Origin of the sequence: Vibrio clamense (genome assembly GCF_050337905.1) — a bacterium.
GTDB classification, from domain to species: domain Bacteria; phylum Pseudomonadota; class Gammaproteobacteria; order Enterobacterales; family Vibrionaceae; genus Vibrio; species Vibrio cortegadensis.
In genome coordinates, this window is sequence record NZ_JAKJTJ010000018.1 from 115,343 (window position 1) to 230,685 (window position 115,343).

A 115,343-nucleotide genomic window follows, 5' to 3' on the forward strand; every position below is an offset into this window, starting at 1 on the left:
AGCCCTTGAACTATCAAATCTTTAAGCTAGGCATCCAAGACTTAAGATGCGATCTCTACTGCACCGTCAGTAACACGAGCTTTATACGCTTTCACATTAAATTGCTCATCTTCCATGCATACGCCAGTAGTCAGATTAAAGCGTTGCTTTTTCAGTGGACTTGCCACCCAAAGCTCGCTTTGGTGCTCTACGATCAAGCCACGCGATAGCACGTTCGATTGAAAATAAGGATCCGTGTTACTGATTGCGAATACCTCTTCACCTGCTGCTGGGCGAAACACTGCAACTTGCTCACCGTCAACAAGTGCACATACACCAGTACCAGGAACGATATCTTCTAGCTGACAGATTTTAATAAATTTAGAAGCCATAATAATTTCTCTCGCTCTTATTCTGTTGCTGCTACGTGAAGGATATCGCCCTTCGCTTCAGGGTGTTTTTCTGTGAACGTTGCTGGGCGATGTTGTGCACGGCCATCTTTCACAAATACCACATTCTCATCACGGTCATCAGCATTGATAAAGTGAGAGAAACGCTTCAGTTGAGCTTCATCATTAATGGTATCAGTCCATTCACAACGGAACTCTTCGACCAATTTCGCCACATCAGCTTCTAACTGGTCGTTGATACCAAGTTTGTTGTCTACAATGACTTCGCGCAGGTAATCGACACCGCCTTCAAGGTTATCCATCCATACTGATGTACGTTGAAGTGGCGCTGCTGTGCGAATGTAGAACATCATGTATCGGTCGATGTACTTGATTAGTGTCTCTTGATCTAGGTCGCTTGCAAGTAAGTCTGCGTGACGAGGTTTCATACCGCCGTTACCACACACATACATATTCCAGCCTGCATCAGTCGCGATAATACCTAAGTCTTTACCTTGAGCTTCAGCACATTCACGAGTACAGCCTGACACACCAAATTTCATCTTATGAGGAGTACGGATGCCCTTGTAACGGTTTTCAAGCATCACACCTAAACCAACAGAATCTTGAACACCGTAACGACACCACGTTGACCCAACACAGGTTTTCGCCATGCGTAGTGCTTTTGCGTATGCCTGACCCGTTTCGTAACCGGCAGCGATTAACTTCTTCCAAATCGCGGGAAGGTCATCTTTCTGAGCGCCAAATAGACCAATACGTTGTGCACCTGTAATTTTGGTGTACAGGTTATATTCAGCCGCAACGTCAGCAAGAACACTCAATGCTTGAGGTGTCACTTCACCACCAGCCATACGAGGAATGACTGAGTAAGTGCCGTCTTTTTGCATGTTGCCTAGGAAGTTGTCATTCGTATCGTGCAGCTTAACCAGTTCTGGCTTAAGAATGTGTTCACCCCAGCAAGACGCTAGAATTGAACCTGCAAGTGGCTTACATACTTCACAGCCGTAACCTTTGCCGTACTTCTCTAAAAGCTCATCGAATGTTTTGATTTCTTCGATACGGATAAGGTGGAACAGCTCTTGACGAGAGTAAGCAAAGTGCTCACATACGTCGTTTTTCACTTCAACGCCAGCTTTTGCAAGCTCAGCATTAAGAACTGATGTAACAAGTGGAATACAGCCGCCACAGCCCGTACCTGCACCAGTCACCGCTTTGATATCGCCAAGTGTGTGATGACCATCAGCAACCGCTTGTGCAATCTTGCCTTTCGTTACATCGAAACAAGAACAGATAACAGCTGATTCAGGCAGTGAGTCTGCACCTAATGTTGGCTTTTCTGCACCAGCGTGCGCAGGAAGAATCAAAGCATCAGGGTGTTCTGGCAGATCAATTTCATTCAACATTAATTGAAGAAGATCACCATAGTCAGATGTATCACCAACCATTACTGCGCCTAGAAGTTTCTTGTTGTCTTCAGAAACAATGAGGCGTTTGTAAACTTCTTGCTCTTCGTTTTGGTAAACGTAGCTCTTACAGCTAGGTGTACGGCCATTTGCATCACCAATCGAACCTACTTTTACGCCTAGAAGCTTAAGCTTCGCAGACATATCCGCACCTTCAAATTGGCTATCGTTTCCAATTAGGTGATCAACCGCAACCGTTGCCATTTTGTAGCCTGGAGCGACAAGACCATAGAAAGTACGGTTCCAAGAAGCACACTCACCAATCGCGTAGATGTTTTCATCCGTTGTTTGGCAGTGGTTGTTGATTTCAACACCGCCACGAGGAGCAATGCCTAAACCCATCTGACGAGCAAGTTTATCTTGAGGACGAATACCCGCTGAGAATACGATAAAATCTGCTTCTAGCTCTGAACCGTCAGCAAAACGCATTACGTTACGAGCTTCTGTACCTTCAGGAGCAATTTCTAATGTATTTTTACTGGTATGAACATTAACGCCCATACGTTCGATCTTCTGGCGAAGTTGATTACCACCAGCCAGATCTAGCTGTTCTGCCATTAATTTTGGCGCGAACTCTACAACGTGAGTGGTTACGCCAAGCGCTTTAAGTGCACCAGCGGCTTCAAGACCGAGTAAACCACCACCAACAACAACGCCGCTTTTACTGTTTCTTGCCGTCGCTTCAATAGACTTAAGATCTTCGATGGTGCGGTATACGAAACAGTCTTTTCCATCGTTGCCTTTAATTGGCGGTACGAATGGGAATGAACCCGTCGCAAGAACCAATTTATCGTATTGAATTTCACGACCAGTGCTTGAATACACAGTCTGCTTTTCGCGGTTGATATTAATCGCACGCTCACCAAGCAAAACGTTGATGTTATGTTTTTGGTAGAAACCTTCTTTTACAAGAGAAAGTTCATCAGCGGTATGGTGTGAAAAATAAGAAGAAAGGTGCACGCGGTCGTAAGCGACACGAGGCTCCTCACAGAACACTGTGATGTCCATTTCACTTACGTCTGTTTTCTCTACTAAATCTTCGATATAGCGATGACCAACCATGCCGTTACCGATGATGACTAGCTTCATCTTGCTCATAAGAATTCCTGAAGGTTATGTTTCTTAACTGCGCGAATAATGAATTATGAAAGAAAATTAATAAATGATGTAAATCAATTACGGAAATAAACTACCCTAAAGGGGTAGTACTAAAGAGGTGTAAGCGCTCTAAAATCAACCAAACAGAGCATTAAAGCATCAGGCAATGTGAATAAATGGAAACACATGAATGAAACATCAAAGGAAATACGTTGTAAAATTTCACAAACTGAAACTTTTGAATCACATTACCTACATTGCTTTACATTCATCTATTCATACCGCAAGAATAGGAAACAAGAGCTACAGTCATGAGTTATGAGATAGAGATAGAGATAGAGATAGAGATAGAGATAGAGATAGAGATAGATGATGACAAAGACGGTGAGAAGTAAAATAAAAATGAGAACGAAGCCGTCCCCATTTTATTAATACTATTAGGAAAAGGTAAGTATTACGCTGCTTGATGAGGTTGAAATTTCCCTAATAGAGCATTATAAAATTCGCTGTCATTCAGCAAGCCAATTAGTTGTCCGTCTTCGACCAAAAGAATCGGATAGTCACTCAACTTTTTCAATTGGATAGCATCGCGCATACTTATATTCGGGCTAGCAGTCACTAATGTCGAGTCATGAATCTCACTCCAATCCAAGTCCTTCTCACCCCACTCGACCAGCGAATCCTCTGGAGAATTCACAACCGCGATTCCCTCTTCTTTCTGTTCGATCCACAGCTCTTTTTGCTCACAAATCAGCAAACGGTTATTCTCTAAATTGAGCGATGCCAAAGGCTGCATCAAAGAGCGACCTTTTAGAACATTGAGAGGGTTGGTATGTGCGACAAAATCTTTCACATACTGTGTTTTTGGTTTTAATACGATATCTTCAGGTTTTCCATGCTGAATAAGCTTACCTGACTCCATAATCGCAATATTATTGCCAATTTTGAGCGCTTCATCTAAATCATGGCTAACGAACAGAATCGTTTTATTCAGTTTGCTTTGCAGAGTCAGTAGCTCATCTTGCAGTTGCGCTCTAATTAAAGGATCCAATGCCGAAAATGGTTCGTCCATTAATAAAATATCGGTATCCATTGCAAAAGCACGAGCCAAACCAACACGCTGCTGCATTCCACCAGAGAGTTCATGTGGGTATTTCGTTTCCCACTCCGCTAAGCCAACCATTTCAAGCTGTTCACGCGCTTTTGCTCTGCGTTCTGCTTTTGGCATACCCTGCATTTCAAGCCCGAAAGCGACGTTATCTAACACGCTCAGCCAAGGCATTAATGCAAACTTTTGAAATACCATAGAGACGCGATTACCACGGAGGTGACGCAACGTTGCTTCATCACACTCAGCCAAATCAACGTGTGAATCTCCATCTTTCACTTCTAATGAACCACGGCTGATTTCATTTAAACCATTAACGGCTCGAAGTAAGCTGGATTTACCGGAACCAGATAACCCCATCAAGACACAAATTTCGCCCTCTTTAACGCTCAGGCTAACGTTATCAACGCCAACAACCTGACCCGTTTGATCAATAATTTCCTGACGCGTTTTCCCTTCATCCAAAAGATTCAAAGCCTGTTGAGCTTGTTTGCCAAATACAACATCTAAATTTTTGATCGTAATCGCATCCATAATTACGCTTCCTTCTGGTTAGGGGTTTTACATAGACGATCCAAAATGATCGCCACGAGTACAATAGCAAGCCCCGCTTCAAAACCTTGCGAGATATTTACGGTATTTAAAGCTCTCACGACTGGTTTTCCTAGCCCATCCGCCCCCACTAAAGCTGCAATCACCACCATTGAAAGGGACAACATAATGCATTGCGTTACCCCTGCCATAATACTTGGAAGTGCCGCAGGTAATTCAACCTTAAGCAACAACTTCATTCGACTGGCACCAAACGCTTTACCCGCTTCAATTAACTCTTCTGGTACTTTAGTGACGCCTAAATAGGTAAGACGAATTGGAGCCGCGATTGCAAATATAATGGTTGAAATCAGTCCTGGTACGATACCAAGCCCAAACAGTACTAACGTTGGAATTAAATACACAAACGTTGGAACGGTCTGCATGAGATCTAAAATCGGCCTCAATATGGTATACAGCCAAGGTCGATGTGCCGCCATGATCCCTACCGGAACGCCAATTAATACGGAAATCGTTGTCGCTGCAAAGACGAGGACAAAGGTTTCCAGCATTTCTTGCCAGTAGCCAAGATTAAGGATCAACAGCAGTGCCGCGACAACAAATACCACCAAAGATATTTTGCGATGTAGATACCACGCTAGAGCAGCGGTGATAACAATAGGCACCGCTGCGGGCATCCATTTAAATACATCGACCAGAAAAAGAATCACAGTTTCGAGAAAGAATGAGATGGCATCAAAAAGACCAGCGGCGTTGATGGTTAGCCAATCCACGCCCGCTTCCATCCATTGGCCAAGAGGGATTTTGTTATCCGTAATAAAATTCACAATACTACCTTTATTTGTCGGGCCAGCAGAAACTGAACCGTTTTCTTCACGATAAACCTAAGTTTTAACCACGGTTTACCGTGAAGAATGAAATTCACTCAACATGAGCACTCAAACCGCTAATGTCGGGTGTTGAGACTTCAACCGTTACGCTTTTACTTGTTTAAGATACTGAGTCACTGCTTTTTGTGCTGATTCGCCTTTTTGTGACTTCACATTCTTCAACCATAATTCAACTTGTTGTGGATTTTCAGCAATCCATTTTTGAGCGGCTTTTTCTGGCTTAACACTTTGATTCAAAATGGCTTCCATCAACTCATTTTCCATCTCAAGCGTGAAGTTTAAGTTTTGTAAAAGCTGACCCACATTTTTGCATTCAGACAAGTAGTCATGTCTAACGTTGGTGTAGACATTTGCTCCACCATAATTAGGGCCAAAGAAGTCATCACCGCCTGAAAGGTATTCCATTTCTACATTGCTGTTCATTGGGTGTGGTGCCCAACCAAGGTATGCGATCCACTGATTACGACGCACAGCACGAGAAACTTGAGACACCATGCCCGCTTCACTTGATTCAACCAAGCTAAAGTCTTTGAGCCCAAACGCATCCGAATCGATCATCGACTGAATCAAGCGATTACCATCATTACCTGGTTCAATACCATAAATGCGCCCTTTAAACTTATCTGAGTACTTCGCGAGATCTGCAAAACTCTTTACGCCAGCATCGTAAACATACTTAGGAACAGCCAGTGTATATTTAGCCCCTTCTAAGTTTGCTCGAACCGTTTCAACGGTACCTGCTTCACGATATTTCGCGATGTCACCTTCCATCGTTGGCATCCAGTTACCCAAAAACACATCAATATCACCATTCGCCATTGATGAATACGTCACGGGTACTGACAATAGGTCAATCTTAGTTTTATAGCCCATGCCTTTAAGTAATTCGGTCGTTACCGCTGTAGTGGCCGTAATATCCGTCCAGCCTACATCTGAAAATCTTACCGTCTCACACTGATTTGCTGCTGCGTTAAAAGCGATTGAACTGATGCCTAATGCAAGTAAGGTCTTTGTTGTCGTTGACATAAATATTCCTTGTAATGATTACTGACTTTCTATTTTGAAGAGATCGTGTCCAATTCTCTTTCTGGTTTATTTACTCTTTGTTTCTTTTCCCAATCTGGTGCGATCCAAACCGGGACATTTTTCGCTTCAAGCAACGCGTTACCTAAAATCAAATCGGCTGCCCGTTCTGCAACCATGATCGTTGGCGCATTTAAATTGCCATTTGGAATGGTCGGGAAAATAGACGAGTCCACCACACGGAGTTGAGCAATCCCTCGAACTCGGCAAGCCTCATCTAAGACTGCTGTTGGATCATCATGAGAACCCATCTTACAACTGCATGATGGGTGATAAGCGCTTTCTACATTTTGCTTAACCCATTCATCTATGTCCTCATCAGAGGTGATATGCATTCCCGGTTGAATCTCTTCTCCGCGATACTCATCAAGTGCAGGCTGTGCAAGAAGTTCGCGTGTTAAGCGAATACAATCACGCCAGTCTTGGCGGTCTTGGGGTGTTGAAATGTAATTAAAACTGATCTTTGGTTTCGCATGCGGATCGGTAGACGTTATCTCCACAGAACCTCGACTCTCAGGCTTATTTGGCCCAACATGAACTTGGAATCCATGACCATCAAATGCCGCATTGCCGTCATAACGCATTGCTGCTGGGAGGAAGTGATATTGGATATTTGGCCATTTAAGCCCTTTGCGAGAACGTATAAAGCCGCAAGACTCAAAGTGATTGGTCGCACCTAAACCTTTTCGAGTCAAAATCCATTCCGCACCAATTAACCCTTTGCTGACAAGGCCTAATTTACTGTTTAGAGTGATCGGTTGAGAGCAATGATATTGAAAATAGACTTCCAAGTGATCTTGTAGATTCTGGCCAACACCAGGTAGATCATGTTTTAGTTCGACACCGGCTTGGCTCAGCACTTCTTTAGGTCCAATGCCTGAAAGCTGCAACAGTTGAACCGAACCAATGGAACCCGCACTCGAAATCACTTCTTTTGTTGCGCGAGCTTGTAGTATTTTACCCGATTTTTCGAATTCAATGCCAACGGCCGTTTTTCCTTCCAAAATCACTTTTCGCGCGACAATTCCCGTCATCAAGGTTAAATTTTTACGCTTCATTGCACGGCGTAAATAAGCATTGGACGTCGACGCTCGTATGCCTTTTTTAACGGTCATGTGCATTGGGCCAAAACCCTCTTGCTGATAACCGTTATAATCTTTTGTTTCGGGATATCCGGCTTCTTTCCCTGCATCAATAAAAGCTTGGTAAAGCGGATTTAAAGCCATATCGTTACCGTTACAGGTGCCCAACGGCCCAGTTCCACCTCGGTATTCATCCTCGCCTTGAATCCAAGTTTCAGCACGACGAAAATATGGTAGGCAAGCTTGATAATTCCAGCCATTCGCACCTTTCTCTTCCCACTCATCAAAATCACATGCATGACCGCGAACATAGACCATGCCGTTGATTGATGAACTGCCACCAAGTACTTTTCCTCGTGGGCAGTGCAACTTCCGACCATCAATGCCCTGCTCGGCTTGAGTTTCAAACTGCCAAGCGTATCTTTCTGAATTCATCGGGTATGAGAGTGCGGTTGGCATCTGGATGAAAATGCTTCTATCCGTACCGCCCGCTTCTAAAAGTAGAACGTTAAATTCGCCACTTTCCGTTAACCGATCCGCTAACACACAGCCAGCCGAACCCGCGCCAACGATAATATAATCGTAGCTTTGTTGCATTGGTCGTCTCCTTGACGTTAGAAAATCGAATTAAGCGTAAGGGCTGGCATAATCACCAAGCTCAATCAGTACACTTTTCGTTTGGGTGTAATGCAGAAGTGTTTCTGGTCCATTCTCACGGCCAATTCCAGACATTTTATATCCGCCTACCGGCATCTCAGCAGGAGAATCCCCCCAAGTATTGACCCAACAGATCCCAGCTTGCATCTGATGAATGACTCGATGTGCTCTGGATAAGTTTTGAGTGAAGATCCCAGCCGCTAAGCCATAATCGGTGTCATTAGCTCGCTGAATAACCTCGGCTTCATCGCTAAACTTTAAAACGGACATAACAGGGCCGAAGATTTCACTTTGGACATGCGGCATATCATCTGTGCAATCAACAAAAACCGTTGGGGCGACAAAATTGCCTTTATCTAAACCATTTTCTGTCACTTGATAACCGCCCGTCAGTAGCGTTGCACCACTGGCTTTTGCCGTCTCAATAGCATCTAACACTTTTCCTAAATGCTCCTTTGAGATCAGAGCGCCAATTTGAGTCTCCAAATCCATTGGATCGCCAACGGTCAGCTTTTCCGTTCTCTCTTTTAGCTGCAAAATAAAATCGTCATAAATAGACTCATGAACAAACACTCTCGTGCCATTGGTACAAACTTCACCTTGTGTATAGAAGTTGGCAACCATGGCGGCAGATACCGCATCATTCAATTTTGCATCATCAAAAATCACAAGTGGTGACTTTCCACCAAGCTCCATGGTGACCGATTTAAGTGTTTTCGCACTGTCGGCCATCACCGCTTTACCTGTTCCCGTTTCTCCAGTGAAGGAGACTTTAGCTACATCAGGGTGCGCGGTAAGCATTTGGCCTACACGGTAATCCCCTTGCACCACGTTAAATACACCGTCTGGCAGTCCCGCTTCTGTGTATATTTCGGCTAATTTCAATGCGGTAAGTGGTGTCTCTTCGGAAGGTTTGAAAACCATCGCATTACCCGCGGCTAATGCGGGTGCGGATTTCCACATTGCAATTTGAACAGGATAATTCCAAGCGCCGATGCCCGCGCAAACTCCCAAGGGTTCACGTCGAGTGTAGAAAAACTGATTGTCACTCAGTGGTTGCTGATCACCCTGCATAGCGGGAACGAGGCCTGCGAAATATTCGATCACATCGGCACCAGAAGCGATATCCACTTCTAGCGCTTCTTGTAATGGTTTTCCGGTATCGGCGACTTCTAATGCTGCAAGCTCATCATTTCGCTGTCTCAGTATTTCGACGGATTTAAGCAAAATTCGGCTGCGTTCTATAGGTGACATTCCGGACCAAATAGCAAAGCCACGTTTAGCGGATTCCATTGCGAGATCAAGATCTTGTTGAGACGCTTGTCCTATCTCTGCAATCGCTTCTCCATTTGCAGGGTTATAACTGGTAAAGGTTTCAGCAGATGTTGCACATACCGCTTTACCATCGATGTATAGTGATTTCATTTCCATTTGAAGAATCTAACTTAATTTAATTTTGTGAATGAGTGATGTATTAGAAGTAACTGACTCGATACGTTCTTAAATCATCAAGAATTCATCGATTGTTGGGAATAAAAGGTGAGTTGTTTATCTAAGTAATCGTTGATGATTTCAGTGGCTTTCTCTCCATCAATACCATCAGGGTTGAGTGTGCCCCGCAGCCATATACCATCAATTAATGAAGCAACCCCGTGAGCCACGAGATCTGCTTGTTCAATTGGCAATAATGCTTTCAACTCAATTTTAAGATGTGACAATAGACGTTTTTCATTGACCCGTTGTAAGCGTTTAAGCTGAACGTCATGCATTGAATAAGACCAGAATGCTAACCACGTTTTCGCTACTTCATTTTTAACTTGATAGCCTTCGAAATTACCTTTAATGATCGCGTTGATCCGCTGATGGTGAGCATCCACAGGCAGTAATTTCAATTGGGAAGTGATACTGGTGGACAGCTGACGAAGGATCTCTCGCATCGTCTCTTCAAGCAGGCCGTGTTTGCCGCCAAAATAGTGATTAATGATCCCAGTCGACACACCAGCTTCTTTGCTGATCAACGAAATGCTCGCGCCATGAAGCCCTACTCGATCTATCACTGCCATCGTCGCTTTAACAAGTTGCGGTTTGCGAATATCTGGCATTCCAACCTTGGGCATTTCTGAACCTTTTATTTTTTATTGAACGATCAATTAAGTATAAAGTGCCAGAAAAATAGTTAGAGTACAAACTATTATTTCACCAAAACACTACATCTCACAACATACAAGTGCCACAAAATCACATAAAGACAACATTTAATGCTTATATTAAGAACGTAAACAGAGTCATTAATACTTTTAATTACAACAAGATAGAATCAGTACTGAATATTTACAATGTAAACCCAAAAAGAACAACAGGATGGAAAATCATTAGACTACGAATTAATTACTTTGTAACAAAAACGGCTCCACTAACTTCATATAAGACACGTATTAAAGAAACATTCATCTGTTCAAATGGTGTTTTACTGGCACAAAAAAGCCCCAGTATCTAACTGAGGCATATAAGTTACAGGCATTAAAATCTGCCGTTCTCACCATTCATTGATTGTATATTGTCTGATCACCCTAAATCAAATTGCACTAAATCAGGTTCCAATCTTGATTCTCAGCAAGAGTCATTTTGAGGATGCTAAAAACTAATGATACTGACAAATACAGAGATGAGGATCCCGCCGACCATTGGAATCGTTGTTCTTTTTGCAAGTTCAAATGGTGAGACATCTGCAACGCCCGCAATGGCAACCATGTTAGGTGCGATTGGTGAGATATTACGACTCATCCCGGCAACAAACTGCATCGGTAACAGCATCATCACTGGTGCAATGCCCATCTTACCTGCGATTTCAGGAACTAAATTGGCAAACGAGAAAAATGCCGCATTACCTGAACCCATCAAAATAGCTGAAACCATAATGATTGCGACCATCACAATCGTCATAAGTACTGGGCTAAATCCAGCAGATTCGGCTGCATTTACAATCACATCGATGGCACCAATGGTTTTCAAACCTTGCGCAAAAACTTGGCCTGCAACAATGAATGTCACGACGTTAGCAAACTGACGCCCCATCCCATCGAAGAATATTTGAATAGAATCAACGACCGCTTTAGCATTGTCACGACGGACAAATTCAAATCCTAAAGTGATGACAATAGAAACGAGCATTGCTGTAGTCACGTCCATTTTAATGCTACTTATCATTAATTTACTGAAAGTAAAAATAAGCACTAAAGGAATAACCGGTAAAATAGCGTAGATGGTAGGCGCAATCGCTGAGCTTTCTTCGCTTACAGCCACAGTTTCTGATTGCTCATTCAAATGGCGATGTTCACTTGCGATATGGCCACTTTTTACATCAAAATACTTTTGTACCAGTACATGAAGAACAGCAATAACAGCTAATGCAGCAAGCGCAACCGCCAATTGATATTGCACAACGTAATCAACAACATCTATACCAATGATCTCTGCTGCAAAGTTCACGTTACCTTGACCCGGTCCCATCTCTACCGCAACCGCAGTCGCAATAGGCGCACATGCAGACAAACGACTTAAACCAACACTTCGCATTAATGGGTATAGCGTCACCATTAGTAGCACACCTAAACCAGATGCACTTGTAATGAAAATTGAGAGAAACTCACCAATAATGAAACACATCGCCATAAACAGGTAAGGCATATGCTTAATGTGAGTTAGCGGACGAGTAAGAACACGCACCAATGCCTCTGATGCACCAATCTCATGCATATAAAAAGCAAAGCCGGCAATCGCCATGATTTTCAGACCTAAACCGGCGCTCTGACTTGAAAAAGTGAGCTTAATAAAATGGAAAATATCAAGCCATTGAGACCCCGTAGAAGCACTTTCTGGTAGTGGCAAATCCTGCCCAATTAGCATTGCTGAAACCATCAAAACAATACCACCAGCAATTAAGATGGCTTGAGCCTTGTATCCCTTGAGTACAAAAGTCGCAACAAGCCCTGTCACGATCAGAGATATAATAATAGATAACATATAAATTCCCGAATAAAGTCCTAAAAAATCAATTCGCGCGGAGTTTATATTAAGAATTTTGACAATAATGTGATATTTGCTCGGAATATAAATTTATATGACATTAAATGCTTACGTTCCAAATATCGAATATTACATTGCATGTATATGCATAAAATATAATAGATAACGTGTTCTCTAGCACTTTAAATATTGCTCAATTGTTGTAGCGCTACAATTAAAATCAGACCAACGATGTACTTTGCCCTATTATTTATTACTAACTAATTTATAAACCAACTGTATTTACCTAATTAATGCGCGCAAATTTTATAATTAAAGAAATACACACTAAAAAAGCAAAAGTGATTTGTGATAGATATGAAAAAAGCCCCAGCATTTCTGCTAGGGCTTTTAATCAATAATGGAGGCGCCTCCCGGAGTCGAACCGAGGTCCACGGATTTGCAATCCGCTGCATAGCCACTCTGCCAAGGCGCCATAATTGATATTGCTCTAATGAGCTTTGTTTCGATTTTACTAAAAGTAAGATGGTGCCCCGGGCCGGACTTGAACCGGCACAGCGCGAACGCCGAGGGATTTTAAATCCCTTGTGTCTACCAATTCCACCACCAGGGCACGCAATTCTTGATTGCGATAATCGGCACCACTGTCAATAATGACAATTCCAATTTTCGTAAAATTCTTTTACTCAACAAGCTAACTGTGCGTTGCTCCCTGAGAACGAGATGTACTTTAACTGATTAAGAAAATGAGTCAACAATAAATTATATTGATTTGATTCAAATGGTTAAAAACCAAGCTCAACGAACATTTTAACACCAAAACGCAGTAAAAAAGGGGCTCAAACTTTACTATTTAAGCTTTAGAGTTCTTGTTCAGAATTTGAAAACTTCAATATCTCAATATCTTTCACCGTCACTTTGCCATCCCTTCCCACTTGATTGTCTACGATAACATAACGATTCGCGTCAGTTTTGGTTATTGTATAATCACTTTCTGCTCCTGAAAATACAACGCTATTATTTCCTAAGTTACCTGTAATCACATTATCGAGTTGGTTAATGATTACATTAGAATCATTGGTACCTGTTAAGGTGATATCTTTTAAATAGCGAGAATGATTCGTGTATGGTTTTGACGCATCATATTTCAAGCTGAAAGTGCCATTAAAACTCTCATCAATTCGAGCATTATAGGTGATGTAAGGGTGGAAAAATTTAGTCATTAGTTCAGCACCAAGAGGATCTTCTGTCAGAATTCCCGCCCTAGTCTTTGCCAAATAAATTCCCCACATTCCTTTTTGGCTATCTGCTGTATTCAAAGCAGCGTTTCCTGAAGCATCCGAATTCCATGCCCCCCATAGTCCATAATACGAATCAACAACAGCGGCTAAATATTCTTGAGAGAGACTATTTTCTTGGGTTAGCTCCGTGATCCAGTCCTTATTTTCGTCCCCAAGTCCCCATATGCTCTGAGTTAATGCTGTAACTTGAGCACTTCGAATTTCGGCCTGATACTCAGGGAGTACACCATCAAATGATTGGTTTTGATCCACACCAATACCGTAATCATGAACCAAGTGCAGAATCTCTTCATATGTCGCATCTCGGTGATTATAGTCTTGTTTGATGTACCACTCTCCCCCTTCAACTTGGATTTCATTCTTGTATAAAGGCTGACCATCAAGTTCTGACGCTGAGTTACTTCCGTCATCACTGCCATTCAACAACATCAATAATGCACCGTTATCTGCCATCTTATTAATGACATCCGTTTTATCACCCCCAAACTCAGATAAAGTGTAATCCGTTAAATAATGGCTTAACACAGAGCGTACTCGGATGATCTGATTATCTGTTATCTGATCTTGCGACACGATATGAATCGGTTTTCCATTTGGTGCAATAAGCGAAGTATAGCGGTCAAATTTCAGAGCCTGACTATACGTTGCTGAGAGAGAGGCTGGAACCGGAGTAATCCCGAGATTTTCGACTTTGGTGATCAGTTGATATTGTTCAATCTCACTGCTCGTCATATAGTGCATCTCATCTGACGCAGCGACATTAAGCGTAAACCAATAGAAACTAGCAGGAACCCCCATTTCTTGATAGTAATCTAAATATGGCTTATGCACGGGGCTTGATATAGGAAAGCTCCCACCATCCTTTACACCATCACTCCATGAGTGCACTCCCACTCTAGCACCTTCTACGAGTCTTCTCTTTGTTCCAGCGAGAAACAGATCGGTCCCACCAGACGCAACATGCCCAGTTTTCCCAATTGACGTTGTAACTCCACTTTGCCTAATAAGCCTGCCTAACTGTAGGTTCGCATCATCGTCCGCTGAGCCATCAATATTAATGAGTGATAATGTTTTTATATTGGAGTTCGCTGCCAACATCTTACTAAATGCGGATGGTGTCCCGTCACAAACAACCCCAGTCACTTTTGCGATATCCCCTTCAACTGTGAATGACAGAGGCTTATCACCATCCATAGGAATTGAGCAGCTTGATTCAAATACTCCGGTGTTAGGAGAGACCGCTGTTGATGTTGAAGATGTTGAATTACAACCAACAAGAGATGAAACAACCATTGTGGTTAAAAGCGCAAGTTTTATATTCATTGCAATAAGCCCTATTTCGAGAAACGATGTGTTTACTTGAAATCACTTTAACAACATCAATACTGTAATTCTGGGCATGACACTTAGTACGACATACTGATACAAAGTGATACACAACAGCACAAATGAAAAGCGTCAGCTCATGTTCATAATTACGCCAAGGGATCAACTTCGTTCCCTATATTTGGGTAACTTGTTCAAAAAATTCGGCTAGTGAGGCGCTTTTGCACTTTCCATTAGATGAAACTTATATACAATATCGAGATTGCTCGCACATAACTAAAAATTTATATAATTAATACCAATACTACTGGGCAAAATTGCCCTATCTTGGTAGATAGTAGAATTATTGCTCTATCCAGTTATAAGAATAAATAAGGAGCAAATCTGGTGCTTCAGGAAGTAAATCTATCCGATCTAGAAATTGGAATGTACATCGTAGAAATCGCGCAACAAAAAAGTAACTCGCGTTTGCGTGATCCCGACTGGGTAAAAAGACAGTCAACCATTAAAAAGCTCGCTGAAAATGGCGTGATAAGTGTCATGGTTAATCCAGAAAAACGTAAATACGTTAAATCTGAAAACCATATAAAACACTTACAGCATAAGAGTGCGTTTGAAGATCTTGATGAAGCAAGTGAGCTTTTTATCGAGTCTAAATCTGTACAAAGGAAAGTTTTTGAAAACATACAAAACGGATTACAAATTGATGTGGAACTTGTGAAAGCAGCCACTGATAAGTCCATAGATATGTTATTCAAAAACCCTAACGCTATCAGCTGTATGCTGAATATTCGTGAAAAAGATGAGTATTTGTTAGAGCACTCGCTAGGTGTTGCTATTCTCACGGCCATGTTTGCTCGTTACCTCAATCTCAAGAAAGAAGTTATTCAGCACATGACTGTCGGTGCAATTTTGCATGATGTCGGTAAAATTGATATTCCAGACAATATTCTGCACAAGCCAGCGCGGTTAACTCATCCAGAGTTCGATATTATGAAAAAACATATCGACCACTCAATCACTAGGTTAGAAAAAACACCAGGGTTATCCAAACTAGCGCTAAGCACTGCCGCTCTGCACCATGAAAAAATCAATGGTAAAGGCTACCCATACGGTTTATCTGGAGAGGATATTCCACTCAATGGCCGAATAATTGGTATTTGTGACGTATTTGACGCATTAACAGCAACACGTTGCTATAAGCAAGGATTTACTCATACTAAAGCATTCACTATTGTGCGCAAAATGGCAGCTGAAGGTGATCTAGACGAAGTGTTAGTTAAAAAATTCATTGATTGCGTGGGCTCATACCCTGTTGGTGCAATGGTTGAATTAACATCTGACAAGCTTGCGATTGTTGACACTCGCAACATAGATGATTCAACGAAGCCGAAAGTCTACACCTTCTATGACTTGAGCTCTCGTAAATACAGTGATGTGGTTCGCGTTGATCTAGCTGAAAAAGAAAATGTACAAATTGTTAAATGCATTCGAGCGGAAGAATATGGCTTAAATTTCCGTGAAGCGATTGAGCATATCAACACAAATAAAATTTAATCTTGATAATAAAAATCGCTACAACTAAATACTTAGCTGTAGCGATTTTTAATGAAATCAAACACTATCGAATATTTATTAATAACATTTGCTTAAGTACTAATAATTATCGTTTTTCAAACTCAGATATAATCTTATTTATCTCAGAGGATTTTGGCATGGTATATAGATTCTGATTGTATGCCAAACTCCCCCATAATGCGTTAGCTTTTGCAATATCAATGACTTCAGAATTAACTTCCATCGGTTGCTGAGTTTTTGTGTCGAAGTCATATGAGTAAGCATAAGGTGTATTACCAGGTGTCAATACAACTAAATTGTCTCTAGTAAGATAACCAAAGTTATTCGCAAACTGCATCATTGCTCGTTCATCTTCTTTCAATAGTGGTTTCGTTAAATCGTGTCCAAGCATAGGTGAAACTGATGAAACTCCAATCAAAGACATCAGTGTTGATGGCATATCAATATTGCTCGCCAAGCGATCATCATTTCGTGGTTGAATATCTTTCCCCACGATCACTGCTGGGATATGGAATCTGTCGACAGGAATCAAATCTGTCGCGCTTACTCTTGAATCATGGTCAGCAATAACCACAAAAATCGTATTATCCCAATACTCAGATTGTTTAGCTTTTTCGAAAAACTTACCAAGTGCATAATCTGAATATTTAACAGTGTTATTACGAGTATGTTTCTCAGCATCGTATTGCTCAATTTTCCCATCAGGGTATTCAAACGGACTATGATTTGATGAAGTGAAAACTAAGCTGAAAAAAGGTCTATCTTCCTTGTGCATTTTCGTAAATTGTTGGTCTGCCATGTTGTACAAATCTTCATCAGACACCCCCCATGAACCAGTAAATATCGGTTGTTTATAATCACTCTCATCAACGATATTTTGAAAACCATTACCTAGAAAAAAGCTTTTCATATTATCAAAGTGACTTTCTCCACCATATATGAATTGAGTCATATAGCCATAATCAGAAAGTAAAGCTGCTATATTAAAAAATCCATTCTGGCTTTTGCTTAGCTTAACGACTGCACGAGATGGCGTTGGCGGAAACCCCGTTGTCATCGCTTCAATACCTCTAACAGAGCGAGTACCGGTTGCGTACATCTGGTTAAAACTCCAACCTTCCTTAATTAATACATCCAAATTAGGGGTTAAAGGTAAGCCACCCAATCCACCGACAAATCTCGCCCCCAGGCTTTCTTGCAACAAGATAACCAAATTTTTTTTTGGCCCTTCATAACTCGATGAATTATAATTTAATGTTGTAGTTTCATTCAAAAAACGTCCAGATATAGCTGAAGATTCTCTCACTAAGTCTACTATTCTATCCTTAGCCATCATGCCATACATAGAGGTTGCATTTTTTTCTGAGCCCATATTTTTTAAGGCGAAAATGACTGAGTACGCAGAATTCAAAACTAAATCATTCATTAATGGATCGGTAGAGAAAGACACCGCTGCAGGGTTTATTGGACGATGACCGAGAGATGAACGAGCTCCCCCAACACCAACAAGTACAACTAAAACCGCCATAATGATTCTTATATGTAACTTTGGCATGGTAATGTTTTTCGTCGCATAACCACTAAATTTCCAACCATAATAAAAAGTTATTAACGACCCAACTAGCCCAATAAATAATTCTGTTTTATAGCCAGTAAAGAGCATTCCAAACACTTCTTTTGGATAAACTAAGTATTCAATGAATAACCTATTTGGCCTTAAGTCGTATTCTAGGATAAATGGAACAGTAGCAAGTTCCATATAAACAAAGATCCAAAGCCCTATTACGAGCCAAATTCTCTGAACATAAACCCATACTCTACCTACAGCTTTTTCTGTAGGTAGAAGAGCAGCAAGCAATGCCGGAATTAAAAAAAACCAGCATATACTAGCTATATCAACTCTTACACCTTGTAATAGAATAAAAAACCAGCCCGAAGAGTCTGTCACTCTTTCATTGAGCCATAGAGAAAGCAAAAATCGACTTGTAGTTAATATTAGTAAAGTTAAGGCACTAAACATCACTACTGGTTTCAATCCATAAAAACCAAGCTTTTTCATACTACACCCTTGAATAATAAGTTAACTTCTGCAGGAGTTGAATATATCCATGTTTTCATTATAGATATTAGTATTTACATCCATTACACCAAGAATAGAATGAAATATATTATCCTGAGAATACTTGTTACTGCTCGCTTCACCTTTAATACACGAAGTGTTGATCTTTTTAGTCTGCTTGAAACCATCAGACATCCAAAGCATCAGGGGAACTTTGGTTTGATATTCCGGGGCTAATCCATATGGCATGCCATGTAAGAACATACCGTTTTCTCCAAGAGATTCACCATGGTCAGAAATATATACCAGCGCGGTATTATATTTATCATTCAGATCTTTTAGCTTTTGTATCGCTTGGCTGATGACATAGTCAGTGTAAAGAATCGTATTGTCATATGTGTTAACTATCTCTTCAACGCTGCAGTTCTCAATATCGCTTCGTGGGCAATCGGGTAAGAATTTCCTCGCCTCTTTAGGGTAACGCTTATAATACGTTGGTCCATGACTGCCAATTAAGTGCAATGCAATCATTCTATTACCATCTAATGACTCGACATCTTGCTCAAAGCTTTCCAACAGAGCCATGTCATAGCATGTACTCCCATCACAGAGTTCATTCACTTTACTACGATCTACCACTTTTTTTGTAATGCGTTCGGCGACATTTTTATCCCCTCCATCATTCTCTTTCCAAAGCACTGACACCTTCGCTCTATTTAAAATATCGAGTAAGTTATCTTGATTATCGGCAACCTTACGGTCGAAATTATTTCGAGTTAATGAAGAGAACATACATGGAACAGAAACGGCGGTTGCGGTTCCACAAGAGCTAACATTTTGAAATGAAACCACATCTAAATCGCGAGTAAACGCATTCGTAGGTTTAGAGTAACCGTTTAATTCATAATTTTGTGAACGAGCAGTTTCGCCGACCACAAATACAAGCAGAGTAGGCTTAGATTTTGAATCCTGCAGTGCTTCATCACTTTGTTTTGCATCTGTCCCTATATATTTATATTCAAGTGGCGTTGTGAAGTATTTATCCTTAATAAAACCTGTCGCGCTGTATATAAACTGAGTTGGAATGATTGCTTTTTTAAGTGCGCTATTATTTCTGCCTACTGATGCATAATCTTGATAATACATCATTGCAATTAAAGCAATCACTATAACGGAAGCTAGCATCGAACCGAGTTTAGATAAAACCATTTTGATGATATTTTGGTTCGCACTCAGCTTCGTCATCATTAGCATTAAAGCGGGCACTACACCCATTAAGAGAGTCCACACAACGGAGTAAACACTCAAATAAGAGCCGGCTTCACTGGTATCTGTTTCTATAACGTTTGCGATCATATTATAGTCAAACAAAGTTCCATAGTTATAACCCGCATAACTTACGACACTAGATAAAATCAAGATGATTACAAAAAATGGCTTTGTAATCATCGGCCAACTAAACAGATTGAAAATTAGATTTAATGCTGCCAAAAAGAAAATTGGGATTGATATTACAAACCCGACTTTAACGCCATTGATATCATTCAATATTGAACTAAGCTCGCTGTAAACAGGGATATTAACCACTACCGCAAAATACAACGCGAGTATAAAGGTGACACAAGTATATGAAACCTTTCTTTTAAAGAGAGGCTTAATTAAATAATTCATTTTATTACCAATAGAGATTAAAGCAGGATAATAGCCCATGTTAAAGCGGCAAAAACAAGCGAAACAAATACTGCGGCTGAGCCTATATCTTTTGCTCGACCACTCAACTCGTGCCATTCAGACCCAATTCTGTCAACCACAGCTTCTATTGCAGAGTTAAGTAATTCGGCTAATAGGATTAAAACTAAGCTACCAATTAATACAACCCTTTCTACGTCAGTAATTGTAAAAACAAATGTAGCTATTGTTAATAAAAAGCAAAGCACCACTTCTTGTCGGAATGCGGCTTCATTTATCCATGCTGCTTTTAAACCTTTCATTGAATATCCGGTTGCATCATATATTCTAGCAATTCCGGTTTTACCTGGTTTCATAATACATCCAAATATGAAAATCATTTCGAGGTCATACTAATCTTGTACGCGTGAATTTTATGTGTACAACTGAGTTATTTCCTCTTACTTTTTATAAATTAAGGAAAAATATAGTCCATCGATTCCTAAATTCAATTCAATATTATTAAATTAGTTGCTTAATCTTCCGCATCATATACGGTGTATCCTTTCTTCACTAAACAACGTCTCAACACTTTGCTTTGCACTGCGGTCGCATCATTTGCTCCGGTTGCTGCTCCTGCTCCGGCACCAACAGCACCTCCGGCAACGGCACCAACAGCTGCCCCACCGACACCATCTTCAAGTACACCGACAAGAGCACCCACTACTGCTCCTGTCACTGCGCTATTCTTCGCTTCCGTTTTAGCCGCTTCTGCTTTATCAACTTGCTCTGCATAAGACTGGCAATATTTGAAATCTTGGTCATATTGATTTGCATCGACACCTGTCATATCTACGACAGGTTTTTGGTTGTAAGCGCACGCTGATAGAGTGCTTGTCACTGCGAGTAACCAGATAATTTTTTTCATAACGGTACCTTATTGATTAAATTTAAAGTAACGTAAATGTACAGCGTTTTATTGGATATGACTGTCCTAATTTGTCTCGCTTTTGTCATACTCTGTCAGACACAAAAAAAGCGGTGCAAATGCACCGCTATATTTTTATAGAACACCGTTAATTATCTGACTATAAAGATTAATCAAACATCGTTTGGTATTTTTACAACAAAACAAGCTCCGCCTAAATAACTGTGGGAAATGCTCACGTTTCCGCGGTGACGATCGGTAATTTGCTTGACTATCGCCAGCCCTAAACCATGCCCTGATTTCTTTTTGTTTCGAGCTGAATCTGCACTATAAAATGCATCAAACAAATATGGCCAGTGCTTCTCATTGACTCCTTCACCGTCATCATGAACTTCAATACAGATATAGCCCTCATCTTTTGATAGAACAAGATGTATGTTCTGCTGTGCGAATTTACAGCCATTTCTAACTAAATTGTCCAACGCTCTTTTCAGTAAATGTGAGTCTGCTGTAAGGTAAGTTTCGACCGCAAACAAATCCGACTTAATATTGATCTTTGTATCTTTCCTCCAACGAATAATTTGATCTGTTATCCATTCATTGATTGAAATCGACTGTAGATTTAAATCTGTATCTGGCCTCTCGACACGAGCATAATACAGAAGTTCATCAACCATCGTCTCCATCTCTTCTGTATCTTCAATGATGCTTGCAATCGTCTTCTGCTGTTCTTTATCCAAATTCGTATCAGATAATATTTCAGCCTGCCACTGCACTCTAAAAATAGGGGTTCTTAGCTCATGTGCAACCGCATTAGTTAACGCTCGGTTACTGGTAATCAAACCTGAAATTTTATCAGCCATGTGGTTAAAGCTTTGATTTAAAGTTCCAACTTTTTTTGAACCTTTTAAAGGTGCTCGCGCATTAAAATCACCATCAGCAAAAGCCAAGGTGACTCTTTCTAATTCACGTATTCTGCGACTTAAAAACCAGATAAGAAGCACACAATAAAGAGCAAATCCAAAAATAAAAAATATCCAAACGATATTGTCATCAAAATCTATTTTCCGAATTAACGGAGCATTAGCATCAACATCCATTGTATAGATGTCATTACTATTGTTTATCGTAAACCATAAAATGCGTTCATCATCATAATAAAATCGCTGATCCACATGAGCAGCGATTCCATCTCGAACTTCTTTTGACTCACTACCTGAAGATATAGTGGTTAGTATTTGGCGTGTTTTACTGGTGAAGTTATGCAGGGCTTCTAACGCAGCTTCTTTTCCTTGCCCATCAGATATTGTATCAATGGTGTCTAGGTAAGCCTCAGCTTCGTACTCTTGTAAAATATAATCGTAATCAGTATTAATTTGATAAATAACGATTTCATAGCCCACTAAACTCATAAAAAAAAGTAATATAAGCCCAAAGAATGACTCTAAATATATTCTTCGCATCTCACCCCTACCATATAACTGTCATTATCGAATCTAGTTTTCCCATGCATCAGGGATAAACAGATACCCTTTACCGCGAACAGTGATGATTTTCTTTGGTGGCACACTCACATCACCCAGCTTTTTTCTTAGAGCGACGATCTTATTATCGACGGTTCTATCAATGCCATCATACTCGATGCCTCTAAGTAACTTAGTGAGCACATCCCGAGACAACACCTCTTCCGCTGATGATGCGAGTAAAAGTAGCAGGTCAAATTCGCTGTCTGTCATCACAATGTTCTGAGCACCAAGTTCACAACTACGATGCGCTTTATTTAACTTCAGTTGTCCAAAATGTAATTCATTCTTGTTTTCGACTACAGAAGTACTCTCTGCCCTACGTAACAACATACGGATACGAGCTAAGAGAACCCTTGGCTTGACCGGTTTACTCACAAAATCATCCATTCCAGTCTCTAGAGCTGCCACATGATCAAAATCATCATCACTTGCAGTAAGCATCAAAATCTTACCTCTATAGTCATTTCTGATCTGTCTACAAATTGTCAGTCCATCTTGGCCAGGCAACATGAGGTCGAGTAACACAAGATCTGGATTTTCATTGAGGATAACCTGCGGAGCTTCATTTCCATCCCCCACAGTAATTACGTTAAATCCTTGTTTTAAAAAGTAATCATTGAGCATTGACTGAAGTTTTAAATCATCTTCAACGATAACGAGTTTTTGAACGGACATAATTGATTCTCTGTACTTCAACTAGCGATTATGAATTGTCAGAGTTCGCCTGACACATGATTACAATGTTATAGAATTTCAGGTCATATGTATTTATAAATTGCGGCTGCAACCATAAATATCGCATATTTAGAAAACCGAAGTATCAATAAGTTCAATACGTTACTTACAAAAAAAGAGGCACCAAAATGATGCCTCTTTAAGAGAAAGTAATTATCAGTTAAGCGATGAGCTAATAGCTCACGATTATGGTTTGTTGATGCGATACATTTTGAGCATCAATAGCCAGTTCAAGTGTATTCCCCTGCATTTTCCATGATGTGATTTTTTCACCGTTCAATTCGACTTTTGTTGCTGAGAGCCCATCAAGTTGCCACTCAACCAATATTGGTCTTAATTGGGGAGCGCCTTCATAAGTCCCACTCGTCGTGAGCGTCAGTTTTGCCTCAGATTTTTTCGTATCTAGTTTGATTAATGTACGTCTTAAATCACCATCCAAATACTCGTTAGTGACGCCATCATCTTCATAGAGTGTAAATTCACTGTGTTGAGGTAAACCAAATACTTTCAGCGCTATAGTTTCAGGAACGTCACTGGTTAACTTACCGCTAGCAGCAGGGTTGAATGGCACAATGGCCCCCTCTTTCGCGTAAAGTGGTAGTTGGAACAGTGCTTCACCTTTCAGCTCAGAATAGAGCGGTTGTTCTTTCAACTCGATGCCAGTATCACTGTTATATGATTCGCCTGTTCTAAAATCAAACCACTTCCCTTTCGGTAAATACACATCCACATTTTTTTGGCCTAGTTTTGCTACAGCAACACTGAGTAATGATTCACCCATCATTTTGTGATTGCTTAGCGTTACTGCTTTTGGATCGTTTCCGAACTCAAAACCAAGACTTGGGAACACAGGAGCGTTGGTTAAATGTGCCGTATGAGCATTTGAGTAAATATACGGAATTAGCTGATACCTCAGTTCTAGGTTCGACTTATTACTCTCTAGATCACCGACTCTGTCCGGCGCTGTTTCTTTACAATTACATAAGTTCTCAGTGTGCGGACGAACAGGCACGTCAAACAATGAACTGTATGCGAACCACTGTGTGTAGGTTTCAGCTAGCGCTGCGTCTTTATCCTTACTCGGCACACCTAAACCCGCGCGATGGAAACCACCGATATCTGAACCATAATAATCCATACCCGATAACATCATATTGGTCTGCATACCCAGCTGAACCGACAAGCTGGTAAGATTAGAACCAATATCACCCGACCACATTGAAGCACCAAAACGTTGAATACCTGGCGCACCTGAACGTGACATCATGAACGGACGCTGGCTGACATCATTACGCTGATAGCCTTGGTATATACTTTCTAACCATTTGTAATTGAAAATGTTGTGTATTTCATTGTGTCCTTGGTCGCCAGCATAAATACCATTGCTATTGTACATTTCGGGCTCGCCAAGATCCGTCCAATGACCAATTACGCCCATATCAATCAGCGGTTGGCGTTTCCAATCATGCCACTTAATACCCGCCTCTTTATTGGTCCAGTCAATCATTCCGCCTTTACCCCACCAGTAGCCACCGCCGTCTGAGTTGGTATTGATCGCTTTACCTGTTTTAGGGTCTCTGGCTAAGAATCCAGACTCTTCCATTATGCTATGCTCTTCGAGATCACGGCTCACGTATGACTCTTCAATCAACATCATGCCAATGCCGTCGTCTTTTAACTGAGCAATTTTCTGTTTCGGTTTTGGAAAATTATCTTCATCCCAAGTCAAAGTGCCCATATGGCTCATTGGATCGTAAGGCTGAACATTCCCAAACCACTGCAAATCCATCACGACGCCATCGATCGGAAATTCATTTGACGCTAACGTTTCAAGCTTGCTGTCCATCTCTTTCCAATTATCAAAGCCGTACTCCGATAACCACATACCAAACATCTTTCTTGGTGGAACAAGTGGGTTACCAACCATCGACATATAGGACTGGCGCAATTCAGGGAGACTCTCGGCTGCGAAATAGAATAAATTCACATCGCCTTGTGCAGACTTAATTTTCCACGGAGACTGGCTGAAATCCCACTGTGTTGAGTACATATTGTCTAAATAGACGGCAAAATCCGTTTGATTTGGTGATGATGCATATAAAATTGGGAACATGGTATTGCCTGTTCCACCGCCATTAAACCCTTCCATACGGTTATTGGAGTGTCTCACTTTGCCATTCCAACTAGAGTCGACAATGCCTGGGTTCTGAAACTCTTGCCCTAAACCATTAAGTCGATACTGCTCATCCGCTGAAACGGTAAAGGCGGTGTTTGTGTCCGGGCAAATTTCACTTAATTGGTTATCTTTCTGATTTTCAACCGAAATACATAAGGTTTGCTCATCAACAGACACATCCAAGGCTGGCGTATTAAAGCCGTGTTTCGTTTTCTTAACCTTTGATGGTGCTTTAAATTTCGATAGATCAATCAGATCAGAGTGTTTAAACGATGCCTTTTCATCAGCGTCTTGGTAGGTGATTTGTAGAGCATTATCTGAATGAACAAAAATAGACAACTGCTTACTCTTTTGCGTCGCTCTCGCTTTGATGTTCGAGTATATTTTCTCGACAGTCGCGCTATCTAACTGCGTAGAGAGCGCGGATTTGAACGTATCTTCTGTATAAAACACTTCACCAAAAATAGGCCTCAGTGCCTTAGTCACATTCTCTTCTGGGAAGTCTTTTCTAAGACGAAAAACATCAACAGCCGTCACCTTGTAGGTATCTTGACCAGAGAAATGAAAGGATTGAGGCGCAGACGCCAATGCATGGCCGCTTAAGCCACTAAGAATACATGCGGTTAGGATATTAACGGGTAGTTTTTTGATAAGCACAACATCACCTAGAGATTGATTTTCCTTCACTTCTAAAACACATTCACTTAAGAGGAATGTTGTAATAGAGTCCTTGAAGCTTTATCCCATAGTAATAAAAGTGTTCACCGCTGAAAAATAGCCAAACTTAAACAAGATATAGATAAAAGCTATACCTCTGGTGCAACATAACGAGTTATCAGAATTTCGAGCAAGAAACAGAGAATTTATAGATGTTAAATATGTGACTTTACGACTGATATTGATCTCAAGGCGAATTGATAGTGTTCTGGTGCGCAGAAAAAATGAGTGAGCATGAATACCAAATGCTCACTCATTTGTTAAGAATAAAAGGCAGAACGTGCTGCCTTCAATATTAAAGTAGCGTTATCTTTTTCACCATCCCTTGCTCTGCATGTTCAGGAATATTACATGCAAATTCAACATTGCTATCCCCATGAAAGTGCCAGAGTAACTGTTTTGCTTTGCCAGGTTTGACTGTAACGGTACTGCCCGAATCATGGTTATGATGCGGCATAGACTTCATCATCTTACGATGTGCTAACTGCTCTTTCGCTGAACCAATCGAAAATTCATGATCTTGCTTACCAAGGTTCATCACAACAAACTGAACCACATCATTTGGTTGTATCTTCACCTCTTTCTTAAACTTAATCGTCATATCATCGTTGAGTAGAACATGAACAACTTTGTCTGGTTTTGCTCCTTTTGCTGGCATACCCACTTCTGACATACCTTCCATATTCATCATCGAATGGTCCATCTTGCTGTGGTTCATCTCGGTACTGTTCACTTTGGTACTGTTCATTTCTTCGTGGTTCATGGCTCCGTGATCCATTGTAGAGTGGTCAGTATCAGCCAATGCGTATGTTGTTGTGATCGTAAGCAGTGCTGCTAGTAGAGTCTTTTTCATGCGATTTTCCTTAATAAGTCATCTAATCTTTTTGATTTTCTATGTAGAGAGGGGCAGAAACCAATGGCTTCTACCCACTTAGCTTTAATCGTTTACCTTGCTCAGTTCTCGTTGCTTCCAAAGCTTAAAGATGGCTGGGAGTACCAGTAAAGTAAGCAGTAACGCTGATGCCATACCGCCAATCATAGGAGCCGCAATACGCTGCATCACCTCAGAGCCCGTACCTTCACCATACATAATTGGAATAAGGCCAATAATGACGGTGAGTACCGTCATCATGACCGGACGCACTCGAAGTCCTGCCCCCTCTCGAATCGAATGAGTTAGATCTCTCTCTTGTAGTGTTAAACCTTTTTCTTTTGCATCGAGTTTGGTGTAATGCCAAGCTTGGTTGAGGTACACCAGCATAATGACTCCAATTTCTACCGCGACACCTGCAAGCGCAATGAAACCCACACCAACAGCAATAGAGAAGTTGTAGCCAAGGTAGTGCATTAGCCACAACCCTCCAACCATCGCTAGTGGCAACGTGAGCATGATGATCATCACTTCACCGACTCGTCTAAAACTCAGGTAAAGGAGTAGCATAATGATAGCGATGGTGATTGGCACAACGACACCTAAGCGCTCCTTTGCTCGCTCCATGTATTCGTATTGACCTGACCAAGCAATTGAATAGCCCGCAGGTAAATCAAGCTGATCACCCACCGTTTTCCGCGCATCTTCTACGTAAGAACCAAGGTCTCGACCATCAATATCCACAAACACCCAACCATTAGGGCGAGCATTCTCTGTCTTTATCATCGGAGGGCCATCTTCATAGCGAATATCGGCTACGTCTGCCAAGGCTATACGCGCACCATTTGGTGTAATCAGGGGTAAATTTTGCAGTTTTTCAACCGAATCACGATATTCTTGCGGGTAGCGAACATTAATTGGGTATCGCTCAAGACCTTCAATCGTTTCACCCACGTTCATACCACCGACTGCGGTCGAAACAACTTGTTGGATCTCTTTAATGCTCAGCCCATAACGAGCCGCAGCTCGGCGGTTTATGTCAATCGTGACATAACGGCCACCAGCAACACGCTCTGCATAAACCGATGCAGTGCCTGTAATGCTATTCAATATTGGCTCTAGCTCAGACCCAATCTGCTCAATGATTTTAAGATCAGGTCCCGCAATCTTGATACCGATTGGCGTTTTAATGCCAGTCGCAAGCATGTCGATCCGGGTTTTAATTGGCATTACCCAAGCATTGGTTAAACCTGGAAACTGAACTAAATCATCAAACTCTTTACGTAAAGACTCTGAAGTCACCCCGTCTCGCCATTGGCCTTTTGGTTTCAGTTGAATAACAGTCTCAATCATGGTCAGTGGGGCAGGATCGGTTGCGGTTTCAGCGCGACCTATCTTGCCCCATGCAGTCTTCACCTCTGGTACTGTCATAATCAGCTTATTTGTTTGCTGAAGTAGTTCTCTCGCTTTACCAATCGATATACCTGGGTATGTGGTTGGCATGTACATAAGATCGCCCTCATCTAGCGGTGGAATAAACTCACTGCCGAGTTGGGTGGTTGGGTAATAAGCTGAGCCCATCAGCGCAAGCGCAAGTAGGATCATGCTCTTTGGATACTTAAGGCTAAGGCTAAGTAGCGGTTTATACAGAGCTATCAGCCCTTTATTGATTGGGTTCTTATGCTCTGACAATATGTTTCCTCGAATGAAATAACCCATCAATACAGGAACTAAGGTAATCGCCAATCCCGCAGAAGCCGCCATTGCATAAGTCTTAGTAAATGCCAGTGGTGAGAACATTTTTCCTTCTTGGCCTTCCAAAGCAAATACGGGTACAAAGCTTAACGTAATGATCAGCAAAGAAAAAAATAGTGGAGCCCCTACCTCTTGAGCCGCATCACCTATCACTTGCCAACGGTTCTTATCGTTCAGTGGCGTTCGTTCGATATGCTTGTGAACATTCTCGATCATTACAATAGCCCCATCTACCATGGCACCAATGGCAATTGCAATACCGCCTAAAGACATGATGTTGGCATTGATACCTTGCCAATGCATGACGATGAACGCCGAAAGGATACCAACAGGCAAACTCAAAGCGATGACCAATGATGAGCGGATGTGGAATAAGAACAACGCACATACAATCGCAACCACCATGAATTCCTCTGCTAACTTTTTCCAAAGGTTCTCAACGGCAGCATCAATTAATGTGGAGCGGTCGTAAGTCGGAACAATTTCGACGCCTTCAGGTAAACTTCGTTGAAGTTCGGACAGCTTTGCCTTTACCTTAGTAATCACTTCACTGGCATTTTCACCAAATCGCATAACAATCACACCACCAGTAGCTTCTCCCTCGCCATTGAGTTCTGAAATACCACGTCTTATTTGCGGTCCAAAGTTGATATCAGCAATATCACCCAGTAACAAAGCTGTACCTTGTTGAGTGACTTTTAACGGCAGCGCTTCAATATCTTCAATGCTAGACAAATAACCCGTAGTGCGTACCATGTGTTCCGCTTCAGCCACCTCAACAACAGAAGCTCCACTCTCTTGGTTGCCATTTTGAATAGCCATATTGACTTGTTGTAAAGTCAGGTCATAAGCGCGTAATTTAGCCGGGTCGATTTGCACTTGGTACTGCTTAACCATGCCACCAACCGTTGCCACCTCTGACACACCTTCAACCGTTTGAAGCTCATACTTTAAGAACCAATCTTGCAAGCTACGGAGTTCCGCAAGGTCATGCTGTCCCGTTTTGTCTTGTAACACATAGCTGTATACCCAACCGACACCTGTCGCATCGGGACCCAAGGTTGGTTTTGCACTTGGCGGAAGCTTTGGTGCCACTTGGCTTAGATATTCAAGAACACGAGATCTTGCCCAATACATATCAGTATCATCGTTGAAGATAATGTAGACGTAAGAATCTCCAAAAAATGAGTATCCACGCACCGTCTCGGCACCAGGTACAGCAAGCATCGCAGTCGTCAGCGGATAGGTGACTTGGTCTTCAACAACCTGAGGAGCCTGCCCCGGATAGCTTGTTTTTATGATCACTTGAACATCAGAAAGATCGGGGATCGCATCGACAGGAGTATTCTTTACGCTGTATAACCCGCCCAAAATAAGTGCGATTGTTGCCACCAGAACCAAAAATCGGTTACTGATAGACCAACGAATGATGGCATTTATCATTGTTCACCCTCGCTTATTTCTAGTCCTTTCAATAGATACTCTGAACCTTGATTTTCAACTAAAAAACGAACGCTTTGACCTTCTTCAAAATCAACTAAATTCACCTTATCTCCAACAGAGAAGTTCATCTCTCCAGCGTCCCAATCCCATTCTGGTACTGGTTGATGATTAAGGGTGATCATGCCGAAATCAGCCATCAGCATGGTAATGTCACCGTTAATCCAAACTTCAGAAGCCATTAAAGATTCACTGATCTTGTAATCGACTATTTCATACTGACTCGATGCGGCCTTTTGCATCTCAAACTCCAAATGCTGCCCTGCAACAAATGAATCAAACGCTACGCTATCTGCTACGTTAAAGTTCATCACCATTCCGGGCCAGTCCCAATCAGGTACAGGTTGATGATTGATAGTAAGCATGCGATGACCCGCCATCACATCGGTGATTGTCCCTTTTGCCCAAGCCGTTTCAGCAGGAACTTCCACACCATTGATGCGTGATAATTCCGCAGACTGGCTAGACTCTGAATCCAGCATGAAGTGTGCAGAGGTAACGATGCTGTCCCCCGCAGCTAAGCCTTGTAAGACTTCTATTTTGTCCGACGCTTCTCTTCCCACTTCGATTCGTACAGATCGATACTTGCCATCCCCTTCCGCTAACACCACTCGGGCCATGCCGCCAGACCGAATAACAGATGAACGAGGAATCGTTAAGACTGCATCGCTAGTAACCGGTTTTAGGACCACGTTTGCAAACATATTGGGTTTTAGCTTACCTTCTGAATTACTAAAGCGCAGACGTACACGTAAAGTACGAGTGCTTGGATCTAAGATCGGGTAGACATAATCCACTTCCCCACTCCACTCACCTCCAGGTAATGCATCAAGGTTCATTGACGCTTGGCTGCCCTGCTTAATCCAATGGGATTGACGCTCGAAAACTTCCGCGTTGACCCACACTTCATCCAATGGCCCAGCACTAATGACGGCTTGTGCCGGAGAAAGATAACCCCCTTCTCGAATGTTCAAGCTTGCAATAACACCATCGGCAGGTGCTTTTACCTCAATGGTTTGAGAAGCTTCCCCCTTACGAACTATCGACTTAATTTGGTTCCGATCCACACCTAACGTAATTAAGCGCTCTGTCGCTCCTTTAACCATGCCTTTTCGGTTTGTTTGGTATGCACTGATAAGCTCTTCTTGGGCTTTAACCAATTCAGGCGAGTAGAGTGTAAATAGCACTTCACCCTGTTTTACTCTCTCACCTACCGCATTAATAAAGAGCTTCTCAACCCAACCAGATACACGAACATTGGTTTGCCATAATTGACTGTCATCAAAAGCGATATAACCCACCGTTTCGATACGAGGGGCTAATACTTCACGCTGGACTCTTGCCGTCTTAACACCGAGGTTATTCTCAACCGCAGGATCAATCCTCACTGTTCCTGGTTTATCATTCTCACCATTAAGGGCCTCTGCATATACTGGTATAAGGTCCATCCCCATCGGTGACTTACCAGGCTTATCTCGTCTGTAATTTGGATCCATCGGAGCTGCCCAATATAACGGTTCATCACTACCAGTAACGTCTTCTGAACTCGCCATTTTGTCGTTCATTCCTGAGTGAAAGAGGCTTGCGCCGTAACCTAATACGCCACCAATGAGTAACGCCATGCTTGCAACTTTAATCGTTTTCATTTTCGTTCCCTTTTTATTCTTCTAGATATTGGGTATTTGGCGTGCTGACTTGGTACTCGAAAGCACCAAGTAAAGAAGCAAGCTTGCTGCTGGTTTGATTAAAATCGGTAACTAAGCGACTCAGCTCGATCTTCAAGGCTAATTCATCAGTCGAAGCTGTAATCACATCACCAAACTGAGTTGTATTATTTTGATAACCTCGCTCAACAGCTTCGATTCGATCGGTGACTTGTGGCAATAGGCGGTCTTGATAACGCTTGATTCGCTCCTCTAAATTCACTCTATCGGTCACGAGTGCATTGACTTGTGCGTTCAACTGAGCGAGAAGAGTATCCTTCTGATATTGGGCAGCCCCAACTTGATACTGAGCTGAGGAAAGGTTCTTATCTTGTCGATTACCGGTGAACAAAGGGATGTCCATCGTGATATAGGCGCTAAGTAAATCAGAAGCGGGATCGCCCATCATGTTGTAAGCTTGGCGATAGGCATACATCACTTCCACACCAAATTGAGGACGATAAGCCTGTTCCGCAACCTCAACTTGAGTACGAATTGCTGAGATATTTGCGTCTGCCATTCGAGCCATTGGGTGGCCATTAAGCAAAGCGTAATACTGATTATTAGTAGGATGAGCCTTTAAGGTTGAACTCAAACGTTGCCAATTTAACTGGAAGCTCGCTTGCTTTGACGTTTCTGCACTCAGCCAATCCGCTCCTAACCATTCTGAAAGTTGGGCCATCACTCTGGCTTGCATTTGCTGATTTGAGTGAAGTTTTTCATCAAGCTTGCTCACCTGGAGCTGGGTATTCAGTAGGTCTTGAGCTTCGCTTTTTCCAATAGAATAGTTGGTTTGGACATACTGCTCCATCTCTGCCATCAGACTTCGAGTCTCTTTAACCAAAACTTCAACATGCTGGAGGTAACCAAGCTCTAACCACAGCTGCGTGACATTATTTGCCACATCACGTTCACGTACTTGGATTTGATAAGCGGCACCGTCAGCCTGCTGATTGGCTTTACGTTGTTTGAGTTCGAGAGTCGACCCGCGTTCAAACTGCTGCATCAACCCAACTGAGATATTGGTCATTGGATCATCATCAAACTTAAACGATTCAACAGGCAAACCACCAAATCCGACTTTAAGTTTTGGATCCATTAAGGTAGCACTGGCAATGCCTGATGCTCGAATGGCTTGTGACTGCGCTGCATATTGCGACCGACTGGGATCATTAGCCAATGCCGTCTCAATCAGCCAATTGAGTTGCTTAGTTGATGCAACTTTAGATGGCGAAACCGTTTGTGTTGCCGCATTAGAAATAGCCGGAATTGCAGATACAGCAACGACGATCGTTAAGCAGCAGGTTTTAGGTAAACCTAATCTATAAAATTCAATATTCACTATGTTATCCACGATATAGTGTTATGGATACCCCAAGTAACCAAGCAAAGTAATGGTTAGACTTGAGAGCTAAATGTGCTGATATTGAATTAAGCGGAAGGTGGGCGGAGCAAGCCTTGGATACGCGTCACTTTATCACCAATCTTGAAAGTATGGTGTAGTGCCAGAGATGATGACACGATTTTAACGCCATAAGACGGATCGATGGGATAAGACACACTCGAACAGACCGACACACAGCAATCATCAACATTCGATTCTGAATCTCCGCAATGCATCATGGTTGAAGATGCCTCTGCGCCTGCATCAACTGTCGGAGTATTGCTACTCATCGAATGACAATTTGTTTTAATCGGATTGGTGTGATGATTGGTTGAGGTAGTTTCGGTACTTGTTCGCGTTTGAGCATGGTGCGTAGGTTGATCAGGCGTGGTCATCGCTTGGCTTTTCATATCACTCATCGTCATGACTGGCGCACTCGACACATAGTTAGACATCAGCATCGCAAAGATACTGAACATCGTGATCCATATGTGTTTAAGTGAGTGTTTCATATCATACCTATCAGAGTAATAAGTGAATTTTAAACATTCCCCCTGGGGTAAGGTCAATGCTTTATCACAAATTACTCAATAGAAAGTCTCGATTGCCATAAATGAAAGGCAACCTCATCTCGCTGAAGCAATGATCAACCGAGCCGACCATTACAACCAAACCTTAGCGTTTATTAATAACCCACCTCAAGATTGCACCATTAATGTTATAACTCCAGATGATAACTTTGCTGTAGGAAGATTAACGACAAATAACAACAAACTTGAAGCTGGGTATCAGATGGGTCTAAGGGCGGCTAAAAATGCATCCATTTCAGCTTTAGGGATAAATTGAGTAATTCGGTAGCTATCGCTCAGATGATTGAGAATGAGATCATTGATGGGAAACTTATACCGATACGATAATGACGCATTTGGTCAAAAAACGTCTAGCGCTATCATTATGTACTGAACGTCCAAAACAAAAAAAACGAGCACTAGGCTCGCTTTTCTCTGTCATTTTTTAAGCTCTATTACAGCAATTCAATCGATTGTTGAGCAATCACGAATTCTTCGTTGGTTGGAATCACCATTGCGACAGCACCTAGCATCTCAGACTTGCCGACGATACCAGCCGCACCGAATCGAGCCGCTTCATTACCTTTCTCATCTTCTGCGAAACCTAGTAATTTAAGGCTATTAAGAATTTCACGACGAATTGGCAGTGAGTTCTCACCAATGCCACCTGTGAAGATGATGCCATCAATAGAATCCAAAGCGACCATGTAAGAAGCAATGTATTTTGCTACACGGTAAGTGAATACTTGGAATGCAAGCTTAGCGCCTTCATGGCCTTCTTCCATCGCTTCAAGAATGCCACGAGCGTCACTTGTTAAACCAGACACGCCTAAGAAACCAGATTTCTTGTTCAACGCTTCAAAGACTTTCTCTTGAGACCAGCCTTTCTTCATCAAGTACTCAATGATGCCTGGGTCTAAATCACCACAGCGAGTTCCCATCATTAGACCAGACAGAGGAGTGAAGCCCATGCTGGTATCAACACTTTGGCCATCTTTGATTGCACAAACAGAAGCACCATTGCCTAGGTGAACAGAAACAAAGCTGCTCTCTTCAACTGGTTTATTAAGCATTTTTGCTGCTTCACGGCTTACGTAGTAGTGGCTAGTGCCGTGGAAACCGTAACGACGAATACCGAAGTCTGTATAAAGCTCTTTTGCAATAGCACCTGTGTACGCTTTTGCAGGCATAGTTTGGTGGAAAGCAGTATCAAACACAGCAAACTGAGGGAGCTCAGGGAATGCAGCCATAGAAGCTCGCATACCAATCGCATGAGCAAGGTTATGTAGAGGGGCTAAATCACTTAGAGCCTCTACGTCTGCAACGATAGACTCATCTAAACGAACGGTTTTAGTAAACTTCTCACCGCCGTGAACCACTCGGTGGCCTACAGCAACAACATCTTCAATTAATTTGTACTCTTTTACTAACTCAACTAATTTTGCGACTGCAAGTTGATGGTGATTCTCTGTGCCTTGAATAGCGAATTCAAATTTTTCACCTTGGAATTTCCAGTTCATGCGAGCATCTTCTAGCCCGAAACACTCACCAAGTCCACTTAATACAGCATCACCCGAAGCTGAATCAATAACGGCAAATTTCAGAGACGAACTACCTGAGTTTATAACCAGAACAAACGAATTAGACATTTGTATATGCACCCTGTTTTAGACTGAATTGTGAAGCAATTGCTTCATGTTTGTATGAATCCATTATTCAATAATTTTTGAATCTTTCAACTTTCTTTTAGACGGAATAGCATGCGAAACGCTTTTTTGTTGATCTAGGACAGTTTTTGATTTTATTCGAGCTTAAAAATATAATTAACCTGATTCATATAGTTGAATCTTGCAGATTTTTTTGAATTCCCCACCTAAACTAATGTTGCAACTAACAACTTTATAACAAGATTAAATTTTAACGAAAAATGGCTGCTAATCTGCTTTTAATTAGGATGGAGTATAACTTTGCCCTTTTTTTCTATGTTACTGGTTACTATTGGGATCGCTCTTTTGATTTGGGCACTAACACCTGCACAACAGATAAAAGAGACCACCAATCAACATGGTTGGAATCTACTCTGTAATTTGATCAGAGCATTTATCATTGGCTACTCTCTGTTCTTGTACAGTTTACTAAATCAAGCTCCCACCCTACTCATCACCGGACTTTCACTTATTCTTTTCGGCGGCAGCATTTTTGTAGTGATGGTCATCCACTTCAGCTCGACAACGATCAAAGAACTTGATTCTTTAGTCGAGCGCGAGCGATTTAATGCACTACACGACTCTCTGACCTCTTTGCCAAATCGACAATACTGCATGGAAACAATTAATAGGAAGATTAAAGTACAAACAGGGTTTACCACGTTACTGCTCGATGTGGTCAACTTTAAACAAGTGAACGATGCGATGGGACATGCTTGTGGCGATAGGTTACTGATTAAAATAGGCCAACGAATTTCTGAACTACTTTCTGATGATGATTTCATGGCAAGGATAGGTGGAGATGAATTTGTCCTTGTGATCAATAAAATGTCACACAATGAAATTTTAACTTTAATCAATTTAATTGATATGAATTTGCGTCGCCCTTTCAGTATTGATGGTTTTGAAATCGCCTCAAGTGCGGTATTTGGAGCAAGCCAATATCCTAAAGATGGCGAGACTCCAGATACTCTCATCAATCATGCAGACATCGCAATGTACCATGCAAAACAGGCAGGAAAACTACTTTCAAACTACACAGCCGAAATGAGTCATGGCGCTAAACGTAAGCTGCAGATCGCCAGCCAATTGCAGCTTGCTTTAGATCATGATGAGTTCGTTCTATTTTACCAGCCAATCATTTCAACAGAAACTGGGCTAGTAGCCAGTTACGAAGCCTTAATCCGTTGGAATCAACCTAATGGCGAACAAATAAATTCTTCGGTTTTTATTCATATTGCGGAACAAAGTAACAAGATCACTCAAATTACCCAGTGGGTATTAAAGCAAGTTGAATTAGATATTATCAAATTTCAAAATCAAGGGCTGTATTACCCAGTTCATGTCAATTTATCGGGTAAAGACGTACTAGGTAATACAATCACCAAACTATTAACCGACCTTGTTCAACGTACACCAACGATTGCCCAATATTTGGTTTTAGAAATAACGGAGAGTACGGCAATAAGTAAAATGGCGAATTTAGAACTTATTATTTCTCAAATAAAAGAACTTGGTTTTAGCATTAGTCTAGATGATTTTGGCACAGGCTATTCATCACTTTCACTACTAAAAGATTTACCCATCGATCAAATTAAAATAGATCGATCCTTTATACAAAAGATCATAACAAATAAACGTAACCAGTCTATCGTTGTTAATACGATTGCACTTGCTCATGGTCTTGGTTACAGCGTGGTTGCTGAAGGGATAGAACATCCAGATACCTTACATTTACTGACCGCATTCAAATGCGACTATATTCAAGGACACTACTATTCCGCAGCACTATCCATTCAAGATGCGATTAACTGGTCACAACAGCACAATGCGGAATATGGCAAAACCTTATCGACCGCAGTAAAAAGCAATTAATTGAAAGCCCTTCTTTTAAATACAAAAAAACCGAGCACTAGGCTCGGTTTTTCTTACTCAGGTTAAATTAACCTTCGTTATTGCGGCGACCGCGGTGACCAGCACCACCATTGCCTGAATTTCCATGACCACGTTCGCCACGGTAGTTACCACGGTTGTCACCACCACGGTTACGGTCAAAACGACGTTCGCCATCACGAGAAGATGAACCACCTTCACGGTTACCACGGTAGCCGCCGCCTTCACGGTTTCCGCCATTACCACCTTCACGATTACCACGGTAACCGCCGCCATCACGACGTTGACCACCGCCATCGCGACGTTGACCGCCATCACGGCGAGGAGGACGACTGAAGTCAGTGAAATCTACAACAACAGCACCCACATCTTTTTGACGGATGCGTAGTTTGCGTAGTTTACCAGCAGTGTCAGAGTTCATTGCTTTAGGAAGCTGAACGTAAGTTTGACCTTGGTCTAGCTTGATAGCACCGATAGAACCTTTAGTTAAGCCAAGTTCGTTTGCTAGTGCGCCAACGATATCTTTAACTTGAACGCCTTGCTCACGGCCAACTTGTAATTGGTAAGTATCCCAATCAGCAGTGTTGCCACCGAAGTCACGACCACCGTCACGTCCGCCATCGCGGCTATCACGTGGATTGTCACGACGCTCTTTACGGCGGTTTTTATCACGCTCGATTGCAGCAATCATAGGATCTGGGCCAGTGTAGAACAATGGCTGTTTACCTTGTTGACGCTTAAGAAGCATTGCAGCAAGTGTTGTTGAATCAATTTCAAGAGACGCTTGTAGTTTCTCTACTAGTTCAACAAAGTTTACTAGTGCAGTGCTTTCTTTATCAGCTTCAAGCTCAGTACCTAGCTTAGCAAGACGAGACGCTGCAACTGCATCACGTTCTGGAAGTTGAATCTCTTCCATTTGTGATTTAGTAACACGTTCGATAGTGCGAAGCATACGAATTTGGTTTGTGCGAACAAGAAGAATCGCTTTACCTTTACGTCCAGCACGGCCAGTACGACCAATACGGTGGATGTAAGATTCAACATCGAATGGAATATCGTAGTTGAATACGTGAGTAATACGCGGAACATCAAGACCACGAGCGACAACGTCAGTTGCAACTAGGATATCGATAACACCTTTTTTGATATGATCAACAGTGCGCTCACGTAGAGACTGAGGAATATCACCGTGTAGTGCTGCAGCTTTAAAGCCACGAGCAGACAACCAATCCGCTAGACGTTCAGTATCTTGACGAGTACGAACGAATACGATTGATGCATCAGTTTCTTCAGTTTCAAGAAGACGAGCCATTGCTTCATCTTTCTCTACGCCTTTCACTACCCAGTAGTTTTGCGCCACTTTATCGACAGTGTGGTTTGTACCAGCAACGTCAACTCGAGCAGGGTTACGTAGGTAACGGTCAACAATAGTTTTAACCATTGGAGGCATAGTTGCAGAGAATAGTACGCGCTGTGCTGATTCAGGAGCTTGCTCTAAAATCCAAGTAACGTCATCAACGAAACCCATTTTTAGCATTTCATCTGCTTCATCAAGAACAAATGTATGCGCTTCATCTAGGTGTAGACGGTCACGAGTTAGTAAATCTTTAACACGACCTGGAGTACCAACAACAATGTGAGCACCGCGGCTTAGAGCTCGCATTTGGTCAACAATTGAAGCACCACCGTAGATTTCAAGAACTTTAAGACCTTTAATGTCACGGCCAAGGTTTTTGATTTCTGCAGCAACTTGAATCGCTAGCTCACGAGTAGGAGCCATGATGATTGCTTGTGGTTTGTGTTGGTTAAGATTAATTTTGTTCAGGATTGGTAAAGAGAATGCAGCTGTTTTACCAGTACCTGTTTGTGCTTTACCTAACGCATCACGGCCTTCTAGAAGAAGAGGAATAGCAGCCGCTTGGATTGGTGTAGGAGAAACGAAACCCATGCTGTTTAGAGCTGAAAGGACATTTTCGTTAAGAGCTAATTCATTAAATTGAATTACAGATTCGGACATTGGGATCCCACTATATAAATTAAAACAAAAGGTCCCAGGTGCTCTACCAATTCAATACTGATCCAATCAGATACTGATTCCGTTCAGTTGCGAAACAGTAATAAAAACGCATCAAGCCATTAGGGACGTCTAAGGGAGGCGGATTATTCCTTAAACGCATAAAAAAAGCCAGAAAAAATTGAAATACATCACAATTTTTTCTCATTAACGAATAAAGTGATCATCTATTCGACATATTTAGTCGAATATTTAGACATCAGCCTAGCTTTGTATGAAATCTAAGCTCTACTTTATTCATCTCCCAAGCTTGCTTTAAGTAGTAATCATTCCTCGCAATGATTATAGTGTGCTTAATCACATTCGTTTGAAAAAAGACAGTATGTTTCAAGATAATCCTCTATTAGCTCAGCTAAAGCAGCAAATCCAAGAGACCCTTCCTAAAAAAGAGGGGACAATTAAAGCAACAGAAAAAGGTTTCGGCTTTTTAGAAGTCGACAGCAAAACAAGTTTTTTTATTCCGCCGCCATATATGAAAAAGTGTACTCATGGCGACAAAGTTGTTGCGATCATTCGTACCGAGAAAGAGCGCGAAGTTGCAGAGCCTGAAGAACTAATTGAGCAAGGACTGACACGTTTCATTGCTCGCGTGAAACTATTCAAAGGGCGTTTAAACTTAATTCCAGATCACCCTCAGCTGAAAAAGCTTCAATTAAAAGCAAAAGCAAAGAAAGGACTGAATCCTGAACTATTGAAAGAAGGCGACTGGGTCGTTGCTCACCTTATTCATCACCCTTTAAAGGGAAACGATAACTTCCTAGCTGAAATTTCAGAAAAAATCACAGATGCGGATGATAAAATCGCACCATGGTGGGTCACTCTTGCACAGAATGATCTTCCAAATAGCGAGCCTGAAGGTATCGACAACTGGCAAGTCAATGATGATGCCGATCTAGAACGCGTTGACCTCACCGATTTGCCTTTAGTGACCATCGATGGTGCTTCTACTAAAGATATGGATGATGCGCTATACGCAAAGAAAACAGAATCTGGCGATTTTGAACTGACTATTGCGATCGCCGATCCAACCGCCTATATATCACCAGAAGATGAGATGGATAAAGTTGCCCGTGAACGCGGCTTCACTATCTACTTACCTGGTCGTAATATCCCGATGTTACCGCGCGATCTTGCTGATGACTTATGTTCACTGATCGAGAACGAAGTTCGCCCTGCCCTCTGTTGTACCGTCACGGTAAGTAAAGATGGCGTTATCGGTGACGATATCAAATTCTTCGCTGCGAACATCAAATCTCATGCTCGTCTTGTATATGATCATGTATCGAACTGGCTTGAAAACGGGAAATCAGAGGAATGGCAACCTGAAGAGCAAATCGCTACCGTTGTTAAAGATCTTTATGATTTCTCACTTGCACGTGCAGATTGGCGTAAGAACAATGCTGTCGTATTCCCAGATCGCCCGGATTACCGCTTTGAATTGAGTGAAGACAACGATGTGATTGCGATTCATGCCGATATGCGTCGCTCTGCAAATCGATTAGTTGAAGAGTCGATGATCACCGCCAATATTTGTGCGGGGACTATCCTTAAGAACACTTTTGGCAATGGCGTATTTAACACTCATGCTGGTTTCAAGCCGGAAAAGCTAAAGGATGTATTAGAGCTAGTCAATCCTCAATCTGAAGACGCATACACAGAAGAATCGATAACAACATTAGAAGGATTTGCAAGCTTACGTCGTTGGTTAGGCACGTTAGACACCAACTATTACGATAACCGTATCCGTAAGTACCAAGCATACAGTGAAATTGGCAATCAACCTCTTCCTCACTATGCCATGGGCCTAGACATTTACGCGACGTGGACATCACCAATACGTAAATATGGTGACATGATCAACCATCGAATGTTGAAAGCGCACATTCTAGGTAAAGACCCAATACAGACGGCAGATGAGTCGGTCGGTGAAGAGCTAGCGTTACACCGTCGCCATCATAATATGGCAGAGCGAAATGTGGGTGATTGGCTATATGCACGTACTTTATGTGATGAGCCAGCTAAGGAAACGCGTTTCAAAGCAGAAATTTTTGACATTAACCGAGCAGGTATGAGAATCCGCCTTATCGAAAATGGAGCCGCCGCTTTCATACCTGGCTCTCTTATTATTGATAATAAAGAAAGAATTAGCTGTAATAGTGACGACGGTACTATTTGTATTGATAAAGAAGTGGTATATAGAACAGGTGACGAATTAGAAGTTGTTTTAACAGAAGTCAACCTAGAGAATAGAAACCTGGTCGCAAAACCAACTCAAGTTTTTGCAGAGCAGCCCTCAGAGACTGATGAAACTAAAGCATAATTAATTCAACCTCTTAGATAGGCGCTCACATTATGAGCGCCTTTTTTTGTCACAATTAAACGCAAAATCTGTTTTATATTGACAATCGCGGCTTAGGTCTGCATTTGAGGTAATCAATGCCCATCATCGATATCATAAAGTTATCAAATTTAGAACAAAGGAAAACGGAGCGTTACCCAGCGCCCAGAAATGGCATTTTTATCGTCAGACAAGGAACAATGCATTTTAGCTACCCAAACGGGAAGAAGGGGAAACTTGAGGCTGGGGAATTTGTGCTATACAGCTCGGGGGAGTTTTATAGTGCGAATAAAGAGATAAATGGAGGCAACTTCGTCGCAGAATCAATCAATTTTGATATCAGTCTATTTCAAGAGTTTAGGCAACATTATGATGATATCAACTTTATCTCTAACTCTAATAAACTGTACAAGTTCGATCAATCCGACACAAAAATTTTTAAACTACTCACTTTTTTGATCGATACTCACCACAGTGCTTCATTTAATAGATTTGCTCAATCACATATCGCGTTTGCGCTTCTCGCGATGATGTTAGAGAAGTACCCATCACTATTCAGTACTGTGGTCACGGCTTCAGAGCTCACTGTCACCCAGAAAGTCATCAACTACATAGACAACAATATAGAGAATGATATCTCACTTGACTCTCTCGCTTTACATATTGGAATGTCAACGGCCACATTAAAACGCAGGCTCGCAGCCGAAGAGCTTTCATTTTCAAATTTACTCAAAATAAAGAGAATTAATCACGCCTCTAACCAACTAAGAAACTGTTCAAAATCAATCACTCAAATTGCGTATGATTCTGGCTTTAAAAGCGCAGCCCACTTTAGTACTGTATTCAAGAGTTTACAAGAATGCACCCCAAAAGAGTTTAGGGCAAAAGCAGCCGTAGAGGCCTAACCCTACACGGTTTACCAAATATAAGCTTTAGGATCCCTTTCTATCTCTTTCAACACTGCCACCAAGTCAGTACTTGAAGGCAAATAAGGGTAAGGGATCCATATCAGTGTTTCTCCACTATGCTGTGGAACAAAAATAGACCACCTTCGGGTTTGGTTATCAAATTCAATTTTGGCAACAGGACTTATATATTCACAGTGGCTAGAGTCGAGTAAGTAATGCGCTTTAGAGAACTGTACTCCATTCTCACATGTTTCAAATAGAGACTTCCCTAACTCCACAGGATGATTACTATTACGCTCATGACAGAGTTGTGTCGCACTTCGTTCGAGCCGATGCTTATCCATCTCAATAACTGCCATTCAAACCTCCTTAGGCAATAAAACATTTCTTGAAGCGGTGAATAAGAACCCAAGTAGACCTCCCTAGCACAAGTCTAGGCTCTCAATCTTTATAATACCATTTATCCTATTCACAAAACTGTAACCAGAACCTCATATGATGCTGTGAGCTTAAACATACCATATGGAGTTATTTATGTTACGAGTCGCAATTGCCACTCTCCTGTCTGCTTGCCTACTCACTTCTAATGCGTTTGCACAAGAAACGAATATATCAGGATCAACGTCTGTTGCACGATTGATGGACGTACTTGCCGAGAAATATAACGCAAGCCACCCAGATTCTTATATCGCGGTTCAAGGGATTGGTTCGACTGCTGGAATTACAATGGTTAAAAAAGAGGTCACCGATATTGGAATGAGCTCCCGTTACCTTACCGAACGTGAACAAGAAGCGGATATGGACGTGTTTCCCATTGCTTATGATGGGCTTGCATTGGTCGTTAATCGTACTAACTCGATTGGCAATCTAACCAGAGAGCAGTTATACGATATTTACAAAGGAAAAATTACAAATTGGAAAGAAGTCGGTGGGGAGGATAAGCCAATTGCAGTGGTCACTCGTGAGCCTTCATCCGGTTCAAGATACAGTTTTGAGAGCCTGTTAGGTTTAACAAAAATCGTCAACCATCGTTTAGTATCTGATATAAATCCAAACAATTTAGTCGTGAACAGCAACAGTATGGTTAAAACAATCGTTAACCATAACCCGCACGCGATTGGTTTTATTTCAAAAGGGTCCATTGATCAATCCGTAAAAACGATCAACTTTGCAGGTGTTAAGCCTACTTCTCAGAACATCGCAAAGGCCCATTACGGACTATCGCGACCTTTTTTGTTATTACATAAAAAAGACTCATTAACGAAAGAGTCCTCTCAATTTATTGAGTTCATAAAGTCGCCTCGCGGACAGGCGTTAATCAAAGAGTATGGATACACTCCTGTTAAGCATTAACAAAAAGAGAGAGCAAATGCTCTCTCTTTTTTTATTCAAAACATCACGGTTTAGAAGTGCAATTGAATCACTGAGGTCACTACACAACCAGGTCTACGAATTCCTTCAATCTCAACGCGAATTTCACGTTCAATCTCAAGACCTTTTTTAATCGGTGTCACTTTTAGTAGTGTGCTCTTCGCTCGAACATTATTTCCAGATTTTACCGGATATGGAAAACGTACTTGATTCAACCCTATGTTTACGACCATTTTTGCCGTTGGGAACATTGAATTTGATTCGTCTACACTATCAGTCAGCTTAGGGAGTAACGCTAAAGTGAGAAAGCCGTGTGCAATAGTGGTTTTAAATGGTGAATCTGTCGCTGCTTTTTCTGGATCCGTATGGATCCACTGATTATCTTCAGTTATCTGACCAAACTGATTAATACGGTTTTGGTCCACTGGCAACCAGTTACCCACATGGATAACTTCACCAACCTGAGTTAATAGTTGATCATATACTTCTTGGGCTTCTGGTTTTAACTCAATAGGCTCAGGAGCCGGAGCTTCTTCATTAACAGCAGGTAGCTGATGATCTCTCACCCATGAGAAAAAATGACTGTTTTGAGTTTTATTCAGAAACTCTCCCCAGTACTCACGTAATGCAGGGGACATCCATTGCATGAATTCAGAGTGCTGTGCAGACCAGCTCTCTCCACGATGTTTAAAAATATTTGCGACTTTCATAAAAAACCTCAGTCTCACCCAAGAACACTAACTATTACTCTTTAATTTTGAAACACTTCACAGTTTCGTGCAAACACTTTCGAGCTAACACGCGTACTCTTAACAGTATAAAACCACTAATTTCAACAACTTGCCAATAAAACATTATTTTATTAGATTTCACCAAGCTGAGCATTTACTCAAAAAACCATTGATATGATGAATAAAATAGGCAAGCACCATAAAAATCAGCCTTAATGCATCTAACGGCTAAAATAACAGCAAATAAATAATTTTCTTCATTTTTTTCTTTACAAGGTTCGTGCCAATACATATTATACGCCACGAAATGGAGGGATGGCTGAGTGGTCGAAAGCACCGGTCTTGAAAACCGGCAACCGTTAATAGCGGTTCTAGGGTTCAAATCCCTATCCCTCCACCACATTTCGAAAAAAGCCTTTGATTATCAAAGGCTTTTTTTATATCTGCAAGACACGTAACTAATCACCAAGAATAATCGACACCACTCCCTTTTCTTGAATTCAGTTTAAATTATTCCACCGATCTATTTCTGTAGTACTACACAGCGGACGGCAATTCACTTCCTCCTTATTCTAGTTATACAAACACTGGTAACGAACCATTGCCTTTTACTTGCCGTATAGCCAGGTGAGTATGGATATCTTTTACATTGGTTAAACGCTGTAGTTTCCTAGTAAACGCTTCGTAGCCCACAAGATCTTTACTCACCACCTCTAGCAAATAGTCATAAGCTCCCGAGACAACATGACAGTTCACTACTTCTTCCATATCCACAATGGCATGTTCAAATTCATCAATGGAACTCTCTTGATGGTTATTCAAACTCACTTCGACAAACACAGTCATCGCGATTCCAACGGACTTCCTATCCAAAGTTGCTCTGTATCCGCTGATCACGCCCTGCTCTTCTAACCTTTTCAAGCGTCTCGCGCACGGTGAAGCAGACAACCCCACCAGATCGGCAAGTTCAGCCGTCGTTAAACGTCCATCACTTTGAAGTAGATGCAACAAATGACGATCAATCCTATCCACGCGCACTTTCCTTTCATGTTTATAGAAAATTGAGTGGAAACCATTAAAACTAGTCCACCTCTTAGCGGAACCCACCATTTACACCTTACTATAACTGCAAGTTTGCCAAATTCCACCCGTAAAATTGATACATAATTCCAACATCTACCTAAACAGATAATAACATCATATGAATTACGGCTACCCTGCAATCATTGCGACTCTTTTACTTTGGTCTGGTTTCTTTTTGTCACTAAAAGGAGGAGCGAATTCAAATCTTACTCCGGCAGATATTGCAATGATGCGATTTGCGTTACCTGCTTTGGTATTACTTCCTTTAGTGGTAAAAGCGAGAATCGAGATAATGAAGGTTCCTCTGCGTTATTTGATAGGAATGTTTATTGGATGTGGCCTACCCTATCTGCTCATTGCAAGTACAGCCATGCACTTCGTTCCTGTTGCCCATGGCAGTGCTTTAGTCCCAGGGACGCTTCCGCTTTTTGTTTCTGCAATTGCGGTTATTTTATTTAAGCAACCTCTTAGCCAACATAGAAAGTTAGGTCTTGCATTTGTGTTTCTAGGGATCCTGTTATTTTTAACGAGTAGCTTAGCTGAGTATGATGGAAACCAACTGACTGGGCACCTACTGTTTCTAATGGGAAGTATGATGTGGGCGATGTTTACCATTTGCGCTCGTGTGGCTAACTTAGATGCTCTCGTAAGCGCAGGGCTAATTTCATTGTTATCCGTGATCGCTTTGTTTGCACTGGTGAGCACTGGCACGCTCGATAGCCACTTAACATCTATACCGTTTAACTCTTGGCCATGGCAAGAGCTCGCTGGGCATTTGATGCTACAGGGCTTAGGGGCCGGCTTACTTGCAGCATTTACCTATTTATATGCTATCAACAAGTTGGGGGCAGAACGCTCAGCAGCCTTTGGATCCGCAACTCCGGCAGTCGCTACTCTACTGGCTATACCTATTTTCGATGAAGTTCCAGACTTAACCACATGGGCGGCACTAGGCTTTATCTGTGTTGGCAGTATTATCGCGAGTAACGTATTCCTTAAAAATGACGCTTCGCTTCAATATCGCCCTCCCACTCGTGATCAATAGACTGATTTCAATCACCTCTGATTCAGGCGGGGGTTATTTCGATTGTGGGGGAAAGTCGACTACGTTACATTATCTTTTTTGTAAGGCTCTCGGAGCAAATTATGATCACTCCTATCGCTATTCGCCTCACTCAAGGTCGAGATTTGAAACAAGCTATAGCTGAACTCGTACTAGACAACAAAATCAGTGCAGGCTCTATTGCTTCTTGTGCAGGGTGCATTTCACAGTTAAATATTCGACTGGCTAACGCAGATAATACGTTGAATGTTTGTGCGCCTTTCGAGATTGTATCTTTGACTGGCACGCTCACGCCAAACCACCAGCACATTCACATATCCGTTGCCGACAGAGAAGGAAAGGTATGGGGTGGGCACCTATTAGAAGGCACTATTGTTTCGCACACCGCAGAACTTATCGTTCACCACTACCCTGATCTGATGTTTTCGCGAGAACACGACGCTAGTACAGGTTACACTGAACTGTTGGTTTCCTCATCACAATAGTAAAGTCCTCTTCAGCATAGTCATCGATTAATGACACATCATCACACTGAAGTTTGCAGTAACGATAAATAGCCTGTTTGTTATAGCTCACAAGCAATGGCTGAGGTGGGAAAACATCTGCATTTAAAAGGTTGAAAATAAGTACTTTGTCCGCAGCTTGATACATCTGATTTATGACTGAAGATAAGTAATCGTCATTACGCGAACGATAATTTAACGAGCCAGAAGCGACAACAATATCATGCGGCTTAAGGGTCATCTGGCTAAAATCACCCCATATAAAGTGACTTGCTGTTTTGGTGCTCGGATCGAGATGGTGTTGAGCAAACCTCTTTTTCGTGGTTTGAATAAATGGGCGATGCTGATCTATCCCTGTGTATGAATCGAGAGTGTATATCTCATCAAGATAACGAAACAAATCACCGAACCCACATCCCAGATCTAAAACGCTCCGATCATTAAAATTCGTCGCCGTGGCAATAGCTTGAAAGCGTTTACTCTGAGCAGTTTCATCTGACCATCCTAATATTTTCGCGTTTCTTCCTCGCCATTTTTTCAAACGAGTACGATGAAACAAATAGATCTCTAATCGGTCCAAAAGGTGCATAATCTTATCCGCTTTATTCGTCGCGCTTTGAGCTATTCAATAGAAAAATTGACGAGTATTAATTAATGGTCGCATATCGAGAAGTATGTAACAATCCCACCTCTTATTTACCCGTTAAAGTCGTACCAATGAAATTTCAAGCCGCTATTTTCGACATGGATGGACTCCTCCTCGATACAGAACGTGTCTGCATGAGAGTCTTTAAACAAGCCTGTGAAGTCCAAAATCTTCCATTTTATGATGATGTCTACCTTTCTATCATCGGCCGTAATTCAGCAGGAATTGAAGTCATTTTTCGCAACGCTTATGGAGAGTCTTATGAACGACTTAATGCAGAATGGCGTGAACGCTACGGTGCGATAGTTAAACACCAAGCAATTCCAGTAAAAAATGGCGTGATTGAGCTACTCGAATGGTTGAAGGAAAATAAATACCCTATTGCTGTCGCCACCTCAACCCAAAAAGACATTGCTGAAATTAAACTTCGGCTCGCCGGGTTAGATCAGTATGTGGATAGCTTAACCACGGGTTGCGAAGTCAGCAAAGGTAAACCAGATCCAGAAATCTATCTGCTTGCGGCCAATCGCCTACAAGTACAACCTGACTTGTGTTTAGCATTTGAAGATTCCAATAACGGAGTTCGTTCTGCTATCTCTGCCAATATGATCGCTTATCAAATACCAGACTTGGTTGAGCCTTGCGAAGAAGTATTGGCTCTGGGGCACTCCATTTTGCCTTCGCTCTCGCATGTATTAGCGTCATTAAAAGAGTAAACATTCGATAGCAGTAGCAATAACATTTAAGTTCGAGTTAATCGCTGGTTAATTACACTCCCTCACTAGCATTTGAGTCGATGTGAGGGAATGTGCCAGCTCCTTGAATCAAGCTCTAAGAGTTTGAGCTCGTACTTTCGAATCCAAGTCGAACAGAAACTTTGCAGCTTCAATATATTGCGGATATTCGATAAATTTCTGACGACAAGCTTCTGTCATCATGTGAAGCTCTTCTGCCAACATTAATTCCCAGTAGAGTGATGTTGTATGCAGCATCGCTAAAAGTGGCTTAAACACCTCTTTTTCATACGCCAACATTAAATCTTCTAAAATTATGTCACGTCCATCTTCACTGCTGATCGGTAATTCAATCGCTGCTTTTGCTTTGAGATAATGTTCGTTACCAAGCAGATTATTCATGACGGGTTGATTGTCTTGAGCTAATTCAATGAGTTCTATCTTGATAGCTTCTCGCCAGTTCTCTTGGCTAAGATCATCTTCAGCAACAGTGTCTAACTCATCATAGATCCTACGCTCTGTGGCTCGTTGCACCTTCATCAGCACCGAGCGAACTGTTTGAAAGGGTAATTGATACTCTTTACAAAGCTCAATGATTAATGAGTGGAAACCGCCATGAGGGAGATGAAGATTTGTTTTGAAAATAGCAAGAGCGGCTTCTTGCTGTGGCGTAAGATCGCGCATGATGGTTATGGTCCTTTGTTCTAGTTTACTCTTTATTTAGACTGCTAGCTTTCTAGGAAAAGCTAGCGGCGTAAACCATATACCAACCATAGACTTGAAGATAGCTTTATAGTGAAAGAAGCCTAACAATCAGGCCAATCAGGCCAACAGCTCCATCAAAACCTTTAGATTTTTATTAGATAGCGATATTCGTTTGATGCCAATAAATACTTAGCAAAATCACGATCGTTCTCTTCTGCCATAATGTGCTCAATAAGCCAATTTGCCATGAAGAGTATTACCGTCTTCAATTCACAATGGTTATTGATAAACTGAGAGCATTGATTTTTAAGCTGCTTAAGTAGCATATTATGAACATTAGTATGTTTTTCATAGCCGTCATAACGAGAAAGCACCATAAGGTTCTCTTCACTTATGAAATGATATTCCGCATAAGCGATAACTTCGTTGATCAAACGCTGCATTATGCCTCTCGATTCATTTTGATTAACCAATAACTTATTAATCATCGCGAGCAAATTCTTATGTTGCAAATCTATAACTTCGATACCAAGATCATAGCTATCTAGCCAATTGTAAGTATGCATTCCTACCCTACCGCAATTTGTCATTAATAAAACGGAGTATGAAGAGGTGCAATTTTTGTAACATGCCTTCAACTCACTCCGTATATCGTACCAATAAGCGAACACTTTTGGAACGTAAACAAGCGACATACGGTAAATTGGTGGCATATTCTCTCTTAAAATTTTGCCCAGAAGCAGAACTAAGACATACCGCCTCATTTTAATCCACCAGTAGCTTATAAGCAGTATAAAAAACTATGATTCGGGAACAAATAAACACGTTTATTGTAAAGGTAAAGATCAAAGATCAGAGCGAATCCAATGCCAAAGTACCTGAATCGTTTTAAGAAACACGATGATAAAAACAAAATTTATGATCGCTTTCATGATTCCCACTTTAAGAAGTGATATCAGAGCAATCAATATGGCGCTTGAAATAACAATTTTGTCGTATAGTGGTACGTCTTCCGTTTGTTTACTCATAACTTACTCGATTTTCCTGCCGTAACCCTTGTAGTACCTATCAAGAATTTGATTATATTATTAACCTGATGAGATTCTTCAATTCCAGTTTTACACCAAATCGCAAAATGCTCACAGTTGTTAAAAACCAAATTATAGCTATCTTCTCCAAGCCGAGATCTTGCCCTTTCTACCGTTTTCGTTGCAGAATAAAGCTTATAATCATGTTTCTTTTTATGCTTTAGAAAATGATCCAATATCAAGGTCTTGTCGATACTAAATGATGCCTGACTAGCCAATTTAACTTTATCTGGTTTCGCATACTGATCAGGAAAAACAAGAACAGAGTACTCTCTAGCCCCTCTTAAAAAACGTTCAAAAGAGGTTGATTGAATTAGATTATCACCAATATCAGATTTATCTGATGTGTAGCTTATTACTTCGTGCTTATTAATGTAGATACCGTAATGATCATAGAGGCCCCTCGACACTGCAACAATATCACCGGATTTTATACCTCTTTTCTTTTTCTCTTTTTGTTTCTTAAATGTACCTTTAGAGTGCCCGCCAGATAAGCCTATCAATCTTTCAGCTAAACTGGCATCTTCATACTCTTCACAACCGAATAGAGCATCGCCTCTCCTTGCAATTTTTCGCCCTTTTTCTTCTATCGTATCCACAAGCCAATCACCAAGCCCCACAGCTATCTCCTAGATTCCATTAATAAATCAAAGTATTTTTATTGTCATAAATATGACACAATCACCTATAAAGTCATTGATTAATTTCAAGTTTTTATGAATTGCAATGATAATTATCGCTATACTCCAACCACCTTGCTCAAAATCAAGAAAAGAATCCAATATAAAACCTCACCATAATGAATAACAATGCAATTTAACTGCCTGTGGCAAACTCATCATAAATCCGGTGTAGACWCTTTGTCGCCATTTACAATTTTTAAGCACAAAAAAAGAGCCACTAAAAAGTGGCTCAATTCTTAAAAATTAATGTTGAAACAACCATAAAGTGATAATTGTGATTCTTTTCATTTCAAAAGTTACCAAAAAAAACAACCATAAGTTGATATTTTTGTGAATTATACATTTCAGCCAAGCTACAGCAGTAAGAAAGTTACTTTCATCAAACCAATCTAGATAAGCTTAAAATTTATATTTAACCAGTAAATTTTCAGGAGTTCCACCTAGTTCGTTTAGCTCAATCCATATCTACATGAGTCAAAGAAACGCAAACCGAAAAGAACTAAGAACGACTAAGGCATGTCTACCGCTCTGAACCAATCTTTGATCTCTTTGTTTTCAATACTTTCTAGGAAGTAATCTATGAAAGCTCTTGTGATACTTGAAAGTAATCTACGACTTGGGTAAACAAGTTTGAAGGTTATATTCTTGCCATCTCCAGGCTTAAAAAGCTCAAGAAGTTTACCATTCTCTAACTCGGTTCTGCACATAGTAGGAGGGATATTGGCTATCCCCATTCCTTGCAAAGCAAAGTACTTAATCAATCGGATGTTATTTGCTTTTAACTTCGATGTGATGGGATAACTTTTACCGTCGAATGTCCAAGTGACGTCTTGGTTCACGTTACCAATAGACAAACAATTGTGATCAATCAATTCATCTGGATGTGTCGGTGTTCCGTGGCGGGTTAAGTAGTCTTGAGTGGCAACCAATACGCGGTCTGCGTTGCCTATTTCCCTGACGACGTAATTGGGGTTACTGATAGGAACGGTGACAACCGCTGCATCAACGCCATCAGCAACAAAATCGACAGGCCCATGATAGTTACTAACTTCTATATTAACCTTGGGATATTTTTCTTGGAAACCCTTTAAAATGGGCCAAAAGGGTTCGAAATTAGTCACGGTAGTCAGACGTAATGTACCTTCTAAATCTTGTTGATTGTTTTCTAAAGCTAAAAGACCCGCTTCAGCTTCTTCAATACTACGCTGTGCATGTTCGTAAAATATCTCACCGGCCTCGGTCAGCCTTAACTGTCTCGTTGAACGCTCCAATAAACGCAGTTCTAATCTCTCTTCCAACTCACTGACTTTACGACTCACGGTTGACACTGGAGTATTTAGAATTTTTGCGGCTCCTGAGAAGCTGCCTTGTTCAACAACGTTCACGTATATTTTTGCTGCGTTAAAGTCCATTATTATTCCTATTGCGCTCGCCAAAACTCTGACCGTTCATTCTGAGTAAATTCAATGCTGTGCTCGATGAAGGTTCTAACAACCCGAGATAAGTGTTTTCGACTTGTATAGACTAAGTGCACATCTACTTTGGGAGCTGAGTATTCAGGTAAAATTTCCACGAATTCACCGCTTTCAATCTCTTGTGTACAGAAGAAAGGTGGAAGTTGAGCGATGCCACTGTCTTGTTTAACCAGAAAACGAAGAAAACGAAATTCATTCGAAGTAATTGCCGCCTCTAAATAGACCTTCTCATTATTCAAAGTCCAAAATGGTGTAGCATCTGGGTTTTCGCGTGCGAGACACTGAAATTTATGAAAATCAGCAGATGATTTAGGTGACCCATACATCTCGACATAACGCTTAGATGCAACAAGGATAGGTGTAATGGTTGCTACCCTTCTACTAATTAAAGAGGGATTTTTACTTGCGGTATATTGGATAACGATATCGATATGATCGCTGATTGGATCGATGTCTCGCGTTATCCCTAATGTTTGTAGTTTTACTTTAGGATATTTTTGTGTGAATTCTTTGATTGCTCCCCATGCAATTTCGAAATTTGGAGGCATTGCCAATCTTAACGTTCCTTCAATTTGATCTTGGCTCTCCTGTAATGCCAACACTCCCGCTTCCATTTCTTCAACACTTCGTAAAGCGTATTGATATAAGGTCTCGCCCGCTTCGGTGAGCCTTAAATTACGAGTAGAGCGTTCCATTAGACGTTGCCCTAAGGACTCTTCAAACTCACTGATCTTTCGACTTACCGTAGAAACAGGCATGGTTAGGCTTTTGGAGGCAGCAGAAAAGCTGCCATGATCGACGACTTCAGTGAATATTTTTAAGCTATTGAGATCCACGTTTTCTCCTAAACTTGCAGCTAATAAGCTTAAGAATAGACTTACTTTCCCAAAAATAAAGATAATGAATCTCGAATTTACAAAGAGATTTAAAGGAAGGGAGGGCAGTACAGATTTAGAGGCAGTTAACTAGGAGAGACTCACAAATGAAGATGGGCACTAGATGTACCCATATCTGTTTTGGTATTTGATATGTGAGTTAAACGATTTTCAGCACATCTTTGATGTCTAGGCGTGGTTTTTGTGGCCAGTTATCGTCGCCTTCATAGCCAACGGGGATAAGCATCGCAGGTATTGCGGTATCTGGTAGGCCAAAAGCTTCTTTTACGCCATTAGGATCGAAACCAATCATCGGACAAGAAACCATGCCCATCTCTTGCGCAGCTAACATCATCGTCATCGTGCCTAATGAAGCTGAGCGAATAGCTTCATCACGTTGCAACGTTGGATTTTCGCCATACATATTGGTAACAGCACCAATCCAACCTTCGACCATCTGCTTTGATAACACTTTTTTTTCTTGTGAAGCTTCAAGAGAACGAGCTATCAATTTTTGTGGTTCAAGAAGTCCCGATACGATGAACGTTACCGCCGCGTCTTCTACTTTTTGTTGGCCATAAGCAAGGCTTTTAAGTTTGGCTTTCTGTACTGGTGAATGTACGGCAACAAAGTGCCAATTTTGGACATTGAATGCTGTTGGCGATTTTGTCGCGTAACCAATGAGTTCCGTGATTGTGCTTTCATCGATTGATTTTGATGCGTCGAAATTGTTAATTGAACGGCGGCTATCTATTAAATCTAGAACGGATGATTTGCGTTTAAAGAACATAGTATTTTCCTAGTAATCGGTAATTGCTGGATAGAAGCAGCGTGTTAATTCGATGAGAAGTTTATGTTCAAAATTGATGGCTGATTAGAGGGAGTTTCTTAAAATGACTTTTCCATATTTAGGAAAGTGGTTCTTTCCAAATATAGAAAAGTTATTTCTAAATTGGCCTCTAACCTTCTTTTGATATTTGTTTTTAAATACTCCAACAAATAAATGTGGAGAAGATAGATGGGAAAGCTAATTGAAGGTAAATGGTTTGATATTGGTTATGACACCAAATCGAATGGCGGGCGCTTTGTTCGAGAATATGCAGGATTTAGAGGGTGGATCAAAAATACAAGTTCAACACAATTCCCAGCGGAGTCAGGGCGGTATCATCTGTATGTGTCTTATGCTTGCCCTTGGGCCCACCGAACACTGATTTACTTAAAGCTGAAAGGTTTAGATAAACATATTGGAGTCACTGTTGTCAGCCCCGACATGCTGTCGAAAGGCTGGATGATGTGTAAACCAGAGCCTCTTTTTGGCTACCTGAAATTACATCAAATCTACACTCATGCGAAGCCAGATTATACAGGTCGAGTAACCGTGCCTGTGCTGTGGGACAAGCAAGACCAGACGATAATAAGTAATGAGTCGTCAGAAATAATTCGTATGTTCAATAGTGAATTCAACCAAATAACAGGTAATGAGAGTGATTTTTATCCTACTGATTTACGTAATAAAATCGATTCGTGGAACGACTTTATCTACCCAAATATAAATAACGGTGTCTATCGTTGTGGGTTAGCGACAACACAACAGGCTTATGAAGAAGCATTTGATAACTTATTTGAATCACTAGATAAGGTCGATGAGCATTTATCAAGTCATCGTTACCTATTAGGCGACACGATTACAGAAGCCGATTGGCGTTTGTTCGTAACCCTAATTCGTTTTGATGCTGTCTATGTGGGGCATTTCAAATGTAATAGAAAACGTATTGCTGATTATCAAAACCTCCATAACTACATTAAGGATTTGTACCAATACCCCGGAATTTCTGAAGTGACTAACTTTTTTCATATCAAGAGACATTATTATTTCAGTCACACGACGATAAACCCGAGTCAAATTATTCCCGCAGGTCCTGACTTAGATTTACTGAGTCCACATGGGCGCGAATTTATATAAATAAACAGCTAGCCTCATCCATTGTGATGGGGCTTTTTTATATTTTGTGTCCACTGAATCATCTTTCCATATTTGGGAAAGTATTTTCGAATTTGCCCCTCTAATCAAGCTCCCTCACTTGGGGTTTAATACACGGGTTCCGACGGGTTACCGTCATTTATAAGTAAATTCAGTTACATCATTAATTAGAGGTTTCCATGAAAACATCAACATTAGTTTCAAAAAAAACAATCAACACTTTAGGCAAAACATTATTAGTAAGTGCAATGGCATTAACGGCTTCAGCAGCACAAGCTGAATATGTAAAAATTAGCCCAGAGCTAACTATGCATTACGAAACGGCAGGCCACGGTGACAAAACAATCGTGTTCACACCAGGCTGGTTGATGTCAGCGAATGCTTTTGAAAAACAACTAGAGCACTTTGAAGGTTCTGATGAATATACCGCAATCGCTTATTCACCACGTAGCCAAGGCCTTACAACGAAAACAATGGAAGGTAACACCTACATGCAACACGGTCGTGATTTAGCCGCGTTTATGGAGAAGTTGAACCTTGAAGATGTAACACTTGTCGGTTGGTCTTACGGTGTTGCTGAAACGCTGTCTTACGTAAATCAATTTGGTGACGACAACCTAAATGGCTTAATGCTAATTGATGCATCTCCAAAAATCGCGAGCGAAAGTTACGCAGACTTCACTTGGTATCTACGAGATGACTCTGATGGTCGTTCAAACTGGTCAACAACGACCGTTCTTGAAGACAAGAATGTGCTTATTGATGTGTTTGTTCCTTGGATGCTTGAAGACACAGAAAACAAAGAAGCAGTGAAGTTCTGGAAAGACATGGCTCATCAAACATCGGCTTCAGCGGCTGCTACATTGAATGCGACCGGTTTTTACCTAGATTACACGGCAGATGCGCAGAACTTTGATACTAAAAAGCCAATGTCATGGGTGATTCGTGAAGAGTGGAAGCCAGTTGCTGAGCAATGGATCAAAGCGAATACACCAAACGCTTCAGCGTCTTATATTGGTAAACACGCAATGTTCTGGGAGCGTCCTGAACAATTCAACGAAGTACTTGAAACGTTCTTAGACGATGTTGAATCAAAATAATCGTTAATGATTTTAAACGGATGGCCTAGCCATCCGTTTTTGATCGTTCAAAGAGTAATACCAATCGTAGTAAATAACGGTTCACCCTAGCTGATTAAAATACTAGGTCACTGCGTTAGAATTTTGAATTGTAGAATAACTACTTATCAAAAGTTTCGCCTTGTCCTCAAGCCTTTTTCCTGCGCTATTTTTGAACACTTACTGTGATGGGTACAAATTATCTTCTATTCCTTCCTTTTTCCCCATTCTTATCGCTTTCTTCTGGTCGAGAGCCTTTAAACTGCTCCTTTCCCGCTAATCATGTTTACCTATTAATCGAATATTCAATTCAGAACTAGCCATAGTGTCCATTGGGTTTTCAATAAAACCTGAATATTAAGATTATTTTATCAATCTCTTGGCACTTAACGTTACAATCCAAAATACACCAAAAGGTCATTGTCTATTCAAATATGACTAACAGCCTTTTATTCAGCCGTAACAAACCGAGCGTACTACGCAATCTGGGTGGCAAAACTGGCTATCATGGCCGCTGATTTTATATTCATTAGCAACATCATCAATCTTGCTCAACCGCTACCTTCGATACCCAATCTTTTTTATCTCGCCTCTTTGTTCGCTGTTGCAAGCTGCCTTGGTGGAGTCTCGAGTGGGTTTGCTGTCTAGATAATAGGAGAGCTATCCACCATTATGACTCTGCTTTGCACCCAAGCTCTCGACTTGTTGTTATTTCTGAATTATCAACCTTACGTTTCTCTTTCTCTGGAGTCGCGATAGCAGGCTATAGTTTCGGAAGCGCTTTTGGTGCGCTTCCCACCTTAGTTTGCTGACTACATTGTTCGCCAACAAATTTTAACTGAGCATTTAGGGGTTAACTGAGGAACGATGAGCTTGGCTTACATGCATATATGAAGCGACAAAGCCCTCAAGAACGGAGAGTCCTTGAGGGCTTTTTCAATTAGGTCGATGATGCTTTTTTGACTTTGTCTTTATCGTTATCTTTCAAATAAATCGTTAGTTACTGACTTAATTATGGGAAAGGCGTGCCGACGATAAAGTAGAAAGCATCGTATCCTGAGTTAACTCGGCTGTAAGAAAAAACAAGGGTACCGATAGGAGAATCGACACCGATAAAGGCGGCACCACTCTTATATAACTCGGCATCTTGAACCTTTAATGAGGTGTCTTGCCAAACGCCCCCCTTTTCAATACTTGCTCCCAAGTAAACGGGAGATTGGAACAGCCCGAAGTCGTTTTCAAACCATTGGTATCGATAGCTTAGACCTGAATAGGCTTTTTCTTTACCGGCCAGGCTATCGCGAGGAAGACCAGACAAGTTAAGGAACCCGCCTAAACGCACAGGGGTAATAGCAATCGAATCGTCCTCAGTATCTACCAAACCGTACTCTAACTATACACCAAAAGTGTGGCGACCAAAGCTCTCTACAGCTCTGATCGTTGAGTCTATCTCTCGGGTAATCGATTGTGTCGATTGGGTGCCAGTAATTTGATAGTCATCATTGTATTGATGCACATCGATTTTTACTAAAAAACCAGATCGAGGAAACGTTAAGTTATCTAGGGTATCAAACTGATAGCGACCAAACACACCATGTCGTTGGTAGTCGATCTCACCTAATGAAGGCATTGGTGTGATAGAGGTATCTCCCGATTCGAAGTTATACCCAACACTGATCTCATGCCAAAGTGCTGTATTTAAGGTCAATTCAAATTCTGTAATGAATGACTTCTTGTCATAAGGTATAAAATCATCATCACCTTGACTGGCTGATTTCTCATCAAGATCGAACATAACATTGCCAGTATCGGAAAGGTAGTGAAAGCCTGTCCCCCAAGTTAACCGGTTGCCTAATGTTATAGGTTGAACGTATTCAGCGTCGACACGTTTACTTGTGCCTAGGTCAACACCGAGCCAAGCTTCTCCGCCCAATGAGTTGATGTTAGTGAAATGCGTATTCGCCCCAACAGAATAGATACTATTCGCAGTAAAATCTTCTTCTATGTGGATACGAAAATCCAAATAGTTTGGTCCCCATGATTTTTCTTTTACTTCTACATTCAGCGTCGTTTTATCTGCATCGCGTTCTATTTGATACGTGACCAATTCAAAGTTATCAAGCGCGTATAAAGCATTGATTGCCCCTTCCACATCTTCTGTTGAATACACATTTCCTTTAGACAAATTGAGATGGTGATAAAGAGTATCAAGTGCGTAATGGCTGTGGTTTTGTATCGCGATTTCATGGATTACAAATGTGTCTACTTCAAAGAGCTCAGTACGACGTTGGCGCTTATCACTTTGGTATCGTGTGTACTCAGCCTCAGAGATAGACAATTTAGTTAATTTTTCGAACACTTGATGGGTCGATTGATAACCTTGCTCTAATGCAAAAGGCATCGCTGAAAAGTCCGTCGTTTCAATGTGTCCTACATTAGGTTTTAGGTAGATATCTCTGACGGTTAAGGCGTTTACTTGACTGTCAGTACTGCGTTTTACCATATGGATTGAGAGCTGGTTGAGCATATCAGCCATGCCATCAATATTGCTTTGATCTGTATAAGCGCTACTTACATCAACCGCAATAATGATGTCTGCACCCATTTTTTTTGCAGCAACGATAGGCATATTATTGGTGACACCACCATCAACGTATTTTTGACCGTTAATCACGAAAGGGGGTAATAGAGCCGGGATCGACATGCTAGCCATCATGACGTCAGGCAAATATCCGTTATCTAATACATCCATTTCCATGGTGCCAATATTCGTTGCAATCGCTCGATAAGGAATCGCTAATTCATCGAATGACTCTACACTTGTGATGTTACCTGTGGTTTGACGAAGTAGCTTAAGCATACTTTGACCTTGTAACATCCCATTTGGCGCTTGAATAGAAGAACGTTGAATACCAAGATCAGTATGCACTTGATAACGATCACCTTTTGACTTTGAGCGAATTGAATGTTCACCTCGGCCAATGCGATCGGTATATCCTTGACTCCAATCTTGAGTGGTAAGGATCGTTTCAATATCGCTTGCTGAAAGTCCGGTTGCGTAAAGCCCGCCAACATAAGCACCAATACTGGTACCCGTGACATAATCGACGGGAATGCGCAGCTCTTCAAGACACTTTAAAACCCCAATGTGAGCTGCCCCCTTTGCGCCGCCGCCAGCGAGAACAACAGCGATAGTTTGGCGAGGTTGATTACTTAACTGAGAGGAGTGTTGTGTCGCATTGGCTATGAGAGGAAAGATAAGCGTCAACAGCAGTGTAATAAATGACTTCATAACGAACTCTTAAATTAAAGCCAGCTAAATGGGCTGGCTTTGTGAAACATTGGGAAATTACGAGTAGATATCTATTGATTTGCAGATAACGCTTTCTTTCTAGCTATCTGTTACTTGTAGGTTTCAAAGAGTCCATTGTTGTAATCACTGATCGCTTGGTCTATTTCATTCATAGAATTCATAACAAAAGGTCCATAATGAACCACTGGCTCATTAATCGGCTGGCCAGCCAATATCAATGCACCTGACTCTTGAGTCGCCGTTAAGTGAACGGTATCGCCTTGACTTAAAAAGCCAAGTTGACCTTCCGTCACTACTTTGCCGCTTATTTCAATTGAGCCTTTATAAACATAAATCATCGCATTGAATGATTCATCAAGGGTTGTTTGAAGTTCTTGGTTATTGTTTGCTCGCCAGTCAATGATATTAACTGGTACGCCCGTTTTGTTGAGTGCACTGTCAACTGAAATACCATTGATAGCACTACTACCAGCAAGAATTCGTGCTGTACCTAATTCCGGAGATTCAAGTTCTTTTACCATCTCTGGTTGAAAATCGGCGTAACAAGCTCGTGATTGTTTATCTTGTGATGGTTGGTTGATCCAAATTTGAAAGCCATGTAATTGACCTTCTTCCATCATCGGCATTTCACTGTGGATGATCCCTTTTCCTGATGCCATCCATTGCGCGCCACCACTTCGTAGCTCCCCAGAATTGCCCAAGCTATCTTTGTGTTGAAAGTGCCCTTTCAGCATGTACGAAAAGGTTTCAATGCCACGATGAGGGTGCGGTGGAAAGCCACCAACGTAGTCTTGGTTTTCTTCAGATTGAAGTTCATCGATCATTAGGAAAGGTGAGAATTTCTTAATGTTAAAGCCGGTAATTCTTTGAATTTTAACGCCGGCACCATCTGAAGTAGGTTTAGCATTTAGGGTCTCAATCAGTGTTCTTTGCTTGCTCATATTAATTCTCCCACAACCTCTTGAAGGCTGTTTGTTAGTTCGTGAAGTCGAGAGAATTATATGGATTGAATCGATTTTTGATTAGAGGAGGAATTAGGAAATGACTTTCCCATTGCTGGGAAAGTCGGATGTTTGATTTTAGATTGTAGCTAGTAATAACATATTGACAGGGTCAAATTTACCCTGTGATACACAACCGAATTTCAAACTGATGAATTTAATCGCTATTTCTATGTATCGAGGTGGTAAATGGAAAGTCTGAAAAAGTTAATACAATCAAAACCAGATGATTTGAACGTGAAGTTAGATGCAAGCAAAAGTGATCTTGATGAATGGAATGAGGATAGCTGAATAATTTGTTCAACTCTTAACTCGCCGTATTTTTTAAATAAATTTAGGATATTACGTTGAGGCTTTCGTCACAAGCATATCGATGAATGATCTTCAAATTATCTAATAAAGGATAAATTTGAATATCGTCTTCTGTCAGAACATGGAGGTCGTTACCAATACTCAGTGCGTATTCTTTCTTGGCGGCAAAGAGAATTTTGAAGTCATCGCTTTCGACTATGTGCTTTGGTTTTATTTCGTAAAATGGCTGATAAGCGTCATCATAAGTGACTAAAAAATCGGGAGTGTACCTACGTCGCTTGCCTTCGAGGTAGTATTCAAACCCTAAAGGTTGTGCCTCAAAAGACACGATTTTAGGAGCAAATTCAAAGTGGGAGCAGGCATCAAATTCTAAGTCGGATTCAACTGTTTGGATAGAATCAGTTTTGAGGCTGACAAATCGAGAGATGTTTTTTACTGATGAGTTTCTAAGAATTCGCTTTTTCATACAAAAACAACCATACCTGTTGTAAACTTACTAAAGCATCGTACACTTTTCAAGCTTCCTCAAGGTATGGTTGTTTTTTACAATTAAAACAACTTTTTTAAACGCTATTCTTTACCGAAGACGTTGTTCTCTTGCTCTTGCACACGAATGAAAGTCGTACGCTTACTTAGCTCTTTAAGCTTTGCTGCGCCTACGTATGTGCACGTTGAACGTACACCACCAAGGATGTCAGAAATCGTATCATGAACAGAACCACGGAACGGAAGTAAAACAGTTTTTCCTTCTGCTGCTCGGTATTTTGCAACGCCGCCAGAGTGTTTCGCCATCGCACTTTCTGAAGACATGCCGTAGAACTTCATAAAACGTTTGCCGTCTTTTTCAACAACTTCACCACCAGACTCCTCATGCCCAGCTAACATGCCACCAAGCATTACAAAGTCAGCACCACCGCCAAACGCTTTCGACACATCACCAGCACATGAACAACCACCATCTCCGATAATCATACCGCCTAGGCCATGTGCAGCATCCGCACATTCAATAATGGCAGAAAGTTGAGGGTAGCCAACGCCCGTTTTTACACGAGTCGTACAAACCGAGCCAGGGCCAATACCCACTTTTACAATGTCAGCGCCTGCAAGAATAAGCTCTTCACACATATCGCCAGTCACCACGTTTCCAGCAGAAATAGTTTTGGTTGGAAACTCAGCTCGTACTTTCTCAACGTACTCAACCAAGTGCTCTGAATAACCATTAGCGATGTCGATACAGATGAAAGCCAGTTCATCGCTAAATGCCATTATTTCTTGAAGTTTTTTAAAATCAGCATCCGAGGTTCCAGATGAAACAAACACGTTATTGAGCGTTTGAGAATTTGAATTTTTAACAAACTCGCCCCACTGTTCCACGCTGTAGTGCTTGTGAATTGCACTCATCACCCCATGTTCTGCAAGAGCAGCCGCCATTTCAAAAGTAGCAACAGAATCCATATTTGCAGCGATTACCGGAACTCCTGACCATTGACGACCACTATGCTTGAATGTAAAATCGCGGGTTAAATTTACTTGAGAACGGCTTTTTAGAGTTGAACGCTTAGGGCGAAACAGTACATCTTTAAAACCTAACTTAAGTTCTTGTTCGATACGCATGGTGTAATTCCTTGATTCATTAACTTATGTGTCATTCGCATTATGCGTGGTTTTGACTTTGGCAGAAGTCGTTACCATTTTTCGGACACAAAAAAACCGGAGCGTTGGCAGACGCTCCGGTTTTCAGCATTATAGGCCCTGATTTCCATTCGGCAAGTCTGATAAATGCAATTTTTTTGTGATATCATCTTAGAAATTCCAAACCTAAATACCCTTCTTACCCGGCACTTCTAGCTGTTATTAATAAAATCAATTAGTTACAACAACCTTAAAACTTACCGATTGCGCAAACCTTTGCGTGCCATCTCTATCTCTTGCTGTTTTCGCCATCAATGTTGCCGTTTATATCAAATAATGTGATCTATACTGAGTATAAATCCACGCAAAAAGTCCAAAAAATTCAACGCTAAATTCCTTAAAAGTGATCTCACCCCACTATCGGTGGAGCATTTCTTGCTATGAATTTATAAAAGGAATACTTGCTGTCAATGGCAAATCACAGGAGTTGAGAATGAAAAGACCACTAATATTGATATTTACCACGATGGTTTGCCTGCCCACTATGGCAAATGCAGCAGGAAACCGTGGTTCAATTTATACCAATGTGGGAGCGACATTAGTTTCTAACGATTCAAATCAAGAGACCGCCTACTTTATTCAAGCCGGGTATAACTATCAGATGACGAAACTATTATCTGCGGATGTGAGTTATAAAAGAGTGGAGACATTTAACTCCAACGTGAGTGCTAATTCTGACGAATTTGTTCAAACTTACGATGCCTATGGTCTTGGGGTGCGCGTTGATCAACAAGTGGGACTTCTTGGTATTTACGGTAAAGCGGGAGGAAGTTATATCTTATCTGAAACTACTGTCTGGGATACGGTTGCAGGCGCGAAGAAAACAGAAACCGATGACAGCTTTAAACCTTATGCCAGTGCAGGAGTCAGTTTAATGTCTCCGATGGGTCTAGTACTTGATGCAGGGGTAACTTATCAATTACTTCCAAATGACGAACACGCGACCTCTTTTAACGCAGGCGCTAGATTCGCATTCTAGTTCTCTGTGGTTTAATTGCTCAGTTTCCCCGATCTCGCATCTCAATTACTGATGTGAGATCGAATACAAACGCTAGCCTTGGATGAGTGGACCATTGATAACACGACGAAGCGTTTGAAAAAGGTCACTAGCGACTAAGCCAATCTCACCATTCTCTTTGGCACAAAGATCAGCAGCACAACTATGGATAAATACACCAATTTGAGCCGCATCCGTTAGTGTAAGATTTTGCCCCAACATCGCCCCAATCACGCCTGACAATACATCCCCCATACCTGCGCTTGCCATTCCAGGATTTCCCGCGTGACACACCCACGTTGTTTTGCCATCGCACACAATAGTACCCGCTCCTTTTAATACGACAACACCACCATATTTTTGCTGAAGATCTTGAGCCGCTTGATAACGGTTGATCTCAATGTCAGCAACCGTACAGTTTAACAACCGCGCGGCTTCTCCTGGGTGTGGCGTTATAATGCGATTTGGGTCTTGATTAGGTTCAACGGCCAGTAAATTAAGCGCATCCGCATCCAGAACTTTTTCAGATGAAGATTGCTTTATGTATTCAAACCACCTTTGGGCTTGCTCATCCTGCCCCAAACCTGGCCCTAAAACATAGGTGCTTGCCCAGTGGATCTTGTCTGAAATGACTTTGCAGTCGCTTTCCCAACTCAGAGCCATAATCTCAGGGCGAGAGGATAAGATTGGTAAAATATTATCAGGATGGGTTAATACACTCACTAAACCCGCGCCGCTACGAGTACATCCTTCAGAAGCAAGGCGGATTGCCCCTCCCATCCCAACATTTCCGCCAATCAACAAGACTTTGCCATTTAGCCCTTTATGAGCGGTGCGTTTTCTTGGCATAAGTAAGGTAGGAATTTCATCCGCGCAAGAATAGACCGCACTGGCGACATTCATTTGATTAAAACTTTCATCGACACCTAAGCCGGAGAAGTGCAACAAGCCCGTATGATCTCTTGCCGATCCCGTTACCAATCCTTGCTTAATACCTATGAAGGTTATGGTATGAGATGCAACAATCGCCAGGCCGTTCTGCTCTTGCCTTCGATTGGCTTCTTCAAGGGAGTGCGGTTGAACGTGACCAGTATCAGCATCTAGTCCTGATGGAATATCGATGGAAACAATGGGTAAGTGAGTGTGGTTAATTCTAGAAATGAGTTCAGCATAGTTAGGGCGAAGTGGTGGTTTAAATCCTGTACCGAGTAGAGCATCCACAATAAGATCACAGTCTGGTGGGATTCGGTCTTTAGCATGACAAACGGCACCATCTATTGTTAGCCAAAGCTCCAACGCTTGCTGAGCATCTTCTGTCAGCTTGTCGGATAAATCCCCAGCTTGCCAAACATGAACCTCTATTCCTGCTTGCTTTGCCAAACGCGCTACAACATATCCGTCGCCGCCATTGTTGCCTTTACCGCAACAAATGAGCCATTTTTTAGAGTGTGGGTAGTGAGAGAGAATCAATTGAAAAGCAGCCTCTCCCGCTTTTTCCATCAATTCGAACATTGTGATGTTGTTCTTTTTGGCCGCTAGAACTTCTCCTTCACGCACCTGCTTTGCCGTATATAAAGGCTGGGAATGTAATGAGGTCTTCATTGAGCTATCCCTCCAACTCACTTAGTTAATCTCTTCGTTATTTAAGCTCTTGTTTAGGTAAAGCCAAGAACTTCGCTTGGCTTTAATCACTACTTTTTCACTTGTGATGCAATGGCCTCTGCTGTTGCATCTTGAATGGATAAAAACAGAGAGTTTATTTTTCCTGTCGGCGTTCGCATCGGGTTTAATGTCACGTTTTGATACATGAAGTTGGCCTGCTGCGTAATCGGTCTAACATTTCGACAGTGGAAAAGGTAAGGCCTCTGCTGCCAAGTAATAAAACTGCGGCAACCTAGGTCATAAACAGGTTTTGTTTTTAATCGAAACCAGTCTTGCGGAATTTCAGGGAAAAGTTCGAATATCGACTTTCCAATAGCGTCATGTGCTTGTTTACCACTGTGGTGAGTCATGAACCCATTCCACACCTGAACATTAAAGTCACGATCCAAGACAATTAAGCCCATATCAACATTTTGGACCATATCCACCATCCAGTGGAATTGTTCAAACTCAGCAGGAAGATTAAGCATTAAAAGTCCTCCATTAAGTAGGCTAATTTGTTATCTAATAAAGGCAATGATTCGTCCACGAACATAAACAGTAAATCACATCGAATCGATGTATCATCAATGTTATAGCTCACTTCAAAGGTCATCGTTTTATTAAATGAACCTGAAGTAGAAGCAATAACAGAATCAATTGAGATATGTTGGCCTAGAAGTACTGGAGAACTCTGGAAGAAGCGAACTTCAGACTGCTCGCCTAAACCATTTAGGAATGAGCCCACTAAAATATTAGAGACATCCATGAGTAGTTCTAATTCTTCTAGCTCTTCGCTATCTGCAGGGATCTTCATTAATTTTTTAAGATCTGCCACACTGGAGTCACTCAGTAAGACTAGCGCTTCACCCGCGATCCCTTCTCCACTGAACCCTTGGCAAATGCCAGAAACCTGATCGTTGTCCGCCAAATCCCTTAATGCCATGTGCAATTCACTCACTTCGAGGATATTTACATTTGGCAGTGGCAAGTGGACAAAAACATCAAAATGCCGTGCTAATGCATCTGCCGCACGACCAATTGAGACGTTCGCCACTTCCATATAAATATCACGTCGACGGAGAATGGGAAGATCAACACTGGTTGGTGTAATGATGCGAGGCTGCGCGACTGGCTCAACGAGTTCTTTCAGAACATCATTAAGAACAGCTTTATCAATTGGTTTTTGAATAAATGCTTTCGCACCCAAAGCTAACACTTTTGCTTTGGCTTTCGGCTGAATATCACCAGAAACCACGACCACTGGCGTCGTATTTCCGAGACGCTGTAACTCTTCTAATGTTCCAAAGCCATCCAATTCCGGCATGGTTAAATCTAAGAACATCAATTTGAAATCATTGAGTTCGAGTTGTTTTAGAGCGTCGAGACCATGAACCGCGAAGGTAATATCCGCATTTAATGATGCAGGGAGGGAGCGTGCCATCTGCTTGCGCGCAAGTGCTGAATCGTCACAGATAAGAACGGGAAATGACATTCAATCACCTTCTTCTATTAGTTCGTACAATAAATACAGTGTAACAGAACAATATAAAGTCAGGTATGTCGAATTAACCAATATAGGTTGATTCGCGTAATAAAAATAAACGTATTAACCTCTTTAATTATCTTGAATAAACAACACACTAGTACTTACCTATCGAAGATTAGTAAGAAGGCCAAAGAGTTAAAAGTAGAATACGCAATATAACTGCAAGTACGATAAAAGCCACGCCTAAACGATACCATTTATATTCGCCGATACTGAGAGGAATGCGCTTATAAAACATCGTCACCACCCCTTTCCAATCATGGCTGCGTTTGCCATATTGCATAACGCTGGTTAGTACAAACATGATACCTACAATCAACAATCCTTTTTCCGCCACAAACAGTCCAAACTCCATAGCAAATCCTTTTATTCCAATCATTGAACGGGTTAAGTCTACCCAGAGGCGTGAATAAGATCTGTAGAACTATAGTCGTAGAGTGACAGCGCTTTACCAAAAGTGATTGTATAGAAGAAAATTGATGTATAGAGGAGAGCGACAAAATAGTAGAAGTATGTAGAAACAAAAAGCCCTCTTTGCAGAAGGCTTATCGCGAGTATTTAAGCTGTGACGTTTTTGAATTTTGCAGTGATGTTATCTCGATATGTGAACCACAAATAAGTCACAATGATTGAGAAATGCAGATAAGAAAGAGCAAATACAATGGGTGACGTAATCAGATCTTCAGACATACCCCAAGCGACTCCAATGACGGTAATCGCCAGCTTAGATAGCATGCCACACATTAACAACAGAAGAGCAAGCTCAGGAAAGCGAGTGCTACGGAATGCAAACCAGTAACAGCTTCCAACAGCCAAAGACGCAATCGATAACCCTAACATGAAAGAATGTAAGTGGTCTGCAGAAGCCACCCCAGCGGAAAGCGATGTCATTAAGATTAGTAATAATTTCATGTTTATTTGCCTTACTTTTTAAGAGAAAAGCATCCTTTCATTTTTGCAAACTCATTTTGCATGACATTTTGCGTATTTTCCAACGAATTGCAAGGCTAAAAACCGCACAACAAATGCGTAAAAATCGAACAATAAAGCTCTGATTACAAATATTTAACAAACAAGATAGTAGCAAATACCATTACAACAGGCTTTTACTGATTAAATGATTGGAATAGACGGTTTTTAAACAAAAATTTAACATGTGGATTTTTCTTTAAATTACGACTGGTCAGGCATTTTGTACACCTAACTTAGCTAAAAAAAGCCAGTACAAAAATGCACCGGCTTGCTGATTAAGGTAATAACTTCCTACTAAGGCTATTTCCCTCACAGATGTTCTAGTTTGAATTCATTGCAGAAACAAATGTAACCAAAACTAGATCCGAGCGGTTTTGGTATACACGTCCAACTCTTGCATACTAACAAAAGTGATAAGCTCATTGTCTAAATAAAAATTGACGCCTCCAACGCTCTTTTCACCTCGGAAAATCTGTTTAGTGCCATCTTGATATGAAATATCCATTTGAAGCGTATTTTCATCTATTTGCTTCATCACAGCATCTTCAACCCACTGATTATTAACTTGAATTGGTGCTTCAGTTAATGATTTATCAAGCTGACTATTAACTTTAATTATCGCTTCTAATTTCGAGTCAACCACTGCTGGTGACTTCCCGGAAATAGGATTTTTTCCTGTCCAGAACTCAATTGAATTGAAAATAAACATATCGGCTACTGATGCGATCCCATATACAGGAGACAACAAAAGAAACACGCCTTCACGAGCGTATCTATTATCCACAAGCTGCAAGTTAAATTTTGAGACCAAGCCTGTTGTTGCCATTTGTCCCATACAACCTGTCAACGTTGATGCACTCAGCAGCATCACAGACACCAATTTCATTTTTTGCACTTTCATTTCTCTTACCAACAATAATGTTTTAACTTCAGATATTGAAGCGGGCCGGAGTTTAATGAATATAAATAGAATTGAATAGTGAAATAATCATTTATCTACAACAAGTTAACACGGACATTTTTACAACATCAGAAAAACGCAACTTTCATCATCAAAGAAAAAACATTGAGTATGAAGCCACTGCCATATCAACCTTCAATCCTCACCCCAACCAAGCAATTAACAACTAATTATCAATTACTTTTCATTTGAAATTATTTTACATTCGCTCACAAAAAGAGATTCCAATCACACTTTTATTGGTTATAATCCGCGCTCTTTGCGATATCTATTGATAAATGCAAACTTATTTTGAGAAAAACACATTAACTAACTCTTCTTTCTATGAAAGAACCAAACTGAGAATAAAAATGAGCAAGATTGATAAAGCAATGCGTATCCTGCTAGCAGGTTTTTGTATCAACCTGTGTCTTGGCATCTTGTATGCGTGGAGCGTATTTAACAAAGCACTCGTAACCGACTTTGGATGGAGTGCGGCGGACGCATCTTCTCCTTATGCCATCGCGACCATCACTTTCTCAGTTTGTCTTTTAGTTGCAGGTATCCTTCAAGATCGCATGGGACCACGTAAGATCCTTATTCTAGGCACAACATTAACAGGCCTAGGGATGATCGCTTCTGGTTTCGCATCATCCGTTTTTGCGCTAAATATTACGTTTGGTGTGATTACCGGTGCGGGTATCGGTTTTGGTTATGCTTGTCTTGCTCCATCTGCAATGAAATGGTTCCATATCTCTAAGAAAGGCATGGTAAATGGTTTGATTGCGGCTGGTTTTGGTTTAGCGGCAGTTTACCTAGCCCCGCTAACATCAATGCTAATCTCTGAAGTGGGCATCAATACTAGCTTTATGATCCTTGGGGCTGGCGTGTTAGCGATTGCTGTTCCATTAGCGTGTACGATCAACAACCCACCAGAAGGCTACCAAGCTGAGCAACCAAAAGTAAAAGCAGGAAAAGCATCAATTGCGGTTAAAACGTCTGCTGATATGACTTGGAAAGCGATGCTAAAAACGCCTCAGTTCTACTCTCTTTGGGTAATGTACGCTTTTGCTGCCTCTGCGGGTTTAATGATCATTGGTAACATCACTAATATTGCGAGTGTACAGGCTAACTTGCCTAATGCCGTTTACCTTGCATCAATCCTTGCGATTTTTAACTCTGGCGGTCGTGTTGCCGCGGGTATTCTTTCGGACAAAATTGGTTGCATTCGTACTTTGATGCTTGCTTTCATCTTACAAGGCATCAACATGGTGCTGTTTGCTTCATTTGATACAGAGCTAACGTTGATTATTGGTACTGCGCTTGCTGCTGTTGGGTACGGAACATTACTTGCAGTATTCCCATCAATCACTGCTGAATACTACGGTCTGAAAAACTACGGTACAAACTACGGTGTTTTATACACGTCATGGGGTTTAGGCGGTGCAATCGGTGCTGCGATTGTAGGTTATTCAATGACTCAAAGTGATGGTTACACATTAGCGTATACCATTTCAGCAGGCATGATGGCAACCTGTGTGATTTTAGCTTTCGTGACTAAGCCGATGTCTGAAGAGAAAATTGAAGCACTTCAACAAGCTGCTTAATCTGGTTTTAAGATCGAGTTTCAAGGCCTAGCTATCAAGATCTGGCTTGCAAGATTTAGCTTTCCAGGCCTGGATTTAAGATCATCGATTCGATAGAAAGGCGTATCACTAAGGGTGGTACGCCTTTTTTTTCCCATCTTAGCTCTTTATTCGTCCCCAACCCCAAGCAGATCGTCTTACTCATTGATCGTACTAAATTTGTCGCTAACTTATATATCTGCTTTAATTAGCGCATCACTTGCTAATTTCATAAGACAATGCCACTTCGTCACATTATTCTACTTTGCTTTATTACCGTGTTTTCCGGCTGTGCTGTGTATGCAGGTCTAAACTACGATCAACTATTTGGTCCTCAACAAGTCAGAGATCGTCAAGCACCTCTTCAATCTCCTCAGGCGCACTTCTTTTTAGACGAAGTAAAGCCCATCATAGATAAGCGATGCGTTGTTTGTCATGCCTGCTACGATGCCCCTTGCCAACTCAAAATGTCCTCCGTTGAAGGGATTGATCGTGGCGCGTCTAAAGAAAAGATTTATCAAGGCACACGCTTAACGGCTTCAAAGCCGACACGTTTATTTGAAGATGCTCAATTGACGCAAGAGTGGCGTGACAGTGGCTTTCACCCAGTACTGAATGAGAGAGTTCAAAACCCTACAGCCAACCTCGATGCCGGACTAGTGGCTCGTTTACTCAGCCAAAAAGAGAACCACCCTTTACCACAGCAAGTTCAACTCGAAGGCTTTGATTTTTCAACCGACAGAGATCAACAGTGTCCAACCATTGAAGAGTATGCTCAATACGAACAGGATTACCCAACTTGGGGGATGCCTTATGGTATGCCAAACCTCGAAGCATCCGATTATAAAACTCTAATGGCGTGGTTAGAGAACGGAGCTATCATGAATGAGCATATTCCGTTGTCTATGGATGAACAGTCCAAAATTGCCCAATACGAAGCTCTCCTCAACAACAACTCACGTAAAAGCCAGTTAACTGCTCGTTACTTATATGAACACCTCTTTTTATTCCATCTCTATTTCTCTGAGTTACCCAGCCATCCACGTTTCTTTACTTTAGTACGCTCAGAAACACCACCCGGAGAGCCTGTAAAAAGAATTGCGACTCGTCGCCCTTATGATGATCCTAACGTCGATCGTGTCTACTACCGTTTGATCCCGGAACAAGGGACAATCGTCGATAAAACACACATGCCATATGCACTGAACAGTGATCGAATCGGGAAATGGAAAGAGTGGTTTATTGATGCTGACTATGACGTAGAGCAATTACCGAGTTATCACGTCGAAGTCGCAGCGAACCCAATGACAAGTTTCCATAGTTTGCCAGTAATCGCGAGATTTAACTTTTTGGTCGACAACGCGCAAAACACCATCATGGCTTTCATTAAAGGTCCGGTATGTCGTGGGCAGCTCGCTCTCAATGTAATTAACGATCGATTTTGGGTATTTTTTGTCGATCCGCAAAAAGCGAATTTACCTGAAATCAACGATTTTTATTACTCCCAAGAGCAAAACCTAAAACTACCTGGTGAATTAGAAAGTAACACGCTTCCACTCACTAATTGGGTGAAATACGCTCGTAAGCAAGCCCGTTATCTTGATGGAAAGTCAGAATTTACTAATCAGTGGTTTAAAGGTGCTGACTACCTCAACACCTCTATTCTATGGAATGGTGAACAACGCAACCCTAATGCCGCACTGACAGTATTCCGCCACTTTGATAGCGCCTCTGTTGTCCAAGGCCTTGTTGGCGACAAACCCAAAACAGCATGGGTTCTTGACTATGCCCTACTCGAAAGAATTCACTACTTATTAGTCGCGGGTTTTGATGTTTATGGTAATTTCGGCCACCAGCTGATCACTCGTATGTACATGGATTTCTTACGTCTTGAAGGAGAGAGTAACTTCTTAACCCTGCTGCCTAAAGATGTACGCCATCAAGAACAATCCAGTTGGTATCAGAACCAGAGCGCTCAATTGAGTGATTTTTTGCAGCGTAATATCAGACCATTTGAGCAGGAAAGTAGCGAAATTTACAAAACTGACGATCCAAAATCAGAACTTTACGATAAAATCGTAAACCACTTAAAACCAGTTCTGAATGATCGCTATGATATTGTCGATACAGGGTTTACCTCTAGTAATGAAGCCCAACTTCAATCGATCGACAAAATCAAAGGCGCTGGGCTTATCCCCTTGCCACAGATCACGATGTTGATGATTACATCCGATGGTGGAGATGATCAATTATTCACTCTGTTACGCAATAATGCTCATCAAAATATTTCTAGCTTATTCGATGAAAAAAGTAACCGCGATCCTAAGCATGACTCTCTTACATTGGTTCGTGGGGTTATTGGGAGTTATCCTGCGGCTTTCTGGTCATTAGAAGAGTCTCAAATCCCTGAGTTAGTAAAAAGACTAAAAAATCTCAGATCTGAGCAAGACTACATTAAGTTATTGGATCGTTTTGCAATTCGAAGAAGCTCAGATAAATTTTGGCCCTTCAGCGACAGAGTCCATGCTTGGTATAAGCAGAATCAACCTACTGAATATGGATTGTTGGACTACAATAGGTTTGAGAATCGGTAGTACTGTCGCTATAGGAGGCTCCTATGAGTATCAGAGATAATATCGAAGCTCTTGAACAGCAAATTTACGTTGCATGTTCAGAAGGCGATTATGATGCGTTAAATATGTTAGAGAATCAGTTAGAGCTGTTACGCGGAAAAGCTGAGCACCCTTTTGATGATGACCCAAATGCATTAGATCTAGGAAGCCGCTTTGAAAACAATTAGTAACAGAGCGGATAGCTAACAAACCATCGCATCAATACTAAAAATCCTCTGTTGATACAGAGGATTTTTGTTTTTACCGTCTAGAACTTTTATCTAGCCGATTGTTGTATTTAACGCTTCAATTGATTGCTCAACCAAATTCGCCAGTGTTTCGTGATCTTTCCGGTATGCCACCAAAGGCTCACCTGCACTTTCAATCAACATACACGCATGAAATAACCGTTTTAAACCTAAGCTGCCTGCGGACCCTTTTAATTTATGCGCGAGCGACTTCACTTCAAGATAATCATCCGCGTTGTCCGCAACTTGTAGGCTCACTAGTACGTCTCGGCTACTGGTTACAAACAGCCCTACAATTTCACGCATTTTATCTCGGCCTAGAATAGACATGTCCCCTTCAATGACCGTAACATCTATCACTCTTATCTCATTTGGTGTAATTTTTTCACCTGAAAGACTGTCACTGTTAAGCATAGTGCAATCATCCCTATTTGATGAATCAACAGCCTCTTCATTTAGTTGAGGCAATACAAGCGATTTCCCATCAAGAGTACTTTGAATAAGGGTTGCGAGTGCATCCTTATCGAGTGGCTTAGGTAAGTAACCATCAAATCCACTTGATAAATAACTCTCCACTTCTTCATTGAAAACATGAGCCGATACCGCCACCATTGGCGTTGGATGAGCCTGTAATGTGATCTCTTTATTTTTCTCAATCGCCTTCAAACTGCCCAGTAGATCAACGCCATTACAATCGGGTAAGTTAATATCCAACAACACGATATCAAAATGCTGCGACTCAAAAATTTTCTCAGCTTCGGCTCCGGTTTCCGCAGTCACCACTTCATGCCCTAAATTCGATAAGAACCCTTCGGCAACCAGGCAGTTCACAGGGTTATCTTCTACCAGTAAGACTTTCGCTTTAATCACCGTATTCAAGCTCATCACTGATGGGATATCCACTTTTTCTCCGGGTTGAAGCTCTAAACTAAACCAGAAGCGACTCCCCTCTCCAACGTTTGACTCTAAATGCAACTCCGCATCCATCGCCTCAATAATTCGTTTACTGATGGCTAGGCCTAATCCTGTTCCCCCAGTCGAATTAATGCCACCACTAGCCTGAGTAAATGGGTCGAATAGGTTTCTTTGTTCTTCTGGGCCAATACCAATACCAGAATCGCTCACTTCAAACATCACTCGCTTGTCGTTATCAACATCCATACTCACATAGATATCAACTTCACCGCGTTCCGTAAATTTAATCGCATTACCCACAAGGTTATTGAGAACTTGGCTGATGCGAGTTACGTCTCCTCTCCAATATTTTGCAACATCACTTTCAATATGCTGATAGAAAGCAAGATGCTTCTCTTGCGCTCGGCTTTGCATTAGCTGAAAGGCATCATCAACCATATGGTGCAAGTTGAAAGAGGATTCACGAATTTCAAGGTGACCCGCCTCAATTTTTGAGTAGTCCAAAATATCATTCAAAATAGCGAGTAAGTTTTTACCGCTACGGTTAATAATATCGACATACTGCCCCTGCAATGGATCTAAGCCACTGTCTTTAAGTAAGTGGGCCGTCCCGAGTACCCCATTCATTGGTGTTCGGATTTCATGACTCATTGTCGCGAGGAATGCAGATTTGGCGCGACTGGCTTGTTCCGCTAAAGAGCGAGCTTTCGCATGGTTCAAAACTTCCACATTAAGTCGTTGGTTCGTTTTCTGCAGTTGATGAGTTCTGTCAGTAACAAGCTCTTCAAGGTGTTCCTTGTGTTCCTCTAGATCTCGCTTCGCTTGTGCCTCTCCTTCTGCTACTACCTGCAAGGCTTGAGCGGTGTTTCTAGCAGTAACGATGGCTTGTCCCATATGCGCAAGTTCATCATTTCCTTTGACATGGATCGTGACATCTAAATGCCCCTGAGCAATCGAAAGTAGAGCAGATGAGTATTCTGTTAGGCGTTTCACTACCGAGATGTACACCACCTTCCAGACTATGATCACGGCAATGATTAAACCAATGATCGAGATTAAACTCAGAGATAGCTGCGCGTAATTGAGGGTTTTTGTTAACTCTTCTACCGCTTTTGTGGTGGTCAGGTTCGATTCATCAACTAAGCTGTTTACAGTGTTGTTCAACTCACTGAAAAGGCTCAATGTATTTTGCATTAAGAACTGAGACTGCTGCTCGTTCTCATACTTTTCCATTAAGATATCAAATACCACTTGGCGCTTACCCAAATCGACTAATAGTGCAGTCATCTGCTTGGATCGCGTTGGATCTTCCACTGCACGAACGCGGCGCATCATAATTTTTAGGTTATCTTGAAATTCACTCTGAATAATCTGGATACGTTCAATATTCGTAACGGTACGTGCTTCTTCTATCTGATTGAGCATTTTAAAAGCTAACAAATGCAGTTCATGTAAGCGTTCTGATAAATCGAGGTCAACTTCGACTAATGCATCCAGTGCTTGGTATACCTTCTCAGTCTGTTTATTCTCTAATAAGTCATAGATATGAGTGACATTCGCCACCGCAATAGTACTAGTATTCAATACCTGCGTTCGAGTCAACTGTTCTAACTCAGCACTGAGCTTACGCATCTCTTCCACTCGGATATGCAATTCACCACTCAACCACAGCTTCTTCTCTACGGTAATACCGAGTTCTGCTAACGTATTGATGACGCTTTCAACGTTATTTTCGAGTCGAGTCAATAAACCAGAATCAAAAGAATCCGACCCAAGGGCTTTAATATGTGTAAGAAGGGATTCAAGTTGCTCAAACAGCATTTTCCCAGACGCTTTACGCTCCTGTTCATTTTTGGCATTTGACAGAGTTTGAACCGATGAGATGATCCTAGAACTCAGCTCAGAAACTTGCCTCGCTTCTATCATTGCCGGAATGGCAGAGTCCACGACATTTCTTTCCGTTTTCGCCACAAACGAAAAACCTGAAGCGCCAATGAGTGCAGAAAGTAATACCAGCAAAGCCATGATCAAAAATGAGAACAATAACTTACGGCCGATACTCGCGGTTGCTAACAACATAAAATGATAACCTTTGAGAACATGCTTCTTAACCGAACGATAATACGTTATATTTTGCAGTGTTTATCCAATCAATGCCAATGAACTATTATTCCATGCCTAGACCTAAGTCACTTTCAGCAACATTAGTACGTCTCGCAGCCACCATCAGCCTGGTAAGCATGCCAATTTCGACTGTTTTTGCTGAACCGTCAAAGACGCAAAAAGTTAACACTCCAGCACCAAAAATATGCGCGATTTACCCGCACTTAAAAGATTCATATTGGTTATCCGTTAACTACGGAATGGTTTCTGAAGCACGAAAACAGCATGTGGAATTACGAGTTCTAGAAGCAGGTGGTTACCCAAACAAGATTAAGCAACAGCAGCAACTGTCGCTGTGCACTCGCTGGGGTGCAGACGCCATCATTCTTGGAACCGTGTCACCTGATGCTTTTTCTAATAATTTAAGTGAATTTGTTGGCTCAACACCGGTTTTTGCCACGGTGAATAAATTGGTACTCAATGACAAGCAGAGTGATTTACTAAAAGGCGTCGTGGGCGTTGACTGGTACTGGATGGGCTTTGAAGCAGGTCAGTACTTAGCCAATGCGCATCCTAAAGGGAGTGGTGTTACCGATATTGCCTTCTTGCCTGGGCCAAAAACAAGCGGCGGAACAAAACCCGCAACTGTCGGCTTTTATGATGCAATCAAAGGAAGCGATATAAATATCGTGGTGAGCTATTGGGCTGACAACGACAAAGAATTGCAGCGAAACCTTGTTCAAAAAGTCATTGATACCCCAAATGTTCAATACATAGTGGGAAGTGCAGTTGCCATTGAAGCCGCAGTCAGTGAATTACGAGCTGCTGAAAAAACGGATGACATTAAATTAGTCTCCACTTACTTAAGTCATGGCGTTTACCGCGGTTTACTCCGAAATCGTGTAGAGTTTGCACCGACCGATCAAATGGTCCAGCAAGGCCGCTTATCCATGAGACAAGTTATTCACTACCTAAACGATGAAAAGTACGCTTTTGATAGTGCTCCGAGCATTGAACCTCTCACACCAAAAACGTTACAGCGCAAAGTAATTGAAAATTCTTTATCTCCATCAGAATATAGGCCTACTTTTAACATAAAAGAGATTGAATAATTCAAGCGACCTATGTTTTAGTATCAACCGTTTATAATTCTAACAAGACTCAGCACAGACTGTTGATATTACTACATTAGGGAATACTTACATGCAAAAAACGACTCGTACTATGCCTGCGCATAAACATGTCGCTCTTGTGGCTCATGATCACTACAAACCTGAATTATTAAAATGGGTTGTTGAAAACAAAGAAAAGCTTCAAAGTCATTTCTTATACGCGACTGGCACGACGGGTACCATGCTAAGCAAGGAAACCGGTTTAGCCATTAAGAGTATGATGAGCGGGCCAATGGGGGGCGATCAACAATTAGGCGCTCTTATCGCAGAAGGAAAAATCGACATGATGATTTTCTTCTGGGATCCACTCAATGCCGTACCTCATGATCCGGATGTAAAAGCTTTACTACGTATTGCCAGCGTGTGGAATATCCCTGTTGCCACAAACCGCGCAACGGCAAAATTCTTATTTGAGTCTAAACTGCTCGAAGAGGAAGTGGTCATCGAGATCCCGGACTACGAAAACTACTTAGCAGATAGAACTTAATTAATCTGATTCGTCAGATGGTTAAGTCGTCGTAAAAACGCCTTCTTTTTGATCTTCAATCTTTATTCTAATCGTAAAAAGAAAATCATGCAGAAGGCGATATCTTGAACTTAATCTGTGAATTTCGAGCTTTGATTCTGTCTTTAGCTTTTAGCTTTTAGCTTTTAGCTTTAAAAATACTGACTCTTCACTTCAAAATTCAGCCCGTTTCGTTATTTCTTTCTTATCACTGGCCAATCACCAGAATTCAACTCTTGAACAAAGCCTGAACCATCACCACTATGGGTGATCCATACTTTATGTCTAGCACGGGTCATTGCGACATAGAATAACCTTCGCTCTTCGGAATATGGAAAGAGATCATCAGATTGAGACAACGCCCCATCAAGATGTAACTGTTTTTTCTTCGCAGGGAGTTGCCCTTCATCAACACATAGGATAATGACGAAATCCGCCTCTTTTCCCTTACTGCCATGGCAGGTCATAAATTGAATATCAAGCTCTGTAAACTGCTTCTTCCAATCCATGAGTAGTGTCGGGCTGTGGTAATGATTTCGCCCAAGCAGTAAAACACTCGGTCTGTTCTTCGCAGACTTAGCGATACCCTCTAAGATTTTTTCAACACTAGCACTTGGAGCTGTCACCACGGCTTTCTGCTTTTGCTGCTTAAAGCTGTTGAGCTCTTTTGGTATCTGACGTGGGTTAGCTTGTATAAAACGGTTGGCTACCTCACCGATCTTGCTATTAAACCTATAGGTCGTATCAAGGTTGTGTACGGTTGAGTTTGGAAAACGTTTCTCAAAATCTGTCGTTAAATCAACATCTGCCCCTGCAAATTGATAAATTGACTGCCAATCATCCCCCACCGCATATAGAGAAGTACTGTAAACCTGCTTATCTTGCTCGCACAATGCTTGAATGAGAGCCAGTCTATCTGGTGAAATATCTTGGTATTCATCAATCATGATAAACTTCCACGCTCCTTGAAAACGTCCTTTTTCAACGTATTTCGTAGCACGGCTGATCATCAATGGGAAATCGATCTGATTCTGTTCTTTTAACATCTGTTGCCACGCTTGAACGCAAGGCCAGCAAAGCGCGAGCTCGCTATTGAGCCTTGAATATTCAGGGTGCGCAACCAAGTCCTGCTGAATGTCTTTCTTTGACAGCCCTGATGCGCAGAGCTTTTCTAACTGAGTTTCTAACCAGTTAATTAGTTTAGGATCTTCAACGTGACTGCCTAATTCATCATCCCCGGTCAAATACGCAATAGGCCATTTAGACAGATGCTTTTGCCAGCGTTTAAAGCTCGTTGGAGTCATCCAATGTTTTTTAAGCCAATCAATACACCACGCTTGCTTAAGCTTGCTATCCAATGCAATCGGAGAGATCACGACATTGTTACCTTCAACATGTTTAAGGATGCTTAATCCTAGTTGATGGAAGGTATTGACTTGAACTTGCTCTGCTGACATGCCAATTTTTGAATCCAGACGCTGTTTCATTTCAGCAGCGGCATCTCGCCCAAACGCCAGCATTAAGATTTGATCCGCTTGTGCTTGATGACTCTGCATTAAGTACGCAACGCGAGCCGTTAATACACTCGTTTTACCAGACCCAGCCCCCGCCAAAACAAGGTTATGGTCATCATTGAGAAGCACGGCATGTTGCTGAGAGGCGTTAAGAGGTGAAGATTCACATTGGGAGAATAAAACTTCCCAATTCTTTTTCTCGTTCTCAATCCAACCCTTATTACGGCCAGATAATGTTGATGATGGATCTTTAAGCCAAGATTGCAGGCGTGATACACGTTTCGGTAAACGCAAAGCCGCTTCATCTATACTCATGCTCATTTGAGAAAAATCATGATTCACTTGAGTAACCCAAGCATTCACTTGAGAATGTTGGAGAAATGCAGGCTGTTTTTCTAATTGATCTAGCGTCGCTTCCCACTGTGGTAGATATTCAGCCAGCTGAGAACATTGATGATTGTGCCACTGCTGATAAGTGGCTACCGCATGGCGGGCAAAGTTGCGGCACAGCGCCCAAGGAAGCCCTTGAACAACCCAACTTTTTGTTTGACCATTTTCTTCATGCGCAAAAAATTGTAACGATCCCCAAATCAAACCTCGATGTAACCCTACTCTACCATCCCAAACGGTGAAGGGTATTCGCTCTTCACTACCAGAAGACGAAAGGAGTAAACGATTATCATCAAGTTCGACCTGATAATATTCGTTTTGAATAAAAAACTGTGCAGTCTTATTTGCGCTTAGCTGCATGAATAAATGCTCATTAAAATTTCATTCAGCGATTTTATACTAATCAGGCATTGTATTGAAAAATTTATGTCAATATTTGATAAGGTGAATTTATAATCGATCAGGAATATTTATTAACTTATATTCTAATTACATCAGAACCTTGCGTGTCTATTCTGCTAGTATAATGTTTTTGGTTTTTATCTGAGTTATTGTGAAGTTACCTGTCAAATTACGCCTATATTGGGCAAATAAAACAATCAATTACAGCATTCTGATTCTTATCACTCTCATGGGGGTGGTTTTACCTGCTTGGTATTATGAGCAGCATACCTTGATCACCCCTCTGATCTTAGGTGTGATTGCCGCAGCACTGGCTGAAAGTGAAGACAATTTCTCTGGTCGAGTAAAAGCCATAACCCTTACCTTCATCTGTTTTGCGATAGCGGCATTCTCAATAGAGATACTCTTTAATACACCTTGGTTATTTGCTATCGGGCTTTTCCTCTCAACGTTCGGCTTTATTATGCTCGGAGCTATTGGCCCTCGTTATGCCAGTATTGCCTTTGGTTCTTTATTGATCGCGATTTATACCATGCTTGGCGCGCATGAAAGCACCAACTTGTGGTTCCAGCCCTTATTACTATTAAGCGGCACGGCATGGTACTTTTTCATGTCGATGATCTGGCATATTTTCTGGCCTATGCAGCCCGTTCAACAAAATTTAGCCAATGTATTTCTTGAAGTGGCTAACTACCTAGAATCCAAGGCTAAATTGTTTCACCCTGTGACCGATTTAACACCGCAGCCTTTACGCATTAATGAAGCCAGACTCAATGCGAGCACGGTAACCGCCCTAAACAACTGTAAAACCACTCTATTGGCTCGATCTAAACGTGGGCATATAGACAGCGCCAGTGACCGTTTTTTGAATGTTTACTTCCTAGCGCAAGATATCCATGAGCGAGTGAGTTCAAGCCACTATCGCTATCAAGAACTGGCACAACACTTTGGACGATCGGATGTGCTTTTTCGATTTAAATACCTACTAGAGACACAAGCACAATCTTGTCGAAAGGTGGCGGAATCGATTCGTTTGGGTAATGAATACCAGCATGCCTCGGATTCAACATTGGCGCTAGATGAGCTTCAAAGCTCCCTAAACAACCTAAAAGAGCAGCAACGCCGTGAATGTCGAGCGCTTCTTGCCCAACTTGGCTATCTATTTACTAACCTTTCTACTGTAGAAAAACAACTTTCCAACGTAAGTAACCCCGACGTCACTATCATTGATGACGGCACGCTTGATGACACCGACCCACGCACCATAAAAACAATGTGGCAAAAAGTTAAAGCGAACCTCAATAAAGACTCACTGCTATTTCGACATGCCATCCGCATGGCCCTCGCGCTTACTGCGGGTTACGGCATCATTCAAGGGTTTGATATTGAACGCGGCTATTGGATCCTACTTACCACGCTGTTTGTTTGCCAGCCAAACTACAGTGCGACCAAGCAAAAACTTATTGCTCGTGTAATTGGAACATTGGCAGGTTTGCTTATTGGTGTCCCACTGTTAACCCTCTTCCCATCTCAAGAGAGTCAGCTATTTTTCATTGTTATCTCAGGCATTATGTTTTTTGCCTTCAGAATGAACAATTACAGCTTTGCCACCGGGTTCATTACGGTTCTCGTACTATTTTGCTTTAACCAACTCGGTGAAGGCTATGCCGTGGTATTGCCTCGTTTAGCCGATACTTTAGTGGGCTGTGCTCTGGCTGTTTTAGCATTGATGTTAATTTTGCCAGACTGGGAATCAAAGCGACTTCATAAAGTGATGGCGGATTCCATACAATCGAACCAACACTATCTTGCTCAGATCATTGGCCAATATAGAATAGGTAAGAAAGACACTCTAAATTACAGGATCTCCCGTCGCGCAGCACACAACCATGATGCTAACCTAACTTCTGCAATCAGCAATATGCTGGCAGAACCGGGAAAATATCGTGCGGCGGTTAATGAAAGCTTCCGATTCTTAACATTAAACCACGCCTTGCTGAGCTATATTTCAGCGTTAGGCGCTCATAGAACACAACTGGATGACCAAGCCACGCATCAATTGATCTTAGATGCACACCGTGTGATCCATCAGCATCTAGAAGCAATACATCACCAACTTTATGAGCATAAAACAGAGTGCGATATTGATAGCTTCGGCCAAGACGACCTTCTTGCACGCTTAAGTGAATGGAGAGAGGAAGATGACAGTTCAGTTAGAATGGTGCTTCAACAACTTCATTTGATATATCGAATGCTTCCAGAATTGCACTCATTGGCCAGTAAGTTTGCCGTGCGCACTTTATGATTTTTAGCACTTGATGACCTTTAACGCTTTATGATCTTTAACAGAAGCATTAAGCAAACAAAACCAATCACCTATCATGCAGCGGCCAATCTATAGTGCCGCTGTTTGCTTGCCCCTAAGTCCCCCTGATAAAAAATGTCATCGCTGATTAAAATATCGACGTTTATTTCACACGCCACTCATTATCATCATCTTAAGCTCAAAAAACACATGCCATTCGCCGAGATATTAGTCACATTACTTGACGAACAATTGAAGCGAACTTGACACTGCCCGGACAAAAAAACAGCGTTCAAAACTTAAAGTAAATCTATACAAGAGAGACTAAATTGATGCAATTGAAGTAAAGCTCTTCCTTCTCTCAAAATGTGTATTTTTCGGTCATACCGCCAGTAGAGGTAACGTTATGAGTTCACGACAATTTGAATTACTAAGAAACCAGCTTCAGCTACTTTCACCCCAACAACTGAAATCGTTGCAAGGTGAAATATCAAATACTCTAGGTGATCAAAATAAAGATTTGCTGACCGATGAAGAAAAAAACTTAATTTTCAACCTCTTCTCTTATGATGAGGCACCCAGTGTTCAATGAGCATAAGTTGCAGGATCTCACTAAGAGGTTTAAGCTGTAGATAGTACGAAGGAGTTTAGCTATGTCTATTTCCGGTATACAGTCAGGCTACCAAATGATCCAGCAGTCATCTGCAATGGCAGAAGTCGCTGCGCGTGATATAAATCAGATTAATAAAACCCCTTCTCATGTGGAATCAGAGTTCCAACCAAAAACTGAAACTCCTCCAAAGCAAGACCTCGAATTACAGCAAGACCCTATCGTCACCCAAGATGACAGCCTTAGTTTCAACAAAATTGAATTTATGAAAGAGCCAGAACCATCAGCGCCAATATCCTATGTTGATTCCACGCAGCAATTAACTCAAGCGGCAGGTTATAATCGAATTGGGGCTAATATTGTGGAACGCAGCAATGAGATGATTGGTAGTTTGTTGGATATCCATATTTAGTCACTTCTCCTGCGATGTTTACCAAATATATACGTGTAAAAATCCGCGATAAACGGTTACCTCTTTTAACCAGCCCTTGTTTCTCAATTTGTTGTCGGTAGAATCGACCCAAATCAATTATGTTGTACTCTTATGCCAAAACTTAATCTGCATCGCCGTGACTACGTTTCAATTTTAGGTGGCGATATCTCCGCAGACGAATTAGAGCAAACGCTCCAGCCAAATTTTTCTCCAATCAAAAACAAACTGACTCCTAGCCCTTATTTGACAGACAAGAACATCGAACGTCGCTGGAAAGTCCTCAATCAGGATGACTTAAAAGCCCAGCTTCTCGATCCCCATACTCTTGCAAATGCGCAAGCCTATGAAAAAAATATCGAGCACTTCATCGGGACGGTAAAAATCCCAGTAGGCATTGCGGGGCCACTTAGAGTCAATGGGCTATTTGCCAAAGGAGACTTTCTAGTCCCTCTTGCCACAACAGAGGCGGCTTTGGTCGCATCTTATAACCGTGGCGCGAAACTACTGAGCGCATGTGGTGGTGCAAGCGCAATGCTATTGAATGAAGGGGTGACTCGTACTCCGGCTTTCGCTTTTTATGGTATAGCTCAAGCAGGACAGTTCGTTGCTTGGGCGGTCACTCAGTACGACGAATTCAAAAAAATTGCGGAATCCACAACGTCACATGGCAAGCTCACCGATATTAATATCAATATTGAAGGCAATCACGTTTATATCGTTTTTGAATTCTTAACCGGTGATGCTTCAGGGCAAAATATGGTGACTATTGCCACCAATGCGGTTTTCGAATTCATTATGCAGCACAGTCCCATTCAGCCCGAGTATGCGTTCCTTGATGGCAACTTATCCGGTGACAAGAAAGCCAACACCCAGACACTTCGGAGTGTGCGAGGAAAGAAAGTAACGGCAGAAGCTCATATACCTGCAGAGTTAATTCAAAAGTACCTGCATACGACGCCCGAAAAAATGATGCAATTTGGTCAAATGACAACAGTGGGTGGTGCACTAAGCGGAACAATAGGCATTAATGCCCACTACGCCAATGCGCTGGCTGCACTGTATATTGCATGTGGCCAAGATGCGGCATGTGTCGCTGAATCCGCAATAGGTATGACAAGGATGGAGGTCGATCGCGAAGGCGGTTTATACGCCAGTGTTACGCTTCCGAATTTAATGATTGGTACGGTTGGAGGTGGTACATCTCTTCCAAGCCAGAAAGCTTGCTTAGACGTCATGGGGTTATTTGGTAATGGTAAATCCCAAGCGCTCGCAGAAGTCTGCGCGGCGTTATGTCTTGCGGGTGAACTCTCTATTGTTGGAGCATTCTGTGCAGGCCACTTCTCAAGAGCTCATCACAAACTCGCACGCTAATACTAAACTTCCCTCTCAAGCTCCCCTCTCAAAACGCCACCTATTCAAACATTTTTGTTATTCAAAAAGCCTTACTTATCCAGTAAGGCTTTTTTCGTCTATGCTTTATTTTGAGTGAACGAGTAAAAAACATGATCTCTATCATATAAAACAATCAAAAAGTAACAGATATGAAAAATAAATGTGTATATTCAACTCACCAAATGAGCGAACGAACACAAAGGACAGCAATATGACCACGATAACGAAACAAAGCGAATGTAATGATACAAAATCATCCATCTTAGATCTGATTGTTGTCGGCGGTGGTATTAATGGTGCAGGCATAGCTGCAGATGCTTCGGGCCGTGAACTTACCGTTGGTCTATATGAAGCGAAAGATTTTGCTAGCGCGACCTCATCGGCGAGTTCAAAACTGATCCATGGTGGGCTGCGCTATTTAGAACATTATGAGTTTCGTTTAGTGGGTGAAGCGCTAGCCGAGCGTGAAATTCTACTTAAGAAAGTGCCACATATTGCTAAACCAATGCGTTTTCGTTTACCACATCGCCCATATCTACGCCCTGCTTGGATGTTAAGAGCTGGACTGTTTCTATACGATAACTTAGGAAAACGAACCTCATTAGCCGCGAGCCAAAAAATCAAGCTAAACGCTGGAGTTGTCACTAAACCCGACATGAAAATAGGATTTGAATATTCAGACTGCTGGGTTGATGATGCTCGTTTGGTTATTCTCAATGCCATTCAAGCTCAACAGAATGGCGCGGAGGTAAAGAATTACTGTAGCGTTGAAAAAGCTGAGCGTGATGGTGATATCTGGGTGGTCACTCTATTTGATCATGTCAGTCAACAACGATTCATTCGTCGCTGTCATACCCTAGTGAATGCGACAGGCCCCTGGGTGAAATCATTTATTACGGACAAAATGGATGAACAATCTCCTTATGGTATCCGATTAATCAAGGGATCTCACCTTATCGTGCCAAAAATTCATGATGAGGAGCAAGCCTATATTCTGCAAAATGAAGATAAGCGTATTGTGTTTGTTATCCCTTATTTAGACAAATTCTCGATGATTGGTACCACCGACGTTGAATACGATGGAAAACCACGAGATGTCGCGATCAGCGCCGAAGAGACGAAGTATTTGCTTGATGTCGTGAATAAGCACTTTATGACTCAAACTCAAGAGACAGATATTATTTCATCATTCAGCGGTGTGCGACCGTTATGCGATGATGAATCAGACTCCCCACAAGCCATCACACGTGATTACACTATCGCCCTTCAGCAAGAACTTGAACAGGCTCCTTTGCTTTCAATCTTCGGCGGCAAGCTGACCACATATAGAAAACTAGCTGAATCTGCATTAAGCCAATTATCTGAATTCCTCCCACATATGGGACAAGCTTGGACAAAAGATAGCCCATTACCTGGTGGTGAAAGTTTTCATTTTAATACCCAGTTTAGCCATCTCTCTAAGAAACTCCCATTTTTGAATCCCGTAATGATAAAGCGTTGGCTAACCACATACGGGAGTCGAACTGAGAACTTACTTCGCAACGTAGCATCGCAAGATGATCTTGGTCAGCAGTTTTCAGATGAATGTTATCAAGTTGAAATCGACTATCTTATTGATCATGAGTTTGCTGTCACCGTGGAAGATATACTCTGGCGTAGAACCAAATTAGGGTTACTTTTAACTACCCAAGAAATCGATAACCTAACACTGTATGTAAACAAGCTAAAATCGCCTCAAGAGATGAATATCGAAACTTATTGTAACGAACCGATCAGCGATACTCCCTTTAACGCTCAAGCAAAAGCAGTCAATGGGTAGTTAAGTATGTAAAGAAAAAATTCAAGGCAACGCGACTTCGATATTGCACACAATAACGGTGTGATCACACACTTTTATTGTGTTGCATATAAAAAGCTAACAAATTGAATTATTAACGATTATATTTTATCTAATTTCGGCATTGGAACGGCACTTCTAGGGTAATCGTTAATAATTTATGAGCTCAAAAAACAACAACAGCCAAGATATTCAAAAGTTCATGAAACCAGGGATGAAGGTTTCAGTCACTCTTGAATTTGGCCCCACAGATAAACTGATCATTCATACTCACTACATTGGCTGCAAAGACGAGCAATATCTCATTATTGAACTCCCTATCAAAATCTTAGAAGATCTATCCATGCGTCAACTGGCTAATGTAGATACCGTAATCCGCGGCATTTCGGATACCGAACTCGGGCACATTATTGCTTTCAAAACGTCGGTGATAAATACCATTACCAAGCCTTTCCCGTTGCTTTTTTTAAGAGCACCTAAACAGTTCGCTACAAAGGCCGTTAGAGAACATCAACGCTATAAGCTTTCGCTTCCTGTGACAGTGAGTTATCAATCGAATGTCTTTGAAGGAACAATTCTCGACTTCTCAGTTTCAGGCTGCGGCCTTCTATTAGAGACCAGAAATGAATTAGTTTGCGACACAGAGATAAACGTTGAATCACAATTGAAGCGTTTTCTCCCTAGCGATATCAAATATTGTATTGTGAGTGTGAAAAGGCACCAAAAAGGTCAGTTGGTTGGTATTAAGTTTGATAATCCAATCATCATGGGAGACGATCTAAAACAGGAGATACTAGAGCAAGCTTTTATCGCGGGTAGTATTTGATCGTCACATGAACGCAGGGCTTACCTTTAAGCCCTACAAATACGGATACAACTAAAAAACGAATGGGCAATGAGTGAGAAATGAATACATCACCATGGAGCTATTCACTCTTCTGAATTAAGAAAATGCCTTTTAAAATGAACGAACGCAGCATGTAGCACATGTTCCTTAATTGGCTTAACAATCACATAATTAGCCCCAGCGGCGATGAATGCATCATTAGTAGAAGCAAGGCTATCTGCAGTACAAGCGTATATTGGCGTGGATATGTGTAAATCGTTTCGAATCGCCATGGTGGTTTCGATTCCGCCTAAATTCGGCAACTGGTTATCCATCAGAATCAGATCAAAAGACTCTGCCTCAATAATTTTCAGTGCACTCAACCCATCTTTCGTCCACTGCACATCCATCCCATATTTTTTACAAAATGCCTGTGCGATAAATGCGTTGGTACCATTATCCTCTACTAGCAGCACCTTCAGTGTTCTGTCAAAAAGCTCATGAGGAAGAAGTTCTTGTTCTGTTGATTGAAAATCAGAACCGACAGAACCACTCTTCACAGGGACAGTGACTACAAATTCTGTACCTACTCCCTTTTCACTCCCAACTTGAATATCACCCCCTAGCATATCAACCAGGTTCTTTACTATGGTCAGACCTAAACCACTACCACCGTATTCGCGTGTTGTTGTTGATTCCTCTTGTACAAAAGGATCGAACATTGCGTCCAAACGCTTCGGATCAATACCAATTCCAGAGTCCTTAATGTTAATAATCAGCATGTCATTATTTGCAGACTCGAACTGCTCTAAATCGAAGCCAATTTTAATGGTTCCAGAGTGTGTAAATTTCACTGCGTTACTTAAAAGATTAAACAAGATCTGATTCAAACGAACTTGATCTGTGTAAATCAACGTATTCGTTGCCAAATTATTATTAATAACTAACTGAACATCATTTTCGGCACAGGCAGGCTGATAGATAGTTTCAAGCGTATTCACGAGTTCAGAAAACTTGAACTCATTAAGCTGAATATTAAACTTACCTTGTTCTAATTTTGAAAAATCCAGAATGTCATTGAGAACAGCCAATAGATGTTCACCACTATTGCATAAGACATCAATCTGCTTAAGGTTTTCAGCATCATGAATAGAGCGCTTTAATAGCTGGGATACACCCAAAATACCATTCAATGGCGTTCTGATTTCATGACTCATTTTCGCTAAGAAATCAGCCCTCATTTTTGCCGACTCTTCCGCCTCTTTTCTCGCTAAATCACTCTGTTTTTCAGCTTCAATGAAGGTTGTAACGTCTTGGCCTTGGACAATAATGCTAGAGATATCCCCTTCAATCCTTATCGGGGATAAATTCCAGCGGTAAACTTTATCTCCAATCGGAACGTTAACTCCGGTAAGCGTTGCGCCTTGAGCTGACATTCTAATATGAGGAATTAACTGGGACTTAAATACATCAAAATGAGGTAAAATCTTGTACTGTCCTAACTCGTTTGCTTTCGATAACTCTTTGCGAGCTGCTGGATTCATCTGCAAAACATCACCAGCGCCAGACCAAACAATAGTAGGAGAGAGTGCAAAGTTGAATAGATCTTGAAAAGACTTCTCCTGCTCAGCCAACCGCTCAAATGTGCTTTCGAGGGTGTGACCAATATGATCGAATTCATAGATAGTAGACCCTTCAAACCCTCTTTTGGCGTCTTTTATCCCGGCGAGTTTAGTGTAAGTCATTAATTTTGACAGTTCGTTAGAGACTTTTTTCTGTACCCATTTCCGTGTGAATGCAAAAACAGCGCAAATAGCGAGCATGGTGAAAATCAGGCCATACTGATGATTTCTTTTCAACGCCATTACACCTTTACTGTACTCGACAGTAAATACCGTCAGAGGTGTCTCTTCATCATTAACCTTCAATGCCGTTGCACTCACTAAAGTCTCTCCAAGCTCGCTATCAACTTGTTTTCTAAAACTAATAATGTCATCGGCAGTATAAGGTTCAGAACCTAGCAAGGTTGTCGCGATTGGTAGATCTTCTAAAGCAAGTACCACATTATCGCTATTACTGCGTCGTTGAAGAGATTCGATCAACATGACGTTGTTATCGAGGATCATCCCAACATAAAGTTGGCCTAATACTTCTCCCGAATTATCATTGATTATCGGAGAACGCCTCACTAATAAGTGTTTAAGCCCTATTGAACTATGAAGTTCAAGTATGTGCCAATTACTATTAAACGCAACTTGCTCTGCAACATCATTAAGCAATTCAAGAGATAAACCGTAGAATTCGGCGTTGCCATCATCCCAGATAATACCCTTTGGTTTTGCAATAAAGCGTACATCAGGAACATGTTTAGGCTCACGCTGATCCAGCCCTAGGAAATAATAATCGAGAAGTTCTTCGTCTCCAGCCACAAAAAAATCCACCAACGTGTCACTTTTCGCATTACTGTCTTGGTGGATTTGCAAAACAGCCAATCGGTAATCAAACAGACTTTGAATCAAACTCGATGTCTGCTGAAGTGTTCGGTTGACTTCTTGTTTAATTATACGATTACTGAATTGAAAACTTTGTACAAGCACGCCCAACGTCAATATGCAGATCACCAAAATGACAATTTGTGAAATTAAGGTAACAAGTGAGCGTTTTTTCGTTGGGCCAAGCTTTATTTTCATGACTTATCTGAATACCTAAAAGCACGTTCTTTTAATTTTTGGATATGTTCAGTCTCATCCTCGGTAGAGACTACTTCAAAGTCTCCAGAATAAACGGTAGGCACCTTCTTACCTTCTAAATCAAGTTTGATCGCTTCTGCCATTGCAACGCCTGTATCATCGTTCATTCGCATAACCGTCACATCGAGCTCACCACGCTCCAAAGCTTCAAGTTCGGCGGAGCCTCCTCCCCATCCGTTAATTTTGATATCCGTACGGTTCAGGTCTTCTAAAGCTTGCACTGCTCCCAGAGCAACGTCCGTCGAACAGGCGTAAATAAAATCGAGATCAGGCGTTTTTTCAATGCTCAATTTGGCAACATCATATCCGCTGGCTTTCGTCGTTTTTGTATAGAATGATGAGCGCAATTCGTAATCTGAATGGTGACTCATCTCTTGAATAAAAGTATCACCCCTAGCATCACTGATGTAACCTTCAGAAAAGTACAGTACCGAATAGTTACCTCCAGCCTTAACGTGTTGTTTGAAATAGTCCGCTAACGCTAAGCTTCCTGTTGAGTGGTCAAAGCCCACGTAGAAGAAAGGCTGGCGATTCTTCCATGCGCGAACAGGCGTTGTGATGTTTTGCAATATTAGCTTTGTTTTTTCGGAATTAATTACATGTTCAATAAATTTACGATGACGTGTTGTATCCAATGTAAAGATCAAGTAATCCGTTTCATTTTGAATGGCTTTTTTTAAGGAAAGGCTTTGCTGCTTTACATCAATATTAGGGCGAGTAAATACTTGGTTAATTTGATATTGGATGCCAAGTTCATCGAGCCTTGCTTCAAATGCTCTGATGTTGCGCACCCAATAATCAGATACCTGTTGACCTGGATACACAACCGAAATTGTGACGGGTTCTTTTTGTTTAACCGAAATTTTTTGTGAGTCGTTACGAACGATATCACTGAATATCTGGTTCAATTCATTCTGTTTCGGGAAAGTTTCCAGAAACTCTTTATATTCCCAATACCCTGTGAGAACTTGCGCTGGATGCGCCATTAATGGCATGGAAAAACTAGCCAATGCGGAAAGCAATAGTAAACGTTTCATTTTTATCTCAGCCTAGATGGACTACATTGGCCCATAATTATTAACCTAATCAATGACCATACTCTTACGCATGGTATGAAAATCATTATGAGTTAACCTTATTAAAAATGATAGTTCTATGCCAGATAAAGATGGCGGGAATAGCGTGTAAAAGAGAAGTTAAACCGATAAAAATAACGCGGGGGCTTTATCTATTGATCCCAAGGATGAGTAATGTCAATTGATGTGCAGTGTTTCTAGATCCCAAAGTTTCTGAATTAATTGTTCCTTCTTTATTTTTGGCAACTTTTTCAGCTTAATTTCGTATTTTAAAGCCAAACTTTTCGTTTCGACAGAGTGACTCCAAACGAGCTCCAGTGGCCCTTTTCCGCGAAGAAACTTAGCCCCTTTTCCCATTTGGTGTTGTTTGAACCGACGATCTACATCAACCGTTATTCCACAATATAGTGCATCACTTCGTGTCCGAATTAGATAAATGTACCAAGACGGACACGTTTCGCTTACCTTTGTCATGAAAATCAGAGAACAGATTCAACTAACGCTTTGAGCTCTGCCAACTCGTTCTTCAATTCTGCCACTTCTTTCTCTAGTGACTCGATTCTTTGAGATGATGAGTTTTCAGAAGAGTGGCTCATTGTTGAACTGACCGGCATTGCCGCCGCGATCGAATCCACGTCAACAGCACCACTTAAAAGATGCTGATAGCGAGATTCTCTCTTACCCGCTTCGCGTGGCAATTTCACCACCAAAGAACCTTCGGCACGATTCGCTAGCTTTTCAAGTACCGCTTCCACCTCTTTTACATCTGTGAATGACGCCAACCGATTAGTACGAGTGCGCAATTCGCCAGGAGTTTGAGGCCCACGAAGTAACATGCAGCAGATAATGGCGCGTTCTTGTTCACTAAACTGTAAATCGCCAAATTCAGTGTTACAAAAACGATGCTGATACTTACTCACACGGCTATTAAAGCTACTCTCATCACTCACTAAACGACGAGAGATAAGGCTCTCTACGACATCAAGAATATCTGAGTCACTCAAGGCCATGACAGGATCTCGGTTACTCTTCTGATTACATGCAGTGGTTAGACTATTAAGTGTTAGGGGGTAATATTCAGGAGTGGTTACTTCTTTTTCAATCAAGCAGCCAATAATTCTTGCTTCAACAGGTGACAGTTCAATGCTCATACTCAATTCCTTGTTTTTATTATTAGCTTTGTTGCACTAGTAAATCTAACGACTCAACCATTTAAAGCGCTGAATTTACGTTGTGAGTGTTAAATTCTGGCTCAAATTTTTAGCTTTGCATCTCTTGTGATGGGCAGTGTAACTATCGATATTCAAACATTGATATTCAAACATCGATATTCAAAAACATTAGTAACCAAACATCCGTTTTCGCTAATGCTCCGGAATCAGTGGGATGCGTTTCATATTGCCTTTTTCATCAACCAATATGATTTTCGCTCGGTTTAGCTCAATCTCAGTTATCTCTAATTTTGTTCGCTCAGAAATGTAGGCCTCACGTAGTTTCTCTCGCTCCACTTCACCTTCAGGTTCTACGTCATGCGACTCGTAATCATCTTGTTCGACTGGCTGTTCCATGTTTTTTTTCATTACACTGTCATACTTAATAACGCATAATATAGCGAACGCACAAGCGAACACAATCGATTAAAGAGAGAGTGCTGATTAATTCACCAACATCGCCAGAGGATTGATCTTAAGGCTGTTCTGTATTCATTTGTTGTGCTTTAATCAAACCAGACATATTTTAGACTAGGAAAAAACTATGAGTAGTGTATTTGAAATCGTAAACCAAGCACGTCGTAAAAATAAGCTAAAACGTGAACTTGTTGATAACGAAAAAAAAGTTCGTGATAACCGTAAACGTGTTGATCTACTTGATAACCTTCTTGACTACATTAAACCAGAAATGAGCCACGATGAGATTCTGGTTATTGTTAAAAACATGAAAGCCGATTACGAAGATCGCGTTGATGACCACATCATCAAAAGTGCTGAGATCTCTAAATCTCGCCGTGACATCAGCCGTCGCATTCGTGAACTGACTGAAGAAGATAAGCAAACTCAAGGTAAAAAATAACCTTAGCTTATCGATAAGATTCTGGTAGACCTAGCTTGCACACAACCTAGTGTGTTGTTTCATTTCGCAGCTAGGAATATCTAGGTGACAACAAAAAAGCCGAAGCAATATAATATTGCTTCGGCTTTTCATTGACCTTTATCTATAAACCTTTATCTATAAACCTTTGTCTATAAACCTTTGTCTATAAACCTTTTTTATATTGCTGGCTGCTCGTTTGCGCTAATGCCTGTTTTATCGCAACTAATGCCGGAGACTCGACCTTATCGCCACGAGTGTCCAAATGGTTCATCGATTCCTGTAGCATTTCTTGGAATAGCACAACCAAGGCTGCGTTATCGATCTCCGCTTTATCTAAACTCACTTTGGTCTGTGTTTTGATATTTCGTAGATCAATCAGAACATCAGAATAGAGCCCTGCACAATCTTTAAGTACGTCTGTATTCAAGAAGTTTTGTTCGCTGTACAAACTGTTGTGATCGCCTTTTTTCTTATCAATCACATAAGGCTTATCTTTCAAGTTAATGATAGAGGTTGTTTTCTCACACCCCTTCAAACAACGATTATCCACACGCTTTTTCTTACAACCTACACTTTGTAAAAATAGGCACTGACGACTAGTTAGCATCGCAATCGGGTGGTAAATGCTATGAAACAGGCGGAAGTTATCTGGACGAACGATCTTACGCATCTGCAGTTTGCTTAACTCATTAGAGATAAAAGCACCGCTGCCTTTGTACTCTTGTTGAATACACTTGAGCGCGTATGAGTTTGTGATATTCAGTTGAGGACCTGCAACCCACTGAATGCCTCTCTCATAAGCCAGTTGTGCTACGCCTGTATTATTGGTGACGATCAACGCTGGCTTAACTGTATCTAAAAACGTTCTCGCCGCTTCAAAGTCATCTCCAATTTGAATAGCAGAAATCCAAGGGATCAAAGCTGGATTTTCAGTAAACAGTGTACTCAATTTAGCCAACTGTGTGCTCAGCGCCATTGGTAACTGATAGAAGACATCTAAAGGTGTCGTTGAAGTGTTCATTTCGCACAACGCAACATCTTCTGCCGATGAGATAAGTACAGATAATTTTGGAGCCGAAGTCAAAGGCGTTGATGGTGGTAGCTTTGGTAATTCAACGGCTTTCACGTAATCGGGGTCGCCTTTTACTACCGTTAATGACTTTGAATCATCAATCACTAAATCTTTGGTCTTCTCTTCCACCAGCGCCATGATATCCGTTTTTTCATCAAACAGATCTTTTTTCACTTTATCGATACTGGCTTCGGTAGTACAGCCGTAAATCTTAGTGAAGTGTGTAGACGAATTGTCTCTTGGGTTATCGATATACATATCTTGGGAGATGTTATCTTTCAGATATGAGTTCGAAAAGTCACGATTAAATACCGTGTATAGACCTTTGGTATCGGTTAAAGGTTGGCCACCAGCACAATAAGTGTCTATCTGTTTACGCCAATTGTCGACCACAGTATAAACGTAATGCGCTTTCTTGATTCGACCTTCAACTTTTAATGAGTAAACACCCGCATCAACCAACTCATTCAAATCACCATAAGCAGAGTTGTCTTTCATGTTCAGTGGGTAATTTTTACCTACTTTCGTTGTTTCGTATTGATCACGGCAAGGCTGGCTACAGCGTCCTCGGTTACCCGATGCGCCATTTTTTACAGAACTGATGTAACAAAGGCCCGAAAAGCCAATACAGTAAGAACCATGCACGAACACTTCCATTAGAACATCATGCTCTAGTCCAAATTGAGCTAAATGTTTAATCTCACTGATATTTAACTCTCGTGAAAGGTTTACACGACTTGCACCTAACTTATTTAATAATAAGATTTGACCTTCATTATGAGTGTTCAGTTGTGTTGAAGCATGCATGTCCAAGCTAGGGAAGTAGTGCTTAAGAATGTAGCCTAATCCAAGATCTTGAATGATAACGCCATCGATATGAGTGTTAACCAATTTATTCAATAAGCGGACAACCGTTGGTACTTCACTTTCAAGAATAATGATATTCAAAGTCAGGAAGATTTTACAGTTGTGCTGATGAGCCAAATCAACCAAACCGTTTAAGGTATCTAGGTCGAGGTTTGTTGCTCGATTACGGGCATTAAACTTATCCAAACCACAATAAACGGCATCCGCGCCAGCAGCAATCGCCGCTTTTATCGAATCTATATCGCCACCAGGGGCCAACAACTCAAATTGATCTTTATTCACAGAAAATGTACTCGCCTTACTGTATAGCGTAATAATAAGGCGGGTATTTTACGGGTTTCGGTTACAAATTACCGCATGAGTCACACTTTTTTTTGAAATTAGCGATAGATCAGCACCTTAATTTCCCAAAGTACTCATCGCGTACCCACAATCAGTCGGTTACTTAAAACAAGTTTCAGCCCAGCGAGCCAAACCTGCTGTAACCGAACCAAAGTAATTCCCACTCACAATCGGCACATTTGGCAGTTGAGATTCCACCGCTTGACGCAATACAGGAGAACGAGCAGAGCCTCCCGTCATGAAGATCACATCCGGTTTTTTCGCACTTTGCGCGACCGCTTCTTTCACTAAATCAACCATCTTCGCTTTTGGAGTCTCAATCGCGTCTATCATTTGATCTAAGCTAATATCCACTTCAACCAACTCAGACACTAAATCCATCTTGACGCGAAATTCGTTGCAATCTGCAAGTGCTATTTTCGCTTCTTCCGCTTTTCTTACTACGCTGTAGCCTAATGTCTCTTGGTAGATTCTAAGTAAGCGATCCAATTTTTCCGGAGACTGCGCCTCTTTTTTCAGTAGCTTAAGTGCTTTAAGGTTCTCGCGTGAATAAAAGTCGCGTTGCGCTTCTACATTGTTGATCGCAATCGGGTTCCAAAATTGAGTCAGAGGCATATCGATACCAGACAGTGACTTACTCGTGGAGCCAAAAGAGGTCATCAGCTGTTTGAAGGCTAGGTAAATATCAAGATCATTTCCCCCAACTCGTTGCCCACTATGAGCTAATAAGCTGGCAGTACGATCACTCATGCCTCGCCACGTTGGTCCCATATGAATCAGCGAACAGTCGGTTGTACCACCGCCAATGTCCACAACTAATACTGTTTTATCTTCTGTTAGTGTGCTCTCGTATTCCAACCCTGCCGCGACAGGCTCAAATTGAAATTCAATATTATTAAACCCTGCGCGCTTGGCTGCTTGTAATAATATTTTTTCCGCTTGTTGGTTAGCGAGTTCACCACCACGACCGTGAAAGTTTATCGGACGACCAATCACCGTGTCGCGGATCTCTTGTTCACTTTGAGCTTCCGCTTTTTGTTTAATATTGGCCATCATGGCGCATACAAGATCTTCAAAAAAACTGACCTGAATATCATGCAACCCGCTTGCGCCTAAGAAGGATTTCGGCGATTTCACATAGTAAACATCTCTCGGATCTTCCAAATAAAGATCTAACGCCGCTTGACCAAAGGCTAAGTCACCTTTAATTAGGTCGATACTCTCTTCTCGATTGAAGGCAATCGCTCGGCGCAGTACTTGTTCACCAATCGCATCAGAAGGCGAAATTTTAAAGTGACGAAATAGATACTCAGATACAGATTCACGCGTAGGAGCACAAATGGTGGAAGGGATATAAAAGTTGTCCCCTTCAAGAGAAAGTAATCTTGGTTGGCCATCAGACATCGAAGCAACAGAGCAGTTCGCTGTACCATAATCAAAACCTATAAACATTTTTACCTCTAGCCAATCCAAAAAGGTCGGCAATGCTACCTCAATTGGCTCTTAATTTCGAGCAGCAAAAACCTCAAAAAAAGCATAAATTTATACCTGAGGAAGATGCTAAATCTAAAGCTCTACCCTCTTCGAAGCATTACGCTCTAACTGGATCTGGTTCACAACTTGATAAATTACTCAAATAACGTTTCGGTTTAAGCCATTTTTTAGCAAGTTCTTTAAATTCAAACAATTAACCACACGAAGATTAACGCTGATTCTCATGACTATTCTCATCACTCCACTAAGCTTATGATTTTATAAAAAATATTATAATCCAGATATTAAAAACTTATTCATCACTCAATTAATATAGCCCCAGTCAATTTGACAGCCTACAACCTCGTTACTAACGTTTTACTGTCGTTTCTAATAACAATGTTTAGGAAGAACAATGAATAAAAATAAATTAGTAATAGCATTAGGCTTAACAAGCAGTTTAGGCTTGGTTGGCTGTGGTGACGGAGAGACCGGTACGACAGCAAACAGCAACGCCTATTCCGTCACAGCAATTGATGGATATCTAAAAAATGCCCAAGTTTGGCTAGATGTCGATGGCGATTTTCAACTCGATCCTGATGAACCGTCTGCCATTAGTGGCGATGGAGGTAAAGCCGTTCTTGATGTCTCCAATACCCCTAATCCCGAGAATTACGCCGTTATTGTTAAAGCAATAAAAGGTCAAACCGTCGATGAAACAACCGGACCTGTTTTATCTGATTATGTAATGTCAGCACCTGCGGGACAAACCGATGTTACTCCCCTCTCGACTCTTGTTCACGTAAAACTAGAAAGTGGCACTTTTAGTACCATCGAAGAAGCCGTTACCGATGTAGCAAATGACCTAGGACTTGAAGAAAGTGATGTTCTAGGCGATTACATCGAAGATGGAAAAACAGACGCTGCATACAGTGCTGAAGCTCTTGTGACTTCAGGTGTTATCCCAGAAGATACAACAGAATTATCTGATAATGCCGATGGTAGTAAAACAGATTTATCAGATAACTCAGAACAGATAGGGACCATTATTAAGGCTCCTGATTTTGACCCTGACAAAACTGCGATCATTCCTGGAGACAACGGAGGATATGAGTCTGTCGAAAATACAGACACAGATGGTGACGGCGTCATTGATGAGCTTGATGAGTTTGTTGACGACGATACGGAATGGGTTGATTCAGACAAAGATGGAACTGGTGATAACGCCGACACCAATGATGACAACGATGCAGCCCTAGATGTCGATGATGATTTCCCATTTGATAAAGATGAGACAACAGATACTGATGGTGATGGTATCGGTAACAATGCCGATCTCGACGATGATAACGATGACACACCTGATGTAAGTGATGACTTCCCATTAGACGAAAATGAAACAACAGATACCGATGGCGATGGTGTTGGTAATAATGCCGATCTCGATGACGATAATGATGACACACCTGATGCCAGTGACGACTTCCCATTAGATAAAGATGAAGCAACAGATACCGATGGCGATGGTATTGGTAACAATGAAGATACTGATGATGACAATGATGGCATCTTAGATGAAGACGACGACTCTCCTCTCACCCCCGATTTAAGTCCTATTCAGCAAGTTATTACCTTCATGCGTGACAGTGGTACTTTCTACTCTCTTTGGGCAGATGAAGAGACACGTAACAACAACGGCGTAGAAACAACCGATGTTGAGGTATTTGTCGAAGAGTTCACAATGAACAATGACATAGGTACTTTATCTAAACTCTACCAAGTCGGTGCCGATGGAAGAACCCATACGATTGATCCCAATGATGATAAAGACATCATTCTAGGTCCACAAGGTTGGGAAATGTTCAATGATGTGTACTCACTTGCGATAGTAGGTGATGCCATATCCGTTTACCCTGCCGATCTACCAGCATTAACCAGTACCGCTTCTGGCTATGTGCGAGATTTAAGTGGTAAATCAATTGCTGGTAATGCGGGCGAGTTGTCTGATTATGTCAATGAAACAGCGGTATTCCCACAAGGTTCTCAAGGTGGCTCAGTCAGTTTAACCGCTGATTTTGATGAGTATTACTTATGGAATAAACCTTGGTTCTATCACGGTACCGCGAATAACGAAGAAGACGGAAATAATGCAACATCATTTGCAGATGTTATTGTCAATACAGCGGCGGGAGACGGAGCTCTGGTAAGCACCGTTAAAGGGTTATCCATAGGTTACGATATAGGGATTGAACTGGTTACTGGTGGAGTGATCAACTACTACACTTGGGATTGGAGTTGGACTAATGGTCAAGAAACCATGGTGACTCTCAACGGTTCTGGTCAATGGACACAATCCACCGTTAATGGGGAAGAGGTCATTCGCTTCGATATTCCGCAAGCAGTTATCGACCTATGGGGAGATGCTTGGGATCACGATACCAACCAACGCATTTTATCTGCTTACGATGGCTACCTATATGAAGGCGAGTTTATTGCTGCTGGCGATGCTGAAGATGACAACGATGGCTACCTATTGAATGCTGTTGCAAAAGAGGCATTAATTAACGCAATCAATATTGAAGGTTGGTGCTTCATTACCGAAACCGATTCAGGCTCAACTCTTGCCGATTTCGAAGCACAGCTAGCGGACTGTACATTACCGACCATGATGCCAGAAGACTCAATTTCTTACCGTGTTAGCGGTTCAGGAGAGACAAGATCCGCTGCGTATGGCGATAATAGCCAAATGCTACGTTTTAAAAATAGTGCCCCTAGCATGAAGTATTGGAACATGAACAGTAAGGGCATTTTAGAAATAGGTGAAAACGCGAATGAAATTTGGGACTACCGCAAACTTATTATTGATGTAAACGATGATAAGCAATACTCAGTGGCACATTTTGATCCAGAAGAAGGTTCAATATGGCTAGCGACGTATTTAGATGTTGATATAAATAAAGATATCCAGACATGTGATGTCGATGAATCCGGTTGGAATGATGAAACCGACCAACCTATTAACTTCAAGACTTACGCTCAATATACCGCAGCTCTAGACTCCTGTCGTGAAGACGAAGACTACAAAACACCATTGTTTAGTACTCGCTTCATTGGTGATGAAAGAGTCTTACAAGCTGAAGATGAACGACTAAGCTTTATGGCCGACGGCTCAGGTAAATTTGAAGACCTAAACCCTGATGGAACGGTCATGGAATCCTTTAATTTCACTTGGGCAATGCACGATATTGATAAAGGTATAATCAAGCTTAGCTTCGCTTACACCGATGATAATAACGTCGCTCAAACCGCCACTGACTACATGACGATAGCCTATAGTAATGGGATTGAATTCAATGTAAAAGTATTCACCGTTTCTAGTGAATGGGGCGGAAACGCAATCACGGAAGAAGGAGAAATATGGTATTCGAACTATAGCAATCCAGATTCAGAATCAGAACTGACAGACTTAGGTTTTATCACCCCAGCAACACCATAAACACCATAAACAAGTCACTTTAACCTAAATTAAAAGCCAAGTTTTTTACTTGGCTTTTTTATTTCTTACATCCAAATAAAAAACTGTTAGATTTACGGTACAAGTTTTAGAGAGTAAAGATGAATGAAAACACCTTGTATTGCTGCGTGCAAAAACAGTGATGGTATCTGCTCAGGCTGTCATCGAACCATGGCTGAAATTATCGGTTGGAAAGAGTATTCAGACACTGAGCGTGAAACCATTATGAAGCAGATAACTAGCGTCTCACACACTCATCAATGTCCATCATGTGGTGAAGGTGCACACTGTGATATCAGCGCAGGAAAAAGCACCTGCTGGTGCTTTGAAGTAGAAGAAAGGAACACAAGTAAAGTGTCGGATAACCAAAGTTGTGTGTGTCGAAAATGTTTAACGGCTCTACCGACAATTTAGCTCTGAGTCAAAGAGTTCTAACGCAAATAACTGACATTTAAACCTACATTAGAAACCATAATAGACGCTCAAATTAAGGCTCATAGCACCATCATCTCCGTCAGGTGCTATCGAACTCTCTTTTACATATTGTCCTTCAATATCAAAAATTAATGGTGTGTTGTTTCTAAAACGCATCCCAGCACCAATACTCGGAGCCCATTCTGTACCGTGGTTTTCCGTTCCAATCGCGCTATAACCCAAAGTCCCGAACAGGTTAAAATGATAATCCAATGGGATAAACCACTTACTCACCACTCCTGCATGCCACTTAATTCGGTCATCTTTATCCGATACCACGATATATTCCCGCCCTTCTATTGCGAAAAAAGATAATGGACGATAACCAAAAACGACCCCAGCAAGCGTACTATCAAATTTATCATCATCTCGATATTGCGAATCGCTGAAGTTTGCCATGCTGAAACCGGCACCTAGGTACAACTGACTATACTCTTTCTCTTCTTGCTGTGCATAACTCAGTGAGCTTATAACACTCAGCGCAAGAAAGATGGAGGAAACTGGATGCTTCATTATCACTTCCTTTTCTATTTGTCCCATAAAAAGGTTAGCTCATACGCAACCAGTCACTCTATAGCCATTAATATATGTGATTTAGATCTACTATTTGATCTTCAACGTATTTAGCTTTCAATACGTTCTATATCTATATTTAGCTATTAATACGTTTGGTTATCAAGATGTTCAGTTATCAATATCTTTAGCAATCAATGCAGTTTGTTCAAATTTGATTCCACCCCAACCTGTCTTGATAAAGTTTCGGATATTTTGATGGTCCTTATCATCAGGGTTACCAAGTACATCGACACGGTAAAACTTCCCAAAACAGGAAAGCGTCTCCTCTTCCGTTAACTTGTGAAGCAAACCAAAGGCAAAAATTTTACATGAACCATTATTTTCTCCAGCTTCATTTCTTAAGTCACCGTTAGTAAATGAAGTAGGAACAAAGTCATAATTTGCATCAATGACATCCATGACCTGCTCAAATTTTATTTCCTTAGGACTATTTAATAAATCAAACAAAAAACCTTTTACTTCCATAATATATCCATATCCTCATGTACTTAATGTTAAATTTTATGCCAAATATGTGAAGAAACAAAGCACCATGAAATGCAACAACAACTATTTTGGTCATATAATGTAAATAGACAAAATACCATACTAAGGACGCCAATGAGCCATCGTGATACATGCTTATCAAATTCAGATCAAAAAATTATCGATCTTCAAAAATGGCAGCATACGGTTGATCTCATGTCTGAACTGTTTGGGGCTACCTGTGGGACCATCGTTCAATTGAGAGAAAATGAGTTCAATGTTGTGGTCGCGAGCCACAACAAAGAAAATTTCTTAAAAACAGACGTTTCTTGGCCGTGGGAAATGAAAAGTTTCTGTCGCACGATTATGGAAACCAAGCAGAACCTGTATGTAAATAATGCAAAGCAAGATGATTATTGGAAAGATGCTCCTCCGGTTACACACGGCCCCGTAGAATCCTACTGTGGGCTTCCTATCTATTGGCCAAATGGCGAACTATTTGGAACCATTTGTGTTATAGATACGAAACCCACCTCCTACCCGACAAAACTACTCAACTTACTTGAGCAATTCAGTAATTTGATCATGTCTGACTTAAAAGTTTATTGTCACTATCAAGAGCTACAAGATCTTGCCCTGACGGATGAATTAACAGGCCTGAACAATCGCAGAGGTTTGCATTTACTTGGTGAACAGCGAGTTAAAGATGCTAAACGGGCAAGACAAACCATTGGTGTAATTTACTTAGATATCGATAAGCTAAAACAAGTCAACGACCAACATGGACATTGTGTTGGTGACGAATGCATTCAAACTGTGGCAAAAGTATTATCCGAAAACTGCCGGGAAAGTGACATTGTGGTGCGGATGGGGGGAGATGAATTTGTCATTATGAGCTTATTTAACGATGAAGATGGATTCAATCATGATGAGCAACTTGAAGCACTCTGCCAACGTTTAATTAAAAACTACCACGTCCAAATCGAAGCTCAACCACAATTCGGTATGACATCTCTTAGCTACGGTCAAAAAACGTTCAATCACAACAGAGAACTTACAATCGAAGAGATGATCGAGCAAACGGATCATCTTATGTATCAAAATAAAAACAAAAAATGAGCCACAATAATAAGTAGAATAATCAAGGGATGATAATGAGCCGCACTCCACAGTTCGAGAACAGCAAGCAAAGCCCTATATCGAGCCATATCGGACGACGAATCATCCTAATCTTAATTCTTATAAGCAGTGCGGTAACCCTAATTACAACGCTGATACAAACCTATTGGGATTATAATCGTGAGTTGAGTGCCGTAGAAAACCGCCATTATGAAATTGAGAAAATTCATATCGATTTACTCGCCCCATCACTATGGCGGTTTGACTTAGAGCTTTTACAGCAACGAATAGAAGGTCTCGTCAATTTACCTAAAGTCGATTACCTAGAAGTCGAAGCCGATAACTACATATTTAGAGCTGGAACCCCAGTAGAAAAGCAAATCATTTCTAGCCGCTATCCTATCAAATTTTCAATTTCAGAAAACGAGCCAAAAGAGGTCATTGGTAGCTTGTATGTAGAGTCTGAAGCCAACACTATCTACAGCTATCTCTTAAAGCAATTCCTTATCACTCTTGGAATTAACGCGCTTAAAACCGCTATTGTCTGCTATCTGATTTTAATGATATTTCACCAGAGCGTTAACCGACGACTGTTCTCCATCGCGCAATATTTACGAAAATTCAACCCTCGCAACCCAAGTAAACCACTTACACTCCAATACACGCCTTGGATTATGGAAAAAGAAGACGAACTCAAATGGCTTGGAGATGAAACCAATAAAATCACGTCGAGTGTGTCCTCTCTTTATCGCGATATTAAATATCAACAAGAGCGTTTTGCTGACTTTGCCGATGTCTCTTCTGATTGGCTATGGGAGACTAATGAATCAGGGGTATTAATTTATGCTTCAGATGAAATGGTAAAAAATTTAAACCTCAACGGCTGCGAATCAGTTCCCCTATTTAACATCCCAACATTCAACAAGACTCACTCTTTACTCGCCCATATTAACGCAAAATTAAATTTCTCATTATGTGAAGAAAAATTGATAATCGAGGGCCAAGAGCGATTTTTACTCTTTCAAGGAACAGCAAAATATCAAGATGATACCTTTACTGGGTTTCGTGGGACGGCATTGGATATCTCAGCCTTAACTCAAGCTAAGGTAAAGCTAGAGGAGCTCAACCATACTCTTGAGAATAAAGTAAAAGAACGAACTCAAGAACTAGAAAATAATATGGTCACTCTACAAAAGACCCAAGATCAGTTGGTCGAATCTGAAAAGTTAGCCGCATTAGGTGGGCTCGTTGCTGGAGTCGCTCATGAAGTAAACACACCATTAGGAATATCCGTGACCGCCGCGTCTATCATCAAAGAAATCACACAAGAACTTAACCAAGCATTTGCTGATCAGACATTATCCAGCGTTCAGTTTGCAGACTTGATGGAGCGCATGAGTGAGAGCACAATTATGCTGGAGGATAACTTAAATCGAGGTTCTAAACTGATACGTGACTTTAAACAAACTGCCGTCAACCAAGTGTCAGAATGCCGGAGCAATTTTGTTATCCATCAAGTATTAGATGCATTAATTACCAGCTTGCACCCTGAGACTCGCAAAATCCCCGTGACCCCAATCATTTCAGGCAGCGACACTCTTTCAATGAGCAGTTTACCTGGAGTACTCACGCAAGTGATCACCAATCTCATTATGAATAGTATCAATCATGCCTTTGCGGATTCATCTGAACCCGCAAAAATTAGCATTTCTTTCTATGAACAAAACAACGAGATTATCTTCGAATATATCGATAATGGTTCTGGAATTGAAGAAGCATTGCATCAAAAGATATTTGAACCTTTTTACACCAGTAAACGCGGAAATGGCGGCTCGGGGCTTGGGCTCAACTTAGTGTTCAACCTTATACACCAGAAGCTAGCGGGAAGCTTAAATTTTGAGTCATCCATTAATCAAGGCGTCCATTTTACATTCAGAACGCCGAAAGAGTTGCCGATATCACCAGAACAAAGCTCATAGCATTGTTCACCCTTCACAATTTATTGAGTATTAGTCAGGAAATCTGTCACGGATCTCAGTAAACGTATCCCAGTTATCCAGCATTAAATCGACTAACACGGGTTCAAAATGCTTTCCTTTCTGAGACAAGATTTCCTTTCTAATCTTCTCATCAGGCCACGGTTTCTTATAACTTCGCTTAGCGCCAAGGGCATCAAACACATCTGCAATTGCCGTAATTCGCCCACTGATTGGAATATCTTCACCGCTCAATTGATTGGGGTACCCTGTACCATCCCATTTCTCATGGTGGTAAGCCGCGATCTCTTTGGCGACTAAAATCAATTTTCGCTTTGAACGACTTAAAATATCAACACCATATTCAACATGCTTTTGCATAATATACCACTCATCTTCAGTGAGCTTTCCAGGTTTATGTAATATGCTGTCTGGGATCGCCACCTTACCCACATCATGCAAAGGCGACGCTTGTTTAATCATAAAAGTATCATATTCCGAAAGACCATATAAAATCGCTAGCTGTTCCGATACCAGAGACACGCGTTGCACGTGCGCCCCCGTCTCTTTGCTCCTTGCTTCCACTGCGTTGGCTAAATTATAAACCAACTCTTTTGAGGTCTCTTTTAAATCCACAAGCAGACTAAGGTTCTCAAACGTCAACCCTATGTTATGCATATAGATTTCAAGTAACTGCTTATCTAACTCTGAAAGTGCAGTATTAATATTGATATAAAGCAGGTTGTTCACGCCACGCTCATCAGCCATAAAAAATACGTAGGCATCCTCGTAGCTCTGACTTTGCTTTTTCTTGGCCGCGTCATGGCAACGTTTAGAGACAATATCCGGCAAACGGTCATATGCACATTCAGAGTAGGCATTCACATCCCCTCCCGTAGCCGCGAGGGTTAATGCGCTCGATTCCTCCCCTTCAGGCGTAGGCTGAACAACGCCATAAAAAGCAGAAACGTCCAATTTCAATAATGACGTCGCCTGCAACAAAGACGCCGCGGCATAAGCTTTCATCGTCGTGGTATTTTGCACATTAGCAGATGCTTGAATGACTAACCTCAGACCTTCTCTTTGCTTATCAATGGTACAAAGGTCTCGATATGCTCTTAGCATTGAATACAGCAATGTACGTAGCTTCTTGGTAGTTAACTCGGTTTTTTCCTTGTAATCATCAATTTCGTACTCTTGAATAACGATATCTTCAGGTGCCTGTCCTGCTTGTCCCGTTCGAAGCACCAAACGAATAAGCTTGTTATTTAATCCTCCGCGAATATGCCGAACCAGATCCAAGCCAGCATGTTCCGTTTCCATCACGACATCAACAAGTGCAATAGCAATATCATCGGCTGAATCTAAGATCTGCTTCGCTTCTTCACCCGACAGCGCTGAAATCAGCTCTAATTTACGCTCCTGAAATGTAAATCCACTCAAGGCTAATTTTGTGATTTGATGGACCTGATCATCATCATCTACAATTAATACGCGCCACGGTTTCAGAAGTTTATGGACTTTACTGGCTGATGGTTCAGTTTGTATTTCATTCCGATAATCAGAAAATAACTCCATCAGTAACCTCAATATTTACACAGACTCTTATAGGTTTAGCACACCAACGCCTATCTTGATCACTAATCAATTAACAAAAAACTCAAGAATGCAATTCAACACTAAATTACGCCATCAGCATGTTGCAACAATGTTAACAAAACAGTAGGATAGGAATTTAAACGATTGTTTGATTTTTGAGGCCATGTGTGGAAAACCTACTAAAAGAGTACTCTGTTATTACTGAAATTCCTGTCGCCTGGGGAGAGATGGACGCACTCAATCACGTCAACAACGCGGTCTATTTTCGTTATTTTGAAACCGCTCGCATTGCCCATTTTAATAAAGTGGAATTGATGGAAGAGATGGCCATGACCAAAGTTGGGCCAGTACTTGGAGAAACTCAGTGTCGCTACAAACTCCCAGTTACCTACCCTGACACGCTTTTGATTGGCTCCAAAGTCACCGATATACAATCGGATAGGTTCACGATGCAATATGAAATTGTGAGCAAAAAACTTGGAAAAATCACAACGATTGGCAGCGCAACGATTGTTATGTTCGATTTCAAAACCAATCAAAAGGCTGAGTTATCGGAACGCCTTACTCTCGCCATTAAAGCGCTGGATAAAGAGCTAGCGTAAGCAGGTATGCTGTCACTTCACTCAATGTTAAGATAAATATCAATTCCACACTCTGACACTGATGGTAGTTAATGACTCGTTACGAACAGCTTGCTCAAGATATTAAGCGGCAGATTAGCCAAAAGGTTTGGCGATCTGGTGAAAAGATCCCTTCGGTGCGAGTAAGCTGTAAAAGTACGGGTTATAGCATCGCCACCGTTTTACAGGCATATCAGTTACTTGAGAGCCAAGGTTGGGTGACTGCAAAACCGCAATCAGGCTATTTCGTCGCACCACAGATTGAAAACCTACTTAGCCCTCAAGCATCATCAAGCCCTACGAAGCCAAAACAGATTAATATCAACGATCAACTGTTTGATGTGTTACAGCGCAATAAACAACAAGACATGGTGCCCTTAGGCTCTGCCTTTCCCGATCCATCCCTCTTTCCCCAACAAGCACTTGCTCGAAACTTGGCTAGCGCGAGTCGCAAAATGCCTGAAAATAGCGCCATAATAAATATGCCTCCAGGGAGTGAAAGCCTACGCCGCAATATTGCCCAACGCTACGCTCAGCAAGGTTTATCAGTCTCACCCGATGATATAGTGATCACCTCTGGGGCAATGGAAGCGCTAAGTTTAAGTTTGCAAGCCGTAACAAAGCCTGGAGACTTGGTGGTGATTGAAAGCCCAACATTCTATGGCGCTTTACAGACGATTGAACGGCTTAATTTGCGAGCCGTCGAGATCCCAACCCACCCTCTTGAAGGGATTGATTTAATCGCGCTTGAAAAGGCATTAACTGAACTCCCAATCAAAGCATGCTGGCTAATGACTAACTTCCAAAACCCACTTGGATTTTGCATGTCAGATCACGCTAAGCAATCTCTTGTTGAACTACTTCATCACCATCAAACGCCTCTGATCGAAGACGATGTTTATGCCGAGCTGTTTTTTAGCCCAGATAAACCCAAACCAGCGAAAGCATTTGATCAACACGACGACGTTTTGCTCTGTGGTTCATTTTCAAAATGTTTATCTCCGGGTTTTCGTATTGGCTGGGTTGTCGCCGGACAGCGAAGCGAAACAATCCAGCGTTTCCAATTAATGTCGACTCTTTCAAGTAGCGTTCCAATTCAACTAGGGATCAGCCACTATCTTCAATTTGGCTCATTTGATGCACATTTAAGAAAGCTAAGACGCAAACTTGAACAGCATAAACACCAAATGCTTGCAGCAATACGAACTTACTTCCCTGACTCCATCAGCGTCACGGACCCAAGTGGTGGCTATTTCATTTGGATTGAATTCGGCGGTCACTTCGACTGTTCCCACTTCTATGAACAAGCACTCCAATCTCAAATAGCCGTGGCACCTGGAACACTCTTTAGTAGTGATAACCAAGGTTCTAAGCACATTCGGATCAACTACTCCTACCCATGCGAAGGCAGGATCTTAAACGCCATCATAGAGTTAGGTAGGCTCGCGCATTTAACCCTCAATAAACCCGAGTGATGTCACCAAACCAACTGTTCTATGTTTTTTCATCATAGCTGTTCTATCTCTAACAGTTAGCATCGTGGTTCAATGCCTGTTCACATACCTACCTTGAGTCAATAGTATGAAAACGACGGCCACAAAACACGAAATTAGATTGATCATCGTCGCCATTATCGGTGCGCTTTTATTAATTTTCGGTCATTTAATTTTAGCGAAAAGTTTCTCTCATTTCCCGTGGGCTGAAATCACGGCGGCGCTGATCCCATTTCTTATGTTTGCCTTATGTGTCGGCTCCATTCACTACGCCGTGAATGCCGATGACAGCGACCACAGCAATAATAGCGACAGCAACAGCAACAGCAACAGCAACAGCAACAGCAACAGCAACAGCAACGATGATGAATGATTGTGACGCTCGGTTGTCTACACCTACGAAAAAAGCACTTAAGCCACGAGAGGGAGCGACTTAAGTGCTTGGTATATCTATTTTGAATGACCTTTAAACCGTAGCAAAATTATTCATATTTGAATTGAGCCATCTCCTTATTTAGCTCTTGAGCTTGATCAGTCAATGCTCCTAGCACCTCATCCACATCATTTACTTGGGTAGAAACAGAAGATGAAGCATCGGCAATCGAGGTGATGCTGCCACTGATTTCATCGGTCACCGCTTTCTGCTCTTCAGTCGCGGCGGCAATTTGAATATTCATATCATTAATTTCAGTGAGCATTGAGACGATTTGCTCAAGCATTTCTGTATTTCGTTCACAGCTTTCAACGCCTTTTATCACGGATGTATTCGCCTCCTCAATTCCGGTAGACACCGACGCGGTCTCTTTCTGAAGGGATTCAATTTTGGATCGTATCTCTTCCGTCGAAGCTTGTGTACGACTGGCCAGAGAGCGTACTTCATCTGCAACGACAGCAAAACCTCGTCCCTGCTCTCCTGCCCTTGCGGCTTCTATCGCTGCATTTAACGCAAGTAAATTTGTCTGCTCTGCAATGCCTTGAATGACATCCAACACCTCTGCTATCGAGTTACTTTCACTGTGCAAACGACCAATCGCTTCCACTGCCGTGCGCATTTGAGCATTCAGTTCCGTCATTTCATTGCCTAAGACTAACCCGACTTGAACACTCTCACTTCCCGTATCATTAGCATTTTTTACAAAATCGGCGGCTCGGTTCGCAAACTGTGCCACTTCAGCAATCGACGCGCTCATTTCATTAACAGCGGTAGCTACAGACTCTGTTCGATGCGACTGCTCATTCACAGCTTCTCTTGTACTGCTCATATTCCCAGACATCGTTCGCGTGTTTCTATCGAGCTCATTAGTGGCGCTCGCAAACTCTTTGATCATATTTTGAAGTTGAGAGAAAAGTTTATTCAGCGATACTGCGAGATCAGACATTTCATCTTTACCACGTTCATCCAACCGCTCTGTCAGGTCATTCCCTTTGCTGATTTTTTGAATTTGTAGTGAAGCAATCCTGATTGGGCGAGATATACCGTTTCCGACAAGATAAGAGATGCCAATTGAGATCAGTACAATCACGACAATACTGATGATCACCGTAGTTTGCACCGCTGAATTAAGGGCAGTAACATCCTTAAACGCTTCCGATTCATCTATCTCGGTTAATATCCCCCAAGAAAGTCCAGCGGCATTGATAGGAGCGTACGCAGAGAGAACCGAGATACCACGATAATCTTGCACTAACTCATACCCACTCTGTCCGCTTAATGCTCGCTTTGCCGTCTCAGATTCAACAGGTTGCAGCCCGATTGCTGAGTTTTTACCTTTAATATTTTTGACTACACTGGCAGAAACGCCAGCCATTGAAAGAGCCGATAAATACTGACTTGGGTCTTCAATTAGAAAGCGAGGTTGGCTTCGTAGTAGCCCATCTTGCCCAATTAAATAGGTTTCTCCGCTCGCTCCTAACCCTGCCGCACTCCAGTTTTGATTAAACGTCATGATCGAATTAATGGCATCAACAGGCATTTGAAAAATCAGGGCTCCGATCCGTTGACCACCTGAAAAAACGGGCGTGCCTATAAATGATGCAGCAGACTCATAAGAGGGATAATAAGGAGAGAAGTCTTCAATATAGAAGTATCTATTGGATGCATTTTTTACCTGATTGTATGTTTTGGCTAGACCAGACTGGCGGTAAGGACCAGTAAGTAGATTGGTGGCAAAATCCAGCTCTTTATAAACGGAATACACCACGTTACCTTGGTTGTCGACCATAAAAATATCGTAATAGCCGAATGAGGTGAGAAAATGACGCAGCGAATCATGATACCGCTCGTGAACTTGATCATATCCTGTGTTTAATGGATCGGAATCTAATAAATGCTTTTCACCTACTTGATTAGAGTTTACACCGATGTATCGAGCTTGCAGTGCTTGCCCCGCAACGGACAGTTGGCTCAGGCGGCTTAATTCATTCGCTGATTTTTGATCATTTTTATCACGATATAGAGCACCAAATTGAGAGGTATAGTAATTGCGCAAGGCTGAGTAATCTTGCTCTGATACTTGCTCAATGGGATAACGTTCAAACTCTCGACTAAATGCAGTCAATGCATCTTGAATCGCCACATCGCTGGCTAACGTCTCTAGTTGGAAATGAATTTGATCGAAATATCGCTCAATTTCACCCTTTTTGATCTCTCTTACCGACAGTAGTTGACTTGATGCTCGCTCATGCAGTGCTTGTTTCGATAAAGAGGACGCTTTCCAGCCTACAAATCCCCCACTGACCACAACCCCAATCGCACAAAGTACAGTACAAGCTAAAATAATTTTAGTTGCAATTCTCATCCCAAAACCTCACAGCTAGATTGCTGAAATAATTCATGTATATCCCGAATCGATGTCGAGATCAGACGCACCTAGCCGTAGGTAAGTACCAACTTTATAATATGAATTTGTCTTGATACTCAGACAAAAGTTTAGAAGTGAAAATCGGTTTTATCGAATTTATTAATAGTTTTATTACTAACCCAGAAAGATTCATTGCTAATCACTATCAAAGGGGAAGATAGCCTGATGACTCACCGAGAAGGGGATGGTGAGCCACCAAGCTAAATGGTGGTTAATTGTGGTTATCGCCGCTTGAGCTCATTTCAACGGCATCAACTTAACTAGCATTCAATAGGTCACATTTAGATGCACAGATAAAATCATTTCTATGTAAACCTTTAATTGAGTGACTCCACCATGTCACCGTCACCTTGCCCCACTCTAGTAAGGTTGCTGGATGATGAAATTCTTCTTCAGCGAGTTGCGCGATTTTATTGGAAAACGCCCATGCTAATTTATAGTTTTTAAAAGTATAGACTTTCTCAAGCTGGGGGATTTCATCTCGCTCTACAAGCGCCCAACCATTAAGTTCAGCTAAAAGCTCTTGCTGTTCAAATTTCGTTAGTGATACAGAATCAATGCTGCAAGCTTCGCAGCGTAGTTCGTTAAGCATGGTTCATTTCCTTAGATTTTGCTTTCGGTTCAAACAAAGGCGATAACATTTCTGCTTTCATCGCTTTGTGTACTTGGTCCATCAAGTCCTGCTGACTCAAACGATATAACGCCGCAATATCATCCAGTTCGTAATACAACGGCTGCATAATATCAATTCGATAGGGTGTATTCAGTACAGTTTGGATATCAAATGGTTGACGTTTCGCATCAGTACTATCCAGCGAATACACCGTTTCACCTGGGGAAGACAAAATTCCGCCACCATAGATTTTGCTTTTCCCGTTCTCTTTCACCAAGCCAAACTCGACGGTAAACCAGTACAATCGGGCAAGATAAACGCGCTCTGCTGGAGTTGCCGCTTTTCCAAGCACACCATAAGCATGGGTAAATGCAGCAAAATCTTGATGCGTTAACATTGCACAATGGCCAAAGATTTCATGGAAAAAATCTGGCTCTTGTAAATAGTCAAAGTCCTCTCTGGTTCGAAGAAACGTTGCCACCGGAAATTTGCGTTCTGCTAACAGCGAAAAGAACCGATCAAAATTAATTAATGCCGCAACAGGCTCGACTTGCCAACCCGTTTCTTGCAGTAAAATTTTATTGATATCATTTAATTGTGGAACACGATCGTGTGTTAATTGAAGCATGTCTAGTCCATCTAGATATGGACGACATGCCCTATCACCTATGACGCTTTGCTGACGAGTAACAAGTTCCGACCATATTTGATCTTCTTCTGCACTCCATTCAACTTTCCCTGCACCGTTTACCGGCTTGGAATGATATTGCACCATCACCCCTCTCCTTTACATTGTGGTTACATAAAGCCTATCTCTCGACGCCGTTCATCGCCAACCCTCTTTCAAAATCAACCAGTTAATTGATGTAACATATTGTTTACAATTTTGTGTTTTTTTCTTATTTTTCATACTTATATTTCTTGTGGGAATGTTTGACTTTGGATCAATTGAAGTCAAAACTTGTTCGATAATTGATCAAAAATCGACAATGAGGGAACAATGTCAGATTCAGAACCGGTATGGATACCAACTCAACAGCGAGTAAGCTCTTCACTTCTGCATGGATTTATTGAACGTCTTAATGCGCAAGGCATGGATCTTGATGGCTATCAACCACTCCACCAATGGTCGATAACAGAACCAAGATCGTTTTGGAAAGAAGCCTGGGAGTATTGCGGTGTCATCGGCTCTCAAGGAGAATGCATCATTGATACAGGAAGAGCCAAATGGGGCGATTATAGTCCCCCTAGAGATTCCATTTGGTTCCCACAAGCTCAGTTAAACTATGCAGAAAACCTTTTATGTTACGCCCACAAAACCCCAACTGAGATTGCGGTTTGGTTTAAAAACGAACGAGGGCATCAGCACAAGGTTTCTTGGCTGGCGTTATATGAACAAGTATCCGTTACTCAACAATGGCTGAAAAATAATGGCGTAGGCAAGGGAGATGTCGTCGCTGGTTACCTCCCATATTTACCTCAAACTCTCGTGGCAATGCTTGCGACCACAAGCTTAGGCGCTATTTGGACATCGACTTCACCCGACTTCGGTGCAAGCAGCGTTATTGAGCGTTTTGAACAAGTTAAACCGAAAGTTTTATTCTGTTGTAATGGTTATACCTTTAATGGCAAGACTCACCTTATGGGCGATAAAAACAACGCCATCGCCAATGCCATATCGAGTATTACCCATGTTTGTGAAATTGAATATCTAGAACCCTCCGCAGGTTTTCCTTCTAATCAATCAGAGAACTCAGCATCGACACATTGGGATGATTTACTCTCATGCTTCTCTGCGCGTGAAGTGCAATTCGAGCGTGTTGCTTTTAATGATCCCCTCTTCGTTCTTTATTCCTCAGGCACAACGGGAAAACCCAAATGCATCACTCATTCTGTTGGGGGAACAACGCTCAATCACTTGAAAGAACATCAGCTGC

General features: G+C 41.5%; 93 protein-coding genes and 3 tRNA genes (1 of these 96 cut by a window edge). 33 read left to right on the forward strand and 63 right to left on the reverse strand.

From position 1 onward, the window contains the following. Nucleotides 1-41: 41 nt before the first annotated feature. The 12 genes from nirD to L4C39_RS01275 form a co-directional block, all read right to left on the reverse strand. Complete coding sequence (nirD, locus tag L4C39_RS01220) at nucleotides 42-371, reverse strand: nitrite reductase small subunit NirD (RefSeq protein WP_171756373.1); 330 nt, start codon at nucleotides 369-371, stop codon at nucleotides 42-44. 17 nt (nucleotides 372-388) lie between these two features. Then, nucleotides 389-2,950, reverse strand: coding sequence for a nitrite reductase large subunit NirB (gene nirB / locus L4C39_RS01225; RefSeq protein ID WP_429743954.1), 2,562 nt, complete (start codon nucleotides 2,948-2,950; stop codon nucleotides 389-391). Nucleotides 2,951-3,404: 454 nt separating this feature from the next. Then, nucleotides 3,405-4,592 carry a choline ABC transporter ATP-binding protein gene (choV, locus tag L4C39_RS01230; RefSeq protein WP_429743956.1) on the reverse strand — a complete coding sequence of 396 codons (1,188 nt, stop codon included), beginning with the start codon at nucleotides 4,590-4,592 and terminating at the stop codon, nucleotides 3,405-3,407. Nucleotides 4,593-4,594: 2 nt separating this feature from the next. Further along, nucleotides 4,595-5,437, reverse strand: coding sequence for a choline ABC transporter permease subunit (gene choW / locus L4C39_RS01235; RefSeq protein ID WP_017052816.1), 843 nt, complete (start codon nucleotides 5,435-5,437; stop codon nucleotides 4,595-4,597). 147 nt (nucleotides 5,438-5,584) lie between these two features. Next, entirely contained in the window at nucleotides 5,585-6,526 is a 942-nt protein-coding gene (locus tag L4C39_RS01240) for a choline ABC transporter substrate-binding protein (RefSeq protein ID WP_136995310.1), read from the reverse strand. 29 nt (nucleotides 6,527-6,555) lie between these two features. Next, a complete protein-coding gene (gene betA / locus L4C39_RS01245; RefSeq protein WP_429743959.1) occupies nucleotides 6,556-8,262 on the reverse strand; it encodes a choline dehydrogenase in 1,707 nt (568 codons plus the stop codon). A gap of 30 nt (nucleotides 8,263-8,292) precedes the next feature. Further along, nucleotides 8,293-9,753: a betaine-aldehyde dehydrogenase gene (betB, locus tag L4C39_RS01250; RefSeq protein ID WP_429743961.1), complete on the reverse strand. Its 1,461-nt coding sequence runs from the start codon at nucleotides 9,751-9,753 to the stop codon at nucleotides 8,293-8,295. A gap of 77 nt (nucleotides 9,754-9,830) precedes the next feature. Next, entirely contained in the window at nucleotides 9,831-10,439 is a 609-nt protein-coding gene (betI, locus tag L4C39_RS01255) for a transcriptional regulator BetI (protein WP_017052820.1), read from the reverse strand. A 517-nt stretch (nucleotides 10,440-10,956) separates the two neighbouring features. Further along, a complete protein-coding gene (gene dcuC / locus L4C39_RS01260) occupies nucleotides 10,957-12,345 on the reverse strand; it encodes a C4-dicarboxylate transporter DcuC (RefSeq protein WP_017052821.1) in 1,389 nt (462 codons plus the stop codon). Nucleotides 12,346-12,749: 404 nt separating this feature from the next. After that, nucleotides 12,750-12,823 (reverse strand) — tRNA-Cys (locus L4C39_RS01265). Nucleotides 12,824-12,874: 51 nt separating this feature from the next. Continuing rightward, nucleotides 12,875-12,961: transfer RNA gene (locus tag L4C39_RS01270), tRNA-Leu, on the reverse strand. 247 nt (nucleotides 12,962-13,208) lie between these two features. Continuing rightward, on the reverse strand, nucleotides 13,209-14,972 hold the full coding sequence (locus tag L4C39_RS01275) for a COG3904 family protein (RefSeq protein ID WP_429743963.1): 1,764 nt from the start codon (nucleotides 14,970-14,972) through the stop codon (nucleotides 13,209-13,211). 390 nt (nucleotides 14,973-15,362) lie between these two features. Between L4C39_RS01275 and L4C39_RS01280 the strand changes: the two genes are divergently transcribed. Next, entirely contained in the window at nucleotides 15,363-16,532 is a 1,170-nt protein-coding gene (locus tag L4C39_RS01280; protein ID WP_171757407.1) for a cyclic di-GMP phosphodiesterase, read from the forward strand. Between the two features lie 106 nt (nucleotides 16,533-16,638). Here the strand turns inward: L4C39_RS01280 and L4C39_RS01285 are convergent, their stop codons facing one another. The 12 genes from L4C39_RS01285 to L4C39_RS01340 form a co-directional block, all read right to left on the reverse strand. Next, nucleotides 16,639-18,612, reverse strand: a complete 1,974-nt coding sequence (locus L4C39_RS01285) for an LTA synthase family protein (RefSeq protein ID WP_429743965.1) — start codon at nucleotides 18,610-18,612, stop codon at nucleotides 16,639-16,641. A gap of 21 nt (nucleotides 18,613-18,633) precedes the next feature. Next, a complete protein-coding gene (locus tag L4C39_RS01290) occupies nucleotides 18,634-20,283 on the reverse strand; it encodes a phosphoethanolamine transferase (RefSeq protein WP_429743968.1) in 1,650 nt (549 codons plus the stop codon). 17 nt (nucleotides 20,284-20,300) lie between these two features. After that, the gene (locus tag L4C39_RS01295) at nucleotides 20,301-20,657 is read right to left on the reverse strand and encodes a diacylglycerol kinase (RefSeq protein ID WP_113799692.1); all 357 of its coding nucleotides are present in this window, start codon (nucleotides 20,655-20,657) and stop codon (nucleotides 20,301-20,303) included. Nucleotides 20,658-20,815: 158 nt separating this feature from the next. Beyond that, on the reverse strand, nucleotides 20,816-21,208 hold the full coding sequence (locus L4C39_RS01300) for a glycine zipper family protein (RefSeq protein ID WP_136995303.1): 393 nt from the start codon (nucleotides 21,206-21,208) through the stop codon (nucleotides 20,816-20,818). Nucleotides 21,209-21,381: 173 nt separating this feature from the next. Further along, nucleotides 21,382-22,671 carry an ATP-binding protein gene (locus L4C39_RS01305; RefSeq protein WP_429743971.1) on the reverse strand — a complete coding sequence of 430 codons (1,290 nt, stop codon included), beginning with the start codon at nucleotides 22,669-22,671 and terminating at the stop codon, nucleotides 21,382-21,384. 33 nt (nucleotides 22,672-22,704) lie between these two features. Further along, the gene (locus tag L4C39_RS01310; RefSeq protein WP_371730716.1) at nucleotides 22,705-23,412 is read right to left on the reverse strand and encodes a response regulator; all 708 of its coding nucleotides are present in this window, start codon (nucleotides 23,410-23,412) and stop codon (nucleotides 22,705-22,707) included. Between the two features lie 229 nt (nucleotides 23,413-23,641). Further along, nucleotides 23,642-26,302 carry a glycoside hydrolase family 31 protein gene (locus tag L4C39_RS01315; protein ID WP_429743973.1) on the reverse strand — a complete coding sequence of 887 codons (2,661 nt, stop codon included), beginning with the start codon at nucleotides 26,300-26,302 and terminating at the stop codon, nucleotides 23,642-23,644. Nucleotides 26,303-26,657: 355 nt separating this feature from the next. After that, the gene (copI, locus tag L4C39_RS01320; RefSeq protein ID WP_017051893.1) at nucleotides 26,658-27,215 is read right to left on the reverse strand and encodes a copper-resistant cuproprotein CopI; all 558 of its coding nucleotides are present in this window, start codon (nucleotides 27,213-27,215) and stop codon (nucleotides 26,658-26,660) included. An 84-nt stretch (nucleotides 27,216-27,299) separates the two neighbouring features. After that, the gene (locus L4C39_RS01325) at nucleotides 27,300-30,431 is read right to left on the reverse strand and encodes an efflux RND transporter permease subunit (protein ID WP_136995301.1); all 3,132 of its coding nucleotides are present in this window, start codon (nucleotides 30,429-30,431) and stop codon (nucleotides 27,300-27,302) included. After that, nucleotides 30,428-32,134: an efflux RND transporter periplasmic adaptor subunit gene (locus L4C39_RS01330; RefSeq protein WP_429743976.1), complete on the reverse strand. Its 1,707-nt coding sequence runs from the start codon at nucleotides 32,132-32,134 to the stop codon at nucleotides 30,428-30,430. The genes L4C39_RS01325 and L4C39_RS01330 overlap by 4 nt, the downstream gene beginning before the upstream one ends. Nucleotides 32,135-32,147: 13 nt before the next feature. Next, entirely contained in the window at nucleotides 32,148-33,533 is a 1,386-nt protein-coding gene (locus L4C39_RS01335; protein ID WP_390903255.1) for a TolC family protein, read from the reverse strand. Nucleotides 33,534-33,622: 89 nt separating this feature from the next. Beyond that, nucleotides 33,623-34,087, reverse strand: coding sequence for a hypothetical protein (locus tag L4C39_RS01340; RefSeq protein ID WP_429743979.1), 465 nt, complete (start codon nucleotides 34,085-34,087; stop codon nucleotides 33,623-33,625). A 97-nt stretch (nucleotides 34,088-34,184) separates the two neighbouring features. Here L4C39_RS01340 and L4C39_RS01345 point away from each other — a divergent pair, with 97 nt between their 5' ends. After that, nucleotides 34,185-34,421 (forward strand): DUF6363 domain-containing protein, encoded by a 237-nt coding sequence (locus L4C39_RS01345; RefSeq protein ID WP_353958736.1) that lies wholly within the window; start codon nucleotides 34,185-34,187, stop codon nucleotides 34,419-34,421. Between the two features lie 178 nt (nucleotides 34,422-34,599). Here the strand turns inward: L4C39_RS01345 and L4C39_RS01350 are convergent, their stop codons facing one another. Then, a complete protein-coding gene (locus tag L4C39_RS01350; protein WP_017053536.1) occupies nucleotides 34,600-35,793 on the reverse strand; it encodes an acetate/propionate family kinase in 1,194 nt (397 codons plus the stop codon). A gap of 318 nt (nucleotides 35,794-36,111) precedes the next feature. Between L4C39_RS01350 and L4C39_RS01355 the strand changes: the two genes are divergently transcribed. Next, nucleotides 36,112-37,725: a putative bifunctional diguanylate cyclase/phosphodiesterase gene (locus L4C39_RS01355; RefSeq protein ID WP_315973069.1), complete on the forward strand. Its 1,614-nt coding sequence runs from the start codon at nucleotides 36,112-36,114 to the stop codon at nucleotides 37,723-37,725. Between the two features lie 67 nt (nucleotides 37,726-37,792). On the opposite strand, the gene L4C39_RS01360 is transcribed toward L4C39_RS01355, so the two are convergent. Beyond that, a complete protein-coding gene (locus L4C39_RS01360) occupies nucleotides 37,793-39,760 on the reverse strand; it encodes a DEAD/DEAH box helicase (RefSeq protein WP_171757397.1) in 1,968 nt (655 codons plus the stop codon). Nucleotides 39,761-40,139: 379 nt separating this feature from the next. Here L4C39_RS01360 and rnb point away from each other — a divergent pair, with 379 nt between their 5' ends. Together rnb and L4C39_RS01370 are read left to right on the forward strand one after the other, a co-directional pair. Continuing rightward, the gene (gene rnb, locus L4C39_RS01365; protein WP_113799850.1) at nucleotides 40,140-42,137 is read left to right on the forward strand and encodes an exoribonuclease II; all 1,998 of its coding nucleotides are present in this window, start codon (nucleotides 40,140-40,142) and stop codon (nucleotides 42,135-42,137) included. 116 nt (nucleotides 42,138-42,253) lie between these two features. Further along, nucleotides 42,254-43,060: a helix-turn-helix domain-containing protein gene (locus L4C39_RS01370; RefSeq protein WP_429743982.1), complete on the forward strand. Its 807-nt coding sequence runs from the start codon at nucleotides 42,254-42,256 to the stop codon at nucleotides 43,058-43,060. Between the two features lie 11 nt (nucleotides 43,061-43,071). Here the strand turns inward: L4C39_RS01370 and L4C39_RS01375 are convergent, their stop codons facing one another. Continuing rightward, a complete protein-coding gene (locus tag L4C39_RS01375) occupies nucleotides 43,072-43,422 on the reverse strand; it encodes a DUF3024 domain-containing protein (RefSeq protein ID WP_017053599.1) in 351 nt (116 codons plus the stop codon). A gap of 175 nt (nucleotides 43,423-43,597) precedes the next feature. On the opposite strand from L4C39_RS01375, the gene L4C39_RS01380 reads away from it, so the two are divergent. Continuing rightward, nucleotides 43,598-44,416, forward strand: coding sequence for a phosphate ABC transporter substrate-binding protein (locus tag L4C39_RS01380; protein ID WP_113799725.1), 819 nt, complete (start codon nucleotides 43,598-43,600; stop codon nucleotides 44,414-44,416). Nucleotides 44,417-44,466: 50 nt separating this feature from the next. Here L4C39_RS01380 and L4C39_RS01385 read toward each other — a convergent pair whose 3' ends face one another. After that, the gene (locus L4C39_RS01385) at nucleotides 44,467-45,144 is read right to left on the reverse strand and encodes a MaoC family dehydratase (protein ID WP_136995294.1); all 678 of its coding nucleotides are present in this window, start codon (nucleotides 45,142-45,144) and stop codon (nucleotides 44,467-44,469) included. A gap of 330 nt (nucleotides 45,145-45,474) precedes the next feature. On the opposite strand from L4C39_RS01385, the gene L4C39_RS01390 reads away from it, so the two are divergent. Beyond that, nucleotides 45,475-45,565 (forward strand) — tRNA-Ser (locus L4C39_RS01390). Nucleotides 45,566-45,741: 176 nt separating this feature from the next. Here the strand turns inward: L4C39_RS01390 and L4C39_RS01395 are convergent. Next, nucleotides 45,742-46,197 carry an Lrp/AsnC family transcriptional regulator gene (locus L4C39_RS01395; protein ID WP_261889626.1) on the reverse strand — a complete coding sequence of 152 codons (456 nt, stop codon included), beginning with the start codon at nucleotides 46,195-46,197 and terminating at the stop codon, nucleotides 45,742-45,744. 169 nt (nucleotides 46,198-46,366) lie between these two features. On the opposite strand from L4C39_RS01395, the gene L4C39_RS01400 reads away from it, so the two are divergent. Together L4C39_RS01400 and L4C39_RS01405 are read left to right on the forward strand one after the other, a co-directional pair. Continuing rightward, entirely contained in the window at nucleotides 46,367-47,293 is a 927-nt protein-coding gene (locus L4C39_RS01400; protein ID WP_113799729.1) for a DMT family transporter, read from the forward strand. A 101-nt stretch (nucleotides 47,294-47,394) separates the two neighbouring features. Further along, entirely contained in the window at nucleotides 47,395-47,796 is a 402-nt protein-coding gene (locus L4C39_RS01405) for a PPC domain-containing DNA-binding protein (RefSeq protein WP_429743985.1), read from the forward strand. On the opposite strand, the gene L4C39_RS01410 is transcribed toward L4C39_RS01405, so the two are convergent. Next, nucleotides 47,753-48,403 (reverse strand): class I SAM-dependent methyltransferase, encoded by a 651-nt coding sequence (locus L4C39_RS01410; protein ID WP_171757392.1) that lies wholly within the window; start codon nucleotides 48,401-48,403, stop codon nucleotides 47,753-47,755. The two genes, L4C39_RS01405 and L4C39_RS01410, sit on opposite strands and share 44 nt — an antisense overlap. A gap of 128 nt (nucleotides 48,404-48,531) precedes the next feature. Between L4C39_RS01410 and L4C39_RS01415 the strand changes: the two genes are divergently transcribed. Continuing rightward, nucleotides 48,532-49,176 carry an HAD family hydrolase gene (locus tag L4C39_RS01415; protein WP_371712601.1) on the forward strand — a complete coding sequence of 215 codons (645 nt, stop codon included), beginning with the start codon at nucleotides 48,532-48,534 and terminating at the stop codon, nucleotides 49,174-49,176. 108 nt (nucleotides 49,177-49,284) lie between these two features. On the opposite strand, the gene L4C39_RS01420 is transcribed toward L4C39_RS01415, so the two are convergent. From L4C39_RS01420 to L4C39_RS01450, 7 genes are all read right to left on the reverse strand, one after another. Further along, nucleotides 49,285-49,878, reverse strand: coding sequence for a hypothetical protein (locus L4C39_RS01420; RefSeq protein WP_429743987.1), 594 nt, complete (start codon nucleotides 49,876-49,878; stop codon nucleotides 49,285-49,287). A gap of 164 nt (nucleotides 49,879-50,042) precedes the next feature. Next, a complete protein-coding gene (locus tag L4C39_RS01425; RefSeq protein ID WP_429743989.1) occupies nucleotides 50,043-50,612 on the reverse strand; it encodes a bacteriohemerythrin in 570 nt (189 codons plus the stop codon). Nucleotides 50,613-50,744: 132 nt separating this feature from the next. Beyond that, a complete protein-coding gene (locus L4C39_RS01430; RefSeq protein WP_136995290.1) occupies nucleotides 50,745-50,927 on the reverse strand; it encodes a hypothetical protein in 183 nt (60 codons plus the stop codon). Then, the gene (locus L4C39_RS01435) at nucleotides 50,924-51,607 is read right to left on the reverse strand and encodes a lecithin retinol acyltransferase family protein (RefSeq protein ID WP_170961651.1); all 684 of its coding nucleotides are present in this window, start codon (nucleotides 51,605-51,607) and stop codon (nucleotides 50,924-50,926) included. Before L4C39_RS01435 ends, L4C39_RS01430 begins: the two co-directional genes overlap by 4 nt. A gap of 572 nt (nucleotides 51,608-52,179) precedes the next feature. Beyond that, entirely contained in the window at nucleotides 52,180-53,082 is a 903-nt protein-coding gene (locus L4C39_RS01440; protein WP_371712604.1) for a LysR family transcriptional regulator, read from the reverse strand. Nucleotides 53,083-53,090: 8 nt separating this feature from the next. Beyond that, nucleotides 53,091-53,981: a LysR family transcriptional regulator gene (locus tag L4C39_RS01445; RefSeq protein WP_371712605.1), complete on the reverse strand. Its 891-nt coding sequence runs from the start codon at nucleotides 53,979-53,981 to the stop codon at nucleotides 53,091-53,093. Between the two features lie 199 nt (nucleotides 53,982-54,180). Next, entirely contained in the window at nucleotides 54,181-54,810 is a 630-nt protein-coding gene (locus L4C39_RS01450) for a nitroreductase family protein (protein ID WP_371712606.1), read from the reverse strand. A gap of 228 nt (nucleotides 54,811-55,038) precedes the next feature. Between L4C39_RS01450 and L4C39_RS01455 the strand changes: the two genes are divergently transcribed. Further along, the gene (locus L4C39_RS01455) at nucleotides 55,039-55,983 is read left to right on the forward strand and encodes a glutathione S-transferase family protein (RefSeq protein ID WP_371712607.1); all 945 of its coding nucleotides are present in this window, start codon (nucleotides 55,039-55,041) and stop codon (nucleotides 55,981-55,983) included. Nucleotides 55,984-56,180: 197 nt separating this feature from the next. Next, the gene (locus tag L4C39_RS01460; RefSeq protein ID WP_371712608.1) at nucleotides 56,181-57,101 is read left to right on the forward strand and encodes an alpha/beta fold hydrolase; all 921 of its coding nucleotides are present in this window, start codon (nucleotides 56,181-56,183) and stop codon (nucleotides 57,099-57,101) included. A gap of 1,030 nt (nucleotides 57,102-58,131) precedes the next feature. On the opposite strand, the gene L4C39_RS01465 is transcribed toward L4C39_RS01460, so the two are convergent. The 5 genes from L4C39_RS01465 to L4C39_RS01485 form a co-directional block, all read right to left on the reverse strand. After that, complete coding sequence (locus L4C39_RS01465; protein WP_429743993.1) at nucleotides 58,132-58,500, reverse strand: hypothetical protein; 369 nt, start codon at nucleotides 58,498-58,500, stop codon at nucleotides 58,132-58,134. Between the two features lie 12 nt (nucleotides 58,501-58,512). Beyond that, nucleotides 58,513-60,411, reverse strand: coding sequence for a patatin-like phospholipase family protein (locus L4C39_RS01470; RefSeq protein WP_429743995.1), 1,899 nt, complete (start codon nucleotides 60,409-60,411; stop codon nucleotides 58,513-58,515). A 110-nt stretch (nucleotides 60,412-60,521) separates the two neighbouring features. Continuing rightward, nucleotides 60,522-61,373 carry a pirin family protein gene (locus L4C39_RS01475; RefSeq protein ID WP_429743997.1) on the reverse strand — a complete coding sequence of 284 codons (852 nt, stop codon included), beginning with the start codon at nucleotides 61,371-61,373 and terminating at the stop codon, nucleotides 60,522-60,524. Between the two features lie 394 nt (nucleotides 61,374-61,767). After that, nucleotides 61,768-62,211, reverse strand: coding sequence for a TnsA endonuclease N-terminal domain-containing protein (locus L4C39_RS01480; RefSeq protein WP_371711399.1), 444 nt, complete (start codon nucleotides 62,209-62,211; stop codon nucleotides 61,768-61,770). Between the two features lie 104 nt (nucleotides 62,212-62,315). Then, nucleotides 62,316-63,359 (reverse strand): GMP reductase, encoded by a 1,044-nt coding sequence (locus tag L4C39_RS01485; protein ID WP_429744000.1) that lies wholly within the window; start codon nucleotides 63,357-63,359, stop codon nucleotides 62,316-62,318. A 511-nt stretch (nucleotides 63,360-63,870) separates the two neighbouring features. Between L4C39_RS01485 and L4C39_RS01490 the strand changes: the two genes are divergently transcribed. After that, the gene (locus L4C39_RS01490; RefSeq protein ID WP_429744002.1) at nucleotides 63,871-64,416 is read left to right on the forward strand and encodes an outer membrane beta-barrel protein; all 546 of its coding nucleotides are present in this window, start codon (nucleotides 63,871-63,873) and stop codon (nucleotides 64,414-64,416) included. A 72-nt stretch (nucleotides 64,417-64,488) separates the two neighbouring features. Here the strand turns inward: L4C39_RS01490 and L4C39_RS01495 are convergent, their stop codons facing one another. From L4C39_RS01495 to L4C39_RS01520, 6 genes are all read right to left on the reverse strand, one after another. Further along, nucleotides 64,489-66,036, reverse strand: a complete 1,548-nt coding sequence (locus L4C39_RS01495) for an NAD(P)H-hydrate dehydratase (RefSeq protein ID WP_429744004.1) — start codon at nucleotides 66,034-66,036, stop codon at nucleotides 64,489-64,491. An 89-nt stretch (nucleotides 66,037-66,125) separates the two neighbouring features. Then, nucleotides 66,126-66,566, reverse strand: coding sequence for a PAS domain-containing protein (locus tag L4C39_RS01500; RefSeq protein WP_429744006.1), 441 nt, complete (start codon nucleotides 66,564-66,566; stop codon nucleotides 66,126-66,128). After that, complete coding sequence (locus L4C39_RS01505) at nucleotides 66,566-67,570, reverse strand: response regulator (protein ID WP_017053585.1); 1,005 nt, start codon at nucleotides 67,568-67,570, stop codon at nucleotides 66,566-66,568. Before L4C39_RS01505 ends, L4C39_RS01500 begins: the two co-directional genes overlap by 1 nt. A gap of 169 nt (nucleotides 67,571-67,739) precedes the next feature. Further along, on the reverse strand, nucleotides 67,740-67,979 hold the full coding sequence (locus L4C39_RS01510) for a hypothetical protein (protein ID WP_017053584.1): 240 nt from the start codon (nucleotides 67,977-67,979) through the stop codon (nucleotides 67,740-67,742). Between the two features lie 203 nt (nucleotides 67,980-68,182). After that, a complete protein-coding gene (locus tag L4C39_RS01515; protein ID WP_017053583.1) occupies nucleotides 68,183-68,536 on the reverse strand; it encodes a hypothetical protein in 354 nt (117 codons plus the stop codon). A 418-nt stretch (nucleotides 68,537-68,954) separates the two neighbouring features. After that, nucleotides 68,955-69,497: a DUF3332 domain-containing protein gene (locus tag L4C39_RS01520; protein WP_371711412.1), complete on the reverse strand. Its 543-nt coding sequence runs from the start codon at nucleotides 69,495-69,497 to the stop codon at nucleotides 68,955-68,957. A 410-nt stretch (nucleotides 69,498-69,907) separates the two neighbouring features. On the opposite strand from L4C39_RS01520, the gene L4C39_RS01525 reads away from it, so the two are divergent. The 3 genes from L4C39_RS01525 to L4C39_RS01535 all read left to right on the forward strand — a co-directional run bounded on the left by L4C39_RS01525 (nucleotide 69,908) and on the right by L4C39_RS01535 (nucleotide 73,961). Continuing rightward, nucleotides 69,908-71,143, forward strand: a complete 1,236-nt coding sequence (locus L4C39_RS01525; RefSeq protein ID WP_429744009.1) for an L-lactate MFS transporter — start codon at nucleotides 69,908-69,910, stop codon at nucleotides 71,141-71,143. Nucleotides 71,144-71,400: 257 nt separating this feature from the next. Beyond that, on the forward strand, nucleotides 71,401-73,755 hold the full coding sequence (locus L4C39_RS01530; RefSeq protein ID WP_429744011.1) for a fatty acid cis/trans isomerase: 2,355 nt from the start codon (nucleotides 71,401-71,403) through the stop codon (nucleotides 73,753-73,755). Nucleotides 73,756-73,778: 23 nt separating this feature from the next. Further along, nucleotides 73,779-73,961: a hypothetical protein gene (locus L4C39_RS01535; protein WP_017053579.1), complete on the forward strand. Its 183-nt coding sequence runs from the start codon at nucleotides 73,779-73,781 to the stop codon at nucleotides 73,959-73,961. A 93-nt stretch (nucleotides 73,962-74,054) separates the two neighbouring features. On the opposite strand, the gene torS is transcribed toward L4C39_RS01535, so the two are convergent. Next, on the reverse strand, nucleotides 74,055-77,015 hold the full coding sequence (torS, locus tag L4C39_RS01540; RefSeq protein WP_429744013.1) for a TMAO reductase system sensor histidine kinase/response regulator TorS: 2,961 nt from the start codon (nucleotides 77,013-77,015) through the stop codon (nucleotides 74,055-74,057). A 95-nt stretch (nucleotides 77,016-77,110) separates the two neighbouring features. On the opposite strand from torS, the gene torT reads away from it, so the two are divergent. Both torT and L4C39_RS01550 read left to right on the forward strand, forming a co-directional pair. After that, on the forward strand, nucleotides 77,111-78,151 hold the full coding sequence (torT, locus tag L4C39_RS01545; protein WP_017053577.1) for a TMAO reductase system periplasmic protein TorT: 1,041 nt from the start codon (nucleotides 77,111-77,113) through the stop codon (nucleotides 78,149-78,151). A 91-nt stretch (nucleotides 78,152-78,242) separates the two neighbouring features. After that, nucleotides 78,243-78,698 carry a methylglyoxal synthase gene (locus L4C39_RS01550; RefSeq protein ID WP_017053576.1) on the forward strand — a complete coding sequence of 152 codons (456 nt, stop codon included), beginning with the start codon at nucleotides 78,243-78,245 and terminating at the stop codon, nucleotides 78,696-78,698. A gap of 212 nt (nucleotides 78,699-78,910) precedes the next feature. Here the strand turns inward: L4C39_RS01550 and helD are convergent, their stop codons facing one another. Continuing rightward, nucleotides 78,911-80,980, reverse strand: a complete 2,070-nt coding sequence (gene helD / locus L4C39_RS01555; RefSeq protein WP_429744016.1) for a DNA helicase IV — start codon at nucleotides 80,978-80,980, stop codon at nucleotides 78,911-78,913. Between the two features lie 193 nt (nucleotides 80,981-81,173). Between helD and yccS the strand changes: the two genes are divergently transcribed. From yccS to L4C39_RS01585, 6 genes are all read left to right on the forward strand, one after another. After that, a complete protein-coding gene (gene yccS, locus L4C39_RS01560; RefSeq protein WP_429744018.1) occupies nucleotides 81,174-83,327 on the forward strand; it encodes a YccS family putative transporter in 2,154 nt (717 codons plus the stop codon). A gap of 406 nt (nucleotides 83,328-83,733) precedes the next feature. Continuing rightward, the gene (locus L4C39_RS01565) at nucleotides 83,734-83,919 is read left to right on the forward strand and encodes a hypothetical protein (RefSeq protein ID WP_113799755.1); all 186 of its coding nucleotides are present in this window, start codon (nucleotides 83,734-83,736) and stop codon (nucleotides 83,917-83,919) included. 61 nt (nucleotides 83,920-83,980) lie between these two features. Then, nucleotides 83,981-84,349, forward strand: a complete 369-nt coding sequence (locus L4C39_RS01570; RefSeq protein WP_429744020.1) for a hypothetical protein — start codon at nucleotides 83,981-83,983, stop codon at nucleotides 84,347-84,349. A gap of 132 nt (nucleotides 84,350-84,481) precedes the next feature. Beyond that, nucleotides 84,482-85,741 carry a hydroxymethylglutaryl-CoA reductase gene (locus L4C39_RS01575; RefSeq protein WP_113799759.1) on the forward strand — a complete coding sequence of 420 codons (1,260 nt, stop codon included), beginning with the start codon at nucleotides 84,482-84,484 and terminating at the stop codon, nucleotides 85,739-85,741. A 232-nt stretch (nucleotides 85,742-85,973) separates the two neighbouring features. Next, complete coding sequence (gene glpD, locus L4C39_RS01580) at nucleotides 85,974-87,581, forward strand: glycerol-3-phosphate dehydrogenase (protein WP_429744022.1); 1,608 nt, start codon at nucleotides 85,974-85,976, stop codon at nucleotides 87,579-87,581. 178 nt (nucleotides 87,582-87,759) lie between these two features. Further along, nucleotides 87,760-88,425 (forward strand): PilZ domain-containing protein, encoded by a 666-nt coding sequence (locus tag L4C39_RS01585; protein WP_113799763.1) that lies wholly within the window; start codon nucleotides 87,760-87,762, stop codon nucleotides 88,423-88,425. A 104-nt stretch (nucleotides 88,426-88,529) separates the two neighbouring features. On the opposite strand, the gene luxQ is transcribed toward L4C39_RS01585, so the two are convergent. The 5 genes from luxQ to L4C39_RS01610 form a co-directional block, all read right to left on the reverse strand. After that, nucleotides 88,530-91,115: a quorum-sensing autoinducer 2 sensor kinase/phosphatase LuxQ gene (luxQ, locus tag L4C39_RS01590; RefSeq protein WP_113799765.1), complete on the reverse strand. Its 2,586-nt coding sequence runs from the start codon at nucleotides 91,113-91,115 to the stop codon at nucleotides 88,530-88,532. Continuing rightward, complete coding sequence (locus L4C39_RS01595) at nucleotides 91,112-92,212, reverse strand: autoinducer 2-binding periplasmic protein LuxP (RefSeq protein ID WP_429744025.1); 1,101 nt, start codon at nucleotides 92,210-92,212, stop codon at nucleotides 91,112-91,114. Before L4C39_RS01595 ends, luxQ begins: the two co-directional genes overlap by 4 nt. 216 nt (nucleotides 92,213-92,428) lie before the next feature. After that, nucleotides 92,429-92,725 (reverse strand): GIY-YIG nuclease family protein, encoded by a 297-nt coding sequence (locus L4C39_RS01600; RefSeq protein ID WP_371729898.1) that lies wholly within the window; start codon nucleotides 92,723-92,725, stop codon nucleotides 92,429-92,431. A 5-nt stretch (nucleotides 92,726-92,730) separates the two neighbouring features. Then, nucleotides 92,731-93,402 carry a YceH family protein gene (locus tag L4C39_RS01605; RefSeq protein WP_113799769.1) on the reverse strand — a complete coding sequence of 224 codons (672 nt, stop codon included), beginning with the start codon at nucleotides 93,400-93,402 and terminating at the stop codon, nucleotides 92,731-92,733. 213 nt (nucleotides 93,403-93,615) lie between these two features. Next, the gene (locus L4C39_RS01610; protein WP_429744027.1) at nucleotides 93,616-93,831 is read right to left on the reverse strand and encodes a hypothetical protein; all 216 of its coding nucleotides are present in this window, start codon (nucleotides 93,829-93,831) and stop codon (nucleotides 93,616-93,618) included. A 175-nt stretch (nucleotides 93,832-94,006) separates the two neighbouring features. Between L4C39_RS01610 and L4C39_RS01615 the strand changes: the two genes are divergently transcribed. Further along, nucleotides 94,007-94,321 carry a DUF496 family protein gene (locus tag L4C39_RS01615; RefSeq protein WP_113799774.1) on the forward strand — a complete coding sequence of 105 codons (315 nt, stop codon included), beginning with the start codon at nucleotides 94,007-94,009 and terminating at the stop codon, nucleotides 94,319-94,321. Between the two features lie 184 nt (nucleotides 94,322-94,505). On the opposite strand, the gene L4C39_RS01620 is transcribed toward L4C39_RS01615, so the two are convergent. Together L4C39_RS01620 and yegD are read right to left on the reverse strand one after the other, a co-directional pair. Beyond that, entirely contained in the window at nucleotides 94,506-96,563 is a 2,058-nt protein-coding gene (locus tag L4C39_RS01620) for a peptidase U32 family protein (RefSeq protein ID WP_429744029.1), read from the reverse strand. Between the two features lie 159 nt (nucleotides 96,564-96,722). Then, a complete protein-coding gene (gene yegD, locus L4C39_RS01625; protein WP_429744031.1) occupies nucleotides 96,723-98,075 on the reverse strand; it encodes a molecular chaperone in 1,353 nt (450 codons plus the stop codon). Nucleotides 98,076-98,511: 436 nt separating this feature from the next. Here yegD and L4C39_RS01630 point away from each other — a divergent pair, with 436 nt between their 5' ends. Together L4C39_RS01630 and L4C39_RS01635 are read left to right on the forward strand one after the other, a co-directional pair. Further along, entirely contained in the window at nucleotides 98,512-101,592 is a 3,081-nt protein-coding gene (locus L4C39_RS01630; RefSeq protein WP_429744033.1) for a hypothetical protein, read from the forward strand. 123 nt (nucleotides 101,593-101,715) lie between these two features. Further along, a complete protein-coding gene (locus L4C39_RS01635) occupies nucleotides 101,716-102,024 on the forward strand; it encodes a cysteine-rich CWC family protein (protein WP_261889601.1) in 309 nt (102 codons plus the stop codon). A 48-nt stretch (nucleotides 102,025-102,072) separates the two neighbouring features. Here the strand turns inward: L4C39_RS01635 and L4C39_RS01640 are convergent, their stop codons facing one another. Further along, the gene (locus L4C39_RS01640) at nucleotides 102,073-102,597 is read right to left on the reverse strand and encodes an outer membrane beta-barrel protein (RefSeq protein ID WP_429744035.1); all 525 of its coding nucleotides are present in this window, start codon (nucleotides 102,595-102,597) and stop codon (nucleotides 102,073-102,075) included. A gap of 171 nt (nucleotides 102,598-102,768) precedes the next feature. Beyond that, nucleotides 102,769-103,125, reverse strand: a complete 357-nt coding sequence (locus L4C39_RS01645) for a HopJ type III effector protein (RefSeq protein WP_113799784.1) — start codon at nucleotides 103,123-103,125, stop codon at nucleotides 102,769-102,771. 135 nt (nucleotides 103,126-103,260) lie between these two features. Between L4C39_RS01645 and L4C39_RS01650 the strand changes: the two genes are divergently transcribed. Both L4C39_RS01650 and L4C39_RS01655 read left to right on the forward strand, forming a co-directional pair. Continuing rightward, nucleotides 103,261-104,244 carry a sensor domain-containing diguanylate cyclase gene (locus L4C39_RS01650; RefSeq protein ID WP_429744038.1) on the forward strand — a complete coding sequence of 328 codons (984 nt, stop codon included), beginning with the start codon at nucleotides 103,261-103,263 and terminating at the stop codon, nucleotides 104,242-104,244. Between the two features lie 35 nt (nucleotides 104,245-104,279). Beyond that, nucleotides 104,280-106,223: a sensor histidine kinase gene (locus L4C39_RS01655; RefSeq protein ID WP_429744040.1), complete on the forward strand. Its 1,944-nt coding sequence runs from the start codon at nucleotides 104,280-104,282 to the stop codon at nucleotides 106,221-106,223. Nucleotides 106,224-106,253: 30 nt separating this feature from the next. Here the strand turns inward: L4C39_RS01655 and L4C39_RS01660 are convergent, their stop codons facing one another. Further along, entirely contained in the window at nucleotides 106,254-107,798 is a 1,545-nt protein-coding gene (locus tag L4C39_RS01660) for a DUF3369 domain-containing protein (RefSeq protein WP_429744041.1), read from the reverse strand. Nucleotides 107,799-107,986: 188 nt separating this feature from the next. Here L4C39_RS01660 and L4C39_RS01665 point away from each other — a divergent pair, with 188 nt between their 5' ends. The 3 genes from L4C39_RS01665 (at nucleotide 107,987) to L4C39_RS01675 (ending at nucleotide 110,305) form a co-directional block, all read left to right on the forward strand. After that, nucleotides 107,987-108,421: an acyl-CoA thioesterase gene (locus L4C39_RS01665; RefSeq protein ID WP_171755831.1), complete on the forward strand. Its 435-nt coding sequence runs from the start codon at nucleotides 107,987-107,989 to the stop codon at nucleotides 108,419-108,421. Between the two features lie 71 nt (nucleotides 108,422-108,492). Further along, nucleotides 108,493-109,914 (forward strand): aminotransferase-like domain-containing protein, encoded by a 1,422-nt coding sequence (locus L4C39_RS01670; protein WP_429744043.1) that lies wholly within the window; start codon nucleotides 108,493-108,495, stop codon nucleotides 109,912-109,914. 106 nt (nucleotides 109,915-110,020) lie between these two features. Beyond that, a complete protein-coding gene (locus tag L4C39_RS01675; protein WP_429744045.1) occupies nucleotides 110,021-110,305 on the forward strand; it encodes a hypothetical protein in 285 nt (94 codons plus the stop codon). A gap of 109 nt (nucleotides 110,306-110,414) precedes the next feature. Here L4C39_RS01675 and L4C39_RS01680 read toward each other — a convergent pair whose 3' ends face one another. From L4C39_RS01680 to phhA, 3 genes are all read right to left on the reverse strand, one after another. Then, nucleotides 110,415-112,730 carry a methyl-accepting chemotaxis protein gene (locus tag L4C39_RS01680; protein ID WP_429744047.1) on the reverse strand — a complete coding sequence of 772 codons (2,316 nt, stop codon included), beginning with the start codon at nucleotides 112,728-112,730 and terminating at the stop codon, nucleotides 110,415-110,417. Nucleotides 112,731-113,049: 319 nt separating this feature from the next. Continuing rightward, nucleotides 113,050-113,385, reverse strand: a complete 336-nt coding sequence (locus L4C39_RS01685) for a 4a-hydroxytetrahydrobiopterin dehydratase (RefSeq protein WP_017052326.1) — start codon at nucleotides 113,383-113,385, stop codon at nucleotides 113,050-113,052. Beyond that, nucleotides 113,378-114,181: a phenylalanine 4-monooxygenase gene (gene phhA, locus L4C39_RS01690; RefSeq protein WP_261889596.1), complete on the reverse strand. Its 804-nt coding sequence runs from the start codon at nucleotides 114,179-114,181 to the stop codon at nucleotides 113,378-113,380. Before phhA ends, L4C39_RS01685 begins: the two co-directional genes overlap by 8 nt. 225 nt (nucleotides 114,182-114,406) lie before the next feature. On the opposite strand from phhA, the gene L4C39_RS01695 reads away from it, so the two are divergent. Next, a protein-coding gene (locus L4C39_RS01695; protein ID WP_429744049.1) for an acetoacetate--CoA ligase crosses the window boundary here: on the forward strand, nucleotides 114,407-115,343 show its 5' portion. It continues 1,052 nt past the right edge of the window; 937 of the gene's 1,989 nt are visible here — the first part of the coding sequence; the start codon lies at nucleotides 114,407-114,409; its stop codon lies beyond the right edge, outside the window.

Coding starts and splice junctions, on each gene's coding strand:
- L4C39_RS01430 (WP_136995290.1), bottom strand. CDS start 50,927: ATGAGTAAACAAACGGAAGACGTACCACTATACGACAAAATTGTTATT.
- L4C39_RS01655 (WP_429744040.1), top strand. CDS start 104,280: ATGAGCCGCACTCCACAGTTCGAGAACAGCAAGCAAAGCCCTATATCG.
- L4C39_RS01650 (WP_429744038.1), top strand. CDS start 103,261: ATGAGCCATCGTGATACATGCTTATCAAATTCAGATCAAAAAATTATC.
- L4C39_RS01295 (WP_113799692.1), bottom strand. CDS start 20,657: ATGAAACCAGGTAAAACCGGAATTGCTAGAATATATGATGCAACCGGA.
- L4C39_RS01415 (WP_371712601.1), top strand. CDS start 48,532: ATGAAATTTCAAGCCGCTATTTTCGACATGGATGGACTCCTCCTCGAT.
- L4C39_RS01645 (WP_113799784.1), bottom strand. CDS start 103,125: ATGGAAGTAAAAGGTTTTTTGTTTGATTTATTAAATAGTCCTAAGGAA.
- L4C39_RS01615 (WP_113799774.1), top strand. CDS start 94,007: ATGAGTAGTGTATTTGAAATCGTAAACCAAGCACGTCGTAAAAATAAG.
- L4C39_RS01505 (WP_017053585.1), bottom strand. CDS start 67,570: ATGTCATTTCCCGTTCTTATCTGTGACGATTCAGCACTTGCGCGCAAG.
- L4C39_RS01370 (WP_429743982.1), top strand. CDS start 42,254: ATGCCCATCATCGATATCATAAAGTTATCAAATTTAGAACAAAGGAAA.
- L4C39_RS01530 (WP_429744011.1), top strand. CDS start 71,401: ATGCCACTTCGTCACATTATTCTACTTTGCTTTATTACCGTGTTTTCC.
- L4C39_RS01410 (WP_171757392.1), bottom strand. CDS start 48,403: ATGCACCTTTTGGACCGATTAGAGATCTATTTGTTTCATCGTACTCGT.
- L4C39_RS01470 (WP_429743995.1), bottom strand. CDS start 60,411: ATGAAGTCATTTATTACACTGCTGTTGACGCTTATCTTTCCTCTCATA.
- L4C39_RS01685 (WP_017052326.1), bottom strand. CDS start 113,385: ATGCTTAACGAACTACGCTGCGAAGCTTGCAGCATTGATTCTGTATCA.
- betA (WP_429743959.1), bottom strand. CDS start 8,262: ATGCAACAAAGCTACGATTATATTATCGTTGGCGCGGGTTCGGCTGGC.
- L4C39_RS01570 (WP_429744020.1), top strand. CDS start 83,981: ATGTCTATTTCCGGTATACAGTCAGGCTACCAAATGATCCAGCAGTCA.
- copI (WP_017051893.1), bottom strand. CDS start 27,215: ATGAAAAAGACTCTACTAGCAGCACTGCTTACGATCACAACAACATAC.
- L4C39_RS01290 (WP_429743968.1), bottom strand. CDS start 20,283: ATGAATTATTTAATTAAGCCTCTCTTTAAAAGAAAGGTTTCATATACT.
- L4C39_RS01285 (WP_429743965.1), bottom strand. CDS start 18,612: ATGAAAAAGCTTGGTTTTTATGGATTGAAACCAGTAGTGATGTTTAGT.
- nirB (WP_429743954.1), bottom strand. CDS start 2,950: ATGAGCAAGATGAAGCTAGTCATCATCGGTAACGGCATGGTTGGTCAT.
- L4C39_RS01360 (WP_171757397.1), bottom strand. CDS start 39,760: ATGTCCGAATCTGTAATTCAATTTAATGAATTAGCTCTTAACGAAAAT.
- L4C39_RS01275 (WP_429743963.1), bottom strand. CDS start 14,972: ATGAATATAAAACTTGCGCTTTTAACCACAATGGTTGTTTCATCTCTT.
- L4C39_RS01380 (WP_113799725.1), top strand. CDS start 43,598: ATGTTACGAGTCGCAATTGCCACTCTCCTGTCTGCTTGCCTACTCACT.
- L4C39_RS01375 (WP_017053599.1), bottom strand. CDS start 43,422: ATGGCAGTTATTGAGATGGATAAGCATCGGCTCGAACGAAGTGCGACA.
- choV (WP_429743956.1), bottom strand. CDS start 4,592: ATGGATGCGATTACGATCAAAAATTTAGATGTTGTATTTGGCAAACAA.
- L4C39_RS01520 (WP_371711412.1), bottom strand. CDS start 69,497: ATGAAAGTGCAAAAAATGAAATTGGTGTCTGTGATGCTGCTGAGTGCA.
- L4C39_RS01635 (WP_261889601.1), top strand. CDS start 101,716: ATGAAAACACCTTGTATTGCTGCGTGCAAAAACAGTGATGGTATCTGC.
- L4C39_RS01340 (WP_429743979.1), bottom strand. CDS start 34,087: ATGAAACACTCACTTAAACACATATGGATCACGATGTTCAGTATCTTT.
- L4C39_RS01610 (WP_429744027.1), bottom strand. CDS start 93,831: ATGAAAAAAAACATGGAACAGCCAGTCGAACAAGATGATTACGAGTCG.
- L4C39_RS01405 (WP_429743985.1), top strand. CDS start 47,395: ATGATCACTCCTATCGCTATTCGCCTCACTCAAGGTCGAGATTTGAAA.
- rnb (WP_113799850.1), top strand. CDS start 40,140: ATGTTTCAAGATAATCCTCTATTAGCTCAGCTAAAGCAGCAAATCCAA.
- glpD (WP_429744022.1), top strand. CDS start 85,974: ATGACCACGATAACGAAACAAAGCGAATGTAATGATACAAAATCATCC.
- L4C39_RS01385 (WP_136995294.1), bottom strand. CDS start 45,144: ATGAAAGTCGCAAATATTTTTAAACATCGTGGAGAGAGCTGGTCTGCA.
- L4C39_RS01500 (WP_429744006.1), bottom strand. CDS start 66,566: ATGCTTAATCTTCCTGCTGAGTTTGAACAATTCCACTGGATGGTGGAT.
- L4C39_RS01450 (WP_371712606.1), bottom strand. CDS start 54,810: ATGTTCTTTAAACGCAAATCATCCGTTCTAGATTTAATAGATAGCCGC.
- L4C39_RS01300 (WP_136995303.1), bottom strand. CDS start 21,208: ATGAAAAAAATTATCTGGTTACTCGCAGTGACAAGCACTCTATCAGCG.
- L4C39_RS01495 (WP_429744004.1), bottom strand. CDS start 66,036: ATGAAGACCTCATTACATTCCCAGCCTTTATATACGGCAAAGCAGGTG.
- betB (WP_429743961.1), bottom strand. CDS start 9,753: ATGGAAATGAAATCACTATACATCGATGGTAAAGCGGTATGTGCAACA.
- L4C39_RS01240 (WP_136995310.1), bottom strand. CDS start 6,526: ATGTCAACGACAACAAAGACCTTACTTGCATTAGGCATCAGTTCAATC.
- L4C39_RS01585 (WP_113799763.1), top strand. CDS start 87,760: ATGAGCTCAAAAAACAACAACAGCCAAGATATTCAAAAGTTCATGAAA.
- betI (WP_017052820.1), bottom strand. CDS start 10,439: ATGCCCAAGGTTGGAATGCCAGATATTCGCAAACCGCAACTTGTTAAA.
- L4C39_RS01550 (WP_017053576.1), top strand. CDS start 78,243: ATGCAAAAAACGACTCGTACTATGCCTGCGCATAAACATGTCGCTCTT.
- L4C39_RS01510 (WP_017053584.1), bottom strand. CDS start 67,979: ATGGAGTTTGGACTGTTTGTGGCGGAAAAAGGATTGTTGATTGTAGGT.
- L4C39_RS01515 (WP_017053583.1), bottom strand. CDS start 68,536: ATGAAATTATTACTAATCTTAATGACATCGCTTTCCGCTGGGGTGGCT.
- L4C39_RS01425 (WP_429743989.1), bottom strand. CDS start 50,612: ATGCCACCAATTTACCGTATGTCGCTTGTTTACGTTCCAAAAGTGTTC.
- L4C39_RS01525 (WP_429744009.1), top strand. CDS start 69,908: ATGAGCAAGATTGATAAAGCAATGCGTATCCTGCTAGCAGGTTTTTGT.
- L4C39_RS01605 (WP_113799769.1), bottom strand. CDS start 93,402: ATGAGCATTGAACTGTCACCTGTTGAAGCAAGAATTATTGGCTGCTTG.
- L4C39_RS01460 (WP_371712608.1), top strand. CDS start 56,181: ATGAAAACATCAACATTAGTTTCAAAAAAAACAATCAACACTTTAGGC.
- L4C39_RS01325 (WP_136995301.1), bottom strand. CDS start 30,431: ATGATAAATGCCATCATTCGTTGGTCTATCAGTAACCGATTTTTGGTT.
- L4C39_RS01595 (WP_429744025.1), bottom strand. CDS start 92,212: ATGAAACGTTTACTATTGCTTTCCGCATTGGCTAGTTTTTCCATGCCA.
- L4C39_RS01660 (WP_429744041.1), bottom strand. CDS start 107,798: ATGGAGTTATTTTCTGATTATCGGAATGAAATACAAACTGAACCATCA.
- L4C39_RS01565 (WP_113799755.1), top strand. CDS start 83,734: ATGAGTTCACGACAATTTGAATTACTAAGAAACCAGCTTCAGCTACTT.
- L4C39_RS01305 (WP_429743971.1), bottom strand. CDS start 22,671: ATGCGAAGAATATATTTAGAGTCATTCTTTGGGCTTATATTACTTTTT.
- nirD (WP_171756373.1), bottom strand. CDS start 371: ATGGCTTCTAAATTTATTAAAATCTGTCAGCTAGAAGATATCGTTCCT.
- L4C39_RS01420 (WP_429743987.1), bottom strand. CDS start 49,878: ATGCGCGATCTTACGCCACAGCAAGAAGCCGCTCTTGCTATTTTCAAA.
- L4C39_RS01535 (WP_017053579.1), top strand. CDS start 73,779: ATGAGTATCAGAGATAATATCGAAGCTCTTGAACAGCAAATTTACGTT.
- L4C39_RS01440 (WP_371712604.1), bottom strand. CDS start 53,082: ATGGACTTTAACGCAGCAAAAATATACGTGAACGTTGTTGAACAAGGC.
- phhA (WP_261889596.1), bottom strand. CDS start 114,181: ATGGTGCAATATCATTCCAAGCCGGTAAACGGTGCAGGGAAAGTTGAA.
- luxQ (WP_113799765.1), bottom strand. CDS start 91,115: ATGAAAATAAAGCTTGGCCCAACGAAAAAACGCTCACTTGTTACCTTA.
- yegD (WP_429744031.1), bottom strand. CDS start 98,075: ATGTTTATAGGTTTTGATTATGGTACAGCGAACTGCTCTGTTGCTTCG.
- L4C39_RS01475 (WP_429743997.1), bottom strand. CDS start 61,373: ATGAGCAAGCAAAGAACACTGATTGAGACCCTAAATGCTAAACCTACT.
- L4C39_RS01680 (WP_429744047.1), bottom strand. CDS start 112,730: ATGAGAATTGCAACTAAAATTATTTTAGCTTGTACTGTACTTTGTGCG.
- torS (WP_429744013.1), bottom strand. CDS start 77,015: ATGTTGTTAGCAACCGCGAGTATCGGCCGTAAGTTATTGTTCTCATTT.
- L4C39_RS01490 (WP_429744002.1), top strand. CDS start 63,871: ATGAAAAGACCACTAATATTGATATTTACCACGATGGTTTGCCTGCCC.
- L4C39_RS01455 (WP_371712607.1), top strand. CDS start 55,039: ATGGGAAAGCTAATTGAAGGTAAATGGTTTGATATTGGTTATGACACC.
- L4C39_RS01485 (WP_429744000.1), bottom strand. CDS start 63,359: ATGCGTATCGAACAAGAACTTAAGTTAGGTTTTAAAGATGTACTGTTT.
- L4C39_RS01640 (WP_429744035.1), bottom strand. CDS start 102,597: ATGAAGCATCCAGTTTCCTCCATCTTTCTTGCGCTGAGTGTTATAAGC.
- L4C39_RS01400 (WP_113799729.1), top strand. CDS start 46,367: ATGAATTACGGCTACCCTGCAATCATTGCGACTCTTTTACTTTGGTCT.
- L4C39_RS01480 (WP_371711399.1), bottom strand. CDS start 62,211: ATGAAAAAGCGAATTCTTAGAAACTCATCAGTAAAAAACATCTCTCGA.
- L4C39_RS01575 (WP_113799759.1), top strand. CDS start 84,482: ATGCCAAAACTTAATCTGCATCGCCGTGACTACGTTTCAATTTTAGGT.
- L4C39_RS01350 (WP_017053536.1), bottom strand. CDS start 35,793: ATGTCTAATTCGTTTGTTCTGGTTATAAACTCAGGTAGTTCGTCTCTG.
- L4C39_RS01630 (WP_429744033.1), top strand. CDS start 98,512: ATGAATAAAAATAAATTAGTAATAGCATTAGGCTTAACAAGCAGTTTA.
- L4C39_RS01670 (WP_429744043.1), top strand. CDS start 108,493: ATGACTCGTTACGAACAGCTTGCTCAAGATATTAAGCGGCAGATTAGC.
- dcuC (WP_017052821.1), bottom strand. CDS start 12,345: ATGTTATCTATTATTATATCTCTGATCGTGACAGGGCTTGTTGCGACT.
- L4C39_RS01600 (WP_371729898.1), bottom strand. CDS start 92,725: ATGACAAAGGTAAGCGAAACGTGTCCGTCTTGGTACATTTATCTAATT.
- helD (WP_429744016.1), bottom strand. CDS start 80,980: ATGCAGCTAAGCGCAAATAAGACTGCACAGTTTTTTATTCAAAACGAA.
- L4C39_RS01675 (WP_429744045.1), top strand. CDS start 110,021: ATGAAAACGACGGCCACAAAACACGAAATTAGATTGATCATCGTCGCC.
- torT (WP_017053577.1), top strand. CDS start 77,111: ATGCCTAGACCTAAGTCACTTTCAGCAACATTAGTACGTCTCGCAGCC.
- L4C39_RS01330 (WP_429743976.1), bottom strand. CDS start 32,134: ATGAAAACGATTAAAGTTGCAAGCATGGCGTTACTCATTGGTGGCGTA.